Source organism: Streptomyces sp. NBC_00554, assembly GCF_041431135.1.
Lineage (GTDB): Bacteria > Actinomycetota > Actinomycetes > Streptomycetales > Streptomycetaceae > Streptomyces.
This window is the reverse complement of the sequence record NZ_CP107799.1, coordinates 7,742,297-7,857,639: the sequence shown is the minus strand read 5'-3', so window position 1 is coordinate 7,857,639 and position 115,343 is coordinate 7,742,297. Positions and strand designations below refer to the sequence as shown.

The window sequence follows — 115,343 nt, the reverse complement described above, 5'->3', positions numbered from 1 at the left end:
ACGCGATCGAGCAGTACGCGAACCCGCTCGGGAACATCATCGTGGCCGGAGATGCCATCACCGGTTCCGCCGAGACGACGGGAGACCTCAAGTACAAGCGCACGTACACGGACGGCAGTCTGTACGCGGCGGTCACCGGCTACAGCTCGCAGGTGTACGGCGCGACGCAGCTGGAGGGCATCTACCAGGACCTGCTCGACGGCACGGACCTCCAGCTGAAGACCCCGCTGGACACGATCACGAACAAGCGCGCCGACCCGGGTGACGTGGTCACGACGATCGACCCGGATGTGCAGAAGGCGGCGTACGAGGCCCTCGGCGACAAGAAGGGCGCGGCCGTCGCGATCGACCCGACGACCGGCAAGATCCTCGCGGTGGTCTCCACCCCGTCGTACGACCCCTCCCAGCTCAGCGCGGGCGATTCGGACGCCTGGACGAAGCTGACCAAGGACGCCGACAAGCCGATGACGAACCGGGCGCTGCGCCAGCCGCTGCCGCCGGGCTCGACGTTCAAGCTGGTCGTCGCGGCGGCCGCGCTGGAGGACGGGCTGTACTCGGACGTGGACGCCAAGACGGACAGCCCGAACCCTTACACGCTGCCGGACACGACCACGGACCTGGCGAACGAGAACGCGTCGGCGCCCTGCGAGAACGCCTCGATCCGGGTGGCGCTGCAGTACTCGTGCAACAACGTCTTCGCGAAGATGGCCGTCGATCTGGGCCAGGACAAGCTGAAGGCGCAGGCCGAGAAGTTCGGCTTCAACGACGAGTCGCAGGACGTGCCGGTGCGGGCCTACACCAGCGTGTATCCCTCCGACATGGACAAGTCGTCCACCGCGCTCACGGGCATCGGCCAGTTCGATGTGACCGCGACCCCGCTCCAGATGGCCATGGTGTCGGCCGCCATAGCGAACGACGGCAAGCTGGTCACGCCGCACATGGTGTCGCAGACCAGTGACTCCGACGGCAATGTGCTGACGAACTACGACGACAGCACGGAGAGCAAGGAGATCGTCAGCTCCTCCACGGCCGAGCAGCTCCAGTCCGCGATGCAGACGGTCGTCGAGGACGGCACGGGTACGAACGCGCAGATCTCCGGCGCGACCGTGGGCGGCAAGACCGGCACGGCCCAGCACGGCGAGAACAACAGCCAGACGCCGTACGCCTGGTTCACCTCGTACGCGAAGTCCGACTCCAGTGACAAGGAGGTCGCCGTGGCGGTCCTGGTCGAGCAGTCGGACGCGGCCCGCTCGGAGGTCAGCGGCAACGGCCTCGCGGCGCCGGTGGCCAAGGCGATGATGCAGGCGGCGCTCAAGGACTGAGCAGCCACCACGTGTACGGAAGGGCCGCCCTCGCACCCCTGGAGGGCGGCCCTTCGCGTTACTTCACGCCGAACTTGCGCGTGACATCACGCCGAACATGCGCGTCACTTCACGCCGAACAGCTGCTCGAGCGGGTCGATCGCGAAGTACACCAGGAACAGCGCCGAGGCTCCCCACAGCAGCCAGTGCACCTCCTTGGCCTTGCCGAGGACGGTCTTGATCAGGACGTACGCCAGGAACCCGGCGCCGATGCCGTTGGTGATCGAGTACGTGAACGGCATCACCGCGATGGTCAGGAACGCGGGGATGGCGACCTCGTACTTGTCCCAGTCGATGTGCTTGACCTGGGTCATCATCAGGAAGCCGACCGCTACGAGCGCGGGCGCGGCGGCCTGTAGCGGCACGATCGTGAGCAGCGGGGTCAGGAAGAGCGCGAAAGCGAAGAGCCCGCCGGTGACCAGGTTCGAGAAGCCGGTGCGGGAGCCCTCGCCGACACCCGCCGCCGACTCGATGTACGAGGTCGAGGAGGACGCCGAAGCGGCGCCGCCGGCGACAGCGGCCGCGCCGTCGATGAGCAGTACGCGGCCGAGGTTGGGCACCTTGCCCTCCTCGTCGAGCAGGCCCGCCTCGGCGCTGATGCCGACGACCGTGCCCATGGTGTCGAAGAAGTCGGACAGGACCAGGGTGAAGACCAGCAGTACGACGGTGATCGCACTGGTCTCGCCGAAGGCGCCGAACAGGCTGAAGTGACCGAGCAGGCCGAAGTCCGGTGAGGCCACGATGTCGTCGGGGACCTTCGGTGTGGTCAGGCCCCAACTCTTGATGTCGGCGATGGAGTCGATGATGATCGCCAGGATCGTCATGCTCACGATGCTGATCAGGATCGCGCCCTTGACCTTGCGCGCGAGCAGCCCGATGGTCAGCAGCACGCCGAGACAGAAGACGAGGACCGGCCACCCGGAGAGCAGGCCCGTGCCGCCCAGTTGCACCGGCACGGTGGTTTGGGCGATGTCCGGGATACGGGTGACGAACCCGGCGTCGACGAAGCCGATGAAGGCGATGAAGAGGCCGATGCCGACGCTGATCGCCTGCTTCATCGGCTGGGGTATCGCGTGCATGACGGCTTCGCGCAGCCCCGTCACCACCAGCACGCAGATCAGCAGGCCTTCGAGGACGATCAGGCCCATCGCGTCGTCCCAGCTCATCAGCGGGGCGATCTGGAAGGCGACGACCGCATTGAGGCCGAGGCCCGCGGCGAGCGCGAGCGGGAGGTTGCCGCCGACGCCCATGATGATCGTCATGACCGCGGCCACCAGGGCGGTGGCGGTGGTCAGTTGGACGGTGTCGAGCTGGTGGCCGAACTTGTCCTTGGCGCTGCCCAGGATGATGGGATTCAGGACAAGGATGTAGGCCATCGTGAAGAACGTGGCGAAGCCGCCGCGTATCTCACGGCCGAAGGTGGAGCCCCTGGCGGAGATCTTGAAGAACTGGTCGATGCTGTTCGCCGGGGGTGGCGCGGCACTTGGCCGGTCGGCCACCTTCTGGGAATCGGACATGGCGATACTCCTCGTTGCCTGCGTGCTGGGTGTGCGGATGCTGGCTGGATTGTTCCCGTGTTGAACCTCTTTCAGGTTTTCTCCGTGTTACGGAATCGGGTTCGGCCCGCCATACGTTGTTCGAAGTCCTGTACGAGTGGCTGGTACGCTCTCGCATCTCGCCCCACGGGCACACCACTTCTTCACGGGTGACACAGGGGAGCCGTATACGTACGCGCCTTCACCGGCGCCGGGAGTCGCAGCGAGGAGAGGTCCCGTGGGCACTGTCGTCGACGACGCCGCCTCCGTGGAGTTCCACGCCTTCTTCGAGCGGCACTACGCCGAACTGGCCCGCCTGGCTTACCTGTTGACGGGCGAGCCGGACGCCGCCGACGATCTGGCGGCCGATGCGCTGCTCGCGCTGTGGCACCGCTGGGACCGGGTGCGCGCGGCGGACCATCCGGCGGCGTACGCGCGCGGCGTCGTCGCCAACCTGGCCCGCACCCGGATCCGCAGCGCGGTGCGCGAGCGCCGGCGGATCACCCTGTTCTGGTCGCAGCGCGACGACAAGACCGAGAACCCCGACATACCCGGCGTGGTGGATGTCCAGGACGCCCTGCGCAGACTGCCGTTCCGCAAGCGCGCATGTGTCGTCCTGAGGCATGCTTTCGACCTCTCGGAGAAGGACACCGCGCTGGCCCTCGGCATCTCGGTCGGTACGGTGAAGAGCCAGACGTCGAAGGGCATGGCCGAACTGAAGCGGCTCCTCGGCACCGACGAGGCGCCGATGCGGGTGCACGTGGGAGTGCTGCCCACGACGGGTGGAGCCGGAGGAAGGGACCGATGAGGAAGGCGCAGGACGTGCACGACGAGCTGCGCGCCGGGCTGCGTGAGGCGGCCGAGGCGCACGAGCCCGACCGCGCGCGCATCCTGGCCCGGGTCGAGCGCGGGATGGCGGGCGAGGACGCCCGGCCCGTGCGGCGCGCGACGCGTCCGCCGGTGTTCGGCTGGGCCCGGGTCGTGAGCGCCACGGCCGCGGTCGCCGGCGTCCTCGCGGTGGGCGGCTACGCGGTCGCCTCGGCCGTGAAGGACGAGCCCCCGCAGCAGACCGTCGCGGTCTCACCGACGCCCGAGGTGTCGCCGGACGCGACGAGCCGGGCGCCGGTCCCGCCCGCTCCCACGACCGGTTCCGGTGCGTCGAAGCCGCCTCGGACGCCGAGTTCGTCCCCGTCGGCCACCCCGTCGCCGAAGACCTCCGCGCCCGCCGCGGACCTTTCGCACGACGCGGGCGGCGAGGACGGGCCACTGTGGTCCGACGGCTCGGTCGACCCGCACAGCAACGATTTCTGGGCGCAGAGCAATGTGACCCTCAAGACCTCGAAGCAACTCACCGCTCTCACCATCGAGTTGAAGGTCGCGCAGACCGGCGGGGTCACCAACGCGGGCGCCTGGCGTTCGGCGCCCGAGGACGACTTCACCACGACGGTCGTGGAGAAGGACGGCTTCCTCGTCTACACCTGGGTGCTCAAGCCGGGCCACAAGGTCTGGCCGGGCGAGTGGGTGTTCGCGGGCCAGTACGACCACGACCGCGGCGGCCGCGACGCCAAGGACGACAGCTACGCGGCGACCGCCGGGACCGCGGGCCAACAGCTGGACGTGGCGGGCGACTTCGCTGCACAGGCCGAGGACTCCGCGGCGGAGGGCGACTCGTAGGGAACTTCTGTAAAGAAGTCCGGAAGACTCGGCAACCCATTCCTCGGCAGTGGCGACCAGGAGACGCAAGGCCCTCCTCCCACTCAAGGAACACTGGTTCATGACTGCACGAGTTGAACCGCGCGTACCCCGCCACCGCACGGCGGAGCACCGCCCATGAGCGCGCACAAGAGACATCTCACCCGGCGCCGCCTGCTCGCCGCGTCAGCCGTGGGCGTGGCCGGAACGGGCGCCGCGGTCGCGGCGGGCACCGGCCTCCTCTCCTCCGCGTCCGCCGCGACCTTCGGCTACACGGACGACGGCTCCAACTACGTGATCACCACGGGAGCCTCGCTGGTCCTCAAGGTCTCCAAGTCCACCGGCGACATCACGTCGCTGGCCTACAAGGGCAAGGAGTACGAGGGCTACGGCGGCAGGCACTCGCATGTGGAGTCCGGGCTCGGCGCCTCCACCGTGACCATCAAGCTGTCCGGGTCGACGATCCTGGTGAAGGTGGCGCACGGCTCGATCACCCAGTGGATCGCGGCCCGCAGCGGCCAGAACAGCGTCTACCTGTGGACGGACAAGGCCGACGCGTCCTTCACGGCGACCCGCTTCATCGTCCGCCTCAAGGCCGGGGTCTTCCCCAACGAGGGCCCCGACTCCTGGATCGAGGCCTCGGACTCGGTCATCGAGGCCGGTGACGTCTTCAAGCGCGCGGACGGCACGACGCACTCCAAGCACTACTCGGGCAAGCGCGTCATCGACTACGACCACATCGGTTTCACCACCGGTTCGGCCGCCCTGTGGCTGGTCCGCTCCAATCACGAGAAGGCCTCCGGCGGCCCCTTCTACCGCTCGCTGCTGCGCCACTCGAACGACGGCGGAGCGGCGCTGTACGAGATCCTGCACTACAACCAGGCCCAGACGGAGCCCGAGCGCTACGGGCTGCAGGGCCCGTACGTCCTCAACTTCACGGACGGCGGCGCGCCCTCCTCCTCGCTGTTCCACGCGAACCTCGACACCTCGTGGGTGGACGGCCTCGGCATCACCGGCTGGGTGGGCAGGGCGGGCCGCGGCAAGGTGGCGGGCGTCGGCCTGAAGGGCATGGACGCGAAGTACGCGTACACGGTGGGCTTCGCCAACTCCGACGCGCAGTACTGGGCGAAGGCCGCGGCCGGCACGGGGGCGTTCTCCTGCAAGGGGATGCTGCCGGGGACGTACACCCTCACGGTCTTCAAGGGTGAACTCGCCGTCCACACCCGCCAGGTGACGGTGACGGCGGGCGGCTCGACCGCTCTGAACAGCCTCACCATCGGCAGCGATCCGAGCAGCGCGGGCACCATCTGGCGGCTCGGCGACTGGGACGGCACGCCCGGCGAGTTCAAGAACGCCGAGCTGATGACGTACGCGCATCCCTCCGACGTCCGCGCCGCCAAGTGGACGGGCAACGTCACCATCGGCGGCGGCGACGAGGCCGCGTCCTTCCCGGCGTACATCTGGAAGGACGTCAACGACGGCATCCTTCTCTACTTCAAGCTGACCGCGGCGCAGGCCGCCGCCGCGCACACCCTGCGCGTCGGGGTGACGGACGCGTACATCAACGGCCGTCCGCGCGTGAGCGTCAACGACTGGGTGTCGGCCATCCCTTCGGCCCCCACACAGCCTTCGACACGCTCGCTCACCACCGGTTCCTACCGGGGAAACAACCAGACGTTCGTTTTCAACGTCCCTACCAGTGCGTGGAAAACAGATGTCAGCCAGTACAACGTGCTGAAACTGAACGTGGTCAGCGGCTCGACGGGCTCGGCGTTCCTGAGCCCCGGCACGTCGTTCGACTGCATTGATCTGCTGGCCTGAGCCCCCCTCGGCCAAGCAGAGGAACGCCCCGCCGGTGACGACCGGCGGGGCGTTCGCCCTTTAGGGGCGCGGCCCCTCAGGGGCGCGGGGAACTGCGCGACCAGCCACATGCAGCCCGCAGCCTCAGAACCGGCCTAGTTCATGGTCGAGCCAATAGTGGTCGAGCCAGTAGTGAGAAACGTGGTCGAGGGGAGAGAACCGCTCGACTGCCGGGAGGCATAAGCGGTCGCGGCGTCCGTCGACTTGAACACAGGCGTCGAGACACCGCTGTCCCAGTTGTTGGCCGCGGACACGGTCGACGAACCGAGCTTGTCCAGGCCCCCCTTGTTGCTCACCGCAAGGTTCCGCGCGAGCCGCGCCTTACCGGTGGCGAAGTAGAACCCCGCCTCCGTGTTGGCGTACGCGGTGTTGCGGTTCAACACGATCGCCCCGGTGTTGGAGTTCTCCGTGAAGCCGTTCAGCGTGTTGTCCCAGGCCGCGTTGTTGTTCACGACGTGCGCGACCGTGACGCCCCCGCCGCCCAGCTTGAAGCCGTTGCCGTTGCCCTCGAAGGCCGCGTCGCTCCAGCGGTTCTTGCCGTTGCCGAAGGCCCAGGAGTGGTCGATGGTGACCGGCGAGGAGAACTGCCACAGGTCGAGGCCGTCGTCCGAGTTGTTGTAGAGCCGGGCGCCAGTGATCTTGTTGCCGGTGCCGGACCCGAACTTGACGGCGATTCCGTCGGCGTTCTGCCCGTGCCCCGCGGCGTCGTAGTTGCCGTAACTGTCCAGGTTCTGCACGAGGTTGTTCGTCGTGCCGTCGCCGCGCAGGGTGAACCCGGAGTCGCCGTTGTTCGCGGTGACGAGGTTCTTGAAGATGCCTCCGACGGACGAGGTGACGACGAAGCCCTGGGCGGGCGAGTTCTGCCAGGTGATGTTCTGGACGGTCCAGTAGTCGCCGTAGATGCCGGCGAGCCAGGAGCCGGCGGCCAGCTTGGAGCCGTCGATCTTCACCTTCTCGCTGCCGTACGCGGTGAGCGTGATCCGCGCCGAACTGGTGCCGTTCGCCGTGGACTTGAGGGTGTTCGCCGGGGTGTACGTACCGGCGCGCACCTGGATGGTTGTACCGGCGGCGGCGTTCGCGACGGCCGACTCAAGCTGGGCGGTGCTGGAGACGGTGACCGTGGTGCCCGCGGCCTGCGCCTCGCCGCTGTCCGAGAGGCCGAGGTAGACGCCACCCGCCCCCGCGGCGACGGCCACCGCGGCGGCGATCGAGAGCGTGCGGGTCTTGCGATGGCGTCCGATGCTCTGACGCACGGGGCGGTTCCTTTCCTGGGGAATGGGGGTGCGAAGCGGGCCGGAGGGGCCGCCCCGGCCCGCTTCTGTTCTCTGGTCGCCGCCGCGCCGGAAAGGGTTGCCGAGCCCCCGCGAAAACGATCGAAATTTTCGCTCGCTCCCGTCTCGCCCGCATCGATTGACGCACCGTCCCCAACTGTTGACACTCCGAAGACGGTTCATCCAACAGAATCCATCAGACCCCCACAGGATGTGTCATGCGAAGCCGCACTGCCCGCACGCTCCTGGTCCCCCTGTTCGCCCTCCTGCTGAGCCTGCTCGCCGCCCCGCCAAGCCCCGCCGCTCAACCCGGAGCCCCCCACGTGACCAAGCAGAAGTACGCCGGCTACCTCTTCGCCTACTTCACCGGTGAGGGCACCGCCGACGGCGAGCAGATCCGCTACGCCCTCAGCCGCGGCAACGACCCGCTGCACTGGCGCGAGTTGAACGCAGGCAAGCCCGTCCTCACCTCCGAGCTCGGCGAGAAGGGGCTGCGCGATCCGTTCGTGATCCGCTCCCCCGAGGGCGACAAGTTCTATCTGATCGCCACCGACCTGAAGATGTACCGCAACTCCAGCGGCAGTTGGGACTACGTCCAGCGCCACGGCAGCAAGTCCATCATGATCTGGGAGTCCACCGACCTGGTCCACTGGACCGACCAGCGCCTGGTGAAGGTCTCCCCTGACACCGCGGGCAACACCTGGGCACCAGAGGCCTATTGGGACGAGTCGCTCGGCGAGTACGTCGTCTTCTGGGCCTCGAAGCTCTACGCCGAGGACGACCCGGACCACACCGGATCGACGTACAACAAGATGCTGTACGCCACCACGAAGGACTTCCGCACCTTCAGCGAACCGAAGGTCTGGGACGACCCCGGCTACTCGGTGATCGACTCAACGGTCATCAAGAACAAGGGCAGTTACTACCGCTACACCAAGGACGAGCGCGACCCCACCTCCTCCAGCCCCTGCTCGAAGTTCATCACCGGCGAGAAGTCGACCAGCCTCACCGACACCTCGTACGACTTCGTCGCCGACTGCATAGGCAGCGGCTCGATCGACCGCGGCGAGGGCCCGACGGTCTTCAAGTCCAACACCGAGGACAAGTGGTACCTGTTCATCGACGAGTACGGCGGCCGGGGCTACGTCCCCTTCGAGACGACCGACCTCGACTCCGGTGACTGGACGATGTCGACGGACTACCAGCTGCCGGCCAGCCCCCGGCACGGCACGGTGATGTCGGTGACGCAGGCGGAGTACGACCGGTTGATGGCCGCGTATCCGGTGAGCCCGACGTCGGTCGTGGACGCGACGGCACGCGGGCAGAAGGGGTACGCGATCGTCACCGAAGCCTCCTCGAAGGTGGTGCTGCCGATGAAGCCGGACGCCGATCCGTCGGGGCTCGCCCCGCGTCTGTGGGTCGGTGCGGGTGCGACGGTCACGCCCGCCTCCGGTACCCGCCGGGACTTCCGCAAGCCCCAGAAGTACACCGTGACGGCGGCGGACGGAACGAGCCGGACGTGGACGGTGGAGGCGGTGGCCACGCGAAGTCCCGTGCTTCCCGGGCTGAACGCCGACCCGGACGTCCAGTACCTGGACGGCCGTTACTGGATCTATCCGACGACGGACGGCTACGCGGGCTGGAGCGGGACGAGCTTCAAGGCGTACTCGTCGAAGGACCTGGTCCACTGGAAGGACCACGGTGTGATCCTCGACCTGGGTCCCGACGTGTCGTGGGCCGACAAGAACGCCTGGGCCCCGGCGATCGCCGAGCGCGACGGCAAGTACTACTTCTACTTCTGCGCGGAGCAGCAGATCGGCGTCGCGGTGGCCGACTCCCCGGCGGGCCCCTTCAAGGACGCGCTCGGCAAACCCCTGGTCGCCAAAGGCCAGTTGACGGGCCAGATGATCGACCCGGCGGTGTTCACGGACGACGACGGTCAGTCGTATCTCTACTGGGGCAACGGGCGCGGATATGTCGTGCCGCTCAACGACGACATGGTGTCGTTCGACGCCGCGAAGGTGCAGGACATCACCCAGGCGGACTTCCGCGAGGGGTCCTTCGTCGTGAAGCGCCAGGGCACGTACTACTTCATGTGGTCCGAGGACGACACCCGCAGCGAGAACTACCACGTCGCCTACGCGACGGGACCGTCCCCGCTCGGCCCGTGGACCAAGCGGGGAACGATCCTGTCCAAGCGCCCCGAGTACGGCATCAAGGGGACCGGCCACCACTCCGTGGTGAACACCCCCGGCACGGACGACTGGTACATCGTCTACCACCGGTTCGCCCTGAACGGTCCCGGGAAGCCGGGCGGGGACGGCACACACCGGGAGACGACCATCGACCGCATGACGTTCGCGGCCGACGGAACGATTGAGCCGGTGGTGCCGACCCTGGAGTCGATCAAGCCCGTATCTACATCTACGAATTAGCTGACGTAGTACGTCGGGTTCGGGAGCTTGTACGTCTTGTCGGCGTAGCCGCCCTCGAGGTCGGAGTACTGGTCGCCGAAGTTGGCGACGACGTCGTACCCGAGGGACTCGATGTGCTTGCGGGTGCCGGACTTGTACTGCACGGTGGTGCAGTTCCAGGCGGCGGCGGTGGCGCAGGCGCTCAGGTACGCGGGCGGGTTGGCCGCGTCCTTGAGGAACATGTGGTCGGCGTCGAGATTGATGTCGGCGCCGACCTTCTTCAGGTTCGCGACCGCGGAGGCGCGCTGCGACTCCTTCAGGCCCGAGTTGTAGAAGACCTCGACACCCTTGGACTCGGCGTAGGCGACGAGTTCGGGGGTGCCGAAGACGGCCGGACGGTCGGCCTTGGCCACGTACTCGGCCCAAGTGGCGGAGCTGTACGTGTAGTTGGACTTCTTCTCGTAGTCGAGAGAGAGCAGCAGCGTGTCGTCGATGTCGAAGACGACAGCGGGCTTCTCGCCCTTGTGCTTCGCCTTGTCAGCGACCTTCTTGATGTACTTCTTCGCGTCGGCCTCGATGCGCGCGAGGTCCTGGGCGTACGGGCTGTCCTTGGACGCCTGGTACACGCCGTTGCTGTCGAGCGTGGTGCCGTAGTAGGTGTCGATCTCCTGGACCAGGAGCCCGATGTTGTGGGGCTCGGTGGTGCTGTTCGCCGTCGACTGGTCGGCGGTGGCGACACCGGTGCCGTACAGGGCGGCACCGGCGACGGCACAGGTGGCGGCGATGGCCGCTATACGCAGTGGCTTATGCATGACAGGTTTCTACGCGCGTAACCCGCCCGAGCGCGAGACTCGTTGCCTGATGGTTACCGAGTTCATAGACAACCTTTAGGCCTCGCGCTCTCTGGCCGGTTTCAGTTCATCGTGGCGCCGATCGTCGTGGACCCCGTCGTCAGGAACGTCGTCGCGGGCAGCGCGCCGTTGGACTGGCGGGAGTTGTACGTGGTGGACGCGTCCGTGGAGATGAAGGACGGGGTGGAGATGCCGGAGTCCCAGTTGTTGCCGGCGGAGGTCACCGAGGAGCCCTTGGAAACGGCCGCCGAGCCGTTGCTCACGGCCAGGTTCTTGCCGAGCTTCGCGGAGCTGGTGGCGAAGTAGTAGCCGTACTTGCCGTTGGCGTACGCGGTGGTGCGGTTGATGACGATCGCGCCGGTGTTGGAGTTCTCGGTGAAGCCGCTGCCCGCGTTGTCCCAGGCGGCGGAGTTGTTGACGACGTGCGCGACGACCTCGCCGTCGCCGCCCAGCTTGTAGCCGTTGCCGTCGCCCGCGAAGGCCGAGTCGGACCAGCGGTTCCTGCCGTTGCCGAAGGCCCAGGTGTGCTCGACGGTGACGGGCGAGGAGAAGGACCAGAAGTCGAGGCCGTCGTCCGAGTTGTTGTAGAGACGGGCGCCGGTGATCAGGTTCCCGGTGCCGGAGCCGAACTTCACGGCCACGCCGTCCGCGTTCTCGCCGTGGGTGGCGGCGTCGTAGTGGCCGTAGGAGTCGATGTTCCTGACCGTGTTGTTGACGGTGCCGTCGCCGGTGAGCGTGAAGCCGGAGTCGCCGCCGTTGATGGTCTTGATGTTGCTCCACACCGTGCCGGTGCAGGACTGGCAGACGACGGCGCTGTCCGGCGAGTTCTGGAAGGTGATGCCCGAGACGTTCCAGTAGTCGGCGGTCAGCTTGAAGATCCAGGCACCGGCCGGCAGCGAGGAGCCGTCGATCTTCACCGTCTCCGAGCCGTACGCCTGGAGGGTGACCGGGCTCGACGAGGTGCCGTTGGCCGTCGACTGGAGCGTGGCCGTCGGGTAGTACGTGCCGGCGCGCACCTGGATGACCGTGCCGACGCTCGCGCCGGAGATCGCGCTGGTCAGCTCGGCGGTGGTGTCCACGACGACGGTCGCGGCCTGGGCCTGGGTGGGGAGTGCGGCGAGGCCTGCGCCCAGCGCCAGGGCGGCGCCGAGGGAGAGAGCGGTACGACGAGACATGGAGTGCGGTCCTTTCGTCGATTCAGCGATTCAGCGATCTGTACGGGGAGTTCACGGGCGCCAGTCGCCGAGATACGCCGCACGGGTGTGCGCCTCGGCCTCCGCGTCCGTGAGTTGGGGGCGGTTCTCCGGCACAGTGATCTCCGCGCCGGGGCCTGTGTTGCGGTACTCGCGAAAGCGCATGGACTGCCACGGGTAGGCCTCGCGCATGTTGATGTAGGGCGTGGTCGCGTCGATGCCGGCGCCGAGCCGTGTCTCCCGTACGACGAGCGAGGGCCAGGCCGTCGTCTCGTAGGAGGGCACCCAGGGCCGGGCGATCTTGTACGCCCCGTCCTCGGCGCCGGAGGTGATCCGGCCGCCCACGGCCAGGAAGCCGTACGGGTTCGCGCGGGCCGTGGACGGCGCGAAGACCATCCCCTCGGGTCTGAAGGTGACGTCCCGGTCGAGGGTGTGGAAGTGACAGCGCTCGAAGACGGCGGTGGCACGCCCGAAGACGAAGTCGACGTCGCCCTCGATGTAGCAGTCGCGGTAGTACTGCCGGTCGAAGGAGGTGAGCGCCGCGGTGTCCGCGAACAGGGTGTCCTGGTGGGCCAGCAGGCGTACCTGTGAGAAGGACGAGCGGTCGCCGGTGACGTATGCGGCGACGGCCTGCGTTCCGGTGATCTCCGGGTGGTCCGCGCGCAGCCAGTCGTTGGCGATCGTCAGCCCTCGTACGGTCAGCCCGGGCGCCGCCGAGGTGAAGGTGGCGGAGCCCGCGGTGCCGTACGTCCCTGAACCGTCCGGCTTCTGCGTCCCGTTGGCGTTGCCGTACACGATGACGGCCGCGCGCGGGTCACGGCTGGCGCCTCGGATCGTCAAGTCCCCTTTGCTCGCAGGAATGTTGACGACTTCTCGATAAATACCCGGGTGCACGACGATCGTCCAGCCGGGGCCGGTCACGGCGTCCACGGCGGCCTGGACGGAGCCACCGGGACGGACCTGGAGAGTGCGCCCGCGCCAGGGTGCCCAGTCGCCGAGATACTCCTCGCGCGTCGCGAAATCGGCCTGCTCGTCTGTGAGTTGGGGCCGGTTGACCGGGACGCTGATCTCGGCCCCTGGACCCGTGTTGCGGTACTCGGCGAACCGCTGGCTCTGCCACGGATAGGTGTCCGACATGTTGGTGTAGGGCGCCACCGCGTCGATGCCGGCGTCGAGACGGGTGTCGCGGACGGTCAGCATGGGCCGGGCCGTGGTGTCCGAGCCGGGCACCCAGGGGCGGGCCAACTTGTAGTAGCTGTCGGGGGCTTCGCTGGTGACACGGCTCCGGGTGACCAGGTAGCCGCGCGGGTTGGCGACGGCGGTGGACGGCGCGAAGACGAAGCCGTACGGGGCGGTGGCCAGGTCGGTGCGGTTCAGGGTGTGGAAGTGGCAGTGCTCGTACACGGCCGTCGCCCGCCCGAAGACGAAGTCCACGTCGCCCTCGATGTAGCAGTGCGCGAAGTACTGGCGGGCGACGGTGCCGAGCGCCATCGAGTCGGCGTACAGCGTGTCCTGGTGCCCGAGGAACCGGCAGTGCTCGAAGGCCGAGCGGTCGCCCTGCACCTTGATGGCGACGGCCTGGGTGCCGGTGATCTCGGGGTGTTCGGCGCGCAGCCAGTCGTTGGCGAAGGTGATCCAGCGGGCGGTGAACCCGTCGGCCTGCACGGTCGTGGTCGCGGACCCGGTCGTGCCGTAGGTGCCGCCGCCGGGCTTGGGCGTGCCGTTGGCGTTGTCGTACACGATCACGACGTCACGGGGGTTCTCGGAGGCGCCGATCCAGGTCATCTCCGTGCGGTCGATGCCGACGGCGACGGTCTCGCGGTAGGTGCCGGGCGCGATGACGAGCGTACGGCCGCTCCCGGTCGCGGCGTTGACGGCGGCCTGGACGGTGGTGTGGTCGCCGAGGCCACCCGGGTGGACGTACAGGGTCTGCCCGGTGAGGCGTGCGGACGGCGAACCGTAACGCCCGAAGGGGGCGCGTTCCTTGGCGCGAGCGGCGCGGGCGGCGGGGGCCGCGAGCCCGAGAGCCAGTGCGGCTCCGGTGCTCGCGACGACGAACGCCCTTCTGCTGAGCGGGAGTTCGGCCATGGTCAGCAGATCTCTCCGGCGCCCGCGCGGTGGTCGACGATGCCGGGAACGGCCCTCGGCGAATCCACCTTCGTGCGCAGCGTCGGCGTCCACCCGGCGCCGGACTGGAGCGTCTCGGCCGGGATCTCCGCGTTGTGCACGGCGATCAGGTCGACGAGCACGCCGTTGACGTAGTTGTTCTCGGCGGTGAGCGGCGCCTCGCTCCACTTCTTCAGGGTCTTGGCGGCGCTGACGTCGGCCGGCAGCGAGAAGGCGTTCTTCTCGGCGTACAGCTGCGAGGCGATACCGACGCCGAAGGAGTACGAGTACGACTGGCCCTCGGCGACCACGAAGTGGTTGTTGTACGCGTCGACCTGCCCGAAGCGGACGCGCGGCGCGCGCTCCACGATGCCCTCGAAGAGGTTGTGGTGCAGCGTGACCTTGAGCTTGCCGGTGTCGGTCGAGGCGGCGCTGTCGCTGTTGCCGATCATCAGGGTCTTGTCGTGGTCCTGGAAGGAATTCCAGGACGCCGTCACGTAGTTGGCGCCGCGCACGATGTCGAGGAGGCCGTCGTGCTGCTGGTAGACCTCACCGAAGTAGGTCGGCAGTGTGCTGTCGGGATAGCGGCCGTCGCTCAGGGTGTTGTGGTCGATCCACACATGGGTGGAGCCGTAGACGACGACCGCGTCGTACTCGGAGTTCCACGCGCCGGTCGCGCCGTCGGTCGGGTCCCACTGCGGGAAGCAGTCGAGCGGGGCCTCGAAGGTGAGGTTGCGGAGGATGACGTTGTCCACGCCCTTGATCTGGAGGCTGCCGCCCCTGATCCCGGCGTTCTTGCCGACGCCGAGGATGGTGGTGTTGGCGGGGACGTTCGCCTTGATGACCTTGTCCTGGTTGGCGGCGGAGACCGCGCGCAGTCCTTCGGGGCTGTCGGCGGGCTCCCCGGTGAGGTCGGTGTCCAGACCCCAGTTCTCCGGTGAGTATTTCTCCAGGTAGGCGGCGAAGTCGTAGCCCGTCGCTTCGAAGGCAGCGCAGCCCTCGGCGACCGGGTCGATCGTGCCCTTGACCTTGATGATCTTCGGCGCCGTTCCGCCCGCGGCGAGCGCGGCCTTGAACTCGGCCCAGGTGGTGACCGTGTAGACGTGGTCGGCGTCGGCGGCCGAACCGCCGGTGGTGCCGGTGCCCTCGGAGCCCCAGCCGTCGCCGGCGGCGAGGGTCTGGCGACCGGGATCGCCGGCCTGCGCTTGTGCCGTGGTGCCCGTGAGGGCGAGGACCAGGGCGGTGCACCCGACCAGCGAAGCTATGACGCGTGCATGACACATCTGTGTGCTCATTGTGCGGCTCTCTTTCCGTCGGATCAGGGGGTCAGGCGGTGGGCCAGGTGATCCACGACTCGGGGATCTCTTCGCCGAGACGGCGTACGTCCCTGGGCGCGAGCACCCTCCGGTGCAGCAGCCCGGCCGCGACCATTCGGGCCACCGCGATCGCCCCGGGCGGGTTGAAGTGCGTGTTGTCCTGCTCGGTCGCGGTCCAGTTGAAGTACTTCTTCGTCTCCTCCACACCGAGCCGCTGCCACAGGGCCAGCGACAGGGCCTGGATGTCGAGCAGCGCGACCCCCTCGTCCGCCGCGAGGGCACGCACCGACGCCGGGTAGTCGCCGTGGGTCGGCACGGCGTTGCCGTCCGCGTCGAACTTCCTGCGCTCCACGGAGGTGGCGAGAACGGGACGGGCACCACGGGCCCGAGCTCCGTCGACGTACAGCCGGAGGTAGTCCTGATACGTCGTCCAGGGCTCGGTGTACCGGACAGGATCGGCACTCTTCTCGTCGTTGTGCCCGAACTGGACGAGGAGGAGGTCGCCGGGCCTGATCGCTTCGAGGACGGTGTCGAGACGCCCCTCGTCGACGAAGCTCTTCGAACTCCGCCCGTTCACCGCATGGTTGGCGACCGCCAAGTCCTCACGGAGGAAGAACGGGAGAGCCATCCCCCAGCCGGTCTCGGGAGCGGCATCGGCGTACTTCTGGGCGGCGGTGGAGTCACCGGCGATGTAGAGGGTGCGTCCGGTGCGGGCCGACGCGGGGGATGCAGAGGCGGCGGCAAGGGGAACGGCGGCAAGGGCCGCGGTGGTGATCTGTCTACGGCTAAGGGACACGACGCTGTGCCTTTCAACAGGGGTGCAGGTTCAGGGGCGCGGGGAACTGCGCGACCAGCCACAGCCGGTCCGCGGCCGAAGTACAAGCACTCAGACCACGGACCGACCCACGGCGACACGAAGGCGTCAGCCCTGCTGTGCCGTCCACTCGGCCTGAGCGGTGTTGAGCTGCTCGGCAACCGTGTCGAGGAACTCCTCCGCCGACATCTTCCCGAGCAACACCTTCTGAAAATTCGGCTCGTTGTCAGCCTTGGAGATCGTGTTCCAGTCCGGCAGGTAATACGGCAGCTGCACAATCTTGGTGCTGCCACTGCTAAGCGCCTCAGCGGCAAGCTTCGTAGGCTCGGCTTCGTCGACCCAAGCGTCCTGCGCAGCCTCCGTGTTGGAGGGAATCGCCCCAGCGGACTCGTTCCACTTGCTGTTCGACTCGTGCGACGCGGCGAACTCGATGAACTTCCAGGCCGCCGTCTTGTTCTTGCTGGACTTGAACAGGGCGAGTCCGTCGACGGGGTTGGAGACCTGAACGCGCGTGCCGTCGTCCGAGGTCGGGTTCGCGAGCCCACGGAACTTGTCGACGCCCAGGGCCTTCACGTGATCCTGGTAGGAGCCCAGGTTGTGGTTCAGCATGCCGATCTTGCCGCTGTCCCACTGGGCGACCATCTTGGTGAAGTCGTTGTTGACGTCCGCCTCGGGGGTGTCCTTCTTGTAGAGCGCGACGTACTTCTCCAACGCGGCCACGTTCTTGGGGTCGTTGACCGTGGTCTTGTCACCGTTCCAGAACTCGGTGATCCCGGTCTGGCCGTACATCGCGTCCAGGGCCTGCGCGATGGAGCCCGCGCCGCCGCGGATGGTGTAGCCGAACTCGTTCTTGTCCCGGTCGGTCAGCTTGTCCGCGGCCTCGTAGAACTTCGTCCAGGTGGTGGGCGCGTCCAGGCCCGCCGCCTCGAACAGGTCGGTGCGGTAGTACAGCACGCCGTTGCTGGCCGAGGTGGGGATGGTGAACAGCTTCTCCTGGCCGCCCGCGGCGGTCACCGACTCGACCATGCCCTCGTTCAGCTTGCCGTTGAGCGAGCTCTTCTCCAGACGCGAGTCGAGAGGTTCGAGGGCGTTCTGTGCGGCGATTCCGGCGAGCATCGCCGCGCCGACCCCGCCGACGTCGGGCAGGCCGCCGCCCTGGATGGAGGTGTCGTACTTGGACTGGACGTTCTCGGCGGGCACTCCGACGTAGTTGACCTTGATGTCGGGGTACTTCTTCTCGAAGTCCTTGATGATCTCCATCCAGATGTCACGGCGGACGGCCGTGTTGTTGTCCCAGAAGGTGATCTCGCCCTTGCCCGAGCCCTCGTCGCCCTTGTCGCCGCCGGCACCACTGCCGTCGTCGCCACAGGCGGTGGCGGTCAGCGCGAGCACGGCGCCCACCGCGACGGCCGTGGCCGCACGTCGCCCGCCTCGGCTGCTTCTACGCGTACTGATCTTCATTGATCGGCTCTCTTCTTCTGGATGGAAACACTGGTGTGCAGAGGTCAGTGGTGGGCGTAGGGCGCCCAGCCATCGGCCCCGGACAGGTAGTTGGCGACCGTGTACGTGGCCGCGTCGGCATCCGGCAGCTGCGGCCGGTCGGCGGTGACGGCGGAACCGGGCCCGTACGTCCGGTACTCCGCGAACCGCGCGTCCTTCCACGAGAAGCCGCTCATGTCGGTCCACGGCGAGGACTTCACCGCGGCCGGCAGTTCGGTGTCGCGGATCAACACCTGTGCGACGGCGTCGACTTCGCCGCCGGGGTGCCAGGGCCGGCCGAGGTGGAAGGACTCGGCAGGAGCGTCGCTCACGATCCTCGACCGGGTGATCAGGAACCCGTACGGGTTGCCCTTCCAGGTCGAAGCGGCCGTGATGTAGCCGTTGTTGGTGGCCGAGCCGCGGCTGAGCGCCTTGATGACGGAGCGCTCGACGACGGTGGTCGCGCGTCCGTAGATGAAGTCGACATCGCCCTCGATGTACGAGTCGCGGATGTAGACCCGGCTAATGGCGGTCAGGTTGGGGCTGTCGGTCATCAGCGTGTCCTGGTTGCCCAGGAAGGCCGTGTCCTCGAAGACGATCCGGTCGCCCGTCGTCTTCATCGCGAGGGCCTGCTCGCCGTTCAGTTCGTGCGCGGCCTCGTCGAAGTCGTTGCTGAAGGTGAGGTTGCGCGCCGTGACGTCGTTCGCGGCGATCCGTACGGTGGCGCTCCCGGTGGAGCCGCCGTACGCGGCGGGCGTGTCGTGGACGATGACGGTGTCGGAGCGGTCCTGTCCGGTCCCCCGCAGCAGAATCCGGGGCTTGGCCGCGGGGATGAACACCTTCGCCCGGTACGTTCCCGGCGCGATCGCCACGGTCACCGCGCTGTCGTTGCCGTCCGGAACCGCGTCCACGGCGGCCTGGACCGTCGGATAGTCGGCGGGGACGTTCAGTTCGACGGCGCCGATCCGCTTCTGCGGCCCGGAGAAGCGGGTGACGAGGGCCGGGACGGCGGAAGCAGGGTCCAGCCGGTAGTCGTAGAAGTCCCGCGGTTCGAAGGCGGCACCCCACTCGTCGTGCCGCCCGGCGGTGTTCCGCAGGATCGACCCGCGCTGCACCAACTCGGCGGTGGCGTCGGCCTGGTAGGGGTGCTGGACGCCGTCGTAGTAGCTGTTCTCGATGACCATCTTCGTGTGGCCGCGCGACCAGTTGCCGTACGTCCACACCGGATCGCCGTCATCGACCTGTGCCGAGAGGTAGTTGTTGTAGAGGTGTGCGTAGGCGCAGTTGTCGGCGGACGGGTTGCGCTGCTTCGTGCCGGTGAACCAGTTGTGGTCGATGGTGATCTGGGTGAGCACATTGGTGGTCCAGCCGATCCCCAACGCCTTGTTGTGGTCGGTGAACCGGTTGTAGGACACGGTGATGTACTGGCTGTCCTTGCGGATGTCGAGCAGCCCGTCGCCCATGTGCGTGAACCTGTTGTGGTCGATCCACACGTGGTCGACGGTGTCCATCTGGATCGCGTCGAAGTCCTGCGTCTTGCCGTCCCAGTCGCCCTCGACGTACGAGTCCCGGATCGTCAGATTGCGGATGATCACGTTGTGCGTGCCGGGGTTGAGATGGAGCTCCCCGTGGACGATCTCGCCGCTGTCGCCGACGCCGATGACCGTCTTGTCCGAGGCCACCACGATGTCCGAGCCGAAGGGCTCGACGGCGATCGCCCCGGACACCCGGATGATGTACGGCTCCTCGGCGGCCGCGTACCGGGCGAGTGAGGCCTGATCGGTGACGGTGACGACCTTGCCGCCCGCACCGCCGGTGGTGCCGCCGTCGAGAGAGGCGAAACCATGAGCCCGGTCGGTCCAGCGGTCGGCCGACGACACGGTCCCGGATACGCGGTCCGGTGCGGGTGCGGCGGCCTTCGCCTGGCCGATCGCCCCGAGGGTCAGGGCGGCCACCAGGCCCACCACGGCGGCCAGGGTCCTCCCTCGGGGCGGCGGCCCCGGCAAGCGCTTGCTATGGAGGTGCGTCATTGCGGCTCCCAACAGGCGTACGGATGGCAGGAAGTGACCCTCAGGGGGTCGCGGTGATGCGGAACTGCGTGAACGAGGCCGCGCCGGCGTGTCCCCCGCCGACGGGCGCGAGCGCGAAGAGTCCGAGCAGGGCGCCGACCCAGCGCCAGGGGGTGGCGGCGAAGACCTGGCCCGAGGGCTGCCGGCCGCCGCCGACGTCGTAGAAGAAACGGCAGCGCGCTCCCGCGCCGATCTCGATCCAGAGCCGTGCCCGTCCCCCGGGCGCCTCCACCGGATGCGCGCCCTCGCGTTCCCGGTCCGCGACCGACTCGGCGAACCGGTGCACCAGCTGCACCGACCCGCCTTCGCCCCGCTGGAGCCCGATCCAGCTGAACGCGTCCCCGAGGACGGCGAGCCCGGCCCTGGCTCCCAAGTCCTCGCTGCTGAGCGACAGTTCGACCTCGACGGTGGCGGCGATCCCGGGCAGCCGCTGGGTGAGGACGTTCGGTAACTTGCGCAGATCGTGCGCGTCAACCGTCCGTACGCAGGTCAGCCGCAGTCCGTCGGCGGAGTGCTGGGTGGCCCAGCCGTCCTGCGGATTGGCGGTCCACTGCCACTGGCGTCCGAACCGGCCGCCGGGGAAGTCGTCGTCGGTGGCGGGCGCGGACGGCGGCTGGGGCGGCAGATCGGGCTTCTTGTGTACGGCGACAGGGGCGCCCTCGTCGCCGAGTACCGGCCAGCCTCCCCCGGTCTCGGCTTCGCTCGACCGGGAGGTGCCCCCATGGCCCCAGCGCATCGGCTGGAGGTGGACGACTCTCCCGTACGGGCCGCGCTGCTGGAAGTGCGCGAACCAGTCCTCGCCGTGCTGCGTGCGCACCCAGGCGCCCTGGTGCGGGCCGTTGACCTCGGTACCGCCCTGTTCCAGGACGACCCGCTCCTCGTAGGGGCCGAAGAAGTCGCGTGAGCGGAAGGCGCCCTGCCAGCCGGTCTCCACTCCCCCGGCGGGGGCGAAGATCCAGAACCAGCCGTCGTGGCGGTAGAGCTTGGGCCCTTCGAGGGTGAACCAGCCGGGCAGCCGGTCGGCGTCGACGATGACCTTGCCTTCGTCGAGCAGTCCGGTGCCGTCGGGCCGCATCCGGTGGCCGGTGAGCCGGTTCTTGACCCCGGAGCGGGACTTGGCCCAGGCGTGCACGAGATACGCCTCGCCGCTCTCCTCGTCCCACAGCGGACAGGCGTCGATGAGTCCCTTGCCCTGTTTGACGAGGTGCGGGCGGGTCCAAGGTCCCCTGATCTCGGGGGCGTTGACCTGGAAAATGCCCTGGTCCGGGTCGCCCCAGAAGATCCAGAAGCGGTCGTCGTGGTGTCGCAGGGACGGCGCCCACACTCCGCAGTCGTGCCTCGGCCTCCTGAACTCCTTGGCGGGTTCGAGGAGTTGGAGGGCGTGTCCGACGAGCGTCCAGTTAACCAGGTCGCGCGAGTGCAGCAGCGGCAGGCCCGGGACGCGGCCGAAGCTGGAGGCGGTGAGGTAGTAGTCGTCGCCGACGCGGAGGAGATCGGGGTCGGACCAGTCGGCGTCGAGGACGGGGTTGCGGTAGGTGCCGTCGCCGAGGTCGGAGGAGGGCAGGGCCATCAGGGGCTCACCGCCTTCCGTACGAGTGCCGCGGCCTCGCCCCGTTCGAGGCGGCCGTCGGCGACGACGGTGACGATCCGCCGTACGACCGTCTCCCCGGCCGCGACCGGCAGCCGTTCGTCATGGGCGAGGGAGGAGCCGACGCCCGGGTACTCGGTCGTGCGCACGAACCACGGGTCGCGGCGGGTCGCTTCGGTGGCCCCGGCGAAGACGAGGGTCCAGCCGGCACCCGCGAGACCGACCCAGTCGGCGCGGCTGCCGTGCACCGCGTCCTCGCCCTCGGTACCGGCGGTGAAGACGACCGGTGCCTCGGCCTCCTTGCGGGCCCGCCAGAAGAAGCCGCCGTAGGCCGCGCCGGGCCGCCCGTTGGTGGCGGGACTACCGAGGGACAGCGAGTCCGGGGTCGTATTGGTCAGCGAGAAGGTGAAGTCCAACGCCCAGGCGGTGTCGGTGAGTTCGGTGGCGGAGACCGTACGCCGTTCGCGCAGCAGCTCGCCGCCCGCGGCCACCCAGCGGAGCTCCTCCACGAAGCCGTCGGGGTCGCGCAGTTGGAAGCTCAGGTGCCGCTGGGCGCCGTGGTTGTCCAGTTCGGTCGGCCCCTGGTCGCGTACATAGGTGCGCCCGCCCCAGAAGTTGTGCCCCTCGACGTCGGGAACGGCGACACCGACGCCGAGGTGGTGTGCGTGGTCGGCGGGGCTGAGTTCGGTGGCAGCCGTGCCGGCCAGGGTGGTGACGGGGTGCAGATACGGGCGCGGCGAGAGGCGGGGCGACAGCTCGGGCCGGGTGATGTACCGGCCTACCGGGCGGTCCCCGATCCGCAGGACCAGCGAGTCGTTGTTCATGGAACTCATGGAGTTCATCGCGTGCTCACCTCGTTCGGGAGCGCCCAGAAGGCGCCCAGCTCGGAGTAGAGGGCGAGGGTGTCGGCAGCGGCGGCCACGAGTCCGTCGATGCCGTGGACGACCCGGCGGTTCTCCCCGGGGAGCAGCTCCCAGGCGTCCGCGGGCAGTTCGACCGGGTCGGGTGCCTGCCGGATCGCCTCGACGACCTTCATGAACGCACCCGTCGAATCGGGGGTGACCAGCAGCTCGGCCCCGTCCGTCAGGTGCTCGACGAGGTTCTCGAGGAGGTCCGTCCTGTCGTACTCGAGCTCCTCGGGGCCGCGCCCGGACCGCTGCACCAGCACGCGGTCCTGCTTGTACCAGAAGGTGATCCGCCCGCTGCCGCCGTGCACCAGGACGTACGGTTCGTCGGGCTGTTCGGCGCAGAGTGTGGCGGCGACGGTGATACGGCCCTTCGCGGTGGTGATGCGCACGCACGAGGTGTCGTCGGACTCGATGTCGTTGGCCCGCAGCAGCTCGGTCTCGATCCGCTCGACGTCCTCGGCGCGGGTGGAACCGTCAAGGGCCAGCGCGGTGGCGACGGCGTGTGCGAGCGGGTTCGTCAGCACTCCGTCGATCACATCGGCGCCGTTCATGCGCCGCCTGCCCGCCCATGGCGCCCGCCGGTAGTACGCCTCGTCGCGCGCCCAGGCCCCGGCCGCGCCGATCCCGACGACCGGGCCGAGCGCGCCCTCGGCGATCAGCTTCCGGATCGCGGGCACGGCGTGCGAGCCGAGCGACTGGAAGCCGATCTGGCAGACGACTCCGGCGGCGGCGACCCCGTCGGCCATCCTGCGGAACTCGGAGTACGAGGGCGCGGGCGGCTTCTCCAGGAGCAGGTGTACGCCCTTCGCGGCGGCGGTCAGCGCCAGGCCGGTGTGGGTGGGGATGGGCGTGCAGATCACGGCGATCGCGGCGCCGGTGGAGTCGAGGAGTGCCCCGAAGTCGGCGGACTGCTCGGGGAGTTGGTCCCAGTCGAGCTCCTCCTCGGTCAGCGGTGTCAGCTCGCAGATGCCCGCCAGTCGTACGAGCCCCTTGTCCTGGAGCCGGCGGATGTTCTCCAGGTGCCAGCGGCCGTGCCCGCGGGCACCGGCGAGGACGACCGGCAGCGGAAGTGTGTTCCCGAGCGTGCTCATCCCTTCACCGCCCCCGCACTGAAGCCGGTGATCAGCCACTTCTGGATGAACGCGAAGACGATGACGACCGGCACGGCGGCGATGATGCCGCCCGCCGCGAGCGCGCCCAGGTCGACGCTGTCGGAGCTCATCAGGGTGTTGAGGCCGACGGGGAGGGTCTGCTTGTCCTGGTTGCTGAGGAACATCAGGGCGAACAGGAAGTGGTTCCAGGAGTGCACGAAGGCGAAGGAGCCGACCGCGATCAACCCGGGCCGCAGCAACGGCAGTACGACGACCCGGAAGGCGGTGAATCGGTTGCAGCCGTCGACCCAGGCGGCCTCCTCCAGGGAGTACGGCACGTTCCTGATGAACCCGCTGATGAGGATCATCGACAGGGGCAGCTGGAAGACCGTCTCGGCGATGATGACGCTGCCGAGCGAGTTGAGCATCTGGAGCTTGGCGAAGATCTGGAAGAGGGGGACGAGGAGCAGCGCGCCCGGCACGAACTGGGAGCAGAGCAGCGCGAGCATGAAGGCGCGCTTGATCCTGAAGTCGAAGCGGGCGAGGGCGTATCCGCCGGCGAGCGCGACGACCGTGGTCATCACGAGCGTGGCGACGCCGACGAGGATGCTGTTCTGGAAGTAGGTCCCGAAGCTGCGCTCGGTCCAGACCTTGTCGAAGTGCTCGAAGGTCATGGGCCAGGGCACGAGCGAGGTGGAGCCGGCCGGGCGGAGCGCGAAGAGGAGGATCCAGTAGAAGGGGATGAGGGTGAAGAGCAGGTAGATGCCGAGCGGAACGTAGATCTGCCAGCGCGGGACCTCGTCCCAGGCGCGGCGCCTCTTCCGTGGGCGCTGCGGCTCGGCGGGCGCGGGTGCGGGAGTGGGCGTGACCTCGACGGCCTCCTTGGTGATCACTTGTCTCCGCCTCCGAACTTGCTCAGCCGCAGGTAGACGATCGAGCAGAACAGCAGGATCACGAACGCGACGGTGGTCAGGGCGGACGCGTAGCCGAAGTTGTGGGCGTCGACGCTGGTGTTGGCGATGTAGAGGGGAAGAGTGGTCGTCTCGCCGGCCGGCCCGCCGCCCGTCAGGGTGTAGAGCAGGTCGACGTTGTTGAACTCCCACACCGCGCGCAGCAGCGTGGACAGGACGATGGCGTCCTTCAGGTGCGGCAGTGTGATGTGCAGGAACTGCCGGAAGCGGCTCGCGCCGTCGACCTCCGCGGCCTCGTACAGGTCCTTGGAGACGGACTGGAGATCGGCGAGGATCAGGATCGCGAAGAAGGGGACTCCGCGCCACAGGTCGGCGACGACCGCGGCCGAGAAGACGGTCGAGGTGTCCGACAGCAGGCTGGTGCCGTACGTACCGATGCCCGCGTCGGCGAGGTAACGGGTGATGCCCGTCTGGGAGTTGTAGAGCAGCACCCAAATCGCGGAGGTCAGCACACCGGAGACGGCCCAGGGCGAGAACACCAGCGCGCGGCCGATCGCCCGCCCGACGAAGGTCTGGTTGACGATCAGCGCGAGGGCGAGGCCGAAGAGGAGTTGCAGTCCGACCTCGACGAAGACCCACTTGGCGCTGAAGGTCAGCGTGTCCCAGAACTGCGGGTCGTCGGTGAAGGCGTGCACGAAGTTGTCGAAGCCCGCGTAGCCGTTGCGCCAAGGCTTGGTGGGGTTGTAGTTCTGCAGGCTGTAGTAGAAGACGCTGATGACCGGGTAGGCGATGAAGCCCAGCATCAGCAGGCCCGCCGGGGCGATCAGCAGATACGGGAGCCTGCGGGGCGTCGCTGAGCCACGGCGCCGCCGGGGTGGCACCGCGGGCTGTTTCGCCACGGCTGCGGCTTGGGCCATGACTGTTCTCCGTTCCTGTGCATGGAAGCGTCATCGCGGTGAAGCGCTTCGCGTACGTCGTTCGACATCTCGGACAAGAGGGATGGGGTTGGGCGTCCCCTCAGCCCGCGTACGGGTCCTGCACCTTGCCCGGCCGGGCCAGAAACGCGAAGTCGCAGCCGGTGTCCGCCTGGGTGATCTGTTCGCTGTAGAGCGCTCCGTAGCCGCGCTCGTACCGCTCGGGCGGCGGTGTCCACTCCGCCCGGCGCCGCGCCAACTCCTCGTCGTCCACGTTGAGTCGGAGCGACCTCCCCTCGACGTCGAGGGTGATCGTGTCGCCGGTGCGCACCAGCGCGAGCGGCCCGCCGACGTACGACTCGGGTGCCACGTGCAGCACACAGGTGCCGTAACTCGTGCCGCTCATCCGGGCGTCGGAGATCCGCACCATGTCCCTGATCCCCTGCTTCAGCAGATGATCGGGGATGGGCAGCATCCCGTACTCGGGCATACCGGGACCGCCCTTGGGGCCGGAGTTGCGGAGCACCAGCACGGTGTCCGCCGTGATGCCCAAGTCGGGCTCGTTGATGGTCCGTTGCATGGTCCTGTAGTCGTCGAAGACGACGGCGGGGCCGGTGTGCTTGAGCAGGTGCGGCTCGGCGGCGATGTGCTTGATGACCGCGCCGTCGGGGCAGAGGTTGCCGCGCAGGACGGCGACTCCGCCCTCGTCGGCGACGGGGTTCTCCCTGGTCCGGATGACATCGTCGTTGTGGACCGAGGCGGTTGAGAGCTGCTCGCGCATGCTGTCGTACGACACCGTCGGCCGGTCCAGGTGCAGCAGATCGGTGATCCGCGACAGGAACCCGGGCAGGCCGCCCGCGAAGTGGAAGTCCTCCATCAGGTAAGGGCCGCCGCCGGGGCGGACGTTGGCGAGCACCGGCACGGTCCGCGCGATCCGGTCGAAGTCGTCGAGCGTGAGCGTGACGCCGGCCCGTCCGGCCATGGCGATCAGATGGATCACCGCGTTGGTGGAACCGCCGAGCCCGAGGACGGTCGTCACGGCGTCCTCGAAGGCCTCCGCGGTGAGGAGCTCGGACAACTTCCGGTCCTTGTGGACGAGTTCGACGATCCTGAGCCCCGAGGCGGCGGCCATCCGGTCGTGCCCGGAGTCGACGGCGGGGATGCTGGACGCGCCCGGCACCGTCACCCCCAGCGCCTCGGCCGCGGCCGTCAGCGTGGACGCCGTACCCATGGTCATGCAGTGCCCGGGCGACCGGGCGAGCCCGCTCTCCAGCTCGGTCATCTCGCAGTCCCCGATGAGCCCGGCACGCTTGTCGTCCCAGTACTTCCACATGTCGGTGCCAGAGCCGAGGACTTCGTTCCGCCAGTGCCCCGGCAGCATGGGCCCGGCGGGCACGAAGACGGCCGGGAGGTCGACGGAGGCGGCGCCCATCAGGAGCGCGGGCGTGGACTTGTCGCAGCCGCCCATCAGCACGGCCCCGTCCACCGGGTAGGACCGCAGCAGTTCCTCGGTCTCCATGGCGAGCAGGTTGCGGTAGAGCATCGGGGTCGGCTTCTGGAAGGTCTCGCTGAGCGTGGAGACCGGGAACTCGAGCGGGAAGCCCCCGGCCTGCCACACCCCCCGCTTCACTGCCTGCGCCCGGTCCCGCAGGTGCACATGGCAGGGATTGATGTCGGACCAGGTGTTGAGGATCGCGATGACCGGCTTGCCCAGGTGCTCCTCGGGCAGATAGCCGAGCTGGCGGGTCCGGGCCCGGTGGCTGAAGGAGCGGAGCCCTTCCGTGCCGTACCACTGGTGGCTTCTGAGGTCCTCGGGGCGCTTCATATGGACCATCCCGCGGCTATGGCGGCGACTTCCGCGCGCTCGTCCTCGGGCAGCGGCTTGCTCGGTGCGCGGACGTCTCGGCGGCACAGGCCGAGCGAGGCGAGGGCCTCCTTGACGATGGTCACGTTGTTGGCGGAGGCGTTGGCCGCGCGCAGTTCCTCGAAGCGGCGGATCTGCTCCCAGACCTTCATGGCGGCCGGGTAGTCGCCGGATCGAAGCGCTTCGATCATGTTCAGCGAAACGGCCGGGGCGACGTTCACCAGACCCGAGGTGAAGCCGGTGGCGCCCGCCGAGAAGTACGAGGGCGCGTACGGCTCGGCGAGGCCCGCGACCCACACGAAGCGTTCGAGCCCCGCGTCGCGTGCGAAGGCGGCGAAGCGGGCGGCGTCCGGCACGGCGTACTTCACACCGACGACGTTGGGGCAGTCGTCGGCGAGTTCGGCCAGTCGTTCCCCGGGGAGCAGCGGATTGCGGATGTAGGGAACGACTCCCAGCTCGGGCACGGACTCCGCGATCGCCCGGTGGTAGTCGACCCAGCCGTCCTCCGACACGTACGGATGCACGGGCTGATGGACCATCACCATCTCGGCGCCGAGCTCGCGTGCGTGCCGCGCGGAGGCCACGGCGGTCGGCACGTCGTGCCCGACGCCGACCAGGATGACGGCCCGGTCGCCCGTCTCCTCGATGGTCAACTCCGTGACGAGCTGCCGCTCTTCGGGTGTCAGAGCATAGAACTCACCCGTATTGCCGTTCGGCGTAAGGGTCTTGACGCCTCCTTCGAGCAGTCGACGCAGCAGGGCCCGGTGGGTGTCGCGGTCGATCGTCCCGTCCTGCGCGAACGGAGTCACGGGGATCGCCACGACCTCGGCGAGCGCCGCCCGCTGGGTCTCGTACGTCGCTGTCATGCCTGTCCGTCCTCTTTCCGGCCCTGAGGGAAGGCCTCGTCCTGGCCCTGGGGGAAGGCCCGTTGCACGAACGACTCGATGTGCGCGTGCAGCGCGGCGGCAGCGCCGTCGGCGTCGCCGTCGAGGGCGAGCCGCAGGATCTCCCGGTGCTCGGCGGCCTCGCGCTCCCAGGAGGGGTTGGCGGCCCAGGCGACGGCGGAGACCAGCGCGGCCTGGTCCCGCACCTCGTCGAGCATCCGGCCGAGCAGCGGATTGCCGCAGGGCACGTACAGGGCGCGGTGGAACTCCCGGTTGGCCAGGGAGCGTTCGGCGGTGTCGGCGGCTTCGTCGGCGCGGGTCAGGGCGTCGCGCGCCGCGTCGAGCGAGGCTTCACGACGGACGGCACGCCGCAGCGCCTCCGGCTCCAACAGCAGCCGTACGTCGTACACCTCGCGCGCCATGTCCGCGTCCACCATGCGCACCGTGACGCCCTTGTACTGGTTCATCACGACGAGCCCGGTACCGGCCAGGGTCTTGAGCGCCTCCCGCACGGGTGTCTTCGACACCCCGAACTGTGCGGCGAGCTCGGTCTCGACCAGAGCCTGTCCCGGGGTCAACTGCCCGGTGAGGATGCGGTGTTTGATCCCCTCCAGCACGAACTGCGTGCGGGACGGAATCGGCGTGGGCACAGAGGTCATGCGCGCCTCTCGGATCTCTCGGATCTCACATATCGCGTCTCATATATGACGTACGAAGTACGACGCGTTGAAGGTAGGAGCGCGCTCATGTTTCGTCAACGCTTCTGACAAAAGAAGCCGGCGTCGACGCTCAGACGACCTTCACGTCACCTTCGCGGGCCTGGACGGTACGCCCGCCGAAGGCCCTGGCCGCACGGGCCGTCGCGTCCTGCGGGGTGAGCGTGGGTCCGACGTGGGTGACGAGCAGTTCCCGCACCCCCGCCGCACGTGCGACCGCAGCGGCGTCCTCTGGAGTGAGATGGACTCGTTCGCCTTCGCGATGCCGGTCGATGTCGGCCTCGCAGAGGAACAGGTCGGCCCCCTGGGCGAGTTCGGCGAGCTGAGCACAGGGCCCGCTGTCCCCGGAGTACGCCAGCACGCTCCCCGCGCACTCGGCCCGCAGCCCGTACGCCTCGGTGTCGTGCACGACGGCACGGCTGCGGAGCCGCAGTTCACCCACCCGCGCCTCATGGCCGTCGTACAGGGGCCGGAGGTCGAAGATCCCGCTCAGGAACCCGGAATCACTCTGCCCGAAGAACCCCGCGAGCCGCTGCCCCAGATCGCGCGGCGCGTACACGGGAATGGGCGCGGCGGGGGTGAGTCCGCCGTACGCGAGCCCGTACACGGCGGACAGCAGATCGGCACAATGGTCGGCGTGCAGATGCGAGATCCAGATCGCGGACAGCCGCGCCGGGTCCGTGTGCCTCTGCAACTCGGCGAAGGTTCCGGGCCCGGCGTCGACCCACACCTCGGCGTCCCCGCCCCGCAGCAGATAGCCGGAACAGGGTCGGCCGGGGCCGGGGTGCGGGGAGGCGGTGCCGAGGACGGTGAGGGTGAGGGACATGCGGGGAGCGTACGAAACCGCCGTCCCGCGGGCGCCTCCTTATTGGAGCTCTACGGCCCAGGGTCCCGCCATTGGAGCTCTACGGCTTCCAGCCGGGGTCCCGCCCGCTGAGCCCGATCGCCCGGTCGAGGAGCGGCGCCTCGTCGGGTACCGGCACCACGGGCCCGAAGATGCCGCCGCCCCGGGTCGGGTCCTCGGCCGAGGCCAGCAGGAATTGGTAGGACATCTGCAGGGCGGCGGCATCGGGCTCGTACTCCTGGCCGGTGGCCCGCGCGAGGTCCCAGCCGTGCACGACCAGCTCGTCGACGGCCACGGCGCCCGCGACCGCACCCGGCAGGTCCACGCCACCCGCCCGGGTCTCCCCGGTCCAGGCGGCCGGGTCGCGCCAGGCCTCGGCGAGCTCGTCCATCACCTTGGGCAACGACTCGCGCCAGCCGGGCTCGATGTCAGGCACGGCGGAGGTCGGGCTGGTGTCCGTGGTGGGCCCCAGATCCTTGCGCCCGGCGTCCCGGAAGGCGGCGGCGAGCCCGAGCAAGTGCCCCAGCATGTTGTGCACCGCGAGTTCCGGACAGGGGGTCGCGCCCGCCAGCTGCTCGTCGGTCGCACCCGCCGCGAGGCTCGCGACGATCCGGGCCTGCGGCCCCAGGTCAAGAATCCGGTCGGTCATCCGCTTCTCCTCAGAGCTCGTACTCGTCTCCAGTCATCGGGTAGACCGGCGAACGTACGAAAACTCATCGCTCGGGCTCCCAGGACGGCCCTCAGGACGCTGGTCAGGCGTTCGAATCGCCGGAATGCTCGATGTCAGAGGCGACTGCTCGACGTCAGAGGCCCGCGAGAAGGAGAACCACCGTGAAAGCGATCGTCCAGGATGCCTACGGAACCGCCGACCTGCTGGAACTGCGGGAGATCGGCCGACCGGTACCCCGTGACGACGAGGTGCTCGTCGAGGTGCGCGCCGCCGGCGTCGACCCGAGCGTCTGGCATCTCATGACGGGCAGGCCCCTGGTGGCCCGTGTCGTCCTCGGAGTCCGCAGGCCCAAGAACCCGGTGCGGGGCTGGGACGGCGCCGGGCGCGTGGAGGCCGTCGGCGCGAAGGTGACCGAGTTCAAGCCGGGCGACGAGGTGTTCGGCAACTGCGACGGCTCGTTCGCCGAGTTCGCGCGCGCCAAGGCCCGCAGGCTCGTGCTCAAGCCACCCAACATCACCTTCGAGCAGGCCGCCGCCCTCCCCGTCTCCGGCATGACCGCCCTCCAGGCGCTGAGCGGGAAGGGCCGCCCCAAGCCGGGCGACCAGGTTCTCGTCATCGGTGCCTCCGGCGGCGTCGGAACCTTCGCCGTCCAGCTGGCCGCGATGTACGGCGCCGTGGTCACCGGCGTCTGCGGTCCCACCAACACGGATCTCGTACGTTCCCTGGGCGCCGCCCACGTCCTCGACTACACCCACGAGGACGTCACCGCCGGCTCCGGCCGCTACGACGTCATCGTCGACTGCGCGGGCCTGCGCCCGCTGCCCCACCTGCGCCGCGTCCTCGCCCCGCACGGCACCCTCGTCATGGTCGGCGGCGAGGGCGGCAGCGCCTTCTTCGGCGGGATGAGCCGCGAGATCCGGGCCTCCCTGCTCTCGCCCTTCGTCGGCCAGAACTTCCGCAACCTCGTCTCCCTCCCCCGCCACGAGGACCTCCTGACCCTCAAGGACCTCGCCGAGAACGGAAAGATCACCCCGGCCATCGACCGCACCTACCCTCTCGACGAGGCCGCCGACGCCGTCCGGCACCTGGAGAAGGGCCATCCCCGGGGCAAGCTCGTGATCACCATCTGAAGACGTCTGCCTGCGTCTTATAGGGCATCTGCCTGATCCTTGAGGCAGGTCCTTAGCACCACGATCACCAGCCATGGCGACATGGACAGTCACGCGCGTCCTGCGGGACCGCAACGCGGGTTTGTATCTGAGCGCGGTCGTGGTCTCCGGCTTCGGCTCGTCGGCGCTGTGGCTGGTGTCCGGCATCTGGGTCAAGGACCTGACCGGCTCGGACGGCCTGGCCGCCCTCTGCGTCTTCGCCCTCTGGGCCCCCACGCTCATCGGCCCCGCCCTGGGCACACTCGCCGACCGCGTCCGCCGCAGGCCGCTCCTCATCGCGGCGAACCTGCTGTTGGCCGCGCTGCTGCCGGCCCTCTTCGCCGTGGATGCGCCGGGCCGCCTGTGGATCCTCTTCGCGGTGCTCCTGGTCTACGGCGCCACGGGCGTCGTCCATGACGCGGCGGAGTCGGCGCTGATCGCCTCGGCCGTCGACAAGTCCCTTCTCGGCGACTTCAACGGCCTGCGCATGACGGCCAACGAGGGGATGAAGCTGGTCGCCCCGCTCGCCGGGGCGGGCCTGTACGCGGTGTACGGCGGGGCACGGGTCGCACTCCTTGACGCCGTGACGTTCGCGCTGGCCGCGGGTGTGTACGCCCTCCTGCGGTTGCGCGAGACCCCGCCGCCCAAGGCCACCTCCACCTGGCGCACGCAGACCGCCGAAGGCGCCCGCCACCTCTGGGCCCACCCCCGGCTGCGCCCACTCGTCCTGGCAGGCGGCACCACCATGCTCTTCGCGGGCGTCAACGGCGCGACGGTCTACGCCGTTGTCGAAGGCCTCGGCCACTCACCCGCGTACGTGGGTCTCCTCTACGCCGTCCAGGGCGCCGGCTCGGTGGCGATCGGCCTGGCCGCGGGTCCTCTTCTGCGCCGGCTGGGCGAGCGGCGGTTCGCGGGGTACGGCATCGCGCTCACCGCGCTGGCGGTGACGGCTCGTGCGCTCCCGTACGACACGGTGGTCCTCACCTCGGCCGCGGCGGTCGGCATCGGCCTCCCGTGCGTGCTGATCGCGGCGCTCACCGCGGTCCAGCGCGAGACCCCGGCCGCTCTCCTGGGCCGTACGGCGGCGACCGCCAACACCCTGATGTTCGCTCCGAACGCGATAGGTCTCGCGCTGGGCGCGGGCCTGGTCGAACTCGTCGACCACCAGGTGCTGTTGGCGGCGCTCGGGGCGGTGCGACTGGTGACGGTGGTGCCCCTGTTCGGGTCTCAGCCGAGCCGCGCGAGCGCCTGAGTCACGAGCGACAGATCCTCGTCGGACGCCAACCCCGCGTGATACAGCCGCACTTCGGTGGCCCCATGCCCCGCCGCCCGTGCCACGTCCTCGCCGAGAGCCGCCGGGCGGCCGCCCATGCCGCCCACCACGGTGAAGTTGGCCGCCAGCACACTCCCGCCAACACCCCTGTCCGCAAAGGGAGTCAGCAGCCCCGAACCGCCGGTACAGGGCACGACGACACCATCGGCCACCGACAGAATGTGCTCAGGATCCACTCCCGCGTTCGCGCCGCAGTGGTACGAGACGGGGTCCGCGTGCAGCAGAATCTGGAACCCCTCCGGAGCGGCCGCGCGCACCGCGGCGACCGCCTCCGACTGGAGCGAACGCGCCACGGAGTCCCGCCACGCGCGCGTGGCACCGGCGAGCTCACTACCGAGCAGCTTCTCCACGGCCTCCCAGCCCCCGGCCGGAGTGTCACCCCGCCATACGGGCTCCAGAGCACGCCGGACGGCGATCGCCAACTCTTCGGGATCCAGCCCCTGTTGTGCGTATCCCTCGCGGCACGAGGGGCAGAAGCACAGCGACATGAGGTACTGCCCGGCGTCCCCGAGGCCCACCCCCGCCGTCTTGTCGTGGGCGTGGAGATGCGCGAGCCCGTACCACCCGAGGGACTCCAGCTCCGTACCCCCGGCCCCGGGCCGCACCGCCGCCTCGACGGCCAGCTCGACCAGGTAGGCGCGCGTGTCGGGCTGGGCGATGCAGGGTGCCCACGGATAGCGGTCCTCGTAGGCGTTGACCACGGAGGTGTCCGGAAACTCCTCACCCATACGGGAGTTGTGCGCGAGCACCACCCAGGTGTGTACGTCGAGACCGGCCCCGGCGAGCGCCTCGGCGGCCTCCCCGTACGCGTCGCCCGGCGCCCAGTCCCCGGCGGCGTACGGCCGGAGCCTTCGCCCCTCCCACCGCTCGTCCGCGGGGTAGAGCACGGCGGCGTGCGAGGCGGTGACGATCCGGTGCCGGGGATGCCGTGGCGTCAGGGCGCGCGTGGAGTGGTACGCGGAGGCGAGCGTCGCCTGCCGGACGCCGAGCCCGGCGATCCGCCCGGCTGCCTCCGGGTCTCCGTTGACGTCCCAGGGGTAGACGAACGCCGACGCCTTCACACGCCCTCCTCGATCAGCCCGTACCCGCGCTCGATCAGCTGCGCGAGCTGCTTCACATGGTCCTCGGTCGGCTCGTGCAACGGCGGCCGCACCTCACCCACGTCCAGCCCCCGAAGCCGCACCCCGGCCTTGACGAGTGAGACGGCGTATCCGCGGCCCTGGGCGCGCAGATCGACGAACGGCCGGTAGAAGCCGTCGAGCAGCCGGTTCACGACCTCGTCGTCCCCGGCGTTGAGCGCCTGGTGGAAGGCGAGAGCGATCTCGGGAGCGAAGCAGAACACGGCGGACGAGTACAGCGTGATGCCGACCCCCCGATAGGCGAGCCCGGTCAGTTCAGCCGTCGGCAGCCCGTTGAAGTACAGGAACTCCCCCGGGACTTCGCTGCGCACCGCGCTGACGATCCGCTGCATCAGGTCCAGGTCCCCGAGCCCGTCCTTGAACCCGATGATCCCCTCGGTACGGGCCAGCTCGACCACGGTCTCCGGCGTGAACACGGCGTTGTCGCGCTGATAGACGACGACCGGCAGTGAGGTCGCCGCCGCGAGCTCCCGATAGTGCCGCAGCAGGCCCTCCTGCGAGGCCACCACGAGATACGGCGGCATGGCGAGCAGCCCGTCGGCCCCGGCCGCCTCCGCGAGCCGCGCGAACCGCACGGCGAGCGCGGGCCCGTACCCGGCGCCCGCGACGACCGGCACGCGCCCGTCCGCCGCCTCGACGGCCGCCCGTACGCACGCCTCGAACTCCTCGGGCGCGAGCGCGTGGAACTCCCCGGTGCCGCAGCAGGCGAAGACGGCGGCGGCTCCGGCCTCGACACCGCGCCGCACATGCTCCCGGTAGACGTCGAGATCGACGCCGCCGTCGGAGCCGTACGCGGTGACAGGGAAGAACAGCGGCCCACTGGGGATGCTGAGCCGAGCGGCAAGGGGGGCTGACGTCACGGACTCTCCCTAAGCGGTGCACGCTTCGCGGTGCACGTCTCTCGGTGCATGTTCTTTCGGTGCATGTTTCTGATCCACGTCCATATTTCTGAACGCGACCACGCTAAGCCGCGACCTTGGGGCCGGTCAAGCGCACGAACTCGCAACACGGAGGCGGATTTCCCGCCTCCGCGCGAGACTTGACGCAGCCCGTCGGCAATCCTTAGCGTGTCCATGGATGTGAATTCAGTACACACATGCGCATGTTCTGAGGCTGTCGATCCAGGCCGACGATCAACGCTGCCGATTCAAGGAGACCCGAGGATGCCCGCTCCCCGCACCGTTCTGCTCACCGGCGCCGCCGGCGGCGTCGGCACCCTGATGCGGGGGCTGCTGCCGAAGTACGGCTACGAACTGCGTCTCCTCGACCTGCTCCCCATCGAGGGCGAGCCGGACGCGATCACCGCGGACCTCTCCGACAAAGCGGCCTTGCGCGAGGCGGTCCGGGGCGTCGACGCGATCATCCACCTCGCGGGCATCTCTCTGGAAGCCTCGTTCGACAAGATCCTCAAGGCGAACATCGAGGGAACGTACAACCTGTACGAGGCGGCACGCGAGGAGGGCGTACCTCGCATCGTCTTCGCCTCCTCCAACCACGCGGTGGGCTACGCCCCGCGTCCACAAGGCGACGACCCGCTCATCCCTATCGACACACCGCACCGCCCGGACACCTTCTACGGCCTGTCGAAGTCCTTCGGCGAGGACCTGGCCCAGTTCTACTGGGACAAGCACGGCCAGGAGACGGTCTCGGTCCGCATCGGCTCCTGTTTCGCGGAACCCACGAGCGTGCGCATGCTCTCCGTCTGGATGAGCCCCGAGGACGGCGCCCGCCTCTTCCACGCCGCCCTCACCGCCGAGGACGTACAGCACACGGTCGTCTACGGCTCCTCCGCCAACACCCGCCTGTGGTGGGACCTCTCGACCGCCCGCGCGCTGGGCTACGAGCCGCGGGACGACTCCGAGCCGTACGCCGAGAAGATCGTCGCCGAACAGGGCGAGCTCGACCCGGACAACCCGGACCACGCCCACCTGGGCGGCCACTTCACCACGCACCCGCCGATCTGGCCGTACTGAGGCCGCGGCGGCGGCAGGCCACTGCGCACGGGGGCGGGCGGGCACCGAACGGGCCCGCCCGCCCCCGTGTTCGGGCACCGACCCTGCCCGATCCCACCTCCCCGTCCGCTCCGCCCCAGGTCCGCCGCGGGCACCCGTGGCGCGAAACGGGCACAGCCGGGCACCATCGGGCATGCAACAGGCCTGGTCAGTGGCTGATAGCCGCTGTACAACTTCCCTACAAGGGCCCACCCGGCCCGAACGGGCAGTACGCGGAGCGGCGTACTCCGGAGCGAGGGAGCAGGTGACGGCCATGACGCCCATGACGGCGGAGGAACGTCAGCGCGAGATCGTCCTGGCCGCCCGTCGCACCGGCTCGGTCGACGTCACCGCGCTCGCCACCGAACTGGGCGTCGCGAAGGAGACCGTACGGCGCGATCTACGCACCCTGGAGGACCACGGTCTGGTACGCCGCACCCACGGCGGCGCCTATCCCGTGGAGAGCGCCGGCTTCGAGACGACGCTCGCCTTCCGCACCACCAGCCACGTGCCCGAGAAGCGCCGGATCGCGGCCGCCGCGGCCGAACTGCTCGGGGACGCCGAGACGGTCTTCGTCGACGAGGGGTTCACCCCGCAGCTCATCGCCGAGGCACTGCCCAGGGACCGGCACCTCACGGTGGTCACCGCCTCCCTGGCCACCGCGGGCGCGCTCGCCGAGGCCGACAACACGAGCGTCCTGCTGCTCGGCGGCCGGGTCCGCCCCGGCACACTCGCGACCGTGGACCACTGGACGACGAAGATGCTCGCCGGCTTCGTCATCGATCTGGCGTTCATCGGCGCCAACGGCATCTCCCGCGAACACGGCCTCACCACCCCCGACCCGGCGGTCAGCGAGGTCAAGGCCCAGGCGATCCGGGCCTCCCGGCGCACGGTCTTCGCAGGCGTGCACACCAAGTTCGGCGCGGTCAGCTTCTGCCGGTTCGCCGACATCAGCTCCCTGGAGGCGATCGTCACGAGCACGCTGCTTCCAACGGCCGAGGCACACCGGTACTCCCTGCAGGGCCCCCAGGTCATCCGAGTCTGAGAAACAAACCGACCCCTCCCCGCCAAGTCTGAAAACCCAACCCACCCAGGCACATCCCCACCCATCCACGCCCCTTATATCCCCATACGTATACGTCTACGTCCAGGAGTGATCCATGCGAACCCCGAGCCGACGGAGGCCGCGCGCACTGCTCGCCGCGGCAGCCGCAGGGACGCTGCTCACCCCGCTGCTCTCCGGCTGCTGGACCGGAGCGGGCGGGGCGGGCTCCGGCGGGAACTCCATCAACGTACTGATGGTCAACAACCCGCAGATGGTCGAGTTGCAGAAGCTCACCGCCGCCCACTTCACCAAGGAGACCGGCATCAAGGTGAACTTCACCGTGCTGCCGGAGAACGACGTCCGCGACAAGATCAGCCAGGACTTCGCCAACCAGGCGGGCCAGTACGACGTCGCCACGCTCAGCAACTACGAGATACCGATCTACGCCAAGAACGGCTGGCTGCACGAGATGGACTCGTACGTGCAGAAGGACAGCGCCTTCGACGAGCAGGACATCCTCACCCCGATGCGGGAGTCCCTCACGGCCGAGGACGGCAAGCTCTACGGGCAGCCGTTCTACGGCGAGTCGTCCTTCCTGATGTACCGCAAGGACGTGTTCGCGGAGAAGGGCCTCACGATGCCGGCGCATCCCACCTGGGAGCAGGTCGCCGACCTCGCCGCGCAGGCCGACGGCGCCGAGTCGGGCATGAAGGGCATCTGTCTGCGCGGCCTGCCCGGCTGGGGCGAGGTCATGGCCCCGCTCACCACCATCGTGAACACCTTCGGCGGCACCTGGTTCGACAAGGACTGGAACGCCCAGCTCGACTCCCCCGAGTGGGAGGCGGCCACGAAGTTCTACGTGGACCTCGTCCGCGAGCACGGTGAATCGGGCGCTCCCCAGTCCGGCTTCGCCGAGTGCCTCAACAACATGACCCAGAGCAAGACGGCCATGTGGTACGACGCCACCTCCGCCGCCGGTTCACTGGAGGCGGCCGACTCCCCGGTCAAGGGCAAGATCGGCTACGTACCCGCTCCGGTGGAGAAGACCGACTCCTCCGGCTGGCTCTACACCTGGGCCTGGGGCATCCAGGACGCGTCCCGGAACCCGGACAAGGCCTGGAAGTTCGTCTCCTGGGCGTCGAGCAAGGAGTACGAGCAGCTGGTCGGCGACGAGATCGGCTGGTCCAACGTCCCGGCCGGCAAGCGTGCCTCGACGTACACGAACGCCGACTACCTCAAGGAGGCCGGCGCCTTCCAGGAGATGACGAAGGAGGCCATCGAGGGCGCCAAGCCCACCGACCCCGGCGTGCAGCCGCGCCCCGCGCCCGGCATCCAGTTCGTCGGCATCCCCGAGTTCACCGATCTCGGCACCAAGGTCTCGCAGGAGATCAGCGCGGCCATCGCCGGACGCCAGTCCGTCGAGTCGGCCCTGAAGAAGTCCCAGAGTCTCGCCGAAGAGATCTCGAAGGAGTACGAGGGACGATGACCGCCACGACAACAGCCCCCCTTGCCACCGCTTCGGTAAGCGCCACCCGCAAGCCGCCCTCGGACCGGATACGCGCCTGGGCCACCCGCGCCCCACTCCTCCCCGCCCTCATCTTCATGATCGCCGTGACCCAGCTCCCGTTCGTGGCCACGCTGGTGATCTCCTTCTTCGACTGGAACGCCCTCTACCCGGACGCCCGCCACTTCACGGGCTTCAGCAACTACACGGACGTCCTGACCGACGCCGACCTGCGCCACTCGGTCTGGACGACGGTCCTCCTGACCGTGACGGTGGTCCTGGCCAGCCTGGTCCTCGGCCTGCTCCTGGCCCTGCTCCTGGACCGCAAGTTCCGCGGCCGGGGCATCGTCCGAACCCTCCTGATCGCACCGTTCCTGGTGGTCCCGGTGGCGGCGGCCCTGCTCTGGAAGCATGTGCTCTACAACCCGGAGTACGGCCTCTTCAACGGCTTGCTGCACTATGTGGGCGGCCCGGAACCGGACTGGATCTCCAACACCCCGCTCCTGGCGGTCGAGGCGTCCCTCGTCTGGCAGTGGACCCCGTTCATGATGCTGATCCTGCTCGCGGGCCTGCAGAGCCGCGATCACCAGCAGATCGAGGCCGCGAAGGTGGACGGCGCCAGCGACTGGCAGGTCTTCCGCTACCTCACCCTCCCCCACCTGCGCCGCTACCTCGAACTGGGCGCCCTCCTGGGCTCGATCTACATCGTCCAGAACTTCGACGCGGTCTTCACCATCACCTCGGGCGGCCTGGGCACGGCGAACCTCCCCTACACCGTCTACCAGAGCTTCTACCAGGCCCACGAGAACGGCCTCGCCTCCGCCGCCGGCGTCCTGGTCGTCATCGGCTCGATCATCATCGCGACCTTCGCGCTCCGCGTGGTCTCGTCCCTGTTCCGCGAGGAGGTGTCCCGCTGATGACTGCGACAGCAACACCCGCACGTACGACCCCCGCTCCCCCCACGCACCCCACTCGCCGCAGGCGGGGAGCAGGCCTGGGCCTGGCCGCCTGGCTCCTGGGAATCATCTTCTTCCTCCCCATCGCCTGGATGGCCCTGACCTCCTTCCACTCCGAGTCGGACGCGGCGACCAACCCCCCGTCCTTCGGCGCGGCCCTCACCCTCGACGGCTACCGCGAGTTCTTCGGCACCGGCGGCGGCGCGAGCCCCTGGCCCGCGCTCCTCAACTCGGTCACGGCGTCACTGGCCTCCACCCTCCTCGTCCTGCTCCTCGCCTTCCCGGCGGCGTACGCGCTCTCCATCCGCCCGGTGAAGAAGTGGACGAACGTCCTGTTCTTCTTCCTCTCGACGAAGATGCTCCCGGTCGTGGCGGGCCTCCTCCCGATCTACCTCTTCGCGAAGAACACCGGAATGCTGGACAACATCTGGCTCCTGGTCATCCTCTACACCTCCATGAACCTGCCGATCGCGGTGTGGATGATGCAGTCCTTCCTGGCCGAAGTCCCAGTGGCTGTCATCGAAGCGGCGCAGATAGACGGCGCGAAGCTGCCCACGATCCTCGCTCGCATCGTGGCCCCGATCTCCGCACCCGGAATCGCCGCGACGGCCCTGATCTGCTTCATCTTCAGCTGGAACGAACTCCTCTTCGCCAGGGTCCTCACCGGCGTGGTCGCGGAAACCGCCCCCGTCTTCCTGACCGGCTTCATCACCAGCCAGGGCCTGTTCCTGGCGAAGGTGTGCGCAGCCTCGCTCGTCATCTCCCTGCCGGTGCTCGCCGCGGGGTTCGCCGCCCAGGACAAGCTGGTCCAGGGCCTGTCGTTGGGAGCCGTGAAATGAAGGCCGCAGTCATCGAGTCCGTCGGCCGCGCCGTGGTGGCCGAGGTCCCGGACCCGACGCCGGGCCCCCGAGAGGTCGTCGTCGAGGTCGCCGCCTGCGGCCTCTGCGGCACCGACCTGCACATCCTCCAGGGCGAGTTCGCTCCCAAGCTGCCGATCGTGCCGGGTCACGAGTTCGCGGGCGAGGTGGTCGCCGTCGGCACCCAGGTAACGGAACTCTCGACCGGCGACCGCGTAGCGGTGGACCCCTCCCTCTACTGCTACGAGTGCCGCTACTGCCGTTCGGGCCACAACAACCTCTGCGAACGCTGGGCAGCGATCGGCGTCACCACAGCCGGCGGAGCCGCCCAGTTCGCCGTAGCCCCCGTGGCCAACTGCGTAAAGCTCCCCGAGCACGTCCGCACCCAGGACGCGGCCCTGGTCGAACCCCTGTCCTGCGCGGTACGCGGCTACGACGTCCTGCAGTCCCGCCTCGGCGCCCATGTCCTGATCTACGGCTCCGGAACGATGGGCCTGATGATGCTGGAGCTGGCGAAGCGCACGGGCGCGGCGAGCGTGGACATGGTGGACCTCAACCAGCAGCGCCTGTCGACGGCCCAACTGCTGGGGGTCTCCTCCTCGGCCACGACCGCCGACGAACTGGACCGCCCGCAGGGCTGGGACCTGGTCATCGACGCGACCGGCAACGCGGCCGCGATCCAGGACGGCCTGGACCGCGTAGCAAAGGCCGGCACCTTCCTCCAGTTCGGAGTGGCCGACTACGCAACCCGCGTGACGATCGACCCGTACCGCATCTACAACCAAGAAATCACGATCACCGGCTCCATGGCGGTGCTCCACAGCTTCGAACGAGCGGCGGAACTGTTCGCGACCGGTGTCCTGGACCCCGACATCTTCATCAGCGACCGCATGCCGCTGACCAGCTACCCACAGGCGCTGGAGCAGTTCGCATCGGGAGTGGGAAGGAAGATCGTAGTAGTGCCATAAGGCAGCCAGAGTTGCTTCGGGCGGGCCCCCACCCCCCACCCGGAGCAACTCCTCGCTTGGTAAGGGAACGGTAAAGCGCCCCCGCTCGTTACCCCAGTCATGACAGCTATGACCCCCGGCTCGAACATCCCTCTCCCCGTCGCCCGCGTGACGGTGGACGTCGCCGCCCCGGTGCGGCTCGACGTTTCGAGCCTGCTGCTCACCGCCGACGGCAAGGTGCGCTCCGACGACGACTTCATCTTCTACAACCAGCCCACGGGCCCGGGAGTGACCTACCGCTCGGGCGGCGGCACGGCCCCCGACGCGATCACGGTCGACACGTCCGCGGTCCCCCCGGGCATCGAGAAGATCGTCGTCACGGCAAGCCCGGACGCCGCGGGCCAGACCTTCCAGGGCATCGAACCCACGGCCACGATCCGCAACGCGGACGACAACTCCGTACTGGCGTCGTTCACCCCGCCCCAGCTGGGCTCGGAAACGGCCCTGGTGATCGTGGAGGTCTACCTCCGCAACGGCGCCTGGAAGGCCCGAGCCGTAGGCCAGGGCTACGCAAACGGCCTGGCAGGCATCGCCACAGACTTCGGCGTCTCGGTGGAGGAACCGACCCCGGCAGCACCCCAGCCGACCCCCGCCCCGCAGCCCCAGGTGACGACCCCGCCGCCCCCGTCGGCTCCCCCCACCACGACCGCGGCCCCCACCCCTCCCCCCTCCGGCAAGATCAACCTGGACAAGGGCCGGGTGAGCCTCCAGAAGAACCAGACCGTCTCCCTGGTCAAGGGCGGCCGCCCGCTGCTCTCCCAGGTCAAGATGGGCCTCGGCTGGGAGCCCGCGTTCCGCGGCAAGGACATCGACCTGGACGCCTCGGTCATCGCGTACGGCCCGCAGCGCAACCACATCGACAGCTGCTACTTCGGCAAGCTCTCCATCGTCAACGGCGCGATCAAGCACTCCGGCGACAACCTCACGGGCGAGGGCGGCGGCGACGACGAGGTGATCGTCGTAGACCTGGGCCGTCTCCCCCAGGAGGTCACGGGCCTGGTCTTCACGGTCAACTCCTTCTCCGGCCAGAAGTTCACCGAGGTCGCCAAGGCCTACTGCCGCCTCCTGGACGCCGCCACAGGCGAGGAACTGGTCCGCTTCGACCTCACCAGCGCCGAAGCCCAGACAGGCGTCATCATGGCCAAGCTGATCAAGCAGTTCTCCGGCGAATGGGAAATGACGGCCCTGGGCGACTTCGTCAAGTCCCGCACAGTCCGCGGCATGGTGAAGCCAGCAGCCCAGGCCCTCTGACCACACCGAACGGCACACGCAAACCACGCACCACCACGCACCGCACCGCCCCCTCCCGCACCCGCAAAACGACGGAAGGGGGCGTGCCGGTACGTCCCATGCCCGTCGCGTACGTTCGCGTCACCGAACCCGTCTCCACTCGCCCAAGGTCTGATCCGGCGGCGACGGGCGGGGACGTACCGGCACGCCCCCGACCCACCCACCGGACAGCAGGCACTCAGGGCGCACCCGGCGTTAAGGCCGAAGCCCCTCCGTGAGCAGCGCCAGATACCGCCGGATCTGCTTCCCCTCGCCGTCAGTCAGCTCCGACGCACTGGCCACCCCAAGAGCCAGCCGCAAAACCTCGACAGGCAGCACATCCCCCCGCAGCGTCCCCTCAAGCTGAGCCGCCTCGACCAGCCGAGCGACCGCCCTGTTCAGCGAGGTCCCGCACGCAGTGCGCACGGCGGGGCTCGACTCCGCGACAGCACTCCCCAGCAGCGCCTTCAGCCCGCGGACCTGGATCATGGACAGGCTCAGCTCGTTCAGCCACTCCACCAGCGCCTCGCCAGGCGGCAACACCGCCGCGATCGCGTCCGCGCGAGCGGCAATCGCCTCGATGGTGTCGACGTACACGGCCTCCAACAGCGCCCGCCGCGTAGGAAAGTGCCGGTACAGCGTCCCGGACCCGACCCCGGCCTTCTTCGCGATGTCGTCGAGCGACGCACCCTCCCCGTGCTCGGCGAAGGCGACCGCCGCCTCTTTGAGCAGCCGCTCATAGTTCCGCCGCGCATCCGCCCGCATCGGCTTGACCTGCGCCATCCAGACACTCCTCGCCAACCGGGGACCCTCTCCGTACTTTACTCAGACGAGTCGCCGGCCCCGAGCCCCCATCTCAGAACAACGCACTGTAGGCGTTCAACGCAGGCTGCCCGCCCAGATGCGCGTACAGCACGGTCGAGTCCCCCGCGATCTCCCCCCGCGCCACCAGATCCACCATCCCGGCCATCGACTTCCCCTCGTACACGGGGTCGGTAACCATCCCCTCCGTCCGCGCGGCAAGCCGCATCGCGTCCAGCGTGGCCTCATCGGGTATCCCATAAGTCCCCGCGTGATACCGCTCGTCCAGCTCGACGTCCGCCTCGGTCAACTCCTTCTGCACACCGATGAGTTGCCCCGTCCCGTGGGCAATCCGGGCAACCTGCTCACGGGTACGCGCAGGCGCAGCCGACGCGTCGATCCCGACAACACGCCGCGACCGCCCACCCACCTCCTCCAGTGCGGCGAACCCGGCGACCATCCCGGCCTGGGTGGACCCGGTCACCGAACACACCACAACGGTGTCGAAGAAAACCCCCAACTCCCGCTCCTGCTCGGCGACTTCGTAGGCCCAGCCGGCAAACCCCAGCCCGCCCAGCGGATGATCGGAAGCCCCCGCCGGAATGGCATACGGCTTACCGCCCGCCTCCACCACCTCAGCCAGCGCCCGCTCCCAGCTCTCCTTGAACCCGATCCCGAACCCGGCCCGCACGAGCCGTACGTCGGCACCGGCGAGCCGGCTGATCAGGATGTTCCCGACCTTGTCGTAGACGGAGTCGGGCCACTCCACCCAACTCTCCTGAACCAGAACACACTTCAGCCCGGCCCGCGCCGCGCAGGCCGCGACCTGACGGGTGTGGTTGGACTGCACCCCACCAATGGAAACAAGCGTGTCGCAGCCCTGGGCAAGCGCGTCGGCGACGAGGTACTCCAGCTTGCGGGTCTTGTTCCCCCCGTAAGCAACCCCGGAGTTGCAGTCCTCCCGCTTGGCCCAGAGCGAGGCGCCACCAAGGTGCTTGGTGAGCCGCTCCAACGGGTGCACGGGCGAGGGACCGAAGAGCAGGGGGTAACGGGCATACGAGTCAAGTGACATGGGTCCTCCACGGATCAGGTATCGAGATCGGCCAGGTCTTCGAGGCCACGCCAGATCTCCGCCGTGACGCGGACGGCCTCGTCCACGTCGCCGACGGCACAGGCGTCGATCAACTCGTCGTGCAGCCCGGCCGAACGGCAGTTGCCGCCCTCGCCGAACCGGCGCCGCTCAAGGCGCCGGATGAGCGGGGTGTAGCGGGCGACGGTGGCGGCGGCGGCACCATTCCCGCTCACCCGGACGAGTACGTCGTGCAGCTCGTCGTCGGCACGCAGCGCGGCGGACACGTCACCGTCGCGCACGGCCGCGGCGAAGCGCGCGTTGGACTCCCGCATGGCACCGATGTGCTCGGCGAGAAGCCGGGGCAGCGCCGCCCGGGTGACCAGCTCGTGCATGGCGCCGACGACGGCCGCGGCGTCGCGGACATCGGCGGCCACGACAGGGGTCACCCGCGTGTAGCTCTGCGGCTTGGACTCCAGCAGGCCTTCGTCGACGAGCCGGGAGAAGGCATCCCGTACGGGCGCCCGCGAAAGCCCGAGGCGCTCGGCCAGTTCGGCGTCCTTCACGACCGCGCCTGGCGCGATGTCGCCGGCCACGATGGCGTCCCGTATCGCCTCGTACGCGCGGTCCCTGAGCAGGGTCCGAGGTATCGCTTCCATGCACTGAAATGTTAGATGTCAGGTAGCTCCCGCACAAGAGTGCGACCCGCACCGAAGCACGGGCCGCACCCAAACCAAACCGAACCCGGTACTCAGCCGAGGCCACGACTCAGCCGAAGCCGAGCCCAGTCAGGCCCCCCAAGGCCAATCCGCATCCCGAGCCCCCTCCAACAGCGGCACCATCCGAAAAGCCGCATCCGAAAGCCCACCGAACGTGTGCCGATTCCCCCGCCCCGACGGACCGTGCCCCGCCCGGTACCCGGCCAGGTTCCACGTATAGACCGGCACCTGCGCCGGAACCTGCTCGGTCGGGTCGCCGTAGTAGCTCGCCGCAGCCTGCTCGTCGGTGACGATCAGCACCCGGTCGTGCTTCTTGAAGTGCTGCCGGACCGCCTCGGTGGTGTTGGTGCCGCCGAGGTCGCCGAAGCGCTCGAGCACCTTCAGCACGGACTCACCCCGGCGGAACTTCACCCGCTTGCTGCTCGTACCGAACTCGACGAGATCCGCGTCCGCCGCCCGCAGCGCAAGCGCCGTACCGAAGATCGCCGCCGCGTCGGCCCGGTTGAGCTCGGACCGGTCCGACAGCCGCGAGAAGAACATCGAGCCCGACCGGTCGACGAGGACGAGCGTCCGCCCCGGCAGCGCGGGCACATTGGCCAGCGAGTGGCCGAGCGCCTGCTCCAGCGGGTACGACCAGCGCAGCGAGGGCGCGTGCTGGTACGCGGCGAGGTAGCGGAACGGGAACTGCCGCGAACGCGCCACCTCCGCCGGGTCACTGATCTTCGCGGCGACCTGAGCCGCCACCTCGTCACTGACACCCGCCTCGTCGAAGTTCCGCAGGTTCCGGACGAGCGCCATCGCGCCCATGGACGGGATGACGGCCTCCCAGGCCGCCTTGTCCATCGGGCCCTGCAGCCAGCCGGCCAGCGCCTCCCAGGTCATGCCCGCATCGGCCAGGCGCTGCGCACCGTGCGCTCCGGTCACGACCTTGCGCCGCTTGGCGGGCCGCAGCGACATCAGGTCACGGTGGGCCACGAGTACGGGCAGCGACTTGGGCACGACAGCCGTGTCCGGGTTGTGCCGCCGGTCCAGCGCGTACTGGAACAGCTCGCCCTGCCACGGCTTGCCGGGGTCCGGCGCCGCGTGCACCAGGTTGAGGATGTCGCCGAAGCGGTATCCCTTGGACGCGGTGTCGTACTTCAGCAGCGACTTGCCGTTGTAGAGACGTCGTACGGCGTCGGCGATGCCCCGCTTGACGGGCTTGGGCACGTTGCGGCCGTACTGGGAGGTCCAGTAGGCGAGCAGCTCGCCGGGCTCGTCGGGGCGTCGCAGCACGGAGGCGATGACCTGGCGGTTCGTCGGACCGTCACCGTCAGTGGCACCCGCGTCGAGGCGTGCCTTCACGTACTCGGCGGCGCCCACGATCGAGGCCGTACGCAGGTTGCCCTCACCGCGCAGCCAGCCGAGCAGTGCTGCCGTCCACGACGGGTCGGCGACGGCGAGCTCGCGCACCAGCACGGCGAACCGATCGTCGCGGTCCGCGCCGGTCTCGTAAAAGGTCTGCTGCGAAACGAAGTTGGCCACGGCGAGCAGAAAGAGCTCGGAGCGCGGGTCACGCTCCTGACCACGGCCGCCCTGATAGGTACGGAGCACTCGCCCCGTCGACGTCACACGCGAAGTGGGCTGAGCCTTCGCGGACTTGATGTTGAATCGTGCCATGGTGAATTCCCCCCGAATTCATTGGTGTAACGGAGGGAGGCGCAGCAAATGGAGCGTGCCCGAGGTCGGAATCGGCGACGGTTGCTTATAAACTGGCGCGTCTTCCATTCCGCCACACCGACCCGAGGTCGATGACGGGATTCGAACCCGCATGAGGAATCTTCCCCACCAGTTCCCGAAGTATCCGCTGCCTGCGCACCGGGCACACACCATGAGCTGCGCCTCCCGAGATCAAATCGGCGGCGGCCTGGATTCTTTGAGAGAGAAGTAGCCGCAGCCTGCGCACCGGGAGGTGCATGAAGTTGTGGTGTCCAGAGTTCAAAGCCGGCGGAACCGACGTAGGTGCTCTAACCCCTGAGCTACACCGGCGCGTTGTACCGGTGACGGGACTCGAACCCGCGGCCGCCCCATTATCAGTGGTAATTCTGCCGCATCCTTCTGACCTTGTCTTATGGAGGCCGAAACGGCTGTGACCTGCTAGGACGGGTTGCAGAGGCGAGCGGAGACAGTCAGAGGAAAACGCTCTGATTCGACCCCGGTTCGACCCGGGCCGCTCGGAGGCAGTCAGAGGAGATCCCTCTGAAAAGTGTCTCCGGGTAGTCCGAGTCGGCCGGCTCGATCAGACGGAGCGACCTCGGCGGCTCTCCGCCTCGACCTCGGTCGAGTTGCGATGGGGACGCCTGCCTCCGCTGGAGCCAGACAGACGAAAGCCCCCAGGACGGGAATCCTGGAGGCTTAGCTGGCACCGATTGGAGGTCGGTTCCGGACACCACCTGCGGTTTTCGCGGGCCTAGGTGGCGTCCACGTCTTTGCGGGACGGCCCCAGAATGCCATACGACACGCTCCCTCTGCACTCCTCTCAGAAGGCTTCAGGTCTATCAACTTCGCAGCCAGACGCAGTCACAGCTGCTCGGACTTCACCGCTGGGGCTCGCCGGACTGCCGCGGATCGCCGCTGATCTCGTCCTCCTCGGCGATCTCACCGGCCGCTACGCCGTGGGGAACTACAGCAGGCTCGACCGTCAGGGACGGGTCGTCCCGCGCGAGGACCGGCAGGGCCTGGCCGAGCACGGCCACCGCATCACCGCCGCCATCGCCTGCCACCTCGCACGCAGCGGGGGCACGGTGCACCAGCTGGCTGGTCTGCTCCTGCACCCGGATCACGAGGGCGGCCGCCACACGCGGACCGTCGCTCTGCGCTCTGGGCAGGCACGCGCCCTGGCATACCTTCACCGGATCTGGGACAGCGCCCGCACAACTGTCAGCTCCACGGCGCGGGTTGAATCCCGCCAGCACTCCCACGAAGTCCTCGCAGCCCTCCGCGACCGGATCGAGGTCACCCCATGGCGTGGGAAACGAGGACGCACCGCCTTGCGGGTGCTGCGCGCGCATCTCAACTTTGCCGAGAGCGCCGGCGGCCGTCTGCACGCTGCGAGCGAGCGCCAGACCGCTGAGGAGGCCGGAGTCTCCCGACAGACCCTCCGGAACGCCTACGAGACCGTTCTGAGGCCGGATGGATGGCTGCGCCGGCTTCGCGTCGGGCACGGCACAGAGGGCTCCACGTGGTACCTCGGGAATGGTCCGAGGGGTGCGGCAAAGGGCCCCTCTTCTCGGCATCAGACCACTCAGTTCCCCCCCGACCTGGCACTTGAGGAGTGGTCCACTCCCGAGACGGCCATCACGGCCGACGTCGACTCCACCGTCATCAGCCGCCTCATGGCCCACGATGCCTTCGCTCCCCACGGCCTGGGCAGTTCCGCCCTCATGATCATCGGAGCCTTGCACGCCCGGCCCCATCAAGCCGTCAGCGAACTCGTCATCACCTCCTCCGTCTCCCGCGCAACCGCCTACCGCACGCTCCACCGACTCGCGATCCACGGCCTGGTCCACCGCATGGGCGAGGTCTGGTCTCTGGCACCCCGAGCGCTGGAGGGCTTCGGTAACAGTCATCGGGAGGCTGTTGCCGACCGCCGGGACATACCCGCTCACGGCTGGGATCTGATCGCCGACCAATACGGGACCGCGGGCACCGCCAAGAGCCGTCGGGCCTTCCACGCCGCCGAGCGAGCCGCCTACCGGAAGGCACTGGAGCAGCTGTCGGAGCACCGCTGCAAGGCCCTGGTTGTGGTCCGTGACGGGCGTCAGGTGGTGGTCCCGGCCCTGCGTCCGGACGAGGTCCCAGTGCCGTGGCGGGGGCCTGGCGGGATTGTCCGCCATCCGGTGTCGGGGCGAGTCGATCCGGCCTGGCGGGTCGCCAGTGACGGGCGCCTGATCCTCATCACTTCCTGCGACCAGCGCTCCTACGACGAGCTGGCCGCCGCGCGTACCGAAGCCCTCAGGGAATGGGAGTCCACTGCATGAACACCGAAGCATCTGCGCCGGACGACGAGGTGCCGGTCACGCCGCAGGCTCTGCGTGCCCGGTACGAATCCGGAGCGGGCGTCGCCGAACTCGTCGTCATCAGCGGCCTGTCACACGGCACGGTCATCAACCGCCTGCGTGAAGCGGGGACGGTGATGCGTACGTCCTGGCAGACCCGCAAGCTGCGCGAGAGCGGACCGGCCCGTCAGCATCTCGCTGTCCGTCTGCGCACCCTCTACGAGCAGCATGGCGCCACTCTCATCGAGCTGGCGAAGGCGGGGGCGGGGACGAGGCGCGCGGCTCGGCGTTTGTTGATCGAGGCGGGTGGCAGCCCGCGGTCGGCTCAGCAGACGCGGCGGGTGCGTTCCGTCGCCGCGATCTCCAAGCGGCGGAAGCTGGCGCTGTCTTTGCGGGTGAGGTACGAGGGCGGCGCTACGGTCCCGGAGCTCGCGAAGGAGTGCAGTTACTCCGTTGCCACGGTCTACCGGCTTCTGCGCCAGGTCGGGACCCGCATGCGGCCCAAGCACCGTCACGGCCCCGCCAGCAAGGCGAGGAAACGGTCATGAGCACCCCATTCCTTGCTGCTGGTCCCCACGGCACCAGTCGAAGCCAGGGCTCGCGCTCTCACGATCCCGGCCCCGCTTGCACGGCGCGGGCTCCCCCGGTCGTCCGTGCGCGGCCCCATCGGGTGTCGCCGTCGTTGTCGACATCCGTCAAGACACCAGGCTTCCCACTTCAGGAGATCAGACCCACATGAATGAGAACACCCGGTACAAGGATCTGGCGGCAGCCACGGTTGGCGTCTTTGACGCCTTCGTGATCGTTGTGGCCATGCTGAAGGGCGGTACCGGAAAGACGACGTCTGCCTGGTTCATCGCTCTCTACTACGCCGTGGTCGTCGGGCTGCCGACGCTGCTTCTGGACGCGGATGCGTCGAGTCAGTCCGCCTACGACTGGTTCAAGGTCGCCAAGGCTGATGGCTTCGAGATCCCGGACAACTTGGTCGTCGAGCGGTACCCGTTCGACGATATCGCCGAGTATCTCCGCGCGAAGCGGTCCGAATTCGGCGCGATCGTGGTCGACGCCGGCGGTGGCAGCGCGAAGGTGTTTCACGAGGCGGTTACCGAGACGAACCGGCTGATCGTGCCGGTTGCTCCCACCAAGATCGAGCGTCGCAAGCTCATCGCCACCTTCGACGAGGCCGAGCGTGCCGCTGCCCGCAACGAGCACGGTGTCACCGCTCACGTGGTGCTGGTGAAGGCTGATGACCGCACCAGCCTTCCCCGCGCGGCGAAGGAGAAGCTGCTGGACCCGGCCGTGGGTGAAGGAATAGGGCCGGACCGTGATGAGCCGTTCCCGCTCGCGGAGACCGTCATCCATTCGTGGGTGCACTACATGGAGGCTTTCGGCGAGATCCCGACCGAACTGAGCGAGTACACCAGCCTCATGAAGGAGCTCGACGCATGAGTGAGAAGAACGAGCGGCAGAGGCCGCCGGCCCGACGCAGTGGCCGCGTCCTCGGTGAGGTGGCCAAGCAGGCGGACCGGGCACCTGCCCCTTCGGCTGAACTCACCCGCGAACAGCTCCAGGCCGAGCAGGCAGCCACGTCGGCCCCGGGCTCTGGCGTCGTCAAGCAAGGGGCAGGCTCGGCACTTGCTGTCGGATCGCGCGACGAGCAGGCGGCGGGGACGGATCCTTCTCCTGCCAAGTCCGAGGTCTCCGTGACGTCCTCGCAACGTGAGGATGTGGATCACGGTTCTGTGTCCTCCAGACAGCCGGCTCAGGTCGGCGCAGGGTCTTCGCCAGAAGGGCGAACGTCCCCTTCCGTGGCTTCCCATCCGGTGTCCGGGGCCATGCCGAGCCCTACGCCCGCTGAGCCCCCGCCCGGTGTTGTCCTGTCTGAGGGGGGCGAAGTGGCGGTGCGTCAGCCGATCCTCCCGGCGGGGACTGCTGGGGCTTTCCCGGTTCGGATCGATGCGCCGGAGGCTCCCTGGGGTCCGGTTGGCTCTTTGGAAGCGGCGCCCAGCGAGACAGTGCCGTGGACTCAGGGGTCGGGCCGGCCTAGGGACATTCCTGACGTGGCCGAGGTTCTCAACCAGCGGATCATCGCGCGCGAGGGGCTCGACTCGTCGGTTCCCGCGGCGTTGAAGCTGAAGAAGCGGATCAAGCGCTTCGCCCTGGACAACGAACTCGACCACCTGCCCATCGGCGCCATCGTCTCCGTCGCCCTGGACGAGTGGCTCACCACCCGCGGGTTCTGACACACCCCACGACAACCGGGTGGCCGCGAACACACCTGCTGTTCGCGGCCACCCGTCCCTCAACTAGTCCGATAGCCCACTAGGCCGATAGGCCGCCCGCTATCCGAATAGTGGCCCCGACCGGAGCACCTCATGCCCGACCTCTCGCATCACGCCCGCCTCCTACGCGACCTGGCTGATGTCCTCGACGCGCAATCCCACCCGCCCGACGACCCTTTCGCCCCTCACCCGGACACAGCAGAGATCATCAACGGTCGCCACACCAGCCGCGGACAACTCAACTACGCCGTCCCTGAAATCCTCCAGCTCCAACGACGCGTCCGTCGCTACAACGCCGACTCCAACATCGCACACGGCGACATCGTCGCCCTCGCCCTCGACACTTTCCTGCGCGCCAAGGGCTATCCACCCGACCTCAACAGCCGCACACAGAAGTGCCGTGATCAGGGGAACTGAGTAACTCGCCCTGTGCCGCACGCATTCGTTAACCGGGACGCTCGCGGGTGGAAGCTTGCCCCCGGCCCGGAGGTTCAGCAGAGGGTCGGAACTGACAGACACATTGATGGTGTGCGGTTCACCTCCCTCGCGCGAAGAGGGGGAGTGTAAATCTAACGGCGGATCCGACGATCATGGGAGAGACGTCAAGTGACTGACACCGCCGTGGAGTTGGAGACTGTGGAACCTGTCGAGAGTGCCCCGTCCGGGCAGCGTGCGCCCGTGTCCGATGAGCAACTGGTCGCGATGCTGGTGGAGCGGGCCCGGTCGGAGGGCTTGCAGCTGACCGGTCAAGGCGGGCTGCTGCAGCAGCTGACCAAGCGGGTCCTGGAATCTGCTCTGGAAGGCGAGATCACCGATCACCTCGGCTACGAACCCCACGATGCTGTCGGTCGGGGCAGCGGCAACTCCCGCAACGGAAGTCGGGCCAAGACCGTGCTGACCGACGTCGGGCCGGTGGAAGTGAAGGTGCCCCGCGACACTGCTGGCAGCTTCGAGCCGCAGATCGTCAAGAAGCGACAGCGGCGCCTGACCGGCATCGACGAGATGGTGCTCTCCTTGTCCGCGAAAGGCCTCACTCACGGGGAGATATCGGCTCATCTCGCCGAGGTGTACGGCGCCGAGGTGTCCAAGCAGACCGTCTCCACCATCACCGACCATTTGATGGAGGGCATGGCCGAATGGCAGAACCGGCCTCTCGACCGCGTCTACCCGGTCCTGTTGGTGGACGCCATCAACGTCAAGATCAGGGACGGGAAGGTCGCGAACCGTCCCATCTACGTGGTGATGGCGGTGACGGTGGACGGCACCCGCGACATCCTCGGCATCTGGGCCGGCGACGGCGGCGAGGGCGCCAAGTACTGGCTGCACGTGTTCACCGAGTTGAAGAACCGCGGCTTGGACGACGTGCTGATGCTGGTCTGCGACGGGCTCAAGGGCCTTCCCGAGGCCGTGGAGACCGTCTGGCCTCGCACGATCGTCCAGACGTGTGTGGTTCACCTGCTGCGGAACTCGTTCCGTTATGCCGCCCGTCAGGACTGGGACAAGGTCGCCAAGGCCCTCAAGCCCGTCTACACCGCACCCAACGAGGACGCGGCCACCGAGCGCTTCCTGGAGTTCCAGGAGTCCTGGGGCCGGAAGTATCCAGCGATCGTGAAGCTGTGGTCGGACGCCTGGGCCGAGTTCGTGCCCTTCCTCTCCTTCGACGTCGAGATCCGCAAGGTCATCTGCAGCACGAACGCGATCGAGAGCGTCAACGCCCGCATCCGCAGGTCCGTCCGCGCCCGCGGACACTTCCCCAACGAGGCCGCCGCCCTCAAGCGCATCTACATGGCTCTGATGAGCCTGGACCCGACCGGGAAGGGCCGCAAGCGGTGGACCATGCGCTGGAAAGCACCTCTCAACGCGTTCCAGATCGCGTTCGAGGGCCGCCTGACCCCGAGCAACAACTGACCACTCAACAACCAAGATCAGCCGTTAAATTGACACACCCGCCGCACCCCGAACGCCTCAAAGATCATTTACGGGACAGCCCTGAGGGACGAGTCGAGGCGTACAGGGCGGTGTCCGCCGGCGCTGGTTACTGGCGATGCCTGGTATCGCAGGCGTCAGTGGTGCCAGACTGGGCGCCTGTTGTGCCACTGTTCAAGTGGCTGGGTAAAGCTGAATTGATTCAGCTTGGCAACGGAGTGCATATGACTGGGGTGGAGTTGGTGGCGGCCGCGCTGGCTGCGGGCGCGTCAGCGGGACTTACGGACACCGTGAGCTGTGCGATCCAGGACAGCTACGCCAGTTTGCGCGAGGCAGTGGGGCGGCGCCTTGCTACACACGGCGAAGAGAGTGCGCAGGTCCTAGAAGTGAGCGAGGTCGAGCCCGAGGTGTGGCAAGTCCAGCTGCAGGAGCTGTTGTCTGCGTCCGGCGTTGACCGGGACGAGGAAATCCTGGGCGCGGCAGGGTCGTTGCTTCGGGACCTGGGCATGGCGGGTCAGCATCTTGAGGTCAAGGGCATGCAGGTGGGTGACCACAACACGCAGACCAACACGTTCAACTGACAGGACCACACAGGTGCAGTCAGGCGAGTCGGGGCATGTGGTCAATGGACTGCAGGTCGGAAACCACAACTTCCAGGCCAATATCTTCGTAGGCTCCCCGCCTGCGCGTTCCGCGTACCTTCGCCAGGTGCGGGCGACCGCTCCCGAGGTCCTGGTAGGCCGGGAAGACGAACTGGCCGCACTCGCGGACTTCTGCACCCGGGCCGAGGCCGACGACTACTTGTGGTGGCGCGCCAGAGCGTGGGCGGGCAAGTCCGCCTTGATGTCATGGTTCGTCCTGAATCCCCCACCGGGGACGCGCATTGTTTCTTTCTTCATCACAGCGCGTTTCGCCGCACAGAACAATCGCGAAGCATTCTTGAAGGTGGTCATCGAGCAACTGGCGACCCACTTGGGCCGGCCCATGCCGCCTGATATGAATGATCACAACAGTGACTCGACCCTGTGGGAGATGCTCGACACCGCGGCAGCGGCCTGCAAGGAGCAGGAACAGCGTCTCGTGCTGGTCGTCGACGGCCTTGACGAAGACCAGGGAGCCGCCGCGCACAGTATCGCCGCGCTTCTCCCCGCCCGTCCTGCGGCTGGGATGCGCATCGTGGTGGCAGGGCGTCACGACCCACCGCTCCCCTCCGATGTGCCCAGCGGCCATCCATTGCGCAATCCGGCCGTCGTACGGGTCTTGGAGGCGTCCTCGCACGCCCAGGACATTCGTCGAGATGCCGAGCAGGAGTTGAAGCGGCTACTGGCCTCGCCTGAAGACCGGGACTTGCTAGGCCTGGTCACCGCGGCCGGGGGCGGTCTGAGCGGCCGGGACCTGGCAGAGCTGACGGGGCGCCAGATGTGGGAGATCCAGGATTCTCTCCACGCCGTAGCTGGACGGGCGTTCACCCGCCGACCCGCCTCCGGCCGGTCCGGGCCGACGGCGGCGCGCGAGCTCTACGTGCTCGGCCACGAAGAACTCCAGCAGACCGCCGTAGACTTCCTGAGCGGCCCCCCTCTGGAGGCGTACGGGAAGCGCCTGCACACCTGGGCGGACCAGTACCGCCAAGCGAACTGGCCCACAGAGACGCCCGAGTACCTCCTGCAGGGCTACTTTCGCATGCTGCAGGCCACCGGCGACCTGCCCAGGATGATCACCTGCGCCCTGGACAAGACCCGCCATGACCTGATGCGCAACTTGAGCGGAGGGGATGCCGCTGCGCTCACCGAAATCACCGCCGCTCAGGACGCGATCCTCACCCGCGACGACTCAGATCTACGGGCTATGACCCTCTTGGCCGTGCACCGCGACAACCTCGCCAAGCGCAACAACGCCATCCCCACAAGCCTCCCCGCCGCATGGGCCCTCCTGGGGCACCCCCTGCGCGCCGATGCCCTGGCCCGCTCCTTCCTCAACTCAGGTGACCGATTCGAGGCGTTGCGCGCCTTGAGCGGGGTGCTGGCCGAGGGCGACTCCAGCAAGCGGGCTCGGACCACAGCTAGCGAGGTCGTCCTCCATGCCCGAGAAGTCGCCTACGAGGCAGCGGCTGTGGCTCAGACCATTGAGGCGGCGGACACGCTGGCTCGAGCGGGCGACGTGGACAGCGCCAAGAAACTCGCCCAGAAAGTTGCGGCCGTAGCCCGGGCCTACCCCGAGCCGGGAGATCGGGCACGGGAGTTGGCACGGGTGGCGGAGGCTCTGGCTCAGATGGGCGACGTGGACAGTGCCAAGGGACTCGCCCAGGAGGCAGCAGCCATAGCCCGGACCTGCCACGCGTCTTATGAGCGGGTTAGGGCGTTGGCGCACGTCGCGGAGGCTCTGGCTCAGATGGGCGACCTGGACAGCGCCCAGGGCCTCGCCCAGGAGGCCGTGGCCGAAGCCCGGACCGACCCACGGCAAGTGGGGATGAGGGAAGCGGCGGATGCGATGGTTCGGACGGGCGACGTGGAATGCGCCATAGACGTAGCCCGGACCCTCACCAACGGTCAGCGGCCGTGGGTATTGGTGGGGGTGGCCGAGGCGCTGGCTCGGGCGGGCGACGTGGAACGCGCCATAGACGTGGCCCGGGCCCTTACTGTCACGGACATGGCACGGCACGACCAGTTTTTCCGGGTACGGGCGACGGCGAAGGTGGCGGAGGCGCTGGCTCGGGCGGGCTACGTAGACCGCGCCGTGGACCTCGCTCACGAGGCCGAGGCCCTAGCCCGGACGATCGCCCACCCAGAGAAGCAGTCGCAGGCGTTGAGTACGGTGGCGGATGCAGCCGAGGCAATCGCTCAAGGGGGCGACGCGGAACGCGCCAAGGCCATAGCCGAGATCAACCCGGCTTTTCGGGCGGAGCCGTTGGCGAAGGTGGCGGAGGCGCTGGCTCGGGCGGGTGACGTGGACCGCGCCGTGGCTGTAGCGCGCGAGGCCGAGGCTGCGGCCCGTACCATCGACTACCCGCCTGGTCAGCTGAAGCAGTTGGCGATGGTGGCTGGGGTACTGGCTCGCGCGGGTGATGTGGACTACGCCGCGGCCCTTGCTCACGAGGTCGAAGCCATGGCCCGGACCATGCCCCACCCATACCGGCGGGATCGTACGTCGGTGCAATTGTCACTGGCGCTGAGCCGGGCACGTGACGTGAATCGAGCCGAGGCAGTGGCCCGCGCCGAAACCGGGCCGTATGACCTATCGCAGGCATTGGCGAAAGCGGCGCAGGCGATGGCGCAAACAGGTGACCTCGACCGCGCCAAGGCCCTTGCTCACGAGGCCGAGGGCATAGCCTGGACCGTCGATTCTAGGGCGCTGTTGGAGGTATCCGTTGCGCTGACCTTAGTAGGTGATGCGGACCGCGCCAAGATCGCGGTTGCACGCCTAGAGCCGAGTCTGCAGGTGAAGGCGTTGGCGAAGGCAGCGGGGGCAACAGCTCGGGCGGGCAGAGCCGACTGCGCCAAGCGACTTGCTGACGAAGCCGCCTCCAGAATCCAGACCGTCCATCCCGCGCTTCGGCGGGATTGGGCATGGCTATTGGCAGCAGCGGCGGAAGCCATGGCTCAGGCCGGCGACGTGGACCGCGCGAAGAGACTCGCCCAGGAGGGCGCGGCCGAAGCCCGGACCCTCACCGACTTGGACGACCGGGCGAAGGCGTTGGCAAGTGTGGCGAAGGCCATGGCCTGGGCCGGCGACGTGGACCGCGCCAAGGGCCTCGCCTACGAGGCCGAAGCCATAGCCCGGACCAACGAGTACGCGATAGGCCAGGCGAGAGCATTCGTAACGGTGGCTGGGGCATTGGCTCGAGCGGGCGACGTCGACCATGCCAAATCCTTGGCTCACGCCATCACCTACCCGAAGGAGCAGGCACAAGCGGTGGTGGCCGTGGCTAGCCAAGCTGGCACAGCCTGGGCGTGTCCGCTGATTGCCAAGATCTTGCGACAAGCCGACTGGCAGACAGCTGCCGATGCCCTCGCCGTGGTTGCACCTGATGTGCTGACATTGGTTGCTGAGGAAGTTCTGTCCGGATAGCCCGGGGCCTGCCCGGCAGGCCCTACGCGTTTCACTGTGATTTTTAGGGATCTTTCAAGGCATTTCCAAAGATCCTCATCAACATCCCACCGCCCTGAGCGACGCCGCCGAGCACCCCCTCGAAGCCGCGCCGGCCTCGGTCGGCACGGCTACCGACTCGCCGCCTACCCAGATCTTGATGAGCGAGCCGCGCCCATCGGGCCTCCACCGGCAGGCGGATCTCAGGCACAGATGGGACGACGACTTGTTCGCCGCGGGAACGGCACCTGGTCGTGGAGTTCATCCGTGATCTGCACCGCCGCGACCCGGGGGTGATCAGGGGCGCTACCCGACCACCACCAAGGGGGAACTTTCGCTGGCCGCAGTGTGCTGCGCCAACCCGGCGATGTTCCTCGAGTACGTCACCCTCCTCTTCCTCTACACGTGGGACCGCATCAGTCATGCCTCGCAGACTGTCTGAGAGGCGGCTCACCCACTCAGGACACACATCCGTGAGCCCTGGACTGGCGTTCCGGGGCCACGGGCATTCAGGCTGCGGGTCAGGGCCCGGCGCTGAGAGCGCGGGCCGCGATCAGCCGGTCGGTCAGCTCCACGGTGGCGAGATACCACCAGAAGATCCAGTCGAGGAACACTTCGTCGTACTCGCCTTGTTGCCTGGCGTTGCGGTGTCGCAGGTCGAAGCTGTTGGCGATCTGGAACAGGGCGCCTTCGTCCTTCGTATGGAGGCGTTCTTTGATCAGGTCGCGTCGTTCTTCGAGAATGCGGGCGAGGTTGAAGATCGCCGATCTCTTACTCTCGGGTGATGTGTCACGGCCGCGGAAGAGCGCGATGGCGTGGCGAACGCCGGCGTTGATGTCGGGCGGACTGTCGGTGAGGGCGCGGTGCACCAGCTGGCTGCGTGCGTCATCAGTGACGGCGACCAGGCGTCCGAGGTCCTCGCCTTCGGCGGCCAGTTCGTACTCGATGCCGCCCTCGTGCAGCATCTGGTTGACCTTCCACCGGTACAGGACGCGTGCCGGGCCATTGTGGAATTCCGAGTGATGCCATCCGCAGCCGCCGTAAGGGTGATGGCGCCGCATGCGGGGGCGGCTCACCAGGTCGTGGAACACCTCGATCAGTCCGTAGTAGGTGTCTTCGTCCCACGTCTCCGGTGCCAGAGGCCACAGATCGGGGATGCCCAGGCGCCTGTCGATCACCTCGGAAGCGTCGGGCAGCTCGCTGTCATCGTCGACGCATTCCTCGCCGAACACCTCAACCAGGTAGCCACTGTCGGCGAACTCGCCGATGAGTCGCGCGAAGTCACGTCGGGTGCCCCTCGTGGTACTGCCGTCGTGGGCTGGTCCTTTGCCATGCCGCTGCGGCCAGTACGGCCGTGGCGCGACCGCGTGGCCAAGCTCGGACGCCCGGTTGATAAGGTCCGTGAACCATTCATGCTGGTCCATCACCGCCCGCTTGATGCCCCAGCCGGTGGCGGTGGTTGCCCAGGGATCGGCTGCCGGGGCGGTGTGGTTGGGCAGGTCCTCGAAGTCGGCGGCTCCGGTTGTGCCGGCCAGGGCCTCTGTCAGGAGCCACTTGGCCCGGTCCTGCCAGGAACCCGTGGACCGGAGGATTCGCTCGCCCTCGGATACGAACAGCGCCGTGGGCCAGAGGAGTTCGTAGTTGCTGAAGTCCAGACTCACCGCGACATCATCGCCTATCTGCGTGTGTCCCGGCCTCTGAGTAATGAATTGCCGCCTCAGTCCCGGGGGAGCTCCCGGAACCGGGGCATCGGAGGGTATGCCACTCCCTGACGAGGACCCTCCCCTCAACAACCACGACCTCGGCGTGCCACGGAACGCAGTCGTGGCACGTATGGATCTCGGAGGAAGGACGAAGGGCCTTGTCAGTGGGTGGCCATAGCCTGGCGGGACAGGAACCGCAGAGAGGTACGCCCATGAACGCCAGTTACTACCAGAGTCAACTGAGCAGCAAGAACAAGGTCCGGGCCGACGCGGAGAAGAAGGTCGGCGAGTTCCGCAAGAGGGAAGCCGACAAGCGCGCGAAAGCCATGAAAGAGAAAGCGGCCGCCGCCAAGGCGAGCAGCCAGGGCACCATCAACAGCAAGCTGCGCGCTGCCGAGCGGTTCGAGAACGAGGCCAACAAGGCCGGCCAGGACGCCAGCACATGGAGCGCGAAGGTGGGCAAGCTCTCCAAAGAGGCAGCTGACCTGTCGGTCAAGCTGGCGAAGGCACAACAGGCTGAGCGGGCGGCCGCGGAGAAGGCTCGGCAGCGTGAACAGCAGAAGACGGAGCGCCGTGCCGCAGCCGAGCGGCAGAAGATCGAGAGCCGCATGTCGACAACGGAGGGCGAGGTACGCACCGCACTGAAAGAGCTGCGGGCCCCGAAGCCGGAGAGACTGCGGGTGCTGCTGCTGGCGGCCGCTTCCGCCGGTGATCTGCGAGTCGGCCAGGAGCAGCAGAGGATTCGCGCGGCCGTGCAGAGTGCCACCCATCGTGACCTTGTCGAGCTGGATGTCCACCCGGCCGCGACGGCGAACGTCTTCCTGGACGCGCTGACCCGCTTCCGCCCCCACGTCGTGCACTTCTCCGGCCACAGCACGCAGGACCTGATCGCTTTCGAGCAAGGTGAGGACGGCTTCCACGAAAGTGCCATCGTCAGCGCCGGCGCCTTCGCCCGGGCCATCGCCGCTGTGGACGACAAGCCGCTGCTGGTCCTGCTCAACTCCTGCCACTCCGCAGCCCAGACCGGGAAGCTTGTCGACACCGTGCCATTCGCCATCGGCATGTCCGACACCATCGGCGACGTCGACGCCATCACCTATGCCGCCCGGTTCTACGCCGCAGTTGCCGAAGGTCAGTCCGTCCAAGCCGCCCACCTGCTCAGCCGGGCGGCCATCGAAATGAACGGCCTGCTCGACCACGACCTACCGACTCTCACCTGCGCAGTGAACGTCGACCCTAGCGCTACGAAGCTGGTGACACCGCCTCCGGAGTAGAACTTCGTGTGACCGCCGCCTTAACCTCGGCTCCTACCCTGCAGGCCCGTCTGAGCTCTATCGAAGGGCACATCCACCTGCACCACGCGGCAACGTGAACAGCTCCTGATCCGCAGGCCTTCACGATTACTCCATCTCGTCGCTGGGCGCGCGAAGACGGTCTTGGTTGCCGGGGCACCCGTTCCGGCACCCCGGCACGGTGCCTACTGGTCGCCTCCGCTCAGCCAGTGGCGCACCGCTTTACGCCGGGACTCGACGAACCGCGCCCAGGTAGTTCGCAGCCAGACGCGACTGCGGCGGAGCTTCCCTGACCACCAATCGGCCACACCAGAAATAGCCGGGGGGACTAATAGCACCGCCGCGAGAGTGAGCAGGAGAAGGAGGGCTACCGGCTGGTCCGAGAGGTTAGTCATGTTATCTCCGCCGTTCTGGGGCGGATGCGCGGCATGCGTCAGTCCGCCCACATCGAATATCGAATCGAGTGGTTGCGGACTGAGATTCATGCCAGCGCAAACTCAGTCTCTGGTCCTGCGGCTACCTCGCGGCAGCTAACAATGTGCCTCTGATGAGGACTTGGCATCTCCCGTGGGGAGACTCTGGTACCGCCCCGATGGGGACTTCGTTCTACCCCCCTTGGCGGCGGGAGGCGGCCATTCTTCTCGTTCGGGTCATCCATGCCGTATGGCGGGCGGGGGTTGCTCTCCCCCGTCAACGTGTCACGTTAGACACCGTGGCCCGCTGGGACCAGGTCGTGTGCACGCTCGGCAGTACCGACTGTTACTAAGGTCGGCAATCTCAACCTACCGCCACAAACCAGGTGCGTCAGCAGAACACTGACATCCGATTGATGCCCCTTGGCGGGTACTCAACATGCGTTGAGCGAGCTGCCGTCTCATGCGTTACCTGAGCCACTTTGAGGCCGCGTTCCTACCGAGTACCGATGAGGGTCTGAAGGCCATGAATGACATCGGGGCTGCGCTTAGGGCTTGACGGGAAACAAGTCGTGGCTTCCAGCTGCGGGACTCGTTGTTCTGGTATGGGGAGACCGGAGGGGAACGAGGCCGTCCTGGCTGCGAAGTTCCAGGTGTTGTTGCCACACCTGGACGAGCGGCAGCGTCGGCTGGCCATAGGGGCGGAAGCACGGTCGTTGGGGCATGGCGGGATCAGGCTCGTCGCTGCCGCGGCCGGGGTTCAAGAGGGTACGGTCTCGCGCGGAGCGGCTGAACTGGACTCTGGTCAGGCTGTGTTGGGGCGGGTCCGTCGTCCTGGTGGGGGCCGGAAGAAGGCTGTGGACCTCGATCCGGGGCTGCGGCCAGCGCTGCTTGCGCTGGTCGAGCCCGACGAGCGGGGCGACCCGATGTCGCCTCTGCGCTGGACGACGAAGTCGACCCGGAAGCTGGCAGCGGCGCTGACCCGGCAGGGCCACCGGGTCTCCGCCGACACGGTCGCCAGCCTGCTGCGGGAGGAAGGCTTCAGTCTGCAGGCCAACGCCAAGACCATCGAAGGTGCTCAGCACCCCGACCGGGACGCCCAGTTCCGCTACCTCAACGAGCAGGCACGAGACCACAGGGACGCTGGTGACCCGGTGATCAGCGTCGACAGCAAGAAGAAGGAGCTGATCGGCGACTACAAAAACGCCGGGCACCAATGGCGGCCCGCAGGACAGCCGGTGAAGGTCAAGACGCACGACTTCCCCGGCCAGGCCGAGAAAGCGATTCCGTACGGAATCTATGACACTGCTGCGAACACCGGCTGGGTCAGTATCGGCACCGATCATGACACCGCGACGTTCGCTGTTGCCTCGATCCGGCGCTGGTGGCAGGCCCGCGGCCGGCACGATTACCCTCGCGCCCGTCGGCTGCTGATCACCGCCGACGGCGGGGGCTCCAACGGCTACCGCACCCGCGGCTGGAAGACGCAGCTCGCCGGCCTCGCTGCCGAGATCGGTCTTGAGATCACGGTGTGTCACCTGCCGCCAGGCACCTCGAAGTGGAACAAGATCGAGCACCGGTTGTTCTCCCATATCACCATGAACTGGCGCGGCAGACCCCTGACCAGCCATGAAGTCATGCTCCAAACCATCCAGCGACCACCAGCCGCACCGGTCTCATCGTGGATGCCGAACTCGACAGCGGTGAGTACCCCACCGGCATCCGCATCAGCGACGACGAAATCGCCGCCCTGCCCATCACCCGCCACCGCTTCCACGGCGACTGGAACTACACCCTCCACCCCCAGCGTCCGATGGACGCTGCGACCGCCAGCAGGACACCGGACGAGGCCCTGGCGGAGCGACCGACTCGCCTCACGCCGCGTTCGCTCCAGGACCCGGAACTGACCGGGATGACCCGCTGGCAGCTCAGCGAACTCATCGACTCCAGCGATGGAGGTCCAACGCGAGCAAGTGCTCCGCACGCGTCGAGGCCACGAACGCCTGGTGGCCCCTGGCGCAGGAGCCAAAGCCAAGCTCACCTCACCCGACCGGGTCCTGGTCACCGTGCTCCACCTGCGGAAACTCGCGACCATGGACCTCCTGGGCCAGCTCTTCAACACCACCGCCATGACCATCAGCCGCGCAGCGAGAGACGTCCGTCCGCTCCTGGAAGCCCGTGGTGTCCATCTCCCTGCTTCAACGGCCCGTTTCCGCACACAGGAAGACATCGCGAGGTTCCTCGCCCCGGACAACACCAAGATCAAGCCAGCGTGTTGATTCCCGGCAAGCCCTTAGGGCGTGCAGATCTTTAACTCGTGGCTTTCTGCTCGGTGGTTCGTTGGTCCGGCATGAGCGCGCTGGATGGGCAACGGGCAGTGCTGGCAGCCAAGTTCGGGGCGATTCTGCCGCACCTCGACGAGCGGCAGCGTCGCCTGCTGATAGGGGCGGAGGCCCAGTCCCTCGGCCACGGCGGGATCAGAGCGGTCGCGCGCGCCGCCGGCGTCCGTGAGGCCAGGGTGTCTGCCGGAATACGCGAACTCGCCGCCGGAGAGGCCCCGTTGGGACGCATCCGCCGGCCCGGCGCCGGCCGCAAACGCGTCGCCGACCTGAACCCGGCCGTTCGGGAGGCGCTTCTCACGCTGGTCGAGCCCGACGTTCGCGGAGATCCCATGTCGCCGCTGCGCTGGACCACCAAGTCAACCCGCAAGCTCGCCGAGGAACTGACCCGGCAGGGCCACAGGATCTGCGCGGACACAGTGGGCGACCTGCTGCGCGAGGAGGGCTTCAGCTTGCAGAGCAACACCAAGACCCTGGAGGGCAAGCAGCACCCCGACCGGGACGCACAGTTCCACTACCTCAACGAACAGGCCCGCGACCACCAGGACGACGGGGCGCCGGTGATCAGCGTGGACACGAAGAAGAAGGAACTGGTCGGCCCGTTCAAGAACAACGGCCGTGAATGGGAGCCCAGAGGCGAACCGGTGCGAGTCGACACCCACGACTTCCCCGACCGCGAGCTGGGCAGAGCAGTGCCCTACGGCATCTACGACGTCGCCGCGAACACCGGCTGGGTCAACGTGGGCACCGACCACGACACCGCCGCGTTCGCCGTCGAGTCCATCCGCCGCTGGTGGAATGCAACCGGGCGGCCTGTCTATCCCACGGCCGGCCGACTGCTGATCACCGCCGACGCGGGCGGCTCCAACGGCTATCGCACCCGCACCTGGAAAACCGAACTCGCCCGGTTCGCAGCCGAGTCCGGCCTGACGATCACCGTCTGCCACCTGCCTCCCGGCACGTCGAAGTGGAACCGGATCGAGCAACGGCTGTTCTCCCACATCACCATGAACTGGCGTGGAAGACCCCTGACCAGCCACGAAGTCATCGTCGAGAGCATCGCGGCGACCACCACCAAGACCGGCCTGACGGTGCATGCCGAGCTCGACACCAACCCGTATCCCACCGGCGTCCAGGTCAGCGACGACGAGATCGCCGCCCTGCCGATCACACGCCACCGCTTCCACGGCGACTGGAACTACACCCTCCACCCCCAGCATCCGATGGACACGGCGAGGACCGACAGCAACTCAGACCAGGCCCCGGCGAGCAGTCCGCCCCGCCTCACGCGGCGTTCGCTGCAGGACCCAGAACTGACCGGGATGCCCCGCCAACAGCTCAGCGAGCTCATCGACGCGCTGACCCCCGCACTGGAGGTTCAACGTGAGCACGTGCTCCGGGCACGCCGCGGTCACGAGCGTCTGGTGGCCCCCGGCACAGGCGCCAAAGCCAAGCTCACTCCAGCCGACCGGGTTCTGGTCACCGTGCTCCACCTGCGCAAACTCGCCACCATGGACCTGCTCGGCCAGCTCTTCGGCGTCACCGCCATGACTATCAGCCGCGCTCGACAGGAAGTCCGCCCGCTCCTAGAAGCACACGGCCATCTCATCAGCACCTCTACCGCCCGCCTCCGGACACCAGCAGACGTCGCGACGTTCCTCGCTCCCGACCCTGCCAAGACCAAGGTCAAAAAGACGAGTTAAAGATCTGCACGCCCTTACAAGGGCTAACACAATGAGGTGGATCGGTCTTGGTGGCCGTGTCCATGACGGCAGTTGAGCGTTCGGTCCGTTGTGAGGATGTCGCCGTGGAACGTGTCGGATGAGCTGTGGGACCGCTTGGCGCCGTTGCTGCCACAGCGCGAACGGCGCTTTCGGTATCCGGGCCGCAAGCCGTTGCCGGACCGGGACGTGCTGTGCGGGATCTTGTACGTGCTGTACACCGGTATCCAGTGGGAGTACCTGCCGCAAGAGTTGGGCTTCGGTTCGGGCATGACGTGCTGGCGACGGCTGCGGGACTGGAACGAGGCCGGCGTCTGGCAGCGGCTGCACGAGGTCCTGCTCGCTGAGCTGAACGCGGCCTCGCGGCTGGACTGGTCCCGCTGCGTGGTCGACTCCTCCCACGTCCGGGCGCTAAAGGGGGGCAACACACGGGTCCTTCGCCGGTCGACCGGGGTCGGGCCGGCTCCAAGCATCACTTGATCACAGATGGGCACGGCACCCCGCTCGCTGTGCTGCTGACCGGCGGCAACCGCAACGACGTCACCCAACTGCTGCCCCTGCTCGACGCGATCCCACCGGTCCGCGGCCGGATCGGCCGTCCCCGCCGCAAGCCGGACTCATTGTTCGCCGACCGAGGCTACGACCATGACATCTACCGTGATCAGGTCCGCGCCCGCGGCATCGTGCCCGCGATCGCCCGCCGCGGCACCCTGCACGGCACGGGACTGGGTACATACCGATGGGTCGTAGAACGGAGCTTTGCGTGGCTGCATGGCTTCCGCCGTCTGCGGATCCGATGGGAACGGCGAGCCGACATCCACGAAGCGTTCCTCTAGCTCGCCTGCTGCCTCATCGTTCACCGGCAGTACAAGTCGCTTTGTTAGCCGTCGACTGCGGCCGGATCCGTCGGTGTTACCTTCACGCCGACCTCGCGCAGGGCGATACAGGTCGCGTCGTCTTCCGGTGCGTTGGTGATAAGCACGTCCAGGTCCTCGGGGCCGCAGATCTTCACCATCCCGGTTCCCGGAAACTTGCTCTTGTCGGCCAGGAGCACCACCTTGTCGCCGGCGGCAATCATGGCGCGTCGGGCGGGCACCTCAGCCACGGTGGTGTCCATGACCTGGCCCCCAGGGCGGAGGCCACAAGCACCCATGAACAACCAGTCGGCGTGAACTTGACGGAGGTTGTCCTCCGCCATGAAACCGTCCAGCATGCGTGACTCACGGATGACCATGCCCCCGAGCAGCATCAGGTCGATACTCTCGTCGCCGATGAGCTCGTCATACACAGCGAGGTTGTTGGTGATCACGGTAAGTCGACGACCGTGCAGTTGCAGTGCCAGCCGATGAACCGTTGTGCCACTGTCGAGAATGATCGACTGACCGTCCTCGATCAACGCGGCAGCTTGGGCGGCAATGGCGTCCTTCTCCGCCACCAGAACCTCGGCGGCATCGTTGAAGGGAGCTCGCTCCTCGTCGATGACCGCTCCACCATGGACACGGGTGAGCAGCCCGTCTGCCTCCAGTTTGAGGAGGTCACGCCGGATGGTTGCCGCACTGGAGTCAAGCTGCTCGACGAGGTCGGCCACGGAAGCGGTGCCACCGGAACGCAGGGCCCGCAAGATGAGTTGGTGTCGTCGTTCAGCCAGCACGCAACGGGACACTACACGCTGCCGACTCGGTCAATCTGCCGACTTCTAGCCGCAGTTGACAACTGCTCGGGGGGTCTGATGCAGGGTTGGGTGACAGGTTGACCTGCCCCACGGTTTGGGTTCCAGCTGCGGTGGCTAGCTGGCGGCGGGGATGGTGTCTCGTTCGGAGAGTAGCTCGTACTCGATCGGGGTGCGGTAGCCCAGTGCTGAGTGGCGCCGCTGTCGGTCGTGGAAGACCTCGATGTACTCGAAGATCGCGTTCGCCAACTCGACCCGGGTCTTCCACCGTTTGCGGTTCAACAGCTCGATCTGCATCGAGGACCAGAACGACTCCATCATCGCGTTGTCCAGGCCGTCTCCGACCGTGCCGAACGATGGTAGGAGCCCGGCGGAGCGGATCCTTTCCCCGAAGACCCAGGAGGTGAACTGGGTTCCGTGATCGGCGTGCACTATCCCGCCTGGTTCGGGGCGCCGGTTGCGGAGGGCCATGTCCAACGCGTTGACCACGAGGGTGGAGTCCTGTCTGGAGTCGATCGACCAGCCCACGATCTTGCGGCTGAACGCGTCCAGGACCGCCGCGCAGTACACCCACCCTTCCCTGGTGCGGTGTTGCGTGATGTCGGTGACCCACAGCTCGTTGGGACGCAGCCGATGGAACTTCCGGTTGACCAGGTCATCGGCGGTGACGACACCCCGCAGGCGCTTGATCCGCAGCGGTCCGGGCAGTCCGTAGATCCCGGCCTGTGTCATCAGCACCGACACGGTCCTCGAGCACACCGGGATGCCCATGCCCAGGGTGAGCTCGGCGTGGACGCGGCGGTAGCCGTAGGTGCCGCGTGAGGCGACGTGGACCTCCCGGATCAGCCCGGTCAGCCACTCCCGTCGCAGCTGCCGCGGTGTGGTCGGTGTGCGCTTGTGTTTGTAGTAGTTCTGCCGGGCGACTCCGAGGATCCGGCAGCATCGGTCGACCGGCGCCCCGGCATCGACGAGACGGTCGATCACCGGGTAGAGCCTTTTGGGGCCGGCTTGTCCTCGCCGAGGAACTTGGCGGCCTTGCGGACGATTTCGAGCTCGGTTTCCAGCTCGCGGATTCGTCGCCGCGCTGCACGCAGCTCTGCGGATTCCTCCGAGACCCTGCCAGGGCGCCGGCCGTTGTCGATGTCGTCCTGGCGCAACCACTTCGACAACGTGACCGGATGGATGCCGAGGTCAACGGCGGTCTGCTTCTGTTCTTTTCCTGCCCGCACCAACGCGATGGCGCGGGCGCGGAACTCAGCGGGGTAGGCGCGGGGCATGTCCGGCAGCCTTTCGTGAAGGCCGTCAGTTAGCCACCAGAACTGGAACCTGAGAGGTGGGGCAGGTCAAGATGTCACCCGATCGTGCAGCAGACCCGATCAGGCTGCGTCAGGGCGATGTCTCGGTTGGCTGAAGCTGCTGCCTGAGTCGGAGAGCACCCGTGAGGGTGCAGGGCCAGGGCAGTTGCCGCGATGTACTCCTTCTCATGCAAGCCTCACGTGCGCTTCGCGGAGCCGCACGAGACTTCGCCAGGTGTTGAACCACTCCTCCGCGTCACCGTCCAAAGCGCGAATGACAGTCTCGAGGATTTGCCAGTTGGCCAGTGCCTTGCCGTTGAAGAGAGCGGAGAGGGTCGCGGGACTGGGAGCATCGGGAAGGCTGTCATCTTCAGCGATTTGCGCCGAGAGCTGACGCAACGTTGGTGCGCCAGCTCGGGCCCGAAGCACTCTGAGGTCTGCAGACACCCGCTGCAATGCCGCAGAGAAGTCCTCGTCGCGTGCCTGCTCCGGTGCTTGTGTCGATGACTCACTCTTTGGCTTTGCTGGTGCTGGGCGGGGTCGGTGCGGCCGAGGAACACTGGAGGCCTCCAGTTCGGCTTCTGTCAGGGTGCGCCGGGTTAGCCACTCTGTCGGGTCGCCACCCCAAGCCGTGATGAGGGCTCCCAGGACAGGTCGGGTCGGTAGGCGCTGCCCCCGCAACGCCGCGAATAGTGTCGAACGTGGAATGTTGGTGCGCGCGGCGATCTGATCGACGCTCGGGGCGTCGAAGCCGGCGGCGTCCCGCAACGCGCGGAGTTCAAGCGCGAAACGCGCGAGATGACCTTCCGATGGCACCAAGTGCGACGGCCGTCTGGGCATGACCCCTCTGCGGTTGGTTGTCTCGTATAAAGCGCAGATTGTACTCGTATTGTCTCGATCGATTGAACAGCAGCTAGGGGCAACACATGCTGGAAGGGCAGCAGTTGACCAGCCGCCAATGTCCCCGGCCTCGCAAGCGCAAGAGGACGACTGGCGGCCCAGCCAGCCGACAACGTCGGCAGAAAGGACGTGACCGAATGGGTCAGTCGCACTCTCATCGTCTCTCATGGCTCCCCTGGAGGTGCAAGGGCTTCAAGGGACTTGGACACGTGGTGGTGATCATCATCGTCATTGCTGGGCTGTCCCTCGCATTGCCCGCTGCGAAGGTTGCCGTCTTCGCAGGTCTGCTCAGTGCGGTGGCCAGCGTGGTGGCACTCACACGTCGCGGTGAAGGTGGTGCGCTTCTTCGGTAGCGAGCTTGAGACTCGGCGGCAGGGGCAGCGGCAGTGTTGCCAATAGTGCTCAGATGGCGGCGGAGCCGTTGCAGTTCGTCATCTTTGGCGGCAAGGGCCAGCAAGGCCAACTGGTGACGTTTCCTGAGCTGGCTGAACTCGGTGTGAGTGCGGGCTAGTTTGCTGGTGAGCCGCTGGTTCTGCTCCCACAGCCGGGCGATCCGAACCTCGCGCGGGTCGGGCTGCTGGCCCGCGGCCCAGGCGCAGCCCGTCGCTTCTCGAACTCGTCCTTGAGATGGCCCCAAGTTGTATAGAGGGCAGCGCGGGAGACCCCGGCCTCCCGGGCCAGGGTCTTGACGTCGCAGGCCCGCCGACCGGGATCTGCGCGGCGATGAGCCGGTCGATGGCTGCGCGGATCCGCCGCTCGATCTGATCGCGCTGTTCGGGACTGAGTACTTTGTCATCCCGCCTTTCCGGTGGCCTTGTCGATCTCTTCGAGGGCTCGCATCGAGCGTTGGTGTTCGGCCCGCAGCCGGTTCTTCTCGCCGACCGGGATGCGCGGGCTGGCCAACAGGACGGTGCCGTTGTCCGCCGCGGTCTGCCAGACGGGCCGGTGGAGGAGATGGTGGGTGGCCTGCGGACACCGGGAGCTGTCACACATTCCCGTCAGCGGGGCAGCCGCTTGGCGCCGGCCAGCTTGAGACACAAGGCTCTGGCCGGTCCTCGAACCCCGGCACGGGCCGTCAGCGGTCGGGAGCGTCACGGGTATGAGCAATCGCTGTGAGGACTACAGCGACGCCGGTGTGGCGACGCTGGAGGCCGAGATCGTGTTGCCACATGGCCAGTTGAGAAACCGTCCCGCCTCTGGTCCCTGCCGATCATGGTATTTGGCGTGCTGACCGCGAATGTAGTCACGATCTCAGACCCCGACGGCATCGTCGTTGGGTGGTTCGCTGCCATGGCGGCAGTTGGGGTCTTCGCGGTACTGGGGATTTGGCGAGCACGAAGTCTGATGGAAAACCCGACCCGTTATGACGCCACCGTGCAGAGCGACGTGGCGAAATACCGTGAGAGACTTGGTCGGGATGCGGGCGGAGCTGGCTTTGTGGCGGTGTTGTGTGTGGCTGGCGCCGTACTCCGAGCGACCAACATAGTCCTTCCCCTGTACGGGATGTACATCCACGTAGCCGTAATAATTGGTGTGCTGGCCTTTGGCCTTTCACAGCATCACGGTGCCGCGAAGGAGCTCAACAAATTCGCGTAGCGGGGTGCTATGTGTCTTGCGGCCCCATAACCCCAAGTGCCATGCGGGTGAAGTCCTCGGCGGTAGGGAAGCCGCCATGTACTGCTTGCATCAGGCCGCGTTGGGCCAACTCCCGCGCGGCCTTGCCGGGTCGTACTGATTTCCTCTGGCGTCGGGTACTCGCCGCCGTGTACAAGGCGGCTACGCGCGGACCCTGGGAATTCAGGCACACTCATCCTTCATCCCCAGTTTGCGGTTCCAGGCGGCTCGACCCATACGTGGAGTGGTGACAGCAGTGTCCATGAGTGCCAATCCCGGAGCTTTTGCCCAAAGATGCAGTAGGTCATGTCGAGCCCCAAATAGGACCGCACATCGGTACCGATCAAGGACGCATCACCGAGCAGACTGACTACCAGTCCTCGGTCGGTATTTGCGAATGCAGCCCAGTACAAGGGCGCCGGATCGCCACTGGTTCCGATTGCGGCCTGTCTCCGTTGCTCGGCCGCAATCTCGGTCACTACGCTGGGTGATACCCCGACTTCGCCCCACAGGGGGCTGTCGGCCAGCTGGGGAGGCTGCGCAATTCCACCCCGACCCCGGGCAAGAACAAAATCTGTCACAGGCGCAGAGCGCGCGTCGGTGTGGACCTCGCCGGCTGCCGCGAGATGTGCCCTCAGTACCAATGCTTGAGGTAGGGGATCGATGAGATCCCACGCCATGTTCACACTTCCGCCATGACCGCGCTTGATACCCGCATCGAGGAAGAGTGCCTTCATCGACGCGTTTACCTCGCCAGAATTTTCGACCGACTCACTAAACTGGGTGATCGAACCGAGATAGCCGTGAAACCGGTGCCTGATTCGTTCCGTATTGAGGTAGAAGTTCGGATAAGCCTGTCGCGGGAAGCTCAGCCAGCTGACTGTGTCCGATACGGACTGGCGCTCTCTAGGCACGCTCTTGCCCCCCTCGCCCGTCTATCGCAGCATCCCATCGGCCGGATCAACGCCGTTGACATATCGACCAGCGATCTAGAAATCCGGTCTCTTGGATCACTGGTCGACGTGTCTCAGGGGCCAGGTGTTACTCGACAACCGGTTCATCATCGTCAGCGTTTTGGTCGCGGCGGAGGATGAACCGTACGCGGTAGAACCCGGAGTTGTCTGCTGCGAAGTCACCATGATCCCATGCGGATAGAGTCATTTCCCCGGTCCCTTGGATTCGTTCCGAGCCCATGTCACGCCGTAGGAAAAAGGCGCTACCAGCAGAGATGTGATCCGGTAGATTCTCCGAGATGCGCTGACCATTTCCTTGAATCCAGCGGGATTGGTGGTCTTCGTCACCGCTGGTGTAGGGAGCTCGCGCCGAAGGGTTGCAGACGATCACGCCGCCCTCCTGGCGGGCTCGTCCTCCGTTGTCGTCTTCGCCGAAAGCGTTGCGCGCCCTTCCGCGTGTTGATGTCTCTGGGAATCGCTGCTGCGCGAAGGTGGAAGCTGCATTGATCAGCGGGATCAGTTCCGGTTGCCCGAAAGCTCCAGCTGCGATGTTGGCACCGACGGCTGCGATGGAGATTAGGCCTGGGATCGCCTCGTTGTCGGTCCCGACGTCGAATGTCGCTCGGCCGGAAGCACGCTCAAGCTCGAATGTATCTCCGTCACGGACGCCAGAGACCATCACGCCATCGATGCTCATAGCGTTAATGAAAGCGATGACCGCCATGTCCTCGTCTGTGTTCCAATCAATCAGAACCCCGAAGCCCGCCGGTTGATCACCTACTTGGGTGACATCGCCCGGCACCTCATTGGCTAACGGCCTCCGTGTAAGGAAGGCGTTGTCGTTGTCAACTCCAAGGATGGCCCTCGCGGACAGGATCCGTGCGACGCTCTGTGTGCGGCGGGTGGGGCCATGCTTTCGTTCAATGCCGCGGATGAACCGCCTTCTCCGCCGATGATCGCGAACGGTAACGTTTTCGCGTTGTGCAGGTGGCATGTCAGCCTCCCCCATGGGCTTAAGGATGGGCCCGCACTGGGCAACCTCAACCCGAGTACTCCGAGCCTCTACCTATGGGGGCTTGAGGTCAATAGTGAGTCAACTAGTGCGAATGCGTAGATTAGTTACTCTTGAAGGAGTCGCGGAATACACCCACCAGCGAGATCACCGTCACCCTAAGGGCTTGCAGATCATTAACACGTCGTCTTGATCTTGTTGTGGGGCTCGCTGGTTTGGGTGAGGACTCGTGCCTGGAGGGTCGCGAGGGCGGCGGGTGGCGTCGTCGCGGGTGGGATGGCGATGCCGTGTGTCTCAAGCAGTTTCCTGTTCTTCAGGAGGGTGCGGTGCATTGCGGTCCGGCTGCTGCCGAACAGCACGGCGAGGGGTTCCGCGGCCAGGTTGACCCGCAGGTGGAGCACGGTGGCCAGGACCTGTTCGGGGAAGGCCAGCCGGGGCGGACGGCCGCGCCGGGTATCGCCCTCGGGGGCCAATGTCTCTGTGAGGGAGCCCAGTTGTTGCCGGGACATGCCGGTCAGGTCGGGATCGGACAGCAGGGCCTGGTCCCACTGCGGGGCCGGCTCCTGCGGAGCCCGGGCCGCCGGGACGGCCGGACGGGGCTGTGGGTGCAGGGCATAGTTCCATTCGCCGTGGAATGCGTGGCGGGTCAGTGGCAGTGCCGCCATCTCGGCGTCATCGATACGGACTCCGGTGGGGTAGGTGTTGGTGTCGAGTGCGGCTCTCACACGTAGCCCGGTGCGGGTGGTGGTCGCGGCGATGGACTGGACGATGACTTCGTGGCTGGTCAGTGGGCGGCCGCGCCAGTTCATGGTGATGTGGGAGAAGAGCCGGTGCTCGATCTTGTTCCACTTCGATGTGCCGGGACGCAGGTGACACACGGTGATGGTCAGTCCCGTTTCGGCGGCGAGCTGGGCCAGTTGGAGTTTCCAGGCCCGGGTGCGGTAGCCGTTGGAGCCTCCCGCGTCGGCGGTGATCAGCAGCCGTGCCGCCTGCGGGTAGGCAGGCCGGCCCTGGCCGTGCCACCAGCGGCGGATCGACTCGACCGCGAACGCGGCGGTGTCGTGATCGGTGCCGACGTTCACCCAGCCGGTGTCCGCCGCCAGATCGTAGATCCCGTAGGGGGCGGCCTTGCCCAGTTGCGGGTCGGCGAAGTCATGCACGTTCACCGGCACCGGCTCACCCGTCGGCCGCCACTGGCGGCCGTTGTTCTTGAACTCGCCGACGAGCTCCTTCTTCTTGGTGTCCACGCTGATGACCGGCTGGCCAGTGTCCCGGTGCTCGCGGGCCTGCTCGTTGAGATAGCGGAACTGGGCATCCCGGTCCGGGTGCTGGCTGCCCTCGATGGTCTTGGCGTTGGCCTGCAGGCTGAAGCCTTCCTCCCGCAGCAGGCCGGCGACGGTGTCGGCACTGACGCGGTGCCCGGCCCGGGTCAGCTCCTGCGCAAGCGTGCGCGTGGACTTCACCGTCCACCGCAGCGGCGACATCGGATCACCCCGCACATCCGACTCGACCAGCGCCAGCAGCGCCGGCCGCAGCCCCGGATTCAGGTCCGCGACCCGCTTGCGGCCCCCGCCCGGACGCCGCACCCGCCCCAGAGGCCCCTCACCGGCCTCGAGTTCGAACACACCCTTGCGGACCGTCGTCTCACTCACCGCAGCAGCCTGTGCCACGGCCCGGACACCGCCGTGCCCCAGGCTCCGGGCCTCCGCGGCCATCAACAGCCGCCGCTGCCGCTCGTCCAGATGTGGGAGCAACACCGCGAACTTCACGGCGAGTTGGTCACGAGTCTCATCCCGGATGCGCATACCACACCAACGAGACTCAGAACGGGAAGCAACACCTTGATCCCCTGCAAGCCCTTAGCCTGGCAGGCCGGAACGGGCTGGCCCGACCTGCCTCCCGTGGTGAGGCGCAACCTGTCATAGGCAGAAGGGACATTGCAGCGCTCAAGGCAGCAGTGCCGCTGAAGGATGTGATCACCGAGTACGTGCCGCTGCGCAAGTCTGGGCGCGAATTCCGGGGGATTTGCCCTTTCTGCGAAGGGAGCAGCGGGCAGCTCAGCGTGAACAGCGATAAGGGTGTCTACCACTGCTTCGAGTGCCAGTTCGGCGGCGATGCACTGGACTTCATCATGAGGATGGAGCACCTCTCCTTCGGCGAAGCCGTGGACCGGCTGGCTTCACGCGGCGGTATCACGCTGCGCGCTGATGCAGGCCACCGTGACCGCCAGCACGTTGAGCGCATCCGCCTGGTCGAAGCACACAGAGCGGCAGCGCAGTTCTACTTCACACAGCTCAACACCACCATCGAGGCCGCTATCGGCCGCACATTCCTCGCCGAGCGCGGTATCGACCAAGCCGCTGCCGAGCAGTTCTCCGTCGGCTACAGCCCTCAAGGCTGGGACCACCTCACCCGCTACCTGCGCGGCAAGGGCTTCACTGACAAGGAGCTCCTGCTCTCCGGCCTTGCCCAGGAGGGCCGCCGCGGCCCCATCGACCGCTTCCGCGGCCGCCTGATGTGGCCCATCCGCAACATCGGTGGCGAGGTCGTCGGCTTCGGCGCCCGCAAGCTCTACGAGGCCGATACGGGCCCCAAGTACATCAACACCCCCGACACCCCGATCTACATGAAGTCCCAGGCGCTGTTTGGCATCGACCTTGCGAAGAAGAACATCGCCAAGACCAACCGCGCCATCATCGTCGAGGGCTACACCGACGTCATGGCCTGCCACCTGGCAGGTATCCCCACAGCCGTCGCCACCTGCGGCACCCCCTTCGGCACTGACCACATCACGATCCTGCGGCGCCTCCTCAAAAGCGATGGAAGCGCCCGGATCACCTTTGCCTTCGCCCACGATGGACACGCCCATCAGTCTGCGCTGCGCACACTCAAGGACGATCAGAAGCTCGCCAGCCACTCCTACATCGCCGTCGCCCCTGACGGGATGAGCGCCAGCGCATTGAGCGGTGTGCATCGTGAAGTCGCAGGTCGCGGGTCTGGTGTGAATGACGAGTGGGGTACTCGCGCCGGTCGGCGGCCGATGACCTTGGTGTAGATCATTGGGTGGTCCGGTTCCGGTGGGATGCCTGGTTCGGCTGCGCTCGCGACTTGCCCCCGCCTACGATCCGTCGGCAGGTCGGCACGCCACGAGATCGCGGGAGGGCCCGGGATGCAGGAGCGGCAGTGGATCACCGCCCGCCGGAGCGAACTGGATGCCCTCGCCGAGGAGTTGACCAAGCAGCTTCAGGAGGTCCAGGTCGAGCGGGACGAACTGGCGATCGCGGAGCGGGTGTTGAACCGGCTGGCCGAGCAGGTCCAGGCCGACGCCGAGGCTGTCGCTCCGGTATCGGCGAAGGTGGCCGGGCGGGCAGTCCTGCTCATCCCGCACCGCAGCGACGCGGCCGAGGAGGGCGCGCTGCCCGGCGACTACCGCAAGATCCTGGCGATCGTGCGGGAGGCCGACGGCCCGGTGCAGGTCAGGGCGGTCGGCGAGCGGCTGGGTCTGAACGCCTCGGTGCGCGGCAAGCTGGAGCCGCTGCGGGCGAAGATGACTAAGCTCGCCGATCGCGGCTGGCTGCACAAACGCCCCGACGGGAAGTTCACCGCACGCTCGTAGCCACGCCGCCGGCGGGTGCCTTAAGGACCGTAACCGGCGGGTCCCCGGCGGCAGTTGAGTTTGGCGTGAAGAAAACAACCCTCTCGCTGGGGGCCCTGACGGCCTTGTTTACACCGCACGCCTGCCGCTGTCGAGTGCGACCCTGAACTGGCTCGCCAGTCTGGTACGCGGCCACCTGAAGAAGATCGGCTCGCGGTGGCGGGCCCTGCCCGCGGGGAAGATCGCCGCCATCGTGCTCGCGGTGCTGCGCTGTGACCAGCGGCCGGGCGACCTGGCCGGCGGCAACGGGATACACCGCACCACCGTGACCCGGTGGGTCACGGAGGTCGTCGGCCTGCTGGCCGCTCGCGCCCCGCGCCTGGACCGCGCCCTGAAGAAGATCACCCGAACGGGTGGCGGGGTGGTCCTGCTGGTCGGCTCGCTGATCCGCACCCGGCGGCGCACCGATACGGCGAACCGGAAGAACTACTCCGGCAAGCACAAACACCATGGCTTGCTCGTGATCGCGCTCACCAACGACAAGGGTCGACATGCTGTGGGGCTCGGCGGCCCGGCCCGGACGCACCTCGGAGATCACCGCCTGCCGTCACGACCGGCTCACCGTCAGGCTGCGGGCGGCCGGCCTTGGAGCCATCGCCGACCTGGGATTCGTCGGGCTCGACGACAGCGGTCCCGACGCCGATCCGGCGGTGATCACCGGCTACAAGGCCGCCCGGAACCGGCCGCTGACACGCGGGCAGAAGCTGTCCAACAAGGTCCTTGCCGCAGTACGGGCGCCGGTCGAGCACGGCTTCGCCCACCTGAAGAACTAATCCCTTTTCAAGGGCAACCCGAGGGAGCCCCATCGTTCCTTGGGTGTTCGAGTCGGGTGCTGGACGTATGCCTTCTGAAGAACGGGCCTTGATGCCTCTCGCCAGACCGGTGACTTCCAGCACCCGCGAGCGTCAACACCCAACACCTCGGCCACTCGTTGGTGTTGGTGGTGTGAGCCCACTCCGCGGTGACTTCTTGATACGCCCGAGCCGTTCGAGCTCCTGCGCAGACCGAGGCCCGTGGGGTGCGCTGGTGCCACGAACGGCTCGTGAGGTGGCGGCACATCCGCAGTGGCGGTTGATGCCTGGGATTAGTGCGACGCGTGGCCCGTATGCGCTCCTGACCAGCGTAAACATCAGCACATCGGGAAGGAACTGCCTTGATCTACTGCGGAATCGACTGGGCCGAACGCACCCACGACGTCGCCCTGGTCGACGACGCCGGCACGTTAGTTGCCAAGCGGCACATAACCGACGACGCCGTCGGCTACAAGCTGCTGCTCGAGCTGCTCGTCGAGCACGGCGACACCGAGGAGAACCCGATCCCTGTGGCCATCGAGACCTCCCGCGGCCTGCTCGTCGCCGTGCTGCGGACCGGAAAGCGGAAGGTGTACGCGATCAATCCGCTGGCCGCCGCCCGCTACCGCGACCGGCACAGTGTCCCGCGCAAGAAGTCCGACCCCGGCGACGCCCTCGTCCTGGCGAACATCCTGCGCACCGACATGCACGCCCACCGTCCCTTGCCCGACGACTCCGACCTTAGCCGCGCCATCGCCGTCCTCGCCCGTGCTCAGCAGGACGCCCTGTGGAACCGGCAGCAGCTCGCCAACCAACTACGCTCCCTGCTCCGGGAGTACTACCCGGCCGCCCTGGACGCCTTCGCTACCTGGACCAACGGCCTGTGCCGCCCCGAGGCACGCGAACTCCTCAAGACCGCCCCGACCCCGACGAAGGCGGCACGACAGACCCGCAGCCAGCTCCAGGCAACCCTCAAGCGCGCCGGCCGCCAGCGTGGTCTTGCAGCCGAGGCCGACCGGCTCCGCGACGTCTTCCGCGCCGAGTGGGCCCACCAGCCCCCGCTCATCGAGGACGCCCTCGGCAAGCAGATGCTCGCCCTCCTGATGCAGCTCGACGCCGCCTGCGCTGCCGCCGATCAACTCGCCCAGGCGGTGGAAGAAGCGTTCCCTCAACACCCGGACGCCGACATCCTGACGAGCTTTCCCGGGCTCGGCATCCAGCTCGCCGCCCGGATCCTCGCCGAGATCGGGGACGACCGCACCCGCTTCGCCGACACCCGGGGGCTGAAGGCATACGCAGGCTCCTCGCCTCTCACCCGGGCCTCTGGCAAGAAGACGAGCATCACCCGCCGCTGGGTGAAGAACGACCGGCTCAACCACGCCGGCTACCTATGGGCCTTCGCCGCTCCGAACGGATCACCCGGGGCCAAGGCCCACTACCGTCGACGCCGCGACGAACACGGCGACTGGAACGCCGCCGCCCGGCGGAACCTGTTCAATCGAATGCTCGGACAGCTCTATCACTGTCTTCAGGAGCACGAGTTGTTCGACGAACGCACCGCTTTCCCCACCGAACTCGCCACCGCTGCCGGACACGTTGGCAACGTGAGGTGTCTGGCGCGTACTCGGCAAGTTACGCACCGACCCGAAGTGGGCGACCGCCCTGGTGAGGCTCTGCTGGTCCTGACGAACCGCGAAGTCTCCCGGGGACCGACGCCATCCTCTGCGTGAATCGGACCGGGATCCCCTGGTGTCACCTCCTGCTCGACTACCCGCACAACGGCACACGGCATGGTAGGTTATAGGTCGACCACTAACGTAGGAGTGAAAATGACAGTCACGGAAAACGACGCCGCCCGCCGCGCCGCTGCCCAGCACGCCGTGGCCGAGCACCTGCGCCTCACCGCTGCCGGACACACCGAGGAGTGGGTGAAGTTGTTCGCCCCGGACGCGGTGCTCGAGTTCCCGTACGCGCCGGCCGGCGTGCCCCAGCGGGTAACGGGGCGAGACGCACTGCGCGCGCACATGAGCAACTTTCCCGAGACCTTTGACGTGGAGTTCGTCGACCTGGTGTTCCACGAGACGGTCGATCCGAGTCTGGTGATCGCCGAATTCCGCTCGAAGGGCACGGCGCTGCCGACCGGCAAGCCGTACGAGCAGACGTGCATCTCCGTCGTCCGGACCGATGACGACGCGCGCATCACCCACTACCTGGACTACTGGAACCCGCTGGTGGCGATCGAGGCGCTCACGCCCCACGACGTGCCGTCCGGCTCCGACCGCAGCGTAGCTTTTGGAGGCTGAGGGGAGCCGTGTTTGACTGACGCCCATGCCTGCCGCCGGTACCAGCACGAAGAGCGACGAACGACGTCGGGCCATCGTGGCCGCCGCGGTCGACTGCTTCGCACAAAAGGGTTTCTACGGTACGACGACGCACGAGATCGCAGACTGGGTCGGCGTCTCTCAGCCGTATCTCTATCGCCTGTACCCGAACAAGGAAGCACTGTTCGCGGCGGTGGTCGACCACGTGTCTGTCGTCATGACCGACACGCTGGTCGCTCACTCGCCGGCGTCGGGTGGGGCCGGGCCGGCGCCCGAGGCGGCGTTGGACGCGGCGCGCGGCGCCTACGCCGCGCTCGTCGCGGACCGGAACATCCTGCGTTTCCTCATGCACGCGAACTGTGCCGTCGGTGAGCCGATGGTGGAGCAGGCCGTGCGCCGGTGCTACGCCAAGCAGGTTGACACCGTTCGGCAGTTGCTGGGCGACGACGAGGCCGTGCGGCGCTGGTTCGGCGCCGGAATGCTCGACAACGTGGTGGCCGTGCTAGGTCTGGCCGACATCGATGAGCCGTGGGCGCACGTCCTCACCGCTCGATGACCCGACACTGGCAGTTCGGCGCCGACGGTCCCGAGTCCTCCTCGTAGCCCAACTCGGCCGATGGAACTCGGCTTCTTCAGCCGCGGGCGAGCTTCGTCCGGGTCAGCCTCCTCCCGGGCGGGCGTCGGGGTGACGGCCGCGGCGGCCTCCGCCGCGGCCCGGTCCCGCTCGGCCAGCCGGTTCAGGACCCGGCGATCACGAGCTCCTCCCTCTCGGCCTGGACCTCCTGCAGCTGCTTGGCCAACTGCGCAGCGAGCGTGTCCAGTTCACTGCGGCGAGCCGTGATCCGCTCCAGCTCCCGCATCCCCACCCTCGCACGCTCTCCCGGCCCGGCCCGACCCGGGATCGTAAGAGCGGCACAGCGGTCGGCGCAGCAGAAACCGAGGACGGCTCCGAACGACATGTCAGATGATCTTCGCCGTGGACACCGGCCGACGACCAGTGCGAGTAGCTTTCCCGACCCTCACACCAGACCCGTGGCCAGCAACTTCACGATGCACACCACTCATTGAATAGCGCGGGCCCTAACCCTCCCAGCTAATATCAGCCCGCCCCGCGGGGGACACGCCGGACAATACTTTCGAGCGCGTCCGAGCTTCGCGACTCGCTGCCCGCCGCCTCCGGCTACACCTCGCGCCAACTGGTCGCCCGATATGCCCGACCTGTCTACCCGCAGGTTAGACAGGACGGACAATACGCGGGCCCGAATTTCGACCCGGATTCGACCCGGGCACTTTGTTCAGCCAGAAAACATGGCCTCTGACCTGCAGAAATAAAGAGCGGCAGACCAGTCGGGCTGTATCAGTGGAAGTAGGTCCTGCCTTCGCACCTGGACATGCATCACTGTAAGAGGCGTACCGCGGGACGAGCGAGCGAATTAACTAGCCGCGCTTCTGGCGCTTCCAGGGACCCTTGATGGCCAGCATGATTCCCGGCACCTGAATGTTGGCGAACAGCGTCTTGCCGTCCGGCGAGAACGTGACGCCGGTGAACTCGCTGTACTCCGGCTCCGCTTCGGTGCCGATGTTCAGTTCGTTGCGTGCGATCGGGTACGTACGGCCGCTGTCGGTGGCGCCGAACAGGTGCTGGATGCCCTCGCCGTCCTCGGCAATGACCAGGCCGCCGTACGGGGAGACGGTGATGTTGTCGGGGCCGTCGAAGGCGCCGTCGACGGACGGGTCGGGGTTCACGCCGATCAGGACCTTCAGCGTCAGGGTGCGGCGCTTGGGGTCGTAGAACCAGACGGCGCCGTCGTGCGCCTGACCGGGGCTCTCGGTGCGGGCGTACGAGGAGACGATGTACACGCCGCCGTCGCCCCACCACATGCCTTCGAGCTTGCGGGCGCGGGTGACCTGACCGGTGGTGAACTGCTTGCGGACGGAGACAGTCTTGGCGTCTCGGTCGGGAACGTCGACCCAGTCCACGCCGTACACCGTGCCGATCTTGGTGGCGCGGGAGAGGTCGTCGACGAACTTGCCGCCGGAGTCGAAGCACTTGAAGGCCTGGTACGCGCCCGCGTCGTCGGCGAGCGTGGCCAGCTGGCCGTGTCCGTGCTCGAAGCCCTGCGGCGGCGTCCAGCGGTACAGGAGACCGTTGGGGCCCGAGGCGTCCTCGGTGAGGTAGAGGCGGCCGCGCTTGGGGTCGACGACGACGGCCTCGTGGGCGTAGCGGCCGAGCGCCTTGATGGGCTTGGGGTTCTTGTTGCGGCGGCGGTCCTCGGGGTCGACCTCGAAGACGTAGCCGTGGTCCTTGGTGAAGCCGTTGGTGCCGGTCTTGTCCTCGGTCTCCTCGCAGGTGAGCCAGGTGCCCCAAGGTGTGTTGCCGCCCGCGCAGTTGGTGGCGGTGCCCGCGATGCCGACCCATTCGGCGACCTGGCCGCCGGGGCGGATCTCGACGACCGTGCAGCCGCCGGCCGCGGCCGGGTCGTAGACCAGGCCCTCGGTGAGCGGCACCGGGTGGGGCCAGTTGGCGCGGGGACCGGCCAGCTCGTGGTTGTTGACGAGGAGGGTGGTGCCGCGCGGGCCGTCGAAGGTGGACGTGCCGTCGTGGTTGGACGGCGTGGACTCGCCCGACTCCAGCTTGGTCTTGCCGCTGTAGGTGATGACGCGGTACGAGAACCCGGCGGGCAGCGCGAGCAGGCCCTTCGGGTCGGGGATCAGCGGTCCGTAGCCGACGCCGTGCTTCCGGTCCGCCGATTCCGCGTCCGCACTCTCGCTGTCGGTCTCGGTCTCGGTGGACGCGAGGGCGTTCGGCGCGGTGGCGAGGGCGCCGACACTGCCGGCCAGCACGACACCGGCACCGGTGACCGCGGATTTACTGGCGAAGTCCCTGCGGGTGAGCGACATGTTTTCTCCTGTGACGGTGGAGTGGGTCTGTCGTGGGGGGCGGGGTGGCGGACCTCGGTTTCGGCCACACGCTCCCGCCCACGCCTGAACGGAAGTTGAACAGGGGTGTACTTCAGAGGGCCCGCTTCTGTGAACCCGTCCGACCCCCTGTATTCGAAACCATGAGGCGGGATAATCTTCGTAAACAAGGTCAACACGCACGGATCATAATGAAACTCGTGATTCATTTCAGAATGCCTTGACTCGGGATGCACCCGGCCATAGACAGGAAGAGCACACCACCCGAAGGGGAGGCGAAGCCCGATGGACGCGAAGCGGGTAAGACGCCTCCACGAAGGCCGGCTCATGAAGCTGGCCAATGTGAGCGGAGTCGGCACCGGGAGGGACGAGCACTCGGGACAGGACGTGATCATCGTCTTCGTCACCCGGAAAGTGCCCCGTGACCGGCTCCTTCAAGAAGACGTGGTTCCGGACGAGCTCGACGGCGTACCGGTGCGCGTGCTCGCGATCGGTGAAGTGAACGCTCAGGAAGAGAACTTGTGAGCCCTGAGCGCTGAGCAACCGCGCCGCGGCCCGTAAGGAACCCAGAGCCGAAATCGAAGAGGTGGTCTGGCGTGAGCCAGCCCGAAATGATGCGAGGACCGACTGGTGGTCAGCTGAGTGACAGCTCCCGCCAGCAAGCAATGTCTGACTTCCTGCGGCCGCAGTCGCCGCTGGCCAACGTCGTCGGCTTCGGCCACGGCGTGAAGTGGATCGACGGACAGCCCACGGGCGAGGCAGCCGTGCTGGTGTTCGTGACCCAGAAGGTTCCGGAGTCCCAGCTCCCGGAGCGGGACGTCGTCCCCGCCCAGATGGACGACGGTACCCCCACCGACGTCGTCGCGGTCGGCCATGTCGCCGCGCAGCGTCAGCAGCAGCGCAGGGGCTCGGGCCGCTCCGAGGACCGCGGTGCCTCCTACCAGCCCGACGGCAGCAGGGCCGAGCAACTCGCGGGCCTCTCGCAGCCGTTGATGGAAGAGCTCGGCGGACTCGGCACGTTCGAGCCGCAGCTCCTCAAGCGCCGTATGCGCCCGGCCCCTTCCGGTTTCTCGGTCGGGAACGTACGGGTGACGGCGGGCACGCTGGGCAGCGTGGTGTACGACTTCCTGCCGGGCGCCTCCGTGGACCCGCCGGGTCCCGGGCTCGGCACACCGGCGAAGTTCTACATCCTGTCCAACAACCACGTGCTGGCCGACTCCAACCGGGCACAGCTGGGCAGCGCGATCCTGCAGCCCGGAGTGTTCGACGGCGGCACGGACCCGGCGGACGGCATCGGGACTCTGGACCGGTTCATCCCGATCCAGTTCGCACCGCAGATCCCGCTGGAGCGCCACAGCAACGTGGTGGACTGCGCGCTCGCCTCGGTGGAGTTCCAGGACGCCACCCGTGAGCAGTACTTCAGCGGTGCGCCGCGCGCCTGGCGCCGCAAGTCCAATGTGGCGGTCGGCGACCTGGTGAAGAAGACCGGCCGTACGACGAACCTCAGCTTCGGCCGGATCATGGCGGTCGACGCGACGATCGACGTCAACTACGGCACGGCGGGGACGGCCCGCTTCAGGGACCAGATCCTCACGACGAACATCTCGGCGGGCGGCGACTCCGGTTCGCTGGTGACCTCCCTCGACAACGTCGCGCTCGGGCTGCTGTTCGCGGGCTCCTCGGTCGTGACCGTGACCAACCACATCGAGAACGTCCGTGCGCTGCTTCGGGTGGAAATCGCCGAGCAGCTGGCCTGACGGTCACTCAGTACCCGTTCGGGAAGAGGGAATTCACATGACCACGCAGGCAAAGCGGTCGAAGAGCCAGGCCGGCTCCGAACGCCGCTTCCACAACGCGCAGGGCGCGGAGGTCAAGACGCGCGACGAGGCGTTCGCCGCGCAGCGCGATCTGTCCGCCGAGGCGGTCTCCACGGACGCCAAGCTGGAGCTGCACAACGGGGCGGTCACCTTCGCCATCGAGGTGCAGTACAACCCCAACACGTACCCGCACGTGGTGACCGGCGGCAAGATCTCCTCCGGCATCTGCGGCGCTCCTTGGGACCTGACCGGCGGCTTCATAGGCGAAACGATTCGCCTCGACGCGAAGCGCACGGGCCAGGGCTCCTGTGCCACGACCATCACCATCGTCGGCGAGTTCCAGAACCCGTCGGCCTACCGCGGCACGTACGGCTTCGACGGCGCGTCATCGTCGTTCAAGCACACGACGCGCTACCAGTGCTGACGGATGACGGCTGCCGTACGACGGCTGACGGCCCTGACGGCTGACGCATCACGCACTACGGATTGACCTGACGCATAGAGCGGCGGGGGCAAACCTTGCCCCCGCCGCGGCGGCGCGCCCGCAACCCGCGCCGCCCTCAACCCCCTTGCTGCGACCGCGCCTTGAACGCCGCCTTGCGAGCCTCCTTGGCCACCTTCTTGTCCGGGTGCAGCCGTCCCATCGCCTCCAGCACGTCCGGCGTGGCCGGGTGCTCGACCCGCCAGGCCGCGGCGAAGAAGCCGCTGTGCTGCTGGGCGAGACCCTCCACGAGGGCTTGCAGTTCGGCCGAGTTGCCCTCGGCCGCGAGCTGGGCGGCCAGGGTGTCGATGGTGAGCCAGAAGACCAGCGCCTCGGACGGAACGGGCACGTCGGCCGCCCCGTGCTCGCTCAGCCAGACCCGCGCGAGCCCGCCCAGTTCGGCGTCGTCGAGGACTTCCCGGAGGGCCGGCTCCGCCTCCGTGCCGACGAGGGAGAGCGCCTGCTGACAGCGGAGGCGGCGCAGCGGCGCCCCGGCGTCCGCTCCACGGGCCGCGGCCAGCAACTCCCGTGCGGCAGGCAGGGGTTCACGCCTGGCGAGCCACTGCTCGGTCTCAGCCTGTGCCGCGGCCGGCGGGAAGGCGGAGGTGCCGTCGAGGAGCGCGTCGGCCCCCTTGTCGGCCAGGTCCCCGACCGCGGGGGCGGAGATCCCCGCCTCGAGGAGCCGCGCCCGGATCCCGTACAGGCCGAGCGGAGTCAGCCGTACCATCCCGTACCGCGTGACATCCGTGTCGTCGAAGGCCGCCGGCTCCGCGGACTCCTCGTCGGGTTCCGCCATCAGCGCCTCGTCGACCGGCTGGAAGTCGACGATCCCGATGGGCTCCAGGAGCCGGAACTGGTCGTCGAGCCGCATCATCGCGTCCGACACCTGCTCCAGGACGTCGTTGGTCGGCTCCCCCATGTCGTCGGGCACGATCATCGACGCGGCGAGGGCGGGCAGCGGCACCGGACCCTCGTCGGGCCCCTCCTCGCCCACGGTGAGCAGGTACAGGTTGCCGAGCACCCCGTCGAGGAACTCGGCCTCCGCCTCCGGATCCCAGTCCAGGGAGGAGAGGTCGACCTCCCCGCCGTCCTCCATCGCGCCGACGAGATCGTCGAGGTCGGGCACGCTGGCGTCGGCCAGCACCGTGTCCAGCGCGCCCAGCCACACGCCGAGGACGTCCTGTGGCGCCCCGGAGGTGAGCAGCGCGAGGTCCTCGCCCGCGGTGACCGTGCCCTCCTCCTCGTCCACGATCTCGATGAGTCCGATGTCCACGGCCACCCGCCAGGCCTCACTGGCGTACGCGGCCGCTTCGTCGCCGTCGAGACCTAGTTCGGCCGCGGCCTCCGGAAGCTGTTCCTCGGCGAGTTCGCCGCCCGCGCCGACCCGGGTGTCCGGACCGGCCCAGCGGGCCAGGCGTGCGGCGCGGGAGAGCAGCGGCGCGGCGAGTGCGTCTCGCGCCAGCTCCGCTTCGGAGTGCAGCCGCACCGGCGGCAAGGGGGAGCTGTCTGACATCAGCTGGGTTCTCCTCCGGACAAGCAGGACATACGGTGCGGGCAGGCGGCGCGGGCAAGCAATGCCGACCCGGCTGCGCGAGCAGGCGATGCCACCGCGCAACGGAACCGGCGCAAGCCATCCAAGCAACACCGGCAGCACAAGCGCCGCACCAACGGCTCAGCCTAGACGGATTTCCACCCATGCCGCCCGGTTCATGTCCCTGACAGGCGCCGTACACCGCTGAAACCTTGACAACTCCCCCGCCCACGCACGAGATTGACGCGCGTAGAAGTACGACGGTCGCCAGCCACACCTGCTTCTACGCGCGTCACCAGCCCCACGCAGGCCCGCGCTCCCCCACCGCTCCACCCTCGTCCCGGCGCCCAAGTACGTCCCCGGAGGGATTCCCTTGCCGAGCAAGAGAACCGCGCGCATAGGCGCGCTGACCGTCGCCGCGGTCTGTTCCACCGTCTCCGCCGTTGTGCTCACCACACCGGCCCACGCGGACACCATTCACATTCGCGACATCCAGGGCACCACCCGGATCTCCCCGTACGCGGGCCAGGCGGTCACGGACGTGGCGGGCATCGTCACCGGCGTGCGCACCTACGGCTCGTCGCGCGGTTTCTGGATCCAGGACCCGAACGCGGACGACAACCCGGCCACCAGCGAGGGCGTCTTCGTCTTCACGAGCTCCGTCCCGAAGGTCGCCCTCGGCGACTCGGTCACGGTGTCGGGCACGATCTCGGAGTACGTCCCGGGCGGCTCCTCGTCCGGCAACCAGACGATCACGGAGATCACCAAGCCGGTGGTGACCGTGCTCTCCAGCGGGAACGCCGTCCCGGCCGCGACGGTCGTGAACGCCAAGTCGGTCCCGGGCGTCTACACCGCAGCGGGTGACACGGCGGCGGGCGGCTCGGTCAACGGCCTCGCCCTGGAGCCGAAGAAGTACGCCCTGGACTACTACGAGTCCCTGGAGGGCATGAGCGTCCAGGTCTCCGACGCCCGCGTGGTCACCGCGACCGACCCGTACACCGAGCTGTGGGTCACGGTGAAGCCGCACGAGAACGCCAACCGCCGCGGCGGTACGGTGTACGGCTCGTACACCTCGCAGAACACCGGACGCCTGCAGATCCAGTCGCTCGGTGCGACCGCCGACTTCCCGACCGCGAACGTGGGCGACGAGCTCACGGGCACCACCGCGGGCCCGCTCGACTACAACCAGTTCGGCGGTTACACCCTCGTCGCCAACCAGATCGGCGCCCTGGAGGCAGGCGGCCTGGAGCGCGAGACGACGCAGAAGCAGTCGCGGAGCGAGCTGGCCGTGGCGACGTACAACGTCGAGAACCTGGACCCGGGTGACGCGTCCTTCGCGGCCCACGCGTCCGCGATCGTGAACAACCTGAGGTCGCCCGACATCCTGTCCCTGGAGGAGATCCAGGACAACAACGGCGCCACCAACGACGGCACGGTCGCCGCCGACCAGACCGTACAGAAGCTGATCGACGCGATCGTCGCGGCGGGCGGCCCGGCGTACGACTGGCGCTCCATCGACCCGGAGAACAACAAGGACGGCGGCGAGCCCGGCGGCAACATCCGCCAGGTGTTCCTGTTCAACCCCGAGCGGGTCTCCTTCACGGACCGCGCGGGCGGCGACACGACGACCGCCGTGGGCGTCACGAAGGTGAACGGCAAGGCAGCCCTCACGGCCTCCCCCGGCCGCATCGACCCGGCCAACACGGCCTGGACGACCAGCCGCAAGCCGCTCGCGGGCGAGTTCGTCTTCCGCGGCAAGACGGTCTTCGTGATCGCCAACCACTTCGCGTCGAAGGGCGGCGACCAGGGTCTGACCTCGCAGTACCAGCCGCCGGCGCGCAGCTCGGAGACCCAGCGTCACCTCCAGGCAACCGCGGTGAACACCTTCGTCAAGGAGATCCTCGCGACTCAGAAGAACGCGGACGTCGTCACTCTCGGCGACATCAACGACTTCGAGTTCTCCGGCACGACGAAGCTCCTGGAGGACGACGGCGCGCTCTGGTCGGCGATCAAGTCGCTGCCCAAGAGCGAGCGTTACACGTACGACTACCAGGGCAACAGCCAGGTCCTGGACCAGATCCTGGTCAGCCCCTCGATCTACAAGGGCTGCGACTTCGAGTACGACAGCGTGCACATCAACTCGGAGTTCAACGACCAGATCAGCGACCACGACCCGCAGGTGCTGCGGTTCAAGCCGTAACCCTGTGTACGGATGAGCCCGGCCCCGTCGTCCGGGGGGCCGGGCTCGTCCCATGCCCGGGATCAGGGCCCGGGTTCACGCGGCGAAGACACCGTTCAGCCAGCCCTGCCAGGCGGCTTCGTTGCGCTTGCCGTCGGCGTCGGGCGCGAAGTCGTGGACGCTGATGCCCACCGGCGCGCCCCAGTGGTTGCGTCCGAAGAAGCGGATGAGGGCGTCGTCGGTGCGCAGTCCGATGAAGTACGGGTTGCGGTAGTCGAGTACGGCGTCGAGGAGCTCGCCCTCGGGCCCGCGGGCCTGCACACGCGCACCCTCGGCGGTGTCGTCCGCGAGGCCGAGCGCACGCCCGACGGCGACGAAGGAGTCGGAGGCCTTGGACGCCTCGGGTCCGTCGAACATGGCGAACGTGAGCGGGCGGCCACGGAAGTGCGTGACGTACTCGCCCATGGTGTGCAGGTAGAAGGCGTTGTGCTTGTTCGCACCGTCGTACTGGTTGTCCCAGTCGTCGACGAAGATGCCGCTGTGCACATAGCGCACCCAGGCTCGGCGGCCGCCCTCGCGCGGCTCGATGGTGTAGTCGAGCTGGTTGAGGGTCTGCTCGGAGATGCCTTCGACGTCCTGGACGCGGTTCGTGTAGCGGTGCGGCGGGTCCCAGACCGTGATCGTGGACCCGAAGGGGCCGCTACCCCCCTCGCGAGGCTCGGGCGCCTCCATCGGCCACAGCCAGCCGCCGACGCCTTCGGTGATCGCCTCCCACACCTGCTCCGGCGTGGCGTCGACCTCGATCTCGTGGGCGCTCTCGAATTCCTTGGACATGGTGGTCACTCCTCGGTACTGACGTCGGTGCTGATGGGCAATTCGGCTGCTGGGGTCCCCTGTTCGGCCTTGGGGCGAACCGTGGGATGAACCGCGACGACGATCCGGTGGCTCCGGCCGCCCTCGGCGTCGGGGGCGTCGTACTTGCGGATCAGCCCGCTGACACCCGCCGTCAGCTCCTCGATGAACGCGGCGCGGTCGGCTGCCGAGCCGAACGTCACCTCGCCGTCGAGCGCGTACGTGGCGAGCCCCTTGCGGGCCTTCGCCGCGCCGGTGATCAGCGAACCGACGTCCCCCACCAGCCGGGCGCCGAGCGCGAGCAGCCAGCGGGCGGACAGCTGGTCCCGGAAGCGGTCCGGATCGGGCCGTACGGCGGCCAGCGCGAGCGGCGAGATGACGTACGACGCGGCGGTCGCGCGCATCAGCCGCTCGGTGACATTGCCCTTGCGGCGCTCGCCCGCCAGCTCGACAAGACCGTGCCGCTCCAGCGTCTTGAGGTGGTAGTTCACCTTCTGCCGGGGCAGCCCGACCTTGCCGGCCAGCATGGCGGCCGAAGCGGGCCCTGCGGCCAGCTCCGCCAGCAGCCTGGCCCTTATCGGGTCCAGCGAGACGGCGGCGGCCTCTGCGTCCTCGATCACGGTCACGTCCAACATGACTCCACCGTCTCACCGAAAACTTTTTTTGTCCAGACGGCTTGAGTTGTCGGTTATGGAGTCGACGGGACGCCTGTACCGAACACCAGTTCGAACCGATATGAATGCCTCGCCCGGTCGACCCTCCGCCGGGTGAGCGATCAGCCCGCCTGCGTCCCGCGCTCATCCAGACGGGCCAACTGGCTCTGGAACCAGTCGAGTCGGGCCTGAAGCAGCGCCGCCTCGGCAACCAGCTCGGACACGCCGAGGCCGGCGACGGTCACGGCCGCCTCTCCCACGCCGCCTCCGCCGGAGGCCCGGACCCGCAGCCCCTCCCCGGCCAACCGCGCGAAAGAAGCGAGCGACAGCGACGTACGACCGCGTACGCATCCCGCACACGCCGCCGCCAGGGCGCGCCAACCGGGCCTGCCCCAGCCCGCGTCGGCCAGCGCGCCCGCCACGGCGCCGCACGCGCACGGGCCGACGGTCGCGGTCCGCACCCGCTGGCGGGCGTAGCGGAAGCCGCGTTCGAAACGGATGTAGGAACCCAGGACGGAGACTTCGAGGAGGACGGCCGCCCGGTGTTCGGCCGTGCACAACAGCGCCTCGGCCGTGGCCCGTTCATGCACGCAGTGGAAACCGCAGTCGCAGCGTCGGTGCGGCGACCGGTGCCGCCGCCCGTAGACGCAGCCCGCCTCGTCCAGCACTCCGTACGGCAGTGCGCCGCCCAGCGAGACGCCGGTGAACCCGGCCCGGGTGCCGTCCTGGGACAGCACCGGGTGGGCGATCTTGTATCCGGTCGGCGGCTCCGTCGGGCGTTCCTCGGGGAGCCGCAGCCTCATCGGGCGGCCGGAACCTCTTCGGGCGCGGACGCCTCCAACTCCTGGATGTCCTCGGGAAGTTGGAGTTCCTCGTCCTGCGCGTGAGCCTTCTCTTCCGCGACTCCGGTGGCGAGTGCCTTGCCGAGCCTCATGACGCCTCCCGCGATCTGCCGTCGACTTCCGTCCTCGCCATGGTGACCCATAGGGGCCCGGGTTGGCACTAGTGCCTCGCGAGGGCCGCCCGCCAACCGCTTAGCATCCGTTGCCAATACCTCGTAGAAGAATTAAGTGGAGCTTCACGATCAGGAGGCCGACACTACTCCCATGACCGCCTCACCTCACGACACTCCCCCCTTCGGCCGCGCCCTCTGCGCCATGATCACGCCCTTCACCGAGGAGGGTGCCCTGGACCTCGACGGGGCACGGCTGCTCGCGGAGCGGCTGGTCTCCGAGGGCTGCGACGGGCTGGTCCTGTCCGGGACCACGGGTGAGTCGCCGACCACGACGGACGCGGAGAAGTCCGCGCTGGTGCGGGCGGTCCGCGAGGCGGTCGGCGACCGGGCCTCCATCGTGGCGGGCGTCGGCACCGCCGACACCCGGCACACCGTCGAGCTGGCCCTGGAGGCCGAAAAGGCGGGCGCGGACGGGCTGTTGGTGGTCACTCCGTACTACAGCAGGCCTCCGCAGGACGCGGTCGAGGCACACTTCCGGGAGATCGCGGACGCCTCCGGGCTACCGCTCGCGCTCTACGACATCCCGGGCCGCACCGGCACCCGCATCGAGCCGGACACCATGATCCGGCTCGCCGAGCACCCGAGGATCGTGGCGGTCAAGGACTGCGCGTACGACCTCCTGGGCACCCAGAAGGTGCTGGCCCGCACGGAGTTGGCGTACTACACGGGCTGCGACGAGTACGTCCTCGCGATGCGCGCGATCGGCGGCTGCGGATACATCAGTACGGTCGCGAATGCGGCGCCCCGTCAGTTCCGGGCGATCCTCGACGCGTTCGAGGCGGGCGACACGGCCGGGGCGGCCCGCCTCCAGCAACGAGCCGTCCCTCTGATCGAGTTGATGATGTCCTCCGGCCTCCCCGGCACGGTCACCGCGAAGGCGCTCCTCGGCGTGCTGGGGCTGCCCGCGGGCCCGGTCCGGTCACCGCTGCGGCCCGCCGGCCGCGAGGCGGTCGACGGGCTGCGGGCGGCGTACGAGGAGTTCATCGCGAGCTGATCAGCGGCGAGCGAAGATGGGCTCCCACTCCTCTTGATCGGCGCTCTTGCTGGTCGGCTCACGGATGCCACTCAGCGGTACGACCTTGTCGCTGCCGATCGTGACCAGCACGAGCTGGGGCCGGTACTCCTCCTCCAGGCTCGTGACCCGTTCCCAGCCGATGAGGTGCGTGTCGTCGACCCAGGCGAGCAGGTGACCGCTGCGGACCTTGGTGATCTCCTTTCCCGTACGGGGATCACGGATCGACGAGTAGCCCTTGGCGGGGTTGCCGGCGACCTCCTTCGCCAGTCCGAGGGCGGCGAGCTTGCCGTTCGGGGACAGCCGAGCGGGGACGTCGGAGCGCAGGTACTTCTCGTTCGCGGGTGCGGCAACCTTGCCGCCCAGGTCGTAGAACTGCTGCATCCCGTCCCGTTCGCCGATGACCTGCGAGTACACCAGGTCGCCGTCGCGGCTGAAAGCGAAGTCCTGGCGGGGGTTGAGGTTGCGGTCGGGCTCGACCTTCCTCCAGAAGCCACCCCCGCCCCCGGCCAGATCGAGGACGAGGAAGCCGGACCGGCTGGAGTCGCCGAACGTGGCTCCCCACACCCACTCTTCCTGGCCGTCCTTGCCGAGCACCTTCTCTTTGACCCGCAGATCGGGGTTCTCGTCGTAGGTCGTCGCGACGAGTTTGCTGCCGTCGTACGAGAACGCGAGCCCACCGACGCCCTGCTCGAACGGGATCCACCGCTCGACCTCCCCCGTCGCGAGGTCGAGCAGGCCGACCCGGTGCGCGGGCAGGTTCCGCTCCAGCACGGCGGCGGTCTTCATGCCGGGAGCGACCGCGACGAAGGACCATCGGGTGTCCTTCTCATACCTCCCGGTCTTCGCATCGAGCAGCCAGTAGGTGCGCGCGGAGACGGCCTGCTGGTCGGTCTGCGGCTGAAGCTTCACCGTGTAGTACGCCGCCAGCACCGCGTCCCCGGCCCCGATCAGGTCGCGCGGCGGCGACTGGTCGGGGTGAGCGTGGATGCCGTCCTGGTTCAGGACATTCGCGGGCCGCACGTCCTTCTTCCCGGAGTCCAGCAGCGGCACGCCGACGGCGATCGCCACCACGGCGGCGGTGGCCGCGGCGACGGACGCGATCGTGCGGGTACGGCGGCGCCGCCGGGCGGTGAGCACCCGGTCGGCGAACCCCGGCCCCGCCGGGGCCTGTTCGGCGGCCTGCTCCTGGAACGAGTCGCGCACGAGTTCCTCGACGTTCACGGACGCACCTCCACGGGCGCATAGTCACGGGACGGCTGCGGCTGTTCGGCGGCGGCCGGCCCGAGGGCGGCGAGTTCGGGCGCGAGGGTGCGCAGGCGGGCGAGGGAGCGGTGGGTGGTGGACCGTACGGTGCCCACCGAGCAGCCCAGCAGACGCGCCACGTCGGCCTCGGGCAGGTCCTCGAAGTAGCGCAGCACGAGCACGGTGCGCTGGCGGGCGGTGAGCCGGGACAGCGCATGGCGCATCACGACGCGCAGCTCGGCGGCGGCCGCGGCGTCGGAGCCGGGCAGTCCCGCCTCGGGCGGCTCGGCGACGGTGACCTCACGTCCGCGCCACTTCAGTCGCCAGCGGCTGACCTGCTGACGGTAGAGAATCCGCCGTACATACGCCTCGGGCTCGTCGATCCGCTGCCACCGCCCGGCCGCCTTGGCCAGCGCGCTCTGCAACAGGTCCTCACCGGCGTGCCGGTCCCCGCCGCTGAGCAGCACAGCCGTCTTCAGCAACGCCGACGACCGGTTCTCCACGAACTCCCGAAAACTCTTCTGCCCTGCACCATCCATCGTCGCCGTCTCTTCCCCGACGGCACCTGTGCACCGTCCCTGTGCCCCTTGTGACGCGGGCGGCGGCGTCCCGCTATGCCACCTGTGGTGAAAAAAATCGTCGCCACACCGTAAATGGGCCGGGGCCCGTACCGCGTCCGTGCGCGGTACGGGCCCCGGCCCGGTGCATCAAGCCGCGTCAGTCCCACACATACCCGTCGCCGAACAGCAGGAAGTGCTCCAGCACGTCCTCCATCGGGTCGTCGATCTGGCCTGTGTTGACCAGCCCGATCCGCGGGCCGTTGTGCGAGCCGGTGTTGGTCTCGTCGGCGTGCGCGGTTCCGGCCGACAGGGAGCACAGTGCCGCCACGGCCAGCATTCCGGTCAGCGGACGGGCTGTGGCCCTCGCCCACTCGTTCGTCATCGTTCGACCCCTCGTCTCATCGGTTCGGCTTCTGATCGGATTCCGCGTGCACCCGTTCATCTGCCGAAACCGCCCCGAGGTCACGCTGAGCAACCCATACGTGATCATGGGGTGGAGCGGCAGCACTCCACGGAGGGGTGAGCGTCGGGCACGTTCAGGAGGCGGTCCACGGCCGGGACCGCGCCCGCCTCCCCTACGGTGTCCTGGTGAGCCGACCCCTGCTGTTCCTCGACGTCGACGGCCCTCTCAATCCGTACGCGGCCCAGCCGGAGCGGCGTCCCGAGGGCTATACGACGATCCGAGTGGCCCTGACCCCCGGCCGGCCCCTGCGCGTCTGGCTGCACCCCGAGCACGGCCGCCAACTCCTCGGCCTCGGCTACGAGTTGTGCTGGGCGACCACCTGGATGGACTCCGCCAACCGCTGGATCGCCCCGGTCATCGGCCTCCCCGAACTCCCGTACGTCGACTTCACCGGCGCCCTGTTCGCCGACCGGCCCGACGGAGTGCACTGGAAGACCGAGCGGATCGTGGCGTACGCGGACGGCCGCCCGTTCGCCTGGGTGGACGACGAACAGAGCCCGGCCGACGACACGTACGTCACCGCCCACCACGCCGGGCCCGCGCTGCTCCACCACGTCAGCCCCCGACTGGGCCTGCGCGAGACCGACTTCACGACACTTGAGGAGTTCGCGGCGGCGCAACGCACATAAGCCGCTCAGTTGTGGCTGTGCAGAACCTCGTTCAGCCCGCCCCACACCGCGTTGTTCGGCCGCGCCTCAACCGTTCCGGAGACCGAGTTGCGGCGGAACAGGATGTTCGAAGCCCCGGAGAGCTCACGGGCCTTGACGATCTGCCCGTCGGGCATGGTCACCCGGGTGCCGGCCGTGACGTACAGACCGGCCTCGACGACGCACTCGTCGCCGAGTGCGATCCCGACGCCCGCCTCCGCACCGATCAGGCAGCGCTCGCCGATGGTGATACGGACGTTGCCGCCACCGGACAGCGTGCCCATGGTCGACGCGCCGCCGCCGATGTCGGAGCCGTCGCCGACCACGACGCCGGCCGAGATGCGGCCCTCGACCATCGAGGTGCCGAGCGTGCCGGCGTTGAAGTTGACGAAGCCCTCGTGCATGACGGTGGTGCCCGCGGCGAGGTGCGCGCCGAGCCGGACACGGTCGGCGTCGGCGATGCGGACGCCCTTCGGCGCGACGTAGTCCGTCATGCGCGGGAACTTGTCGATGGACGTGACGGCCAGGTGGAGGCCCTCCGCCCGGGCGTTCAGACGCACCTTCTCCACGTCGTCCACCGCGACCGGGCCGAGCGAGGTCCAGGCGACGTTGGCGAGGTGGCCGAAGATGCCGTCCAGGCTCTGGCCGTGCGGCTGTACGAGGCGGTGCGAGAGCAGGTGCAGGCGCAGGTAGGTGTCGTGCGCGTCGAGCGGCTTCTCGTCCAGCGATGCGATGACCGTACGGACCGCGACCACCTCGACGCCTCGGCGGGCGTCGGGCCCGATGGCCTTCGCGGCGCCCTCGCCGAGCAGCTCCACGGCACGCTCGGCGGACAGCCGCTCGGTGCCGGCCGGGCCGGGCTCGACGGAGAGCTCGGGGGCGGGGAACCAGGTGTCGAGGACAGTGCCGTCGGCGGCGACGGTGGCAAGCCCGGCGGCAACGGCGCCGGTGGTGCGGGGTGCAGTCGTGTCGGTCATAGGGGAAACCTAACTTGGCGGGGCCCGCGCGGGCGAACCGGTGCGCCCGGCATCTCACGTGCCGGGCGCACCGGACGGTTCAGGGCCGATCGCCCTCCTTGTCCACCACCGCCAGGGAGAGACGGGCGCCGTTGATGATCACGTCACCCTTCTTCAGATCCGGCTCGTAGCCGGCACTCCCTGCCACGAAGCGGAATCCGGAGTAGAGGCAGGTGCTCGGGTCGATCAGCGTCTCGTTCCCGCTGCTCCCCAGATACAGCGCGACGGCGTCACGCCCGGCCGCGTCCTGGACCTGCTTGGCCCGGATTCCGGGGATGGTGGCCAGCGCCCGGTAGATCTTCGCGAGCCCTTCGGGGTCGTAGACGTAAGCGCGGCTGAGGACCGCGGTGAGCGCCCGGTACTCGTGTTCCGTACGGGTCTCGGAGGCGTCGGTGGCGTAGAAGAAGGCGCGTGCCTTCGCCCGTACCTTCGCCGGGTCGTCCGGGAGGCTCTTGAGGAACTCGTACTCCTCCCTCGGCGAGTGGTCGTCGCCGGCCCGGCCGTCCTCCATCTTCGGATCGGCGTACTTCGTCCAGTTCTCGCTGGTCTGCGGACCGGGCTTCTCGTCGTCCGTGACGTTCGTCTCGACGGTCTTCGTGTAGATCCACTGCCCGTCGTGGGCGGTGACCGCGGGGCCGGCCTCGATCACGTCCGCGGCGTCGTTCAGCAGGGCCTTCGCGCTGCCCAACTCGAGGGTGTAGCCCGGTCCGGCGCCCGGCTGGACGCCCTCGGTGCCGCCGAGCACCTGCGTGCCGATCACCGCGACCACCGTGATCGCGGCCACCGCCCCGGCCACGGCGTACCGCCGGCTGACCCGCACCCTGTACGGGCGGGTGCGGCGGGCCTGCTCCCGCAGCAGCCGCTGCCGTCCGGCCGCCAGCTGTGCGCGCGTCGCTTCGGGGGCCCCGGCCCGCAGTTCACGGACCGTCGTCATCTCGTCCATGGTCAGACCACCTCCGTGGTGTCCAGCGTGAATGCGGGGTCGGCGCCGAGCGCCGAACGGACCTTGCGGCGGGCCCGGTTGAGCCGGGAGCGGACGGTGCCGACGGGGATGCCGAGCGCCTCGGCGACCTCGGTGTACGTCAGATCCGCCCAGGCCACGAGCAGCAGCACGTGCCGGTCACCGGCGGACAGACCGACCAGCGCCCCGGCGAGTGGGGCGTGCGCCGACTGTGCGGTGACCCGGGCGTCGGCACGCTCGGCCCAGGACTCGGCGACCGGGTCGTGCCCGGTGCGGGCCAGCGCCCGCAGGGCCCGCACCTCGGCTCGGCGCTGCTTGCCGATGAGGTTGCCCGCGATGCCGTAGAGCCAGGGCCGGGCGTTGGGACGGTCGGTGTCGTAACGGACGCGGGTGCGGAAGGCGATGAGGAACGTCTCCGCGGTGATGTCGTCGGCGGCGCCCGCACCGAGGCGGCGCGTCGCGTAACGGTGGATGTCGGGGGCGTAGCGGTCGTAGAGGCGCGCGAAGAGTTCGGGTTCGTCCAGCGACTGGGCGACGACCTCGGCGTCCTGGGAGGCGTCTGGATCTGGTGGTCCGGTCAAGTCGGTGGCCTCCGTGGGCGTGGTCGGGGTGAGCATGTCACCCGCTGTTCCCCGCGGACGCGAAAAGGGTTCACGCCCCCGCGTCGACGATCCGCGCCAGCACCTCCCGCGCGTACCCCTCGTCGTACGCCGTCCCCGTCAGCAGCACCTGCAGACAGATCCCGTCCACCAGGGCGACGAGCGCCCGAGCGGTGAGGGGGTCGGTGCGCCGGGCGAGAGGCTCGGCGAGGCCCTGGGCCCATTCGGCGGCGACGGGACGCAGGGCGGGGCGGCGCAGTGCCGCCAGATAGAGCTCGTACTCCAGCTCCACACCCGTACGCTCGCCCGCGAGCCACTCGCCGATCAGCGCCGCGAGTTCACCGGCCACGTCGGCCCGGGGGTCCTCGAAGGCGCCGCGCGCGGCGACCACCTTGGCGAAGCCCTCGTTCGCCTGGCGGAGCGCGGCGACCATGAGCTCGTCGAGGGTCTTGAAGTGGTACGTGGTGGAGCCGAGCGGCACATCGGCCTCGGCGGCGACGGAGCGGTGGCTCAGCCCGGCGATGCCCTTGGCGCCCACGACCCGGATCGCCGCGTCGATGATCCGCTGGCGCCGCTCGGGGTCGTACCGGCGCGCCATCAGTGCGCCCCGCCGAGGTTCAGCAGCACGACCCCGCCGATGATCAGCACGATCCCGCCGAGCTTCGCGGCGCTGAGCCCCTCGCCGAGGAACATCATGCCGATCGCGGCGATGACGGCGGTGCCGGCCCCGGCCCAGATCGCGTAGGCCGTGCCGACCGAGACGGTCTTCAAAGTCTGTGCGAGCAGGGCGAAGGCGATGACGTATCCGAGGACGGTCACCAGCGACGGCCACAGCTTGCTGAAGCCGTCGCTGTACTTCATGGCCGTGGTCGCGGCCACCTCCGCGGCAATGGCTCCGGCGAGCAGTATGTATCCCATGCGTACGAGTGTACACATCAATGCGTACGACCGTACACAAAGGCCGTCAACGGGTCTCAGCCGGCCAGGACCTCTCAGGGCCCGCCGCGCCGCACCCACAGCGGACGAACAGCCAGCTCACAGCCCCGCTCGACATTCCGGACGGATTTCCACTCACCACGATTGACGCGCGTAGACGACACGGGTAGAACACCGTCCGTACATCGGTTGGTAACACGCAGCCCTTAGAAATCTGCGCGACCGGTCAAGCAAGCAGTCACGCACGTCCATGCACCAACTCGCCCCGCTCTTCCGCTCGTTGAAGGGACGCACATGGACAGAACACTCGGGCTCGGCGCTCGCGCCATGGCAGCCGCTCTCATCGCGTCGGGGGCGCTCGTCGCCCTCCCCCACCCGGCGCACGCGGCCACCGTCACGATCTCCGCCCTCCAGGGCTCGACCCGGATCTCCCCGTACAACGGCACCTCGGTCACCACCACCGGCATCGTCACCGCGATCCGCTCCACCGGCTCCTCGCGCGGCTTCTGGATCCAGAGCGCGAGCGGTGACGGAAACGCGGCGACCAGCGACGCGGTCTTCGTCTACCGGGGTTCGACGACGCCGAGCACCACGGTGGGCAACAGCGTCACGGTCACCGGCACGGTCGCCGAGTACTACCCCGGCTCGGCCAACGGCAGCCAGTCGCTCACCGAGATCTCCGGCGCCACCTGGACCACCAACTCCACCGGGAACACGCTGCCTTCGGCCACGACCATCAGCAACGCGACGGTTCCCGCCACCTACACGCGCACCAACAGCGGCGGCTCCATCAACTCCTTCACGCTCGCCCCGACGACGTACGCCCTGGACTACTACGAGTCCCTGGAGGGCATGCGCGTCGCGGTGGGCAGCGCGCCGGTCGTCGGCGCGAGCAACGAGTACGCCGAGCTGTGGGTCAACGTGAAGCCCACGCAGGTGACTTCGGCGCGCGGCGGCTCGCTCTACTCCTCGTACAGCAGCCAGAACTCGGGGCGCGTCCAGATCGGCACGCTGCTGTCGTCGACCTTCCCGACGGCGACGGTGGGCGACACGCTCTCCGGGGCGACCGGGCCGCTCGACTACATCGCGTACGGCGGTTACACCCTCCAGGCCACCACACTCGGCACGGTGACCTCGGGCGGTCTCGCCAAGGAGACGACGGCCACGCAGTCGACGAGCCAGCTCTCCGTGGCGACGTACAACGTGGAGAACCTCGACCCGACCGACGCCGCCTCGAAGTTCACGGCGCTCGCCTCGGGCATCGTGGGCAACCTCAAGTCGCCCGACATCGTGGCCCTGGAGGAGGTCCAGGACAACAACGGCGCGACCGACGACGGTACGGTCTCGGCCACCACCACCCTGTCCACGCTGATCTCCGCGATCACGGCGGCCGGCGGCCCCACGTACTCGTACACGCAGATCAACCCGACGAACGACGCCGACGGCGGTGAGACCGGCGGCAACATCCGGCAGGTCTTCCTCTACAACCCCGCACGCGTGGGCTTCACCGCCCGCGGCACGGCGACGGCCACCACCGCGAACTCGGTGACCACCAGCGGCGGTCTGGCCCAGCTGACCTACAACCCGGGCCGGATCGCGCCCTCCAACTCGGCCTGGTCGGCCAGCCGCAAGCCGCTGGCCGCCGAATTCACCTTCGGCGGCGAGAAGTTCTTCCTGATCGCCAACCACTTCGTGTCGAAGGGCGAGGACTACTCGCTGCACAGCCAGTACCAGGATCCGGCCCGCGCCTCGGAGACTCAGCGCAACAGCCAGGCAGCGCAGGTCAACTCCTTCACCGACTCGATCCTCGCCGCCCAGTCCACGGCGAACGTGATCGTGCTCGGCGACCTGAACGACTACCAGTTCTCCACCACCGTCTCGACCCTCGAGGGCGGTGTACTGACCGACCTGGTGGACACCCTGCCGGCGTCGCAGCAGTACACCTACGTCTACGACGGCAACTCCCAGGTCCTCGACCACACCCTGGTCAGCTCCGCCATCACGTCGTACGACTACGACATCGTCCACATCAACAGCGAGTTCCCGGACCAGACCAGCGACCACGACCCGCAGGTCGCCCGGATCACTCCCTAGCGATCAGGCCCTGAACTCCGAGCCGGTGGCCGTCAACCGACAGGCCACCGGCCCCGGTTCACGCACCCGCGCCAGGCGGTCGGACATCCGCCGCTTGGCGTGGGCGGCCCGTCGCAGCATCTCCACCCGCCGGTAGCGCAGCAGTTCGGCCGGGTCGGGGCGGACGGCTCCGGCGAGCTCGTAGCCGTACGAGGTGAGCCGGTCGCCCAACACGTCGTCGCACAACCGGATCTGAGCCGGTGTCAGCCGGGTGGTCCAGCTTCCCGCCCGCGAGCTGTCCAGGGCGCCGTGCGTACGGCGGTGCCAGGTCTTGCGGGCGGGCACCGCCACCTCGGCGACCCGGTACGGCTCACGCATCTCGGGGGCGTACTCCTCCCCCAAGTACTCGCACACTCCGCGGAGTTGGCCCTCGGGGTCGGCCACGAGGTCCTCGAAGCGCAGCTCGTGCCAGCTGCCGGGGCCCAGTTTCCGTGCGTACGTCCGCGTGGTGTCCATGACCTGGGCCCAGGTGGCCACAGCCTCGTGGAAGCCTCGGTGCCACCAGGGCATGCCGAGCAGCGAGGCGACACAGTCCCGTCCGTCCCGGACGAGGTGGATGAACTGCGCGTCGGGAAACAGCCGCAGTATCTCCGGCACATGGAGGGCTTACGCGGGCCGCTTGTCGCCCCAGCGCACCTTGCCGTGTTCCTCGGCGTACGCCCTGAGCGCGATGCCCAGCGCCGACCCGAGCGTCGGCGGCCCCTCGGTGATCCGCTCGGCCACGCGTCCGGCGTCCACCCCCAGCTCGTGGAACCGTGTCTCCTTGCGCCCGGTGATCCACTGTGCGAGCCCGGCCCGGTTGCCCCGCTGCCGCAGATCCCCGAAACCCAGTCGCCCTTCGTACGCGGGCAGCACGAAACGCGTCTCGGGCGGCAGCGCGATCCGCGGGTGCGCGTGCAGCATGAGCTGCAGAAGTGTGGTCCCCGAGCGAGGACAGCCGAGGACGAAGACGGGTCGTACAGAAGCAGGCACGACTCCACGCTGTCGCGCCGCTATGAGCCCGGCCTGGGACGGCGCTGAGAATGCCGTGTGAACTCCGGGGCGCCGGGGGCCGGCGCCGCACGCCGTCTCCGCGCGCGGCCGGGCCGGGAATTCCGCTGGATCACTGGGGGAAACGGCTGCTCGGAGCCCATCCGGTCCACTACTGTTTCACCAGTCGCGCACGTGTTCCCCACGGTTACCGCCGTTCACGTGCCTGCGCCCCTCTCTTGTGCCAAGACCAGAAGCTCCTGGCTCAGACCAGAAGACGAATCCGCGTTCGCCATGGGCGACGCTGGAGGAACGCGCATGCCAGAAAAGAACCCGGAGCCCGGGCCCGACCAGCCCGCCGGCTCCGAGGAGAGACCCATCCCCTCAACGGAGATCGCCGCTTGGAGTCCCACCCCGCAAGGCGCCCCCTACCCGGCGGAGATGCCGCCCTTCGCAAGGATCCCGATGCCCTGGGAGCCCGATGAGGCCCCGGAGGAGGCACGGCTGCCGGGCACCCGGCGACTGTGGCTGGCCGGCGGGCTCGCCATAGCGGTTCTCATCGCCACCGCCACCGCGATCGCCGTACTGGACAACGGTACTGACACACCAGCACAGGAACGGGCGAACCGGCCCGCCTCCGACACGGACGTCCCGTTCATACCCGGTGTCTCCGCCCCGGCCACCGAGGCCGCCGTGGCACCGAGCGGCAAGACCGGCTTGTCCTCCCCTGCGCCCGCCGCCTCGCCGAAGCCCTCGGGACAGGGGTCCGAGAACAAGCCCGTCACCCCGGCGCCGAAGCCCACCGCGTCGAGCAAGCCCTCCGCTTCCGCGACCGCCTCCGCGCTGACGTCGGTCCAGTCGGTCAACTACCCCGACCGGTACTGGCGCGTGAGCAACAGCGTCGTGCAGCTCGACCAGGTGAGTTCCCAGAGTTCGGCCGCGGCCAAGCAGAACTCGAGCTTCAAGCGGGTCAAGGGACTCGCGGACCCCTCCTGCTACTCCTTCGTCACCGTCGCCGGCAACTACCTCCGCCACCGCGAATTCGTCCTGCGCGCCGAGCACAACAACGGCTCCGACCTCTTCAAGAAGGATGCGACCTTCTGTCCCCGGCCGACGTCGTCCTCCGGCGCGATCATGCTGGAGTCGTTCAACTACCCGGGCCGCTACCTGCACCACGACGACTTCCAGCTGCGCCTGGACGCTCTGGACGGACGCGACAACCACCGGCACGACCGTGACGACCGCGAGGACTGGACGTTCCGGCTGGTGAAGGGCTTGGGGAACTGGAGCTGAGCCCGGAAGACCGGAGCTGAGCCCCGGAAACAGCTGTGGCCCCCGGCACACCGCCGGGGGCCACACACGTACACGCGCTACTCAGACGTCGTACACGCGGAACTCAGACGTTGAACCCAAGCGCCCGAAGCTGCTCGCGCCCGTCGTCCGTGATCTTGTCCGGACCCCACGGCGGCATCCAGACCCAGTTGATGCGCAGCTCGTTGACGATGCCGTCCGTGGCGGACTTGGCCTGGTCCTCGATGACATCGGTGAGCGGGCAGGCCGCTGACGTCAGGGTCATGTCGATCGTCGCGATGTTCGCGTCGTCGATGTGGATGCCGTAGATGAGGCCGAGGTTGACGACGTCGATACCCAGCTCGGGGTCGACGACGTCGTACAGCGCCTCACGGACCTCTTCCTCAGAGGCCGGCTTCATCTCGATGGTCTCGCTCATGCCGTCTTCCTTTCGGCGGCGTCCGATCCCAGTGCCTGGGCCGTCGCATCCTTCCACGCCATCCAGCTGAGCAGCGCGCACTTCACCCGGGCCGGGTACTTGGAGACACCGGCGAACGCGACCGCGTCCTCCAGCACCTCCTCCATCGCCTCGTCCGGCTCGATCCGGCCCTTGGACTGCATCAGCTCCAGGAAGGTCTCCTGGGTCTTCTGCGCGTCGGCCAGGTCCTTGCCGACCAGCAGCTCGTTCAGCACGGAGGCCGAGGCCTGGCTGATGGAGCAGCCCTGTCCCTCGTACGAGATGTCCGCGATCCGGTCGCCGTCGTACTTCACACGCAACGTGATCTCGTCGCCGCACGTGGGATTGACGTGGTGCACCTCGGCGTCGCCATCCCGGAGACCGCGCCCGTGCGGGTGCTTGTAGTGGTCCAGGATGACTTCCTGGTACATCGAATCAAGCTTCACGACTCAGCCAGCTCCTCAGCCGAAGAAGTTCCGTACGTGCTCCAGCCCGTCGACCAGTGCGTCGACCTCGGTCGGCGTGGAGTACAGATAGAACGACGCTCGTGTGGTCGCAGGAATTCCGTACCGCAGGCAGACAGGGCGTGCGCAGTGGTGTCCGACCCGGACGGCGATGCCCTGCTCGTCGAGGACCTGGCCCACGTCGTGCGGGTGGATGTCACCGAGCGTGAACGAGATCGCGGCGCCGCGGTCCTCGGCCGTCGTCGGGCCGATGATCCGCAGGTCGGGGACCTCCAGGAGCCGCTTCACCGCGTACTCGGTGAGCGCGTGCTCATGGGCGAGGATCTTGTCCATGCCGATCGCGGACAGGTAGTCGATCGCCGCCCCGAGACCGACCGCCTGGGCGATCGGGGGCGTGCCCGCCTCGAACTTGTGCGGGGCGGGAGCGTACGTCGACGAGTGCATCGACACGGTCTCGATCATCTCGCCGCCGCCCAGGAACGGCGGCAGGTCCTCGAGAAGCTCCTGACGGCCCCAGAGAACGCCGATGCCCGTCGGGCCGCACATCTTGTGGCCGGTGAAGGCCACGAAGTCGGCCTGGAGGGCCTGCACGTCCAGCGGCATGTGCGGTGCGGCCTGCGAGGCGTCGATCAGGACCAGGGCCCCGACCTCCTGCGCCCGGCGCACTATCGCCTCGACCGGGTTCACGGTGCCCAGGATGTTCGACACGAGCACGAAGGAGACGATCTTCGTCTTCTCGGTGATGATCTCGTTGATGTTCGAGAGGTCGAGACGGCCGTCGTCGGTGAGGCCGAACCACTTCAGCTTCGCGCCCGTGCGCTGCGAGAGCAGCTGCCACGGCACGATGTTGGAGTGGTGCTCCATCTCCGTGATGACGATCTCGGTCTCGTGGTCGACCCGGTAGGGCTCATCGGCCCAGCCGAGCATGTTGGCCACAAGGTTGAGCGACTCGGAGGCGTTCTTGGTGAAGATCACCTCGTCGCGGCTCGGCGCGTTGATGAACGCGGCGACCTTGTCGCGCGCACCCTCGTACAGCGCCGTGGCCTCCTCCGCGAGCACATGCACACCGCGGTGGACGTTGGCGTTGTACCGCTCGTAGTACTCGTTCAGGGCGTCCAGCACCTGGCGCGGCTTCTGCGAAGTCGCCGCGTTGTCCAGGTACACGAGCTTCTTACCGTCGTGGACCTGGCGGTCCAGGATGGGGAAGTCCTTGCGGATCGCCTCGGTGTCGAGGAGGCCCGGCAGCTGCGTCACGCGGATACGCCACCCTTCGTGTAAGCCTCGTAGCCCTCGTTCTCCAGCTTGTCGGCGAGTTCGGCGCCACCGGACTCGACGATCCGGCCCGCGGAGAAGACGTGGACGAAGTCGGGCTTGATGTAGCGCAGGATGCGCGTGTAGTGGGTGATGAGCAGGGTGCCCACCTCGCCGCTCTCACGGACGCGGTTGACGCCCTCGGAGACGACGCGCAGGGCGTCGACGTCCAGGCCGGAGTCGGTCTCGTCGAGGATCGCGATCTTCGGCTTGAGCAGTTCGAGCTGAAGGATCTCGTGGCGCTTCTTCTCACCGCCGGAGAAGCCCTCGTTCACGTTGCGCTCGGCGAAGGCCGGGTCCATGTTGAGGCGCTCCATGGCCTCCCGGACCTCCTTCACCCAGGTACGCAGCTTGGGGGCCTCGCCGCGGACGGCCGTGGCGGACGTACGCAGGAAGTTGGAGACGGAGACGCCGGGGATCTCGACCGGGTACTGCATCGCCAGGAACAGGCCCGCGCGGGCGCGCTCGTCGACGGACATCTCCAGGACGTCCTCGCCGTCGAGGGTGACGGTGCCGCCGGTGATCGTGTACTTGGGGTGACCCGCGAGCGAGTAGGCGAGGGTCGACTTGCCGGAGCCGTTCGGGCCCATGATGGCGTGGGTCTCGCCCTGCTTCACGGTCAGGTCGACGCCCTTGAGGATCTCCTTCGTGGCGTTGTCGGCCTCGACGGTGACGTGCAGGTCGTGGATTTCAAGCGTTGCCATGGGTTCCTCAGGACTCCTGGGTGAGGGAGACGAGCACGTCGTCCCCTTCGATCTTTACGGGGTATACGGGGACGGGGCGCGTCGCGGGAAGGCCGGACGGCTTGCCGGTGCGGAGGTCGAAGCTGGAGCCGTGCAGCCAGCACTCGATCTGACAGTCCTCCACCTCGCCCTCGGAGAGCGAGACGTTCGCGTGCGAGCAGATGTCGTTGATCGCGAACACCTCCCCCTCGGTCTGCACGACCGAGACCGGCGTGCCGTCGAGTTCCACCCGTTTCGGGGTGTCCTCCTCCAGCTCGCTCAGTCCACAGGCGCGTACGAACGTACTCATCAGACCGACGCCTCCAGCTCCTCGTCGATCCTGGCGAGAAGGCGCTCCTGGATGTCGTCGACTCGGATCTGCTGGACCAGCTCGGCGAAGAAGCCGCGGACGACCAGTCGGCGGGCCTCGTCGGCCGGGATGCCACGGGCCATCAGGTAGAAGAGCTGCTCGTCGTCGAAGCGGCCGGTCGCGGACGCGTGACCCGCGCCGACGATCTCGCCGGTCTCGATCTCCAGGTTCGGCACGGAGTCGACCCGGGCGCCGTCGGTCAGAACCAGGTTCCGGTTCATCTCGTACGTGTCCGTGCCCTCGGCCGTGGCCTCGATGAGGACGTCACCGATCCACACCGCGTGGGCGCCCTCGCCCTGGAGCGCGCCCTTGTAGGCGACGTTCGACTTGCAGTGCGGGGCGTTGTGGTCGACCAGGAGGCGGTGCTCCTGGTGCTGGCCGGCGTCCGTGAAGTACAGGCCGAAGAGCTCGGCCTCGCCGCCGGGGCCGGCGTACGCGACGCGCGGGTGCAGTCGTACGAGGTCGCCGCCGAAGGTGACCACGAACGACTTGAACGTGGCGTCCCGGCCGATCAGCGCGTTGTGCTGGGCCACGTGCACAGCCTTGTCGTCCCAGTCCTGGACGGAGACGACGGTGAGCTTGGCGCCGTCGCCCAGGATGTAGTCGACGTTGGCGGCGAGGACGGCGTCACCGGTGTGGTCGATGACGACGACGGCCTCGGCGAAGGCTCCCAGCTCGATGACCTGGTGGCCGTAGGCGACCCCGCCCTCGCCGTGCACGGCGATGCGGATCGGCTCGGTGAGCACCGTCTCCTTGGGGACGGTGACGACACCGGCCTTCTCGAACGCCGAGTACGCCTGGGCGGCGATCCGGTCCACGGGGGTGCCGGCCTTGCCGAGCCGGACGTCGTCACGGTCGACGGTCTCGACCAGGACGCCCTCGGGCGCCTCGATGCCGACCTTCAGGCCGTCGCCGGTGGCGACCGCGGTGCCGTCGTGCAGCCCGCGCAGCCGCTCCAGCGGCGTGAACCGCCACTCCTCCTCACGGCCGTGGGGGACGGGGAAGTCCGCCACGTCGAAGGACGGGGGCGCGCTCATGCGCGTGGCGACGGTCGACTCGGCGGCCACCGCGATCTGGCCGGCGGTGGTGGACCCCACCGGAATGTTCTGAGCCTCAGCCATGGCTGTCGGTCTGCTCGCTTTCTTGCGTGAGTGGCTTGACGGGGACGGCGATCGGCGTTTAGCCGACAGCGCCCTCCATCTGGAGCTCGATCAGCCGGTTGAGCTCAAGTGCGTACTCCATGGGCAGCTCCTTGGCGATCGGCTCGACGAAGCCGCGCACGATCATCGCCATCGCCTCGAACTCGGTCATGCCCCGGCTCATCAGGTAGAAGAGCTGGTCGTCGCTGACCTTGGAGACGGTCGCCTCGTGGCCCATGGACACGTCGTCCTCACGGACGTCGACGTACGGGTACGTGTCGGAGCGGGAGATGGTGTCGACGAGCAGCGCGTCGCACAGCACGTTCGACTTGGAGCCGTGGGCGCCCTCGCCGATCTCGACGAGACCGCGGTAGGACGTACGGCCGCCACCACGCGCCACGGACTTCGACACGATGTTGGAGGAGGTGTTCGGCGCCATGTGGACCATCTTGGAGCCGGCGTCCTGGTGCTGGCCCTCGCCCGCGAAGGCGATGGACAGGGTCTCGCCCTTGGCGTGCTCGCCCATCAGGTAGACGGCCGGGTACTTCATGGTGACCTTGGAGCCGATGTTGCCGTCGATCCACTCCATGGTCGCGCCCTCGTACGCCACGGCGCGCTTGGTGACCAGGTTGTAGACGTTGTTCGACCAGTTCTGGATGGTCGTGTAGCGGCAGCGGCCGCCCTTCTTCACGATGATCTCGACCACCGCGGAGTGCAGGGAGTCCGAGGAGTAGATCGGCGCCGTACAACCCTCGACGTAGTGCACGTAGGCGCCCTCGTCGACGATGATCAGCGTCCGCTCGAACTGGCCCATGTTCTCCGTGTTGATACGGAAGTAGGCCTGGAGCGGGATCTCGACGTGCACGCCCTTCGGCACGTAGATGAAGGAGCCGCCGGACCACACGGCGCTGTTCAGCGACGCGAACTTGTTGTCACCGACCGGGATGACGGTCCCGAAGTACTCCTTGAAGAGCTCCGGGTGCTCCTTCAGCGCGGTGTCGGTGTCCATGAAGATGACACCCTGCGCCTCGAGCTCTTCGTTGATCTGGTGGTAGACGACCTCGGACTCGTACTGGGCCGCGACACCGGCGACGAGGCGCTGCTTCTCCGCCTCCGGGATGCCGAGCTTGTCGTACGTGTTCTTGATGTCCTCGGGCAGGTCCTCCCAGGACTCCGCCTGCTTCTCCGTGGAGCGCACGAAGTACTTGATGTTGTCGAAGTCGATGCCCGACAGGTCCGAGCCCCAGTTCGGCATGGGCTTCTTCTCGAACAGGCGCAGGCCCTTGAGACGGAGCTTGGTCATCCACTCCGGCTCGGACTTCTTCTGGGAGATGTCGCGGACGACGTCCTCGTTGATCCCTCGCTTGGCAGAGGAACCGGCCACGTCGGAGTCGGCCCAGCCGTATTCGTAGTTGCCCAGCCCGTCGAGCTCGGGGTGGGCAGTCTCCTCGATGGGGAGCGTCATGCGGGGTTCCTCCCGGCGGTACTTGCAGATGCGTTAGGTGCTGTCTTGGAAATCTTGGGGATGAACGTCGTGCATACGCCGTCGCCGTGGGCGATGGTGGCCAGCCGCTGCACATGGGTGCCGAGCAACTGCGAGAAGATCTCGGTCTCCGCCTCGCACAGCTGCGGGAACTGCTCGGCGACATGGGCGACCGGGCAGTGGTGCTGGCAGAGCTGCTCGCCGACCGGTGCGCTTCGCGCCGTAGCAGCGTACCCGTCCTCGCTCAGGGCCTTGGCCAGGGCTTCGGTGCGCTTTTCGGGGGCGGCGGCCTCTATGGCCGCGCGGTACGCGCCCGCCTGTGCGGCGATCCTGGCGCGGGCGAAGGCGACGACCGCCTCGTCCCCGCCCTCGCGCTCTGCGATCCAGCGCAGGGCGTCCGCGGCGAGCTTGTCGTAGGACTGGTCGAAGGCGTCCCGGCCGCAGTCGGTCAGGGCGAAGACCTTGGCGGGGCGGCCGCGCGTGCGCGCTCCGTAGACCCGCTGCTCACGTGCTTCCACGATGTCGTCGGCGACGAGTGCGTCGAGATGCCGGCGTACGGCGGCATGGGTCAGTCCCAGCCGTCCGGCGAGGTCGGCCACCGTCGACGGGCCGTGGTCCAGGACGGAGCGCACGAGCCGGTTGCGCGTAGAGCGCTCCCCGGTCGCGAGTTCCTCCTGTGGAGCCTCGCCAACGTTTTTCACAACGCCATTGTTGCGTAATTCCTCAGAGCCTGACAAGCCGCGCCCGAGGCGTGGACGGTGCCGTGCATCACTTAGGTATACCTAAGCTGACCTGCGGAAACGATCTTTGATCGATCAATTCACTGGCGTCAGGACAGACACTCGGGGACACTGCCGAACCATGCCGACACCCCCTCCCACCGGCCCACTCGTCACCCGCGACACAGTCTCGGCACAGCTGCTGTCGTTAGGCGTACGGCCGGGTGAAACGCTCCTTCTGCACTCCTCGCTCAGCTCCCTCGGCTGGGTCTGCGGCGGAGCCGTCGCCGTCGTCCAGGGACTGCTCGACACCCTCGGCCCCGACGGAACCCTGGTGGTCCCCACCCAGTCCGGCGACCTCTCCGACCCGGCGCTGTGGAGCAATCCGCCGGTACCCGAGGAATGGTGGCCGGCCATCCGGGCGGCGATGCCCGCGTACGACCCCCTCGTCACCCCCGCACGCAGGGTCGGCGTGATCCCGGAGACCGTACGCAACTGGCCCGGCGCCCTGCGCAGCGCACACCCGCAGACCTCGTTCGCGGCGATCGGCCCGGGCGCGGCGGCGGTCGTCGAGGGCCACGCGCCGGACTGCCGCCTCGGGGAGCGCAGCCCGCTGGCCCGCCTTGAGGAGATGGGTGCCCGGGTGCTGCTGCTGGATGCGGGGTACGACGCGTGCACCGCCTTCCACCTGGCCGAATACCGGATCCCGTCGCCGCTGGTCGAGGTGGGCCGGCCGGCCGCGGGCGGCTGGGAGGAGGTGACGGAGGTGTCGATCAGCTCCGAGCGCTTCGACGAGCTGGGCTCCGACTTCGAACGCGACCGTCCCGTCGTACGGGGCCGGGTGGGCGCGGCCGGCACACGGCTGTTCCCGGTGGCCGACGCCGTGGCGTACGCGGAGCGGTGGCTCGCGCTGCACCGGCCGCGGGAGCCGTACGTGGATGCGGCACCCCGCGCCCGGGAGCCCCGGACGCGTCCCTAGACTTGCTCCTCATGCGAAGCGAGCCCGTGGTCCAGGTCCAGGCCTTGGTGAAGAGGTACGGCAGGAAGACCGCGGTGGACGGCCTCGACCTGGTCGCCAAGGCGGGCATCACCGCCGTGCTCGGCCCCAATGGCGCAGGCAAGACGACCACGGTCGAGACCTGCGAGGGGTACCGGAAGCCGGACTCCGGCACCGTGCGCGTCCTGGGCCTCGACCCGGTCCGGCAGACCGGGCAGCTGCGCCCGCGGATCGGCGTCATGCTCCAGTCCGGCGGCGTCTACTCGGGCGCGCGCGCCGACGAGATGCTGCGCCACGTGGCGAAACTGCACGCGCACCCGCTCGACGTGGACGCGCTCATCGAACGGCTCGGTCTCGAAAGCTGCGGCCGTACGACGTACCGGCGGCTGTCGGGCGGCCAGCAGCAGCGCCTCGCGCTGGCGATGGCCGTGGTCGGCCGCCCCGAGCTGGTCTTCCTCGACGAGCCGACGGCGGGGCTCGACCCGCAGGCCCGCCGGGCCACCTGGGACCTGGTCCGCGACCTGCGCACCGACGGTGTCTCGGTCATCCTCACCACGCACCTCATGGACGAGGCGGAACAGCTCGCGGACGACGTCGCGATCATCGACGCGGGCAAGGTCATCGCCCAGGGCACCCCCGACGAACTGTGCCGCGGCGGCGCCGAGAACACCCTGCGCTTCAGCGGCCGTCCAGGGCTCGACGTGGCCTCCCTGCTCAAGGCGCTCCCCGCGGACAGTACGGCGGCGGAGCTGACGCCGGGCTCGTACCGGGTCGGCGGCAAGGTCGACCCGCAGCTGCTCGCGACGGTCACCTCCTGGTGCGCACAGCACGGGGTGATGCCGGAGAAGATCTCCGTCGAACGCCACACACTCGAAGACGTGTTCTTGGAACTGACCGGCAAGGAGCTGCGTTCGTGACCACCGCCACCGCCGGTACGTACACCCCGAAGCCCGGGGCGGCCCCGCTCCCCCGGATGATCGCCACACAGGCCGTCCTCGAGACGAAGATGCTGCTCCGCAACGGCGAGCAGCTCCTTCTCACGGTCGTCATCCCCACACTCCTGCTGGTCCTGTTCAGCGCGGTGGACATCGTCGACACGGGTTCCGGCAAGGCGGTCGACTTCCTGGCCCCCGGCATCCTCGCGCTCGCCGTGATGTCGACGGCGTTCACGGGCCAGGCGATCGCGACGGGCTTCGAGCGCCGCTACGGCGTCCTGAAGCGGCTCGCCGCCTCGCCGCTCCCCCGCTGGGGCCTGATGACCGCGAAGACGGCGTCGGTCCTGGTCACGGAGATCCTCCAGGTGATCCTGCTGACGGTGATCGCCCTCGCCCTCGGCTGGTCCCCGCACGGCAACCCCCTCGCCGTCCTGCTCCTCCTGGTCCTCGGCACCGCCGCCTTCTCGGGCCTCGGCCTGCTGATGGCCGGCACCCTGAAGGCGGAGGCCACTCTGGCCGCCGCGAACCTGGTCTTCCTGCTCCTCCTCGTCGGCGGCGGCGTGATCGTCCCCCTCGACAAGTTCCCCTCCGGCGCCCAGGACGCCCTCGGCCTGCTGCCGATCTCGGCCCTCTCGGACGGGTTGCGGGATGTGCTCCATCACGGGGCGGGGATGCCGTGGGGGGACCTGGGGATCCTGGCGGTGTGGGCGGTCGTGGGGCTGGGGGCGGCGGGGAAGTTCTTCCGCTGGGAGTGACGCCCCTGAGGGAACCGCGTGGGAGTGACGCCCCCCGGGGGGAGAACGGCGTCCGGCCGTCCTGCCGTCTCGCGGGAGTGACGTTCGTACGGAGTGGGAAGAGACGCTCCGTGTTCGAGTCCGTGGAAGCTTCGAGTCAGCGTGCTCTACAACCGCTGCTGCACGACGTCGTCTTCTGTGTCGCCGCCCCGGCCTTCGCCGCTTCGTCCCGTGACGGGCAGCTGAGAGGCATCCGGGCAGAGGGCTTCTACGACCACGACCGCCGTCTTCTGCACACCCTGTGCCTGCTCCTGGACGAGCGCGAACCCGAACCCATAGGTGTCCAGCCCCTGGGCCCGCACCAGGTCAGGTTCACCGCCGTCCACCGCTACCCGCGGGACCGGACCGACGACCCGACGCTGATCGTCGAGCGCATCCGTACCGCAGGCAGTGGCGAGACCATATCTCTGCGCAACATCGGCACCGCCGAACGCCGATTACACGTACAACTGGCCGCCGCGTCGGACCTCGCGGACATCGCCGACGTCAAGCGCGGGCACAGCCGCCCGGTACTGCGCTGCGCGGCGGCCCGGGCCTCTCTCGCCTGGCGCTCCCCCAGCGGCCGCGCCCGGATCACCGTCGTTTCCGGCCCGAGGCCCGAGACCTCCGGGGGCCCGGAAGGGGGAACCATGACCTGGCCCCTGGTGGTACTGCGACCGGGAGAGAGCTGGCAGGTCGAACTCGCCGTCACCGGCCGCGCGGTACCGACACCTCCGGGACACCCCGTGGCCCCCACCGCCCCCGCTCCCTGGAACGACCCGGTGGTCGCCGGCGACCGGCGGCTCATGGGGCTGGTCAGACGGGGGCTCGGCGATCTCCGTGCGCTGCGCCTCGCCGACCCTCAGCGCACCGCCGACACCGGCCCCGAGGACCAGTTCATCGCCGCGGGCTGCCCCTGGTACCTCACGCTCTTCGGCCGGGACTCGATCTGGTCGGCACGGATGATGCTGCCGCTGGGCACGGACCTGGCCCGCGGCACCCTCTGGGCACTGGCCCGCCGACAGGGGCGAGTGCACGACCACTACCGCGAGGAAGCGCCGGGGCGGATCCTGCACGAACTGCGGCCGGCGGAGGCCCAGCACGGCCACGGCCTGTTCCTGCCCGCGTACTACTACGGTTCGGTGGACGCCACCCCGCTGTTCGTGACCCTGCTGGTCGAGGCCTGGCACTGGGGCCTGTCCGACGAGGACGTGAACGCCCTGCTGCCCCACGCGCAGCGCGCCATGGACTGGGTCCTGAAGTCCAGCAGCCGCGACGAGGACGGCCTGCTGCGCTACTACCCACGCGCCGGAGGCCTCCGCCACCAGTCATGGAAGGACAGCGACGACGCGGTACGCGACGCCGAGGGCAGGCACATCGAACCCCCACTGGCTCTCTGCGAAGTCCAGGGATACGCGTACGAGGCGGCCGTGGGCCTCGCCTCACTGCTGAACAGCCGTGGCCAACGCGAGGCCGCCCAAAGCCTGCTCGCCTGGGCGGATTCCCTTCGGAAACGCTTCGCCGACTCCTTCTGGATACCCACCCGGAACGGCCCCGCGTCACGCTACGTGGCCATCGCCGTGGGCCAGGGACTCACCCCGGTGAGCGGTCCGGCGTCGAACATGGGCCAACTGCTGTCAACAGGCATCCTCGATCCCGACGGCCCCGGCGATATCGCCGCCTGGCTGGCGGACGACAAGCTCAACTCCGGCTGGGGACTGCGCAGCCGCTCGGCCGCCGTGCCCGGTTTCAACCCGCTGAGCTACCACGGGGGTTCGGTGTGGACCCACGACACCGCGATCGCCATACAGGGCCTGTGCGCGACCGGCCGCCACGAGGAGGCGAGCCAACTCGTGGACGGCCTCCTGGACGCCGCCACCTACTTCTCGTACCGCATGCCCGAGCTGTACGCGGGCGACGCCCGCACCGACGACTCCCCCGCACCTCTCGCCTACCCGGCCGCCTGCCGCCCACAGGGCTGGTCGGCGGCCTCGGGGGTGGCGGTGCTGTCCGCCCTGCTCGGCCTGAAGCCCGACGTCACCAACCGAACGCTGCACGTACGCCCGGTACCGCAGTGGCCAATGGTGGTGCGTGGCCTGGTCCTTGCGGGTCAGCGACTGACCGTGGAAGTGGACAGGGAGGGCTCGGCAAAGGTCTCGGGGCTGCCGGAGGGCTGGCGGGTGTCGCACTCGTAGGAGTCGGGGTCTGGCGCCAGGAGGCTCCGGTACTCGGCGAGCATCGGTTTGACATAGACCTCCTCCAGGTCGAAGCGGGCCCGGACGTGTTCGCGGGCCACGCATCCGGCCTTCCTGGCCAGCGAGGGCTCGGTGAGTAGGGGCCACAACTCGTCGGCGAAGCGGGACGCCTGCTTCTTCGCGTCCTCGTCGCGGTCGACCAGCGTGCTGCCGCCTTCACCCAGCCCTCCCACACAGGTGGCCACCACGGGGCGGGCCGCGCACATCGCCTCAAGGGGAGCGAGGCCCATGGGCTCGTCGAAGCGCGAGGGGTACACCACGACGGTGGCCTCCTCGTACAGCTTCCGCATGTCCTCGATGCCAGCCGGCCTGAACTCGACGTCCTGCCCCGGTCCTTCCGTCAGCTCGCACTCCTCTACGATCTTGGATAGCTTGCCGCGGAACTGACCGCGCTCACCATGGAAGTCGACCGTCTCGAACGGGTCCGTGAGTACCAACCGGGGGCGCAGCAAGGCCAGTTCACCCTCGCATCCCTTCGCCCGCTCGACGAGGAGTTTCAGCATCAAGATCGCCACTTCGGCGCCCTTGTTGGGGATGAGCCGGGCCGGCAGCAGAACGACCGGATGCCAACCTGGCTCGTCCTCGACCTCCGGAATGCCCTCGTACTGGAGCGAGTCCACCCCCAGATAGGTGCGTTGCACGTCCTGTCGCAGCACCTCGGTGCACTCACTGACGAGGAAGTCCGACACCGCGTGATGGACGTCCCAGACGGCGCACTCCCGCGCGATCCGCTCGTCCGCTTCGGTGCGCCAGATGCTGTGGTACGTGTGCAGCAGTACGAGGTTCAGTTCGCTCTGAAGAGCCTTCAGCGCACGTGCGGGGACGCTGGAGAAGTGGTGCAGGTTGTGGCCGTGGACCAGCCGGATGGGGTCGCCGGACGCGGTGAGCCCACTGCGGAACCACTCACGCAGCTCCTTCAGAGTCTCTTCGTTGTCCTCATGTCCGACCGACAGATCAAGCAGCTTGTGCCGGATCACTCTCACGCTGTCACACGGCCGATGGGCGCCGACCGATCCGGTGAACACGGTGACCCGATGGCCCCGGCCCGCCAACGCCTTGGAGTAGTCCCAGAGATGGGTTTCCACTCCACCGACGACGGGTGGGAACGACCAGTGGACCAGCCCGATGTGCAGCTTCTGCTCCCGCTGGAGCAAGGCTTCCTCACCGGATACCGCCTGCTGCTGGCCCACCGCGCCTCCGCGAGTCGTAGATGCCCGAAACGCAGAATCAACGACTAGTACAGGA

At 68.2% G+C, this 115,343-nt stretch carries 97 protein-coding genes and 8 pseudogenes (1 of these 105 cut by a window edge); 45 read left to right on the top strand and 60 right to left on the bottom strand.

Going from position 1 to position 115,343, the window contains the following annotated elements; all coding sequences use genetic code 11:
• Window positions 1-1,322 carry the 3' portion of a peptidoglycan D,D-transpeptidase FtsI family protein gene (locus OG266_RS34620; protein WP_371550541.1) on the top strand. The gene continues 127 nt to the left of window position 1, outside the view, so 1,322 of the gene's 1,449 nt are visible here — the last part of the coding sequence; its start codon lies off the left edge, out of view; it ends in the stop codon at window positions 1,320-1,322.
• A 104-nt stretch (window positions 1,323-1,426) separates the two neighbouring features.
• Here the strand turns inward: OG266_RS34620 and OG266_RS34615 are convergent, their stop codons facing one another.
• Window positions 1,427-2,878: an NCS2 family permease gene (locus OG266_RS34615; protein WP_266466086.1), complete on the bottom strand. Its 1,452-nt coding sequence runs from the start codon at window positions 2,876-2,878 to the stop codon at window positions 1,427-1,429.
• A 256-nt stretch (window positions 2,879-3,134) separates the two neighbouring features.
• Between OG266_RS34615 and OG266_RS34610 the strand changes: the two genes are divergently transcribed.
• The 3 genes from OG266_RS34610 to OG266_RS34600 all read left to right on the top strand — a co-directional run bounded on the left by OG266_RS34610 (window position 3,135) and on the right by OG266_RS34600 (window position 6,409).
• Window positions 3,135-3,704, top strand: coding sequence for a SigE family RNA polymerase sigma factor (locus tag OG266_RS34610; RefSeq protein ID WP_371550539.1), 570 nt, complete (start codon window positions 3,135-3,137; stop codon window positions 3,702-3,704).
• Window positions 3,701-4,570 (top strand): hypothetical protein, encoded by an 870-nt coding sequence (locus tag OG266_RS34605; RefSeq protein WP_371550537.1) that lies wholly within the window; start codon window positions 3,701-3,703, stop codon window positions 4,568-4,570. Before OG266_RS34610 ends, OG266_RS34605 begins: the two co-directional genes overlap by 4 nt.
• A 156-nt stretch (window positions 4,571-4,726) precedes the next feature.
• A complete protein-coding gene (locus tag OG266_RS34600; protein ID WP_371550535.1) occupies window positions 4,727-6,409 on the top strand; it encodes a rhamnogalacturonan lyase B N-terminal domain-containing protein in 1,683 nt (560 codons plus the stop codon).
• 134 nt (window positions 6,410-6,543) lie between these two features.
• On the opposite strand, the gene OG266_RS34595 is transcribed toward OG266_RS34600, so the two are convergent.
• The gene (locus tag OG266_RS34595; RefSeq protein ID WP_329548374.1) at window positions 6,544-7,701 is read right to left on the bottom strand and encodes a right-handed parallel beta-helix repeat-containing protein; all 1,158 of its coding nucleotides are present in this window, start codon (window positions 7,699-7,701) and stop codon (window positions 6,544-6,546) included.
• Between the two features lie 236 nt (window positions 7,702-7,937).
• Between OG266_RS34595 and OG266_RS34590 the strand changes: the two genes are divergently transcribed.
• Window positions 7,938-10,154 carry a family 43 glycosylhydrolase gene (locus tag OG266_RS34590; protein WP_371550533.1) on the top strand — a complete coding sequence of 739 codons (2,217 nt, stop codon included), beginning with the start codon at window positions 7,938-7,940 and terminating at the stop codon, window positions 10,152-10,154.
• Here the strand turns inward: OG266_RS34590 and OG266_RS34585 are convergent.
• The 18 genes and pseudogenes from OG266_RS34585 to OG266_RS34500 form a co-directional block, all read right to left on the bottom strand.
• Window positions 10,151-10,945 carry an HAD family acid phosphatase gene (locus OG266_RS34585; RefSeq protein WP_371550532.1) on the bottom strand — a complete coding sequence of 265 codons (795 nt, stop codon included), beginning with the start codon at window positions 10,943-10,945 and terminating at the stop codon, window positions 10,151-10,153. The two genes, OG266_RS34590 and OG266_RS34585, sit on opposite strands and share 4 nt — an antisense overlap.
• 101 nt (window positions 10,946-11,046) lie before the next feature.
• Window positions 11,047-12,159, bottom strand: coding sequence for a chondroitinase-B domain-containing protein (locus tag OG266_RS34580; RefSeq protein WP_371550530.1), 1,113 nt, complete (start codon window positions 12,157-12,159; stop codon window positions 11,047-11,049).
• 51 nt (window positions 12,160-12,210) lie between these two features.
• Window positions 12,211-13,149, bottom strand: a pseudogene (locus OG266_RS34575) (pectinesterase family protein); the annotation flags it as partial.
• Window positions 13,150-13,152: 3 nt separating this feature from the next.
• Window positions 13,153-14,265 (bottom strand): annotated as a pseudogene (locus OG266_RS34570) (pectinesterase family protein); the annotation flags it as partial.
• Between the two features lie 2 nt (window positions 14,266-14,267).
• Complete coding sequence (locus OG266_RS34565; protein ID WP_371550527.1) at window positions 14,268-15,578, bottom strand: polysaccharide lyase family 1 protein; 1,311 nt, start codon at window positions 15,576-15,578, stop codon at window positions 14,268-14,270.
• A 31-nt stretch (window positions 15,579-15,609) separates the two neighbouring features.
• Complete coding sequence (locus tag OG266_RS34560) at window positions 15,610-16,395, bottom strand: rhamnogalacturonan acetylesterase (protein WP_371550525.1); 786 nt, start codon at window positions 16,393-16,395, stop codon at window positions 15,610-15,612.
• Window positions 16,396-16,521: 126 nt separating this feature from the next.
• Complete coding sequence (locus OG266_RS34555) at window positions 16,522-17,874, bottom strand: sugar ABC transporter substrate-binding protein (protein ID WP_371550523.1); 1,353 nt, start codon at window positions 17,872-17,874, stop codon at window positions 16,522-16,524.
• 44 nt (window positions 17,875-17,918) lie between these two features.
• Window positions 17,919-19,922: a pectinesterase family protein gene (locus tag OG266_RS34550; protein ID WP_371550521.1), complete on the bottom strand. Its 2,004-nt coding sequence runs from the start codon at window positions 19,920-19,922 to the stop codon at window positions 17,919-17,921.
• A 40-nt stretch (window positions 19,923-19,962) separates the two neighbouring features.
• On the bottom strand, window positions 19,963-21,531 hold the full coding sequence (locus OG266_RS34545; protein ID WP_371550520.1) for a family 43 glycosylhydrolase: 1,569 nt from the start codon (window positions 21,529-21,531) through the stop codon (window positions 19,963-19,965).
• Complete coding sequence (locus tag OG266_RS34540; protein ID WP_371553062.1) at window positions 21,531-22,382, bottom strand: PmoA family protein; 852 nt, start codon at window positions 22,380-22,382, stop codon at window positions 21,531-21,533. Before OG266_RS34540 ends, OG266_RS34545 begins: the two co-directional genes overlap by 1 nt.
• A gap of 5 nt (window positions 22,383-22,387) precedes the next feature.
• On the bottom strand, window positions 22,388-23,548 hold the full coding sequence (locus OG266_RS34535; protein ID WP_371550518.1) for a Gfo/Idh/MocA family protein: 1,161 nt from the start codon (window positions 23,546-23,548) through the stop codon (window positions 22,388-22,390).
• A complete protein-coding gene (locus tag OG266_RS34530; protein ID WP_371550516.1) occupies window positions 23,545-24,441 on the bottom strand; it encodes a carbohydrate ABC transporter permease in 897 nt (298 codons plus the stop codon). Before OG266_RS34530 ends, OG266_RS34535 begins: the two co-directional genes overlap by 4 nt.
• Window positions 24,438-25,376 (bottom strand): carbohydrate ABC transporter permease, encoded by a 939-nt coding sequence (locus OG266_RS34525; RefSeq protein ID WP_371550514.1) that lies wholly within the window; start codon window positions 25,374-25,376, stop codon window positions 24,438-24,440. Before OG266_RS34525 ends, OG266_RS34530 begins: the two co-directional genes overlap by 4 nt.
• A 100-nt stretch (window positions 25,377-25,476) precedes the next feature.
• On the bottom strand, window positions 25,477-27,207 hold the full coding sequence (gene araD, locus OG266_RS34520; protein ID WP_371550512.1) for an L-arabinonate dehydratase: 1,731 nt from the start codon (window positions 27,205-27,207) through the stop codon (window positions 25,477-25,479).
• Entirely contained in the window at window positions 27,195-28,103 is a 909-nt protein-coding gene (locus tag OG266_RS34515; protein ID WP_371550511.1) for a dihydrodipicolinate synthase family protein, read from the bottom strand. Before OG266_RS34515 ends, araD begins: the two co-directional genes overlap by 13 nt.
• Window positions 28,100-28,780 carry a GntR family transcriptional regulator gene (locus OG266_RS34510; RefSeq protein WP_371550509.1) on the bottom strand — a complete coding sequence of 227 codons (681 nt, stop codon included), beginning with the start codon at window positions 28,778-28,780 and terminating at the stop codon, window positions 28,100-28,102. The genes OG266_RS34515 and OG266_RS34510 overlap by 4 nt, the downstream gene beginning before the upstream one ends.
• Before the next feature lie 130 nt (window positions 28,781-28,910).
• On the bottom strand, window positions 28,911-29,663 hold the full coding sequence (locus tag OG266_RS34505; RefSeq protein ID WP_371550507.1) for an MBL fold metallo-hydrolase: 753 nt from the start codon (window positions 29,661-29,663) through the stop codon (window positions 28,911-28,913).
• 79 nt (window positions 29,664-29,742) lie between these two features.
• On the bottom strand, window positions 29,743-30,330 hold the full coding sequence (locus OG266_RS34500) for a TIGR03086 family metal-binding protein (protein ID WP_371550505.1): 588 nt from the start codon (window positions 30,328-30,330) through the stop codon (window positions 29,743-29,745).
• Window positions 30,331-30,512: 182 nt separating this feature from the next.
• Here OG266_RS34500 and OG266_RS34495 point away from each other — a divergent pair, with 182 nt between their 5' ends.
• Together OG266_RS34495 and OG266_RS34490 are read left to right on the top strand one after the other, a co-directional pair.
• Window positions 30,513-31,481 (top strand): NAD(P)-dependent alcohol dehydrogenase, encoded by a 969-nt coding sequence (locus OG266_RS34495; RefSeq protein WP_371550503.1) that lies wholly within the window; start codon window positions 30,513-30,515, stop codon window positions 31,479-31,481.
• Between the two features lie 73 nt (window positions 31,482-31,554).
• Complete coding sequence (locus tag OG266_RS34490) at window positions 31,555-32,751, top strand: MFS transporter (RefSeq protein ID WP_371550501.1); 1,197 nt, start codon at window positions 31,555-31,557, stop codon at window positions 32,749-32,751.
• On the opposite strand, the gene OG266_RS34485 is transcribed toward OG266_RS34490, so the two are convergent.
• Together OG266_RS34485 and OG266_RS34480 are read right to left on the bottom strand one after the other, a co-directional pair.
• On the bottom strand, window positions 32,727-33,893 hold the full coding sequence (locus tag OG266_RS34485) for a hypothetical protein (RefSeq protein ID WP_371550500.1): 1,167 nt from the start codon (window positions 33,891-33,893) through the stop codon (window positions 32,727-32,729). The genes OG266_RS34490 and OG266_RS34485 overlap by 25 nt on opposite strands.
• On the bottom strand, window positions 33,890-34,831 hold the full coding sequence (locus tag OG266_RS34480; RefSeq protein ID WP_371550498.1) for a 5-dehydro-4-deoxyglucarate dehydratase: 942 nt from the start codon (window positions 34,829-34,831) through the stop codon (window positions 33,890-33,892). The genes OG266_RS34485 and OG266_RS34480 overlap by 4 nt, the downstream gene beginning before the upstream one ends.
• A 303-nt stretch (window positions 34,832-35,134) precedes the next feature.
• On the opposite strand from OG266_RS34480, the gene OG266_RS34475 reads away from it, so the two are divergent.
• The 7 genes from OG266_RS34475 to OG266_RS34445 all read left to right on the top strand — a co-directional run bounded on the left by OG266_RS34475 (window position 35,135) and on the right by OG266_RS34445 (window position 42,582).
• The gene (locus tag OG266_RS34475) at window positions 35,135-35,944 is read left to right on the top strand and encodes an NAD-dependent epimerase/dehydratase family protein (protein ID WP_371550496.1); all 810 of its coding nucleotides are present in this window, start codon (window positions 35,135-35,137) and stop codon (window positions 35,942-35,944) included.
• 292 nt (window positions 35,945-36,236) lie between these two features.
• Window positions 36,237-37,007 (top strand): DeoR/GlpR family DNA-binding transcription regulator, encoded by a 771-nt coding sequence (locus tag OG266_RS34470; protein WP_266466012.1) that lies wholly within the window; start codon window positions 36,237-36,239, stop codon window positions 37,005-37,007.
• Between the two features lie 115 nt (window positions 37,008-37,122).
• Window positions 37,123-38,493: a sugar ABC transporter substrate-binding protein gene (locus tag OG266_RS34465; protein WP_266466010.1), complete on the top strand. Its 1,371-nt coding sequence runs from the start codon at window positions 37,123-37,125 to the stop codon at window positions 38,491-38,493.
• Complete coding sequence (locus tag OG266_RS34460; RefSeq protein ID WP_266466007.1) at window positions 38,490-39,428, top strand: carbohydrate ABC transporter permease; 939 nt, start codon at window positions 38,490-38,492, stop codon at window positions 39,426-39,428. Before OG266_RS34465 ends, OG266_RS34460 begins: the two co-directional genes overlap by 4 nt.
• Window positions 39,428-40,306 carry a carbohydrate ABC transporter permease gene (locus OG266_RS34455; RefSeq protein WP_266466004.1) on the top strand — a complete coding sequence of 293 codons (879 nt, stop codon included), beginning with the start codon at window positions 39,428-39,430 and terminating at the stop codon, window positions 40,304-40,306. Before OG266_RS34460 ends, OG266_RS34455 begins: the two co-directional genes overlap by 1 nt.
• A complete protein-coding gene (locus OG266_RS34450; RefSeq protein WP_329548350.1) occupies window positions 40,303-41,292 on the top strand; it encodes a zinc-dependent alcohol dehydrogenase family protein in 990 nt (329 codons plus the stop codon). Before OG266_RS34455 ends, OG266_RS34450 begins: the two co-directional genes overlap by 4 nt.
• Before the next feature lie 108 nt (window positions 41,293-41,400).
• The gene (locus tag OG266_RS34445) at window positions 41,401-42,582 is read left to right on the top strand and encodes a TerD family protein (RefSeq protein WP_371553060.1); all 1,182 of its coding nucleotides are present in this window, start codon (window positions 41,401-41,403) and stop codon (window positions 42,580-42,582) included.
• A gap of 234 nt (window positions 42,583-42,816) precedes the next feature.
• On the opposite strand, the gene OG266_RS34440 is transcribed toward OG266_RS34445, so the two are convergent.
• The 5 genes from OG266_RS34440 to OG266_RS34420 all read right to left on the bottom strand — a co-directional run bounded on the left by OG266_RS34440 (window position 42,817) and on the right by OG266_RS34420 (window position 48,026).
• Complete coding sequence (locus OG266_RS34440) at window positions 42,817-43,383, bottom strand: TetR/AcrR family transcriptional regulator (RefSeq protein ID WP_371550492.1); 567 nt, start codon at window positions 43,381-43,383, stop codon at window positions 42,817-42,819.
• Window positions 43,384-43,456: 73 nt separating this feature from the next.
• The gene (locus OG266_RS34435) at window positions 43,457-44,473 is read right to left on the bottom strand and encodes a 1-aminocyclopropane-1-carboxylate deaminase (RefSeq protein ID WP_371550490.1); all 1,017 of its coding nucleotides are present in this window, start codon (window positions 44,471-44,473) and stop codon (window positions 43,457-43,459) included.
• Between the two features lie 14 nt (window positions 44,474-44,487).
• Entirely contained in the window at window positions 44,488-45,129 is a 642-nt protein-coding gene (locus OG266_RS34430; RefSeq protein WP_371550488.1) for a GntR family transcriptional regulator, read from the bottom strand.
• A gap of 129 nt (window positions 45,130-45,258) precedes the next feature.
• Window positions 45,259-46,848 carry a TROVE domain-containing protein gene (locus OG266_RS34425; protein ID WP_371550487.1) on the bottom strand — a complete coding sequence of 530 codons (1,590 nt, stop codon included), beginning with the start codon at window positions 46,846-46,848 and terminating at the stop codon, window positions 45,259-45,261.
• A gap of 917 nt (window positions 46,849-47,765) precedes the next feature.
• Window positions 47,766-48,026, bottom strand: a complete 261-nt coding sequence (locus OG266_RS34420) for a hypothetical protein (RefSeq protein ID WP_371550485.1) — start codon at window positions 48,024-48,026, stop codon at window positions 47,766-47,768.
• Between the two features lie 537 nt (window positions 48,027-48,563).
• Here OG266_RS34420 and OG266_RS34415 point away from each other — a divergent pair.
• From OG266_RS34415 to OG266_RS34380, 8 genes are all read left to right on the top strand, one after another.
• Window positions 48,564-49,208 carry a hypothetical protein gene (locus tag OG266_RS34415; protein ID WP_371550483.1) on the top strand — a complete coding sequence of 215 codons (645 nt, stop codon included), beginning with the start codon at window positions 48,564-48,566 and terminating at the stop codon, window positions 49,206-49,208.
• Complete coding sequence (locus OG266_RS34410; protein ID WP_371550481.1) at window positions 49,205-49,774, top strand: helix-turn-helix domain containing protein; 570 nt, start codon at window positions 49,205-49,207, stop codon at window positions 49,772-49,774. The genes OG266_RS34415 and OG266_RS34410 overlap by 4 nt, the downstream gene beginning before the upstream one ends.
• Before the next feature lie 187 nt (window positions 49,775-49,961).
• Complete coding sequence (locus OG266_RS34405) at window positions 49,962-50,675, top strand: ParA family protein (protein WP_371550479.1); 714 nt, start codon at window positions 49,962-49,964, stop codon at window positions 50,673-50,675.
• 611 nt (window positions 50,676-51,286) lie between these two features.
• Window positions 51,287-51,469, top strand: coding sequence for a hypothetical protein (locus OG266_RS34400; protein WP_371550477.1), 183 nt, complete (start codon window positions 51,287-51,289; stop codon window positions 51,467-51,469).
• 132 nt (window positions 51,470-51,601) lie between these two features.
• Window positions 51,602-51,925 carry a hypothetical protein gene (locus tag OG266_RS34395; protein WP_371550475.1) on the top strand — a complete coding sequence of 108 codons (324 nt, stop codon included), beginning with the start codon at window positions 51,602-51,604 and terminating at the stop codon, window positions 51,923-51,925.
• Window positions 51,926-52,210: 285 nt separating this feature from the next.
• Window positions 52,211-53,416 carry an IS256 family transposase gene (locus OG266_RS34390; protein ID WP_371553058.1) on the top strand — a complete coding sequence of 402 codons (1,206 nt, stop codon included), beginning with the start codon at window positions 52,211-52,213 and terminating at the stop codon, window positions 53,414-53,416.
• A 182-nt stretch (window positions 53,417-53,598) separates the two neighbouring features.
• Complete coding sequence (locus tag OG266_RS34385; protein WP_371550473.1) at window positions 53,599-54,015, top strand: hypothetical protein; 417 nt, start codon at window positions 53,599-53,601, stop codon at window positions 54,013-54,015.
• A 13-nt stretch (window positions 54,016-54,028) separates the two neighbouring features.
• On the top strand, window positions 54,029-57,499 hold the full coding sequence (locus OG266_RS34380) for a tetratricopeptide repeat protein (protein ID WP_371550471.1): 3,471 nt from the start codon (window positions 54,029-54,031) through the stop codon (window positions 57,497-57,499).
• Window positions 57,500-58,038: 539 nt separating this feature from the next.
• Here the strand turns inward: OG266_RS34380 and OG266_RS34375 are convergent.
• Complete coding sequence (locus OG266_RS34375; RefSeq protein ID WP_371550470.1) at window positions 58,039-59,178, bottom strand: hypothetical protein; 1,140 nt, start codon at window positions 59,176-59,178, stop codon at window positions 58,039-58,041.
• A 254-nt stretch (window positions 59,179-59,432) separates the two neighbouring features.
• On the opposite strand from OG266_RS34375, the gene OG266_RS34370 reads away from it, so the two are divergent.
• From OG266_RS34370 to OG266_RS34355, 4 genes and pseudogenes are all read left to right on the top strand, one after another.
• Complete coding sequence (locus OG266_RS34370; RefSeq protein WP_371550468.1) at window positions 59,433-60,494, top strand: hypothetical protein; 1,062 nt, start codon at window positions 59,433-59,435, stop codon at window positions 60,492-60,494.
• Window positions 60,495-61,530: 1,036 nt separating this feature from the next.
• Window positions 61,531-63,204: pseudogene (locus OG266_RS34365) on the top strand (ISAzo13 family transposase).
• 71 nt (window positions 63,205-63,275) lie between these two features.
• On the top strand, window positions 63,276-64,967 hold the full coding sequence (locus OG266_RS34360) for an ISAzo13 family transposase (protein ID WP_371550466.1): 1,692 nt from the start codon (window positions 63,276-63,278) through the stop codon (window positions 64,965-64,967).
• 96 nt (window positions 64,968-65,063) lie between these two features.
• A protein-coding gene (locus tag OG266_RS34355; protein WP_371550464.1) for an IS5 family transposase occupies window positions 65,064-65,821 on the top strand; the annotation gives its coding sequence in 2 pieces (ribosomal slippage) (window positions 65,064-65,393 and window positions 65,396-65,821; 756 coding nt in all).
• A gap of 44 nt (window positions 65,822-65,865) precedes the next feature.
• Here OG266_RS34355 and OG266_RS34350 read toward each other — a convergent pair.
• From OG266_RS34350 to OG266_RS34335, 4 genes and pseudogenes are all read right to left on the bottom strand, one after another.
• A complete protein-coding gene (locus tag OG266_RS34350; protein ID WP_371550463.1) occupies window positions 65,866-66,636 on the bottom strand; it encodes a DeoR/GlpR family DNA-binding transcription regulator in 771 nt (256 codons plus the stop codon).
• 135 nt (window positions 66,637-66,771) lie between these two features.
• A pseudogene (locus tag OG266_RS34345) lies at window positions 66,772-67,931 on the bottom strand (IS3 family transposase).
• 204 nt (window positions 67,932-68,135) lie between these two features.
• Window positions 68,136-68,789 carry a helix-turn-helix domain-containing protein gene (locus OG266_RS34340; protein WP_371550461.1) on the bottom strand — a complete coding sequence of 218 codons (654 nt, stop codon included), beginning with the start codon at window positions 68,787-68,789 and terminating at the stop codon, window positions 68,136-68,138.
• Window positions 68,790-69,641: 852 nt separating this feature from the next.
• On the bottom strand, window positions 69,642-69,842 hold the full coding sequence (locus OG266_RS34335) for a hypothetical protein (protein ID WP_371550459.1): 201 nt from the start codon (window positions 69,840-69,842) through the stop codon (window positions 69,642-69,644).
• A 231-nt stretch (window positions 69,843-70,073) separates the two neighbouring features.
• On the opposite strand from OG266_RS34335, the gene OG266_RS34330 reads away from it, so the two are divergent.
• Window positions 70,074-70,445: a hypothetical protein gene (locus OG266_RS34330; protein ID WP_371550457.1), complete on the top strand. Its 372-nt coding sequence runs from the start codon at window positions 70,074-70,076 to the stop codon at window positions 70,443-70,445.
• A 218-nt stretch (window positions 70,446-70,663) separates the two neighbouring features.
• Here the strand turns inward: OG266_RS34330 and OG266_RS34325 are convergent, their stop codons facing one another.
• From OG266_RS34325 to OG266_RS34315, 3 genes are all read right to left on the bottom strand, one after another.
• Window positions 70,664-71,377, bottom strand: a complete 714-nt coding sequence (locus tag OG266_RS34325; protein ID WP_371550455.1) for a hypothetical protein — start codon at window positions 71,375-71,377, stop codon at window positions 70,664-70,666.
• A 127-nt stretch (window positions 71,378-71,504) separates the two neighbouring features.
• Window positions 71,505-72,410 (bottom strand): hypothetical protein, encoded by a 906-nt coding sequence (locus OG266_RS34320; RefSeq protein WP_371550452.1) that lies wholly within the window; start codon window positions 72,408-72,410, stop codon window positions 71,505-71,507.
• Between the two features lie 194 nt (window positions 72,411-72,604).
• Complete coding sequence (locus OG266_RS34315; protein ID WP_371550450.1) at window positions 72,605-74,233, bottom strand: ISAzo13 family transposase; 1,629 nt, start codon at window positions 74,231-74,233, stop codon at window positions 72,605-72,607.
• Between the two features lie 116 nt (window positions 74,234-74,349).
• Here OG266_RS34315 and dnaG point away from each other — a divergent pair.
• From dnaG to OG266_RS34285, 6 genes and pseudogenes are all read left to right on the top strand, one after another.
• Window positions 74,350-75,375: pseudogene (dnaG, locus tag OG266_RS34310) on the top strand (DNA primase); the annotation flags it as partial.
• 222 nt (window positions 75,376-75,597) lie between these two features.
• Window positions 75,598-76,044 carry a hypothetical protein gene (locus tag OG266_RS34305; RefSeq protein WP_371550448.1) on the top strand — a complete coding sequence of 149 codons (447 nt, stop codon included), beginning with the start codon at window positions 75,598-75,600 and terminating at the stop codon, window positions 76,042-76,044.
• Window positions 76,045-76,165: 121 nt separating this feature from the next.
• Window positions 76,166-76,853: pseudogene (locus OG266_RS34300) on the top strand (transposase family protein); the annotation flags it as partial.
• Between the two features lie 383 nt (window positions 76,854-77,236).
• Window positions 77,237-78,463 (top strand): annotated as a pseudogene (locus OG266_RS34295) (IS110 family transposase); the annotation flags it as partial.
• A gap of 240 nt (window positions 78,464-78,703) precedes the next feature.
• Window positions 78,704-79,177 (top strand): nuclear transport factor 2 family protein, encoded by a 474-nt coding sequence (locus tag OG266_RS34290; RefSeq protein ID WP_371550446.1) that lies wholly within the window; start codon window positions 78,704-78,706, stop codon window positions 79,175-79,177.
• A gap of 25 nt (window positions 79,178-79,202) precedes the next feature.
• A complete protein-coding gene (locus OG266_RS34285) occupies window positions 79,203-79,751 on the top strand; it encodes a TetR/AcrR family transcriptional regulator (protein ID WP_371541953.1) in 549 nt (182 codons plus the stop codon).
• Between the two features lie 181 nt (window positions 79,752-79,932).
• On the opposite strand, the gene OG266_RS34280 is transcribed toward OG266_RS34285, so the two are convergent.
• Window positions 79,933-80,061 carry a hypothetical protein gene (locus OG266_RS34280; RefSeq protein ID WP_371550444.1) on the bottom strand — a complete coding sequence of 43 codons (129 nt, stop codon included), beginning with the start codon at window positions 80,059-80,061 and terminating at the stop codon, window positions 79,933-79,935.
• 571 nt (window positions 80,062-80,632) lie between these two features.
• Complete coding sequence (locus OG266_RS34275) at window positions 80,633-82,096, bottom strand: alkaline phosphatase PhoX (RefSeq protein ID WP_266465988.1); 1,464 nt, start codon at window positions 82,094-82,096, stop codon at window positions 80,633-80,635.
• Window positions 82,097-82,399: 303 nt separating this feature from the next.
• Here OG266_RS34275 and OG266_RS34270 point away from each other — a divergent pair, with 303 nt between their 5' ends.
• From OG266_RS34270 to OG266_RS34260, 3 genes are all read left to right on the top strand, one after another.
• Window positions 82,400-82,639, top strand: a complete 240-nt coding sequence (locus OG266_RS34270; RefSeq protein WP_266465985.1) for a hypothetical protein — start codon at window positions 82,400-82,402, stop codon at window positions 82,637-82,639.
• Between the two features lie 140 nt (window positions 82,640-82,779).
• Complete coding sequence (locus tag OG266_RS34265; protein WP_266465982.1) at window positions 82,780-83,871, top strand: hypothetical protein; 1,092 nt, start codon at window positions 82,780-82,782, stop codon at window positions 83,869-83,871.
• 37 nt (window positions 83,872-83,908) lie between these two features.
• The gene (locus OG266_RS34260; RefSeq protein WP_266465979.1) at window positions 83,909-84,355 is read left to right on the top strand and encodes a hypothetical protein; all 447 of its coding nucleotides are present in this window, start codon (window positions 83,909-83,911) and stop codon (window positions 84,353-84,355) included.
• Window positions 84,356-84,491: 136 nt separating this feature from the next.
• Here the strand turns inward: OG266_RS34260 and OG266_RS34255 are convergent, their stop codons facing one another.
• Window positions 84,492-85,925 (bottom strand): hypothetical protein, encoded by a 1,434-nt coding sequence (locus OG266_RS34255; RefSeq protein WP_371550442.1) that lies wholly within the window; start codon window positions 85,923-85,925, stop codon window positions 84,492-84,494.
• 391 nt (window positions 85,926-86,316) lie between these two features.
• Between OG266_RS34255 and OG266_RS34250 the strand changes: the two genes are divergently transcribed.
• Window positions 86,317-88,143 (top strand): endonuclease/exonuclease/phosphatase family protein, encoded by a 1,827-nt coding sequence (locus OG266_RS34250; protein ID WP_371550440.1) that lies wholly within the window; start codon window positions 86,317-86,319, stop codon window positions 88,141-88,143.
• 75 nt (window positions 88,144-88,218) lie between these two features.
• Here the strand turns inward: OG266_RS34250 and OG266_RS34245 are convergent, their stop codons facing one another.
• The 4 genes from OG266_RS34245 to OG266_RS34230 all read right to left on the bottom strand — a co-directional run bounded on the left by OG266_RS34245 (window position 88,219) and on the right by OG266_RS34230 (window position 90,561).
• The gene (locus tag OG266_RS34245) at window positions 88,219-88,956 is read right to left on the bottom strand and encodes an SRPBCC domain-containing protein (protein ID WP_371550438.1); all 738 of its coding nucleotides are present in this window, start codon (window positions 88,954-88,956) and stop codon (window positions 88,219-88,221) included.
• A gap of 5 nt (window positions 88,957-88,961) precedes the next feature.
• A complete protein-coding gene (locus OG266_RS34240; RefSeq protein WP_329548340.1) occupies window positions 88,962-89,609 on the bottom strand; it encodes a helix-turn-helix domain-containing protein in 648 nt (215 codons plus the stop codon).
• Between the two features lie 140 nt (window positions 89,610-89,749).
• Window positions 89,750-90,430 (bottom strand): hypothetical protein, encoded by a 681-nt coding sequence (locus OG266_RS34235; RefSeq protein ID WP_371550436.1) that lies wholly within the window; start codon window positions 90,428-90,430, stop codon window positions 89,750-89,752.
• Complete coding sequence (locus OG266_RS34230; RefSeq protein ID WP_371550434.1) at window positions 90,427-90,561, bottom strand: hypothetical protein; 135 nt, start codon at window positions 90,559-90,561, stop codon at window positions 90,427-90,429. The genes OG266_RS34235 and OG266_RS34230 overlap by 4 nt, the downstream gene beginning before the upstream one ends.
• A 172-nt stretch (window positions 90,562-90,733) precedes the next feature.
• On the opposite strand from OG266_RS34230, the gene dapA reads away from it, so the two are divergent.
• Window positions 90,734-91,636, top strand: a complete 903-nt coding sequence (dapA, locus tag OG266_RS34225) for a 4-hydroxy-tetrahydrodipicolinate synthase (protein ID WP_371550432.1) — start codon at window positions 90,734-90,736, stop codon at window positions 91,634-91,636.
• Here dapA and OG266_RS34220 read toward each other — a convergent pair whose 3' ends face one another.
• The 3 genes from OG266_RS34220 to OG266_RS34210 form a co-directional block, all read right to left on the bottom strand.
• Entirely contained in the window at window positions 91,637-92,878 is a 1,242-nt protein-coding gene (locus OG266_RS34220) for a WD40 repeat domain-containing protein (RefSeq protein WP_371550430.1), read from the bottom strand.
• A complete protein-coding gene (locus OG266_RS34215) occupies window positions 92,875-93,438 on the bottom strand; it encodes a SigE family RNA polymerase sigma factor (RefSeq protein WP_266465956.1) in 564 nt (187 codons plus the stop codon). Before OG266_RS34215 ends, OG266_RS34220 begins: the two co-directional genes overlap by 4 nt.
• Before the next feature lie 178 nt (window positions 93,439-93,616).
• Complete coding sequence (locus OG266_RS34210) at window positions 93,617-93,841, bottom strand: hypothetical protein (protein WP_329548335.1); 225 nt, start codon at window positions 93,839-93,841, stop codon at window positions 93,617-93,619.
• 206 nt (window positions 93,842-94,047) lie between these two features.
• Between OG266_RS34210 and OG266_RS34205 the strand changes: the two genes are divergently transcribed.
• Window positions 94,048-94,551, top strand: a complete 504-nt coding sequence (locus OG266_RS34205) for a hypothetical protein (RefSeq protein ID WP_371550428.1) — start codon at window positions 94,048-94,050, stop codon at window positions 94,549-94,551.
• Window positions 94,552-94,556: 5 nt separating this feature from the next.
• Here the strand turns inward: OG266_RS34205 and dapD are convergent, their stop codons facing one another.
• The 5 genes from dapD to OG266_RS34180 form a co-directional block, all read right to left on the bottom strand.
• The gene (gene dapD / locus OG266_RS34200; RefSeq protein WP_266465946.1) at window positions 94,557-95,546 is read right to left on the bottom strand and encodes a 2,3,4,5-tetrahydropyridine-2,6-dicarboxylate N-succinyltransferase; all 990 of its coding nucleotides are present in this window, start codon (window positions 95,544-95,546) and stop codon (window positions 94,557-94,559) included.
• 79 nt (window positions 95,547-95,625) lie between these two features.
• Window positions 95,626-96,528, bottom strand: coding sequence for a CU044_5270 family protein (locus OG266_RS34195; protein ID WP_371550426.1), 903 nt, complete (start codon window positions 96,526-96,528; stop codon window positions 95,626-95,628).
• 2 nt (window positions 96,529-96,530) lie between these two features.
• On the bottom strand, window positions 96,531-97,127 hold the full coding sequence (locus OG266_RS34190) for an RNA polymerase sigma factor (protein WP_371553056.1): 597 nt from the start codon (window positions 97,125-97,127) through the stop codon (window positions 96,531-96,533).
• 70 nt (window positions 97,128-97,197) lie between these two features.
• Complete coding sequence (locus OG266_RS34185) at window positions 97,198-97,743, bottom strand: TetR/AcrR family transcriptional regulator (RefSeq protein ID WP_371550425.1); 546 nt, start codon at window positions 97,741-97,743, stop codon at window positions 97,198-97,200.
• Complete coding sequence (locus OG266_RS34180) at window positions 97,743-98,063, bottom strand: multidrug efflux SMR transporter (RefSeq protein WP_326723914.1); 321 nt, start codon at window positions 98,061-98,063, stop codon at window positions 97,743-97,745. Before OG266_RS34180 ends, OG266_RS34185 begins: the two co-directional genes overlap by 1 nt.
• A 312-nt stretch (window positions 98,064-98,375) precedes the next feature.
• Here OG266_RS34180 and OG266_RS34175 point away from each other — a divergent pair, with 312 nt between their 5' ends.
• Window positions 98,376-100,175: an endonuclease/exonuclease/phosphatase family protein gene (locus OG266_RS34175; protein ID WP_371550422.1), complete on the top strand. Its 1,800-nt coding sequence runs from the start codon at window positions 98,376-98,378 to the stop codon at window positions 100,173-100,175.
• Between the two features lie 3 nt (window positions 100,176-100,178).
• On the opposite strand, the pseudogene OG266_RS34170 reads toward OG266_RS34175, so the two are convergent.
• Window positions 100,179-101,186 (bottom strand): annotated as a pseudogene (locus OG266_RS34170) (sulfotransferase).
• 315 nt (window positions 101,187-101,501) lie between these two features.
• On the opposite strand from OG266_RS34170, the gene OG266_RS34165 reads away from it, so the two are divergent.
• Window positions 101,502-102,476, top strand: a complete 975-nt coding sequence (locus OG266_RS34165; protein ID WP_371550420.1) for an AbfB domain-containing protein — start codon at window positions 101,502-101,504, stop codon at window positions 102,474-102,476.
• Window positions 102,477-102,579: 103 nt separating this feature from the next.
• Here OG266_RS34165 and OG266_RS34160 read toward each other — a convergent pair whose 3' ends face one another.
• Genes OG266_RS34160 through OG266_RS34125 form a run of 8 tightly spaced genes read right to left on the bottom strand, consistent with a single transcriptional unit; the run spans window position 102,580 to window position 109,120 of the window.
• The gene (locus OG266_RS34160) at window positions 102,580-102,912 is read right to left on the bottom strand and encodes a metal-sulfur cluster assembly factor (RefSeq protein ID WP_030039960.1); all 333 of its coding nucleotides are present in this window, start codon (window positions 102,910-102,912) and stop codon (window positions 102,580-102,582) included.
• A complete protein-coding gene (gene sufU, locus OG266_RS34155) occupies window positions 102,909-103,376 on the bottom strand; it encodes a Fe-S cluster assembly sulfur transfer protein SufU (RefSeq protein ID WP_371550418.1) in 468 nt (155 codons plus the stop codon). The genes OG266_RS34160 and sufU overlap by 4 nt, the downstream gene beginning before the upstream one ends.
• A 15-nt stretch (window positions 103,377-103,391) precedes the next feature.
• Window positions 103,392-104,648, bottom strand: a complete 1,257-nt coding sequence (locus OG266_RS34150) for a cysteine desulfurase (protein WP_266465916.1) — start codon at window positions 104,646-104,648, stop codon at window positions 103,392-103,394.
• The gene (gene sufC, locus OG266_RS34145; protein WP_266465913.1) at window positions 104,645-105,409 is read right to left on the bottom strand and encodes a Fe-S cluster assembly ATPase SufC; all 765 of its coding nucleotides are present in this window, start codon (window positions 105,407-105,409) and stop codon (window positions 104,645-104,647) included. The genes OG266_RS34150 and sufC overlap by 4 nt, the downstream gene beginning before the upstream one ends.
• Window positions 105,410-105,416: 7 nt before the next feature.
• Window positions 105,417-105,737, bottom strand: a complete 321-nt coding sequence (locus tag OG266_RS34140) for a bifunctional 3-phenylpropionate/cinnamic acid dioxygenase ferredoxin subunit (protein WP_371550416.1) — start codon at window positions 105,735-105,737, stop codon at window positions 105,417-105,419.
• The gene (sufD, locus tag OG266_RS34135) at window positions 105,737-106,918 is read right to left on the bottom strand and encodes a Fe-S cluster assembly protein SufD (RefSeq protein WP_371550415.1); all 1,182 of its coding nucleotides are present in this window, start codon (window positions 106,916-106,918) and stop codon (window positions 105,737-105,739) included. Before sufD ends, OG266_RS34140 begins: the two co-directional genes overlap by 1 nt.
• Window positions 106,919-106,976: 58 nt before the next feature.
• Window positions 106,977-108,401 carry a Fe-S cluster assembly protein SufB gene (gene sufB / locus OG266_RS34130; protein WP_266465900.1) on the bottom strand — a complete coding sequence of 475 codons (1,425 nt, stop codon included), beginning with the start codon at window positions 108,399-108,401 and terminating at the stop codon, window positions 106,977-106,979.
• Window positions 108,398-109,120 carry a metalloregulator ArsR/SmtB family transcription factor gene (locus OG266_RS34125; RefSeq protein ID WP_326723907.1) on the bottom strand — a complete coding sequence of 241 codons (723 nt, stop codon included), beginning with the start codon at window positions 109,118-109,120 and terminating at the stop codon, window positions 108,398-108,400. The genes sufB and OG266_RS34125 overlap by 4 nt, the downstream gene beginning before the upstream one ends.
• A 160-nt stretch (window positions 109,121-109,280) precedes the next feature.
• Between OG266_RS34125 and OG266_RS34120 the strand changes: the two genes are divergently transcribed.
• From OG266_RS34120 to OG266_RS34105, 4 genes are all read left to right on the top strand, one after another.
• A complete protein-coding gene (locus OG266_RS34120) occupies window positions 109,281-110,117 on the top strand; it encodes an aminoglycoside N(3)-acetyltransferase (RefSeq protein ID WP_371550413.1) in 837 nt (278 codons plus the stop codon).
• An 11-nt stretch (window positions 110,118-110,128) separates the two neighbouring features.
• Window positions 110,129-111,052 (top strand): ABC transporter ATP-binding protein, encoded by a 924-nt coding sequence (locus tag OG266_RS34115; protein WP_371550411.1) that lies wholly within the window; start codon window positions 110,129-110,131, stop codon window positions 111,050-111,052.
• A gap of 56 nt (window positions 111,053-111,108) precedes the next feature.
• Window positions 111,109-111,825, top strand: coding sequence for an ABC transporter permease (locus tag OG266_RS34110; RefSeq protein ID WP_371553054.1), 717 nt, complete (start codon window positions 111,109-111,111; stop codon window positions 111,823-111,825).
• A gap of 110 nt (window positions 111,826-111,935) precedes the next feature.
• Complete coding sequence (locus tag OG266_RS34105) at window positions 111,936-114,038, top strand: glycogen debranching N-terminal domain-containing protein (RefSeq protein ID WP_371550409.1); 2,103 nt, start codon at window positions 111,936-111,938, stop codon at window positions 114,036-114,038.
• Here OG266_RS34105 and OG266_RS34100 read toward each other — a convergent pair.
• Window positions 113,954-115,288 (bottom strand): glycosyltransferase family 4 protein, encoded by a 1,335-nt coding sequence (locus tag OG266_RS34100; RefSeq protein WP_371550408.1) that lies wholly within the window; start codon window positions 115,286-115,288, stop codon window positions 113,954-113,956. The two genes, OG266_RS34105 and OG266_RS34100, sit on opposite strands and share 85 nt — an antisense overlap.
• Window positions 115,289-115,343 lie beyond the last annotated feature (55 nt).

Bases quoted from the DNA above. Each gene is read 5' to 3' on its own strand.
- OG266_RS34615 (WP_266466086.1), bottom strand. From the start codon at position 2,878: ATGTCCGATTCCCAGAAGGTGGCCGACCGGCCAAGTGCCGCGCCACCC.
- OG266_RS34605 (WP_371550537.1), top strand. From the start codon at position 3,701: ATGAGGAAGGCGCAGGACGTGCACGACGAGCTGCGCGCCGGGCTGCGT.
- OG266_RS34600 (WP_371550535.1), top strand. From the start codon at position 4,727: ATGAGCGCGCACAAGAGACATCTCACCCGGCGCCGCCTGCTCGCCGCG.
- OG266_RS34590 (WP_371550533.1), top strand. From the start codon at position 7,938: ATGCGAAGCCGCACTGCCCGCACGCTCCTGGTCCCCCTGTTCGCCCTC.
- OG266_RS34585 (WP_371550532.1), bottom strand. From the start codon at position 10,945: ATGCATAAGCCACTGCGTATAGCGGCCATCGCCGCCACCTGTGCCGTC.
- OG266_RS34580 (WP_371550530.1), bottom strand. From the start codon at position 12,159: ATGTCTCGTCGTACCGCTCTCTCCCTCGGCGCCGCCCTGGCGCTGGGC.
- OG266_RS34565 (WP_371550527.1), bottom strand. From the start codon at position 15,578: ATGAGCACACAGATGTGTCATGCACGCGTCATAGCTTCGCTGGTCGGG.
- OG266_RS34555 (WP_371550523.1), bottom strand. From the start codon at position 17,874: ATGAAGATCAGTACGCGTAGAAGCAGCCGAGGCGGGCGACGTGCGGCC.
- OG266_RS34550 (WP_371550521.1), bottom strand. From the start codon at position 19,922: ATGACGCACCTCCATAGCAAGCGCTTGCCGGGGCCGCCGCCCCGAGGG.
- OG266_RS34545 (WP_371550520.1), bottom strand. From the start codon at position 21,531: ATGGCCCTGCCCTCCTCCGACCTCGGCGACGGCACCTACCGCAACCCC.
- OG266_RS34540 (WP_371553062.1), bottom strand. From the start codon at position 22,382: ATGAGTTCCATGAACAACGACTCGCTGGTCCTGCGGATCGGGGACCGC.
- OG266_RS34535 (WP_371550518.1), bottom strand. From the start codon at position 23,548: ATGAGCACGCTCGGGAACACACTTCCGCTGCCGGTCGTCCTCGCCGGT.
- OG266_RS34525 (WP_371550514.1), bottom strand. From the start codon at position 25,376: ATGGCCCAAGCCGCAGCCGTGGCGAAACAGCCCGCGGTGCCACCCCGG.
- araD (WP_371550512.1), bottom strand. From the start codon at position 27,207: ATGGTCCATATGAAGCGCCCCGAGGACCTCAGAAGCCACCAGTGGTAC.
- OG266_RS34515 (WP_371550511.1), bottom strand. From the start codon at position 28,103: ATGACAGCGACGTACGAGACCCAGCGGGCGGCGCTCGCCGAGGTCGTG.
- OG266_RS34510 (WP_371550509.1), bottom strand. From the start codon at position 28,780: ATGACCTCTGTGCCCACGCCGATTCCGTCCCGCACGCAGTTCGTGCTG.
- OG266_RS34505 (WP_371550507.1), bottom strand. From the start codon at position 29,663: ATGTCCCTCACCCTCACCGTCCTCGGCACCGCCTCCCCGCACCCCGGC.
- OG266_RS34500 (WP_371550505.1), bottom strand. From the start codon at position 30,330: ATGACCGACCGGATTCTTGACCTGGGGCCGCAGGCCCGGATCGTCGCG.
- OG266_RS34490 (WP_371550501.1), top strand. From the start codon at position 31,555: ATGGCGACATGGACAGTCACGCGCGTCCTGCGGGACCGCAACGCGGGT.
- OG266_RS34475 (WP_371550496.1), top strand. From the start codon at position 35,135: ATGCCCGCTCCCCGCACCGTTCTGCTCACCGGCGCCGCCGGCGGCGTC.
- OG266_RS34470 (WP_266466012.1), top strand. From the start codon at position 36,237: ATGACGCCCATGACGGCGGAGGAACGTCAGCGCGAGATCGTCCTGGCC.
- OG266_RS34465 (WP_266466010.1), top strand. From the start codon at position 37,123: ATGCGAACCCCGAGCCGACGGAGGCCGCGCGCACTGCTCGCCGCGGCA.
- OG266_RS34460 (WP_266466007.1), top strand. From the start codon at position 38,490: ATGACCGCCACGACAACAGCCCCCCTTGCCACCGCTTCGGTAAGCGCC.
- OG266_RS34455 (WP_266466004.1), top strand. From the start codon at position 39,428: ATGACTGCGACAGCAACACCCGCACGTACGACCCCCGCTCCCCCCACG.
- OG266_RS34450 (WP_329548350.1), top strand. From the start codon at position 40,303: ATGAAGGCCGCAGTCATCGAGTCCGTCGGCCGCGCCGTGGTGGCCGAG.
- OG266_RS34445 (WP_371553060.1), top strand. From the start codon at position 41,401: ATGACCCCCGGCTCGAACATCCCTCTCCCCGTCGCCCGCGTGACGGTG.
- OG266_RS34440 (WP_371550492.1), bottom strand. From the start codon at position 43,383: ATGGCGCAGGTCAAGCCGATGCGGGCGGATGCGCGGCGGAACTATGAG.
- OG266_RS34435 (WP_371550490.1), bottom strand. From the start codon at position 44,473: ATGTCACTTGACTCGTATGCCCGTTACCCCCTGCTCTTCGGTCCCTCG.
- OG266_RS34430 (WP_371550488.1), bottom strand. From the start codon at position 45,129: ATGGAAGCGATACCTCGGACCCTGCTCAGGGACCGCGCGTACGAGGCG.
- OG266_RS34425 (WP_371550487.1), bottom strand. From the start codon at position 46,848: ATGGCACGATTCAACATCAAGTCCGCGAAGGCTCAGCCCACTTCGCGT.
- OG266_RS34415 (WP_371550483.1), top strand. From the start codon at position 48,564: ATGGCCCACGATGCCTTCGCTCCCCACGGCCTGGGCAGTTCCGCCCTC.
- OG266_RS34410 (WP_371550481.1), top strand. From the start codon at position 49,205: ATGAACACCGAAGCATCTGCGCCGGACGACGAGGTGCCGGTCACGCCG.
- OG266_RS34405 (WP_371550479.1), top strand. From the start codon at position 49,962: ATGAATGAGAACACCCGGTACAAGGATCTGGCGGCAGCCACGGTTGGC.
- OG266_RS34395 (WP_371550475.1), top strand. From the start codon at position 51,602: ATGCCCGACCTCTCGCATCACGCCCGCCTCCTACGCGACCTGGCTGAT.
- OG266_RS34390 (WP_371553058.1), top strand. From the start codon at position 52,211: ATGCTGGTGGAGCGGGCCCGGTCGGAGGGCTTGCAGCTGACCGGTCAA.
- OG266_RS34370 (WP_371550468.1), top strand. From the start codon at position 59,433: ATGAACGCCAGTTACTACCAGAGTCAACTGAGCAGCAAGAACAAGGTC.
- OG266_RS34360 (WP_371550466.1), top strand. From the start codon at position 63,276: ATGAGCGCGCTGGATGGGCAACGGGCAGTGCTGGCAGCCAAGTTCGGG.
- OG266_RS34340 (WP_371550461.1), bottom strand. From the start codon at position 68,789: ATGCCCAGACGGCCGTCGCACTTGGTGCCATCGGAAGGTCATCTCGCG.
- OG266_RS34335 (WP_371550459.1), bottom strand. From the start codon at position 69,842: ATGTGTGACAGCTCCCGGTGTCCGCAGGCCACCCACCATCTCCTCCAC.
- OG266_RS34320 (WP_371550452.1), bottom strand. From the start codon at position 72,410: ATGCCACCTGCACAACGCGAAAACGTTACCGTTCGCGATCATCGGCGG.
- OG266_RS34315 (WP_371550450.1), bottom strand. From the start codon at position 74,233: ATGCGCATCCGGGATGAGACTCGTGACCAACTCGCCGTGAAGTTCGCG.
- OG266_RS34305 (WP_371550448.1), top strand. From the start codon at position 75,598: ATGCAGGAGCGGCAGTGGATCACCGCCCGCCGGAGCGAACTGGATGCC.
- OG266_RS34290 (WP_371550446.1), top strand. From the start codon at position 78,704: ATGACAGTCACGGAAAACGACGCCGCCCGCCGCGCCGCTGCCCAGCAC.
- OG266_RS34285 (WP_371541953.1), top strand. From the start codon at position 79,203: ATGCCTGCCGCCGGTACCAGCACGAAGAGCGACGAACGACGTCGGGCC.
- OG266_RS34275 (WP_266465988.1), bottom strand. From the start codon at position 82,096: ATGTCGCTCACCCGCAGGGACTTCGCCAGTAAATCCGCGGTCACCGGT.
- OG266_RS34270 (WP_266465985.1), top strand. From the start codon at position 82,400: ATGGACGCGAAGCGGGTAAGACGCCTCCACGAAGGCCGGCTCATGAAG.
- OG266_RS34265 (WP_266465982.1), top strand. From the start codon at position 82,780: ATGTCTGACTTCCTGCGGCCGCAGTCGCCGCTGGCCAACGTCGTCGGC.
- OG266_RS34260 (WP_266465979.1), top strand. From the start codon at position 83,909: ATGACCACGCAGGCAAAGCGGTCGAAGAGCCAGGCCGGCTCCGAACGC.
- OG266_RS34255 (WP_371550442.1), bottom strand. From the start codon at position 85,925: ATGTCAGACAGCTCCCCCTTGCCGCCGGTGCGGCTGCACTCCGAAGCG.
- OG266_RS34245 (WP_371550438.1), bottom strand. From the start codon at position 88,956: ATGTCCAAGGAATTCGAGAGCGCCCACGAGATCGAGGTCGACGCCACG.
- OG266_RS34240 (WP_329548340.1), bottom strand. From the start codon at position 89,609: ATGTTGGACGTGACCGTGATCGAGGACGCAGAGGCCGCCGCCGTCTCG.
- OG266_RS34235 (WP_371550436.1), bottom strand. From the start codon at position 90,430: ATGAGGCTGCGGCTCCCCGAGGAACGCCCGACGGAGCCGCCGACCGGA.
- OG266_RS34230 (WP_371550434.1), bottom strand. From the start codon at position 90,561: ATGAGGCTCGGCAAGGCACTCGCCACCGGAGTCGCGGAAGAGAAGGCT.
- dapA (WP_371550432.1), top strand. From the start codon at position 90,734: ATGACCGCCTCACCTCACGACACTCCCCCCTTCGGCCGCGCCCTCTGC.
- OG266_RS34215 (WP_266465956.1), bottom strand. From the start codon at position 93,438: ATGGATGGTGCAGGGCAGAAGAGTTTTCGGGAGTTCGTGGAGAACCGG.
- OG266_RS34210 (WP_329548335.1), bottom strand. From the start codon at position 93,841: ATGACGAACGAGTGGGCGAGGGCCACAGCCCGTCCGCTGACCGGAATG.
- dapD (WP_266465946.1), bottom strand. From the start codon at position 95,546: ATGACCGACACGACTGCACCCCGCACCACCGGCGCCGTTGCCGCCGGG.
- OG266_RS34195 (WP_371550426.1), bottom strand. From the start codon at position 96,528: ATGGACGAGATGACGACGGTCCGTGAACTGCGGGCCGGGGCCCCCGAA.
- OG266_RS34185 (WP_371550425.1), bottom strand. From the start codon at position 97,743: ATGGCGCGCCGGTACGACCCCGAGCGGCGCCAGCGGATCATCGACGCG.
- OG266_RS34180 (WP_326723914.1), bottom strand. From the start codon at position 98,063: ATGGGATACATACTGCTCGCCGGAGCCATTGCCGCGGAGGTGGCCGCG.
- OG266_RS34175 (WP_371550422.1), top strand. From the start codon at position 98,376: ATGGACAGAACACTCGGGCTCGGCGCTCGCGCCATGGCAGCCGCTCTC.
- OG266_RS34165 (WP_371550420.1), top strand. From the start codon at position 101,502: ATGCCAGAAAAGAACCCGGAGCCCGGGCCCGACCAGCCCGCCGGCTCC.
- OG266_RS34160 (WP_030039960.1), bottom strand. From the start codon at position 102,912: ATGAGCGAGACCATCGAGATGAAGCCGGCCTCTGAGGAAGAGGTCCGT.
- sufC (WP_266465913.1), bottom strand. From the start codon at position 105,409: ATGGCAACGCTTGAAATCCACGACCTGCACGTCACCGTCGAGGCCGAC.
- OG266_RS34140 (WP_371550416.1), bottom strand. From the start codon at position 105,737: ATGAGTACGTTCGTACGCGCCTGTGGACTGAGCGAGCTGGAGGAGGAC.
- sufD (WP_371550415.1), bottom strand. From the start codon at position 106,918: ATGGCTGAGGCTCAGAACATTCCGGTGGGGTCCACCACCGCCGGCCAG.
- sufB (WP_266465900.1), bottom strand. From the start codon at position 108,401: ATGACGCTCCCCATCGAGGAGACTGCCCACCCCGAGCTCGACGGGCTG.
- OG266_RS34120 (WP_371550413.1), top strand. From the start codon at position 109,281: ATGCCGACACCCCCTCCCACCGGCCCACTCGTCACCCGCGACACAGTC.
- OG266_RS34115 (WP_371550411.1), top strand. From the start codon at position 110,129: ATGCGAAGCGAGCCCGTGGTCCAGGTCCAGGCCTTGGTGAAGAGGTAC.
- OG266_RS34110 (WP_371553054.1), top strand. From the start codon at position 111,109: ATGATCGCCACACAGGCCGTCCTCGAGACGAAGATGCTGCTCCGCAAC.